At 65.6% G+C, this 114,645-nt stretch carries 101 protein-coding genes and 1 pseudogene (1 of these 102 only partly in view); 36 read left to right on the top strand and 66 right to left on the bottom strand.

Annotation, left to right across the window (positions count from 1 at the left end):
* The 7 genes from NDB2M1_RS05345 to NDB2M1_RS05315 form a co-directional block, all read right to left on the bottom strand.
* Positions 1 to 202: the 5' end (the start) of a P-loop NTPase family protein gene (locus tag NDB2M1_RS05345; protein WP_072380295.1), read on the bottom strand. The gene continues 551 nt to the left of window position 1, outside the view; the window shows 202 of its 753 coding nt (coding positions 1-202); its start codon is at positions 200 to 202; its stop codon lies beyond the left edge, outside the window.
* 3 nt (positions 203 to 205) lie between these two features.
* Positions 206 to 1,036, bottom strand: a complete 831-nt coding sequence (locus NDB2M1_RS05340) for an ABC transporter permease (protein ID WP_072380293.1) — start codon at positions 1,034 to 1,036, stop codon at positions 206 to 208.
* Positions 1,033 to 2,388, bottom strand: coding sequence for a KpsE/RkpR family capsule polysaccharide export protein (locus NDB2M1_RS05335; protein WP_143146641.1), 1,356 nt, complete (start codon positions 2,386 to 2,388; stop codon positions 1,033 to 1,035). The genes NDB2M1_RS05340 and NDB2M1_RS05335 overlap by 4 nt, the downstream gene beginning before the upstream one ends.
* Before the next feature lie 188 nt (positions 2,389 to 2,576).
* Positions 2,577 to 3,869 carry an NAD-dependent epimerase/dehydratase family protein gene (locus NDB2M1_RS05330; protein ID WP_054120850.1) on the bottom strand — a complete coding sequence of 431 codons (1,293 nt, stop codon included), beginning with the start codon at positions 3,867 to 3,869 and terminating at the stop codon, positions 2,577 to 2,579.
* Positions 3,870 to 3,941: 72 nt separating this feature from the next.
* Positions 3,942 to 4,295, bottom strand: coding sequence for a hypothetical protein (locus NDB2M1_RS05325; protein WP_054120851.1), 354 nt, complete (start codon positions 4,293 to 4,295; stop codon positions 3,942 to 3,944).
* A 151-nt stretch (positions 4,296 to 4,446) separates the two neighbouring features.
* Complete coding sequence (locus tag NDB2M1_RS05320) at positions 4,447 to 5,367, bottom strand: NAD-dependent epimerase/dehydratase family protein (protein WP_072380289.1); 921 nt, start codon at positions 5,365 to 5,367, stop codon at positions 4,447 to 4,449.
* Positions 5,364 to 8,618: a glycosyltransferase gene (locus tag NDB2M1_RS05315; protein ID WP_072380287.1), complete on the bottom strand. Its 3,255-nt coding sequence runs from the start codon at positions 8,616 to 8,618 to the stop codon at positions 5,364 to 5,366. The genes NDB2M1_RS05320 and NDB2M1_RS05315 overlap by 4 nt, the downstream gene beginning before the upstream one ends.
* Before the next feature lie 176 nt (positions 8,619 to 8,794).
* On the opposite strand from NDB2M1_RS05315, the gene NDB2M1_RS05310 reads away from it, so the two are divergent.
* The 8 genes from NDB2M1_RS05310 (at position 8,795) to phoB (ending at position 16,634) form a co-directional block, all read left to right on the top strand.
* Positions 8,795 to 9,019: a hypothetical protein gene (locus tag NDB2M1_RS05310; protein WP_072380285.1), complete on the top strand. Its 225-nt coding sequence runs from the start codon at positions 8,795 to 8,797 to the stop codon at positions 9,017 to 9,019.
* Positions 9,020 to 9,351: 332 nt separating this feature from the next.
* Positions 9,352 to 10,533: a sensor histidine kinase gene (locus NDB2M1_RS05305; protein WP_253185776.1), complete on the top strand. Its 1,182-nt coding sequence runs from the start codon at positions 9,352 to 9,354 to the stop codon at positions 10,531 to 10,533.
* Between the two features lie 58 nt (positions 10,534 to 10,591).
* Complete coding sequence (locus NDB2M1_RS05300) at positions 10,592 to 11,638, top strand: substrate-binding domain-containing protein (RefSeq protein WP_054120856.1); 1,047 nt, start codon at positions 10,592 to 10,594, stop codon at positions 11,636 to 11,638.
* 17 nt (positions 11,639 to 11,655) lie between these two features.
* Positions 11,656 to 13,038 (top strand): phosphate ABC transporter permease subunit PstC, encoded by a 1,383-nt coding sequence (gene pstC, locus NDB2M1_RS05295; RefSeq protein WP_054120857.1) that lies wholly within the window; start codon positions 11,656 to 11,658, stop codon positions 13,036 to 13,038.
* A 6-nt stretch (positions 13,039 to 13,044) separates the two neighbouring features.
* Entirely contained in the window at positions 13,045 to 14,319 is a 1,275-nt protein-coding gene (gene pstA, locus NDB2M1_RS05290) for a phosphate ABC transporter permease PstA (protein WP_072380281.1), read from the top strand.
* Position 14,320: 1 nt separating this feature from the next.
* On the top strand, positions 14,321 to 15,148 hold the full coding sequence (gene pstB / locus NDB2M1_RS05285; RefSeq protein ID WP_072380279.1) for a phosphate ABC transporter ATP-binding protein PstB: 828 nt from the start codon (positions 14,321 to 14,323) through the stop codon (positions 15,146 to 15,148).
* A 13-nt stretch (positions 15,149 to 15,161) separates the two neighbouring features.
* A complete protein-coding gene (phoU, locus tag NDB2M1_RS05280; RefSeq protein WP_072380277.1) occupies positions 15,162 to 15,848 on the top strand; it encodes a phosphate signaling complex protein PhoU in 687 nt (228 codons plus the stop codon).
* 96 nt (positions 15,849 to 15,944) lie between these two features.
* A complete protein-coding gene (gene phoB, locus NDB2M1_RS05275) occupies positions 15,945 to 16,634 on the top strand; it encodes a phosphate regulon transcriptional regulator PhoB (RefSeq protein ID WP_072380275.1) in 690 nt (229 codons plus the stop codon).
* Here the strand turns inward: phoB and NDB2M1_RS05270 are convergent.
* The 21 genes and pseudogenes from NDB2M1_RS05270 to NDB2M1_RS21945 form a co-directional block, all read right to left on the bottom strand.
* Positions 16,631 to 16,903: a DUF1467 family protein gene (locus NDB2M1_RS05270; protein WP_072380273.1), complete on the bottom strand. Its 273-nt coding sequence runs from the start codon at positions 16,901 to 16,903 to the stop codon at positions 16,631 to 16,633. The genes phoB and NDB2M1_RS05270 overlap by 4 nt on opposite strands.
* A gap of 5 nt (positions 16,904 to 16,908) precedes the next feature.
* Positions 16,909 to 18,561 (bottom strand): ribonuclease J, encoded by a 1,653-nt coding sequence (locus NDB2M1_RS05265; RefSeq protein WP_072380271.1) that lies wholly within the window; start codon positions 18,559 to 18,561, stop codon positions 16,909 to 16,911.
* 57 nt (positions 18,562 to 18,618) lie between these two features.
* Positions 18,619 to 19,404 carry a type III pantothenate kinase gene (locus NDB2M1_RS05260; RefSeq protein ID WP_072380269.1) on the bottom strand — a complete coding sequence of 262 codons (786 nt, stop codon included), beginning with the start codon at positions 19,402 to 19,404 and terminating at the stop codon, positions 18,619 to 18,621.
* Positions 19,388 to 20,119, bottom strand: coding sequence for a biotin--[acetyl-CoA-carboxylase] ligase (locus NDB2M1_RS05255; protein ID WP_371328186.1), 732 nt, complete (start codon positions 20,117 to 20,119; stop codon positions 19,388 to 19,390). The genes NDB2M1_RS05260 and NDB2M1_RS05255 overlap by 17 nt, the downstream gene beginning before the upstream one ends.
* A 39-nt stretch (positions 20,120 to 20,158) precedes the next feature.
* On the bottom strand, positions 20,159 to 21,622 hold the full coding sequence (gene nuoN / locus NDB2M1_RS05250; RefSeq protein ID WP_072380265.1) for an NADH-quinone oxidoreductase subunit NuoN: 1,464 nt from the start codon (positions 21,620 to 21,622) through the stop codon (positions 20,159 to 20,161).
* Positions 21,622 to 23,190, bottom strand: coding sequence for an NADH-quinone oxidoreductase subunit M (locus NDB2M1_RS05245; RefSeq protein ID WP_072380263.1), 1,569 nt, complete (start codon positions 23,188 to 23,190; stop codon positions 21,622 to 21,624). The genes nuoN and NDB2M1_RS05245 overlap by 1 nt, the downstream gene beginning before the upstream one ends.
* Complete coding sequence (gene nuoL, locus NDB2M1_RS05240; RefSeq protein WP_072380261.1) at positions 23,187 to 25,223, bottom strand: NADH-quinone oxidoreductase subunit L; 2,037 nt, start codon at positions 25,221 to 25,223, stop codon at positions 23,187 to 23,189. The genes NDB2M1_RS05245 and nuoL overlap by 4 nt, the downstream gene beginning before the upstream one ends.
* A gap of 7 nt (positions 25,224 to 25,230) precedes the next feature.
* Entirely contained in the window at positions 25,231 to 25,536 is a 306-nt protein-coding gene (nuoK, locus tag NDB2M1_RS05235) for an NADH-quinone oxidoreductase subunit NuoK (protein ID WP_054120869.1), read from the bottom strand.
* Between the two features lie 130 nt (positions 25,537 to 25,666).
* Positions 25,667 to 26,284: an NADH-quinone oxidoreductase subunit J gene (locus NDB2M1_RS05230; protein ID WP_072380259.1), complete on the bottom strand. Its 618-nt coding sequence runs from the start codon at positions 26,282 to 26,284 to the stop codon at positions 25,667 to 25,669.
* A 12-nt stretch (positions 26,285 to 26,296) separates the two neighbouring features.
* Complete coding sequence (gene nuoI / locus NDB2M1_RS05225) at positions 26,297 to 26,782, bottom strand: NADH-quinone oxidoreductase subunit NuoI (RefSeq protein WP_054120871.1); 486 nt, start codon at positions 26,780 to 26,782, stop codon at positions 26,297 to 26,299.
* Positions 26,779 to 27,822, bottom strand: coding sequence for an NADH-quinone oxidoreductase subunit NuoH (nuoH, locus tag NDB2M1_RS05220; RefSeq protein WP_072380257.1), 1,044 nt, complete (start codon positions 27,820 to 27,822; stop codon positions 26,779 to 26,781). The genes nuoI and nuoH overlap by 4 nt, the downstream gene beginning before the upstream one ends.
* On the bottom strand, positions 27,819 to 29,828 hold the full coding sequence (gene nuoG / locus NDB2M1_RS05215; RefSeq protein ID WP_072380255.1) for an NADH-quinone oxidoreductase subunit NuoG: 2,010 nt from the start codon (positions 29,826 to 29,828) through the stop codon (positions 27,819 to 27,821). The genes nuoH and nuoG overlap by 4 nt, the downstream gene beginning before the upstream one ends.
* Before the next feature lie 193 nt (positions 29,829 to 30,021).
* Positions 30,022 to 31,308, bottom strand: coding sequence for an NADH-quinone oxidoreductase subunit NuoF (nuoF, locus tag NDB2M1_RS05210; RefSeq protein ID WP_072380253.1), 1,287 nt, complete (start codon positions 31,306 to 31,308; stop codon positions 30,022 to 30,024).
* A 1-nt stretch (position 31,309) separates the two neighbouring features.
* The gene (gene nuoE, locus NDB2M1_RS05205; protein ID WP_054120876.1) at positions 31,310 to 31,978 is read right to left on the bottom strand and encodes an NADH-quinone oxidoreductase subunit NuoE; all 669 of its coding nucleotides are present in this window, start codon (positions 31,976 to 31,978) and stop codon (positions 31,310 to 31,312) included.
* Entirely contained in the window at positions 31,978 to 32,331 is a 354-nt protein-coding gene (locus NDB2M1_RS05200) for a nuclear transport factor 2 family protein (RefSeq protein ID WP_072380783.1), read from the bottom strand. The genes nuoE and NDB2M1_RS05200 overlap by 1 nt, the downstream gene beginning before the upstream one ends.
* Positions 32,324 to 32,593: a hypothetical protein gene (locus tag NDB2M1_RS05195; protein WP_143146640.1), complete on the bottom strand. Its 270-nt coding sequence runs from the start codon at positions 32,591 to 32,593 to the stop codon at positions 32,324 to 32,326. The genes NDB2M1_RS05200 and NDB2M1_RS05195 overlap by 8 nt, the downstream gene beginning before the upstream one ends.
* Complete coding sequence (locus NDB2M1_RS05190) at positions 32,590 to 33,801, bottom strand: NADH-quinone oxidoreductase subunit D (protein WP_072380251.1); 1,212 nt, start codon at positions 33,799 to 33,801, stop codon at positions 32,590 to 32,592. Before NDB2M1_RS05190 ends, NDB2M1_RS05195 begins: the two co-directional genes overlap by 4 nt.
* A gap of 14 nt (positions 33,802 to 33,815) precedes the next feature.
* Positions 33,816 to 34,427, bottom strand: a pseudogene (locus NDB2M1_RS05185) (NADH-quinone oxidoreductase subunit C); the annotation flags it as partial.
* A 121-nt stretch (positions 34,428 to 34,548) separates the two neighbouring features.
* The gene (locus NDB2M1_RS05180) at positions 34,549 to 35,106 is read right to left on the bottom strand and encodes a NuoB/complex I 20 kDa subunit family protein (RefSeq protein WP_054120880.1); all 558 of its coding nucleotides are present in this window, start codon (positions 35,104 to 35,106) and stop codon (positions 34,549 to 34,551) included.
* Positions 35,103 to 35,477: an NADH-quinone oxidoreductase subunit A gene (locus NDB2M1_RS05175; protein ID WP_143146657.1), complete on the bottom strand. Its 375-nt coding sequence runs from the start codon at positions 35,475 to 35,477 to the stop codon at positions 35,103 to 35,105. Before NDB2M1_RS05175 ends, NDB2M1_RS05180 begins: the two co-directional genes overlap by 4 nt.
* Before the next feature lie 198 nt (positions 35,478 to 35,675).
* Positions 35,676 to 36,425 carry a prepilin peptidase gene (locus NDB2M1_RS21945; RefSeq protein ID WP_072380245.1) on the bottom strand — a complete coding sequence of 250 codons (750 nt, stop codon included), beginning with the start codon at positions 36,423 to 36,425 and terminating at the stop codon, positions 35,676 to 35,678.
* A 121-nt stretch (positions 36,426 to 36,546) separates the two neighbouring features.
* On the opposite strand from NDB2M1_RS21945, the gene NDB2M1_RS05165 reads away from it, so the two are divergent.
* On the top strand, positions 36,547 to 37,743 hold the full coding sequence (locus NDB2M1_RS05165; protein WP_054120883.1) for an acetyl-CoA C-acyltransferase: 1,197 nt from the start codon (positions 36,547 to 36,549) through the stop codon (positions 37,741 to 37,743).
* An 88-nt stretch (positions 37,744 to 37,831) separates the two neighbouring features.
* On the opposite strand, the gene NDB2M1_RS05160 is transcribed toward NDB2M1_RS05165, so the two are convergent.
* Positions 37,832 to 38,302: an SH3 domain-containing protein gene (locus tag NDB2M1_RS05160; protein ID WP_371328185.1), complete on the bottom strand. Its 471-nt coding sequence runs from the start codon at positions 38,300 to 38,302 to the stop codon at positions 37,832 to 37,834.
* 105 nt (positions 38,303 to 38,407) lie between these two features.
* Here NDB2M1_RS05160 and NDB2M1_RS05155 point away from each other — a divergent pair, with 105 nt between their 5' ends.
* Together NDB2M1_RS05155 and NDB2M1_RS05150 are read left to right on the top strand one after the other, a co-directional pair.
* Complete coding sequence (locus NDB2M1_RS05155; RefSeq protein ID WP_054120885.1) at positions 38,408 to 39,436, top strand: 2-hydroxyacid dehydrogenase; 1,029 nt, start codon at positions 38,408 to 38,410, stop codon at positions 39,434 to 39,436.
* Positions 39,437 to 39,471: 35 nt separating this feature from the next.
* The gene (locus NDB2M1_RS05150) at positions 39,472 to 40,779 is read left to right on the top strand and encodes an ammonium transporter (protein ID WP_072380781.1); all 1,308 of its coding nucleotides are present in this window, start codon (positions 39,472 to 39,474) and stop codon (positions 40,777 to 40,779) included.
* An 8-nt stretch (positions 40,780 to 40,787) separates the two neighbouring features.
* Here the strand turns inward: NDB2M1_RS05150 and NDB2M1_RS05145 are convergent, their stop codons facing one another.
* The 7 genes from NDB2M1_RS05145 to NDB2M1_RS05115 form a co-directional block, all read right to left on the bottom strand.
* Complete coding sequence (locus tag NDB2M1_RS05145; protein ID WP_054120886.1) at positions 40,788 to 41,483, bottom strand: esterase/lipase family protein; 696 nt, start codon at positions 41,481 to 41,483, stop codon at positions 40,788 to 40,790.
* A 4-nt stretch (positions 41,484 to 41,487) separates the two neighbouring features.
* Positions 41,488 to 42,897, bottom strand: coding sequence for an NAD(P)H-dependent flavin oxidoreductase (locus NDB2M1_RS05140; RefSeq protein WP_072380241.1), 1,410 nt, complete (start codon positions 42,895 to 42,897; stop codon positions 41,488 to 41,490).
* A 9-nt stretch (positions 42,898 to 42,906) separates the two neighbouring features.
* A complete protein-coding gene (locus NDB2M1_RS05135) occupies positions 42,907 to 43,656 on the bottom strand; it encodes a class I SAM-dependent methyltransferase (protein WP_072380239.1) in 750 nt (249 codons plus the stop codon).
* The gene (gene prfB / locus NDB2M1_RS05130) at positions 43,653 to 44,780 is read right to left on the bottom strand and encodes a peptide chain release factor 2 (protein ID WP_054120889.1); all 1,128 of its coding nucleotides are present in this window, start codon (positions 44,778 to 44,780) and stop codon (positions 43,653 to 43,655) included. The genes NDB2M1_RS05135 and prfB overlap by 4 nt, the downstream gene beginning before the upstream one ends.
* A 124-nt stretch (positions 44,781 to 44,904) precedes the next feature.
* Complete coding sequence (locus tag NDB2M1_RS05125) at positions 44,905 to 45,447, bottom strand: peroxiredoxin (protein WP_054120890.1); 543 nt, start codon at positions 45,445 to 45,447, stop codon at positions 44,905 to 44,907.
* Between the two features lie 73 nt (positions 45,448 to 45,520).
* A complete protein-coding gene (locus tag NDB2M1_RS05120) occupies positions 45,521 to 48,049 on the bottom strand; it encodes a penicillin-binding protein 1A (protein WP_072380237.1) in 2,529 nt (842 codons plus the stop codon).
* Between the two features lie 168 nt (positions 48,050 to 48,217).
* Positions 48,218 to 49,090 (bottom strand): N-acetylmuramoyl-L-alanine amidase family protein, encoded by an 873-nt coding sequence (locus NDB2M1_RS05115; RefSeq protein WP_231624889.1) that lies wholly within the window; start codon positions 49,088 to 49,090, stop codon positions 48,218 to 48,220.
* Positions 49,091 to 49,748: 658 nt separating this feature from the next.
* Between NDB2M1_RS05115 and NDB2M1_RS05105 the strand changes: the two genes are divergently transcribed.
* Complete coding sequence (locus tag NDB2M1_RS05105) at positions 49,749 to 52,499, top strand: Rne/Rng family ribonuclease (protein WP_072380235.1); 2,751 nt, start codon at positions 49,749 to 49,751, stop codon at positions 52,497 to 52,499.
* Between the two features lie 86 nt (positions 52,500 to 52,585).
* On the opposite strand, the gene NDB2M1_RS05100 is transcribed toward NDB2M1_RS05105, so the two are convergent.
* A complete protein-coding gene (locus NDB2M1_RS05100) occupies positions 52,586 to 53,143 on the bottom strand; it encodes a class I SAM-dependent methyltransferase (protein ID WP_371328184.1) in 558 nt (185 codons plus the stop codon).
* A gap of 376 nt (positions 53,144 to 53,519) precedes the next feature.
* On the opposite strand from NDB2M1_RS05100, the gene NDB2M1_RS05095 reads away from it, so the two are divergent.
* From NDB2M1_RS05095 to zapE, 4 genes are all read left to right on the top strand, one after another.
* On the top strand, positions 53,520 to 53,702 hold the full coding sequence (locus NDB2M1_RS05095) for a Flp family type IVb pilin (protein WP_054120896.1): 183 nt from the start codon (positions 53,520 to 53,522) through the stop codon (positions 53,700 to 53,702).
* Positions 53,703 to 53,898: 196 nt separating this feature from the next.
* A complete protein-coding gene (locus NDB2M1_RS05090) occupies positions 53,899 to 54,681 on the top strand; it encodes a succinate dehydrogenase iron-sulfur subunit (protein ID WP_054120901.1) in 783 nt (260 codons plus the stop codon).
* Positions 54,682 to 54,705: 24 nt separating this feature from the next.
* Positions 54,706 to 55,176, top strand: a complete 471-nt coding sequence (locus NDB2M1_RS05085) for a PaaI family thioesterase (protein ID WP_072380231.1) — start codon at positions 54,706 to 54,708, stop codon at positions 55,174 to 55,176.
* The gene (gene zapE / locus NDB2M1_RS05080; RefSeq protein ID WP_072380229.1) at positions 55,173 to 56,291 is read left to right on the top strand and encodes a cell division protein ZapE; all 1,119 of its coding nucleotides are present in this window, start codon (positions 55,173 to 55,175) and stop codon (positions 56,289 to 56,291) included. The genes NDB2M1_RS05085 and zapE overlap by 4 nt, the downstream gene beginning before the upstream one ends.
* 303 nt (positions 56,292 to 56,594) lie before the next feature.
* Here the strand turns inward: zapE and NDB2M1_RS21940 are convergent, their stop codons facing one another.
* The 13 genes from NDB2M1_RS21940 to NDB2M1_RS05010 form a co-directional block, all read right to left on the bottom strand.
* Complete coding sequence (locus tag NDB2M1_RS21940; protein WP_143146638.1) at positions 56,595 to 58,853, bottom strand: EAL domain-containing protein; 2,259 nt, start codon at positions 58,851 to 58,853, stop codon at positions 56,595 to 56,597.
* A gap of 108 nt (positions 58,854 to 58,961) precedes the next feature.
* Entirely contained in the window at positions 58,962 to 60,851 is a 1,890-nt protein-coding gene (locus NDB2M1_RS05065) for an XrtA/PEP-CTERM system amidotransferase (RefSeq protein WP_072380227.1), read from the bottom strand.
* A gap of 13 nt (positions 60,852 to 60,864) precedes the next feature.
* Positions 60,865 to 62,424, bottom strand: a complete 1,560-nt coding sequence (gene xrtA, locus NDB2M1_RS05060) for an exosortase A (RefSeq protein ID WP_083554675.1) — start codon at positions 62,422 to 62,424, stop codon at positions 60,865 to 60,867.
* The gene (locus NDB2M1_RS05055; RefSeq protein WP_072380225.1) at positions 62,414 to 63,628 is read right to left on the bottom strand and encodes a TIGR03087 family PEP-CTERM/XrtA system glycosyltransferase; all 1,215 of its coding nucleotides are present in this window, start codon (positions 63,626 to 63,628) and stop codon (positions 62,414 to 62,416) included. The genes xrtA and NDB2M1_RS05055 overlap by 11 nt, the downstream gene beginning before the upstream one ends.
* Entirely contained in the window at positions 63,625 to 64,686 is a 1,062-nt protein-coding gene (locus NDB2M1_RS05050) for a FemAB family XrtA/PEP-CTERM system-associated protein (protein ID WP_072380223.1), read from the bottom strand. Before NDB2M1_RS05050 ends, NDB2M1_RS05055 begins: the two co-directional genes overlap by 4 nt.
* The gene (locus NDB2M1_RS05045) at positions 64,683 to 65,588 is read right to left on the bottom strand and encodes an XrtA system polysaccharide deacetylase (protein ID WP_171955326.1); all 906 of its coding nucleotides are present in this window, start codon (positions 65,586 to 65,588) and stop codon (positions 64,683 to 64,685) included. The genes NDB2M1_RS05050 and NDB2M1_RS05045 overlap by 4 nt, the downstream gene beginning before the upstream one ends.
* Positions 65,589 to 65,610: 22 nt before the next feature.
* Positions 65,611 to 66,801 (bottom strand): AAA family ATPase, encoded by a 1,191-nt coding sequence (locus NDB2M1_RS05040; RefSeq protein ID WP_072380221.1) that lies wholly within the window; start codon positions 66,799 to 66,801, stop codon positions 65,611 to 65,613.
* 20 nt (positions 66,802 to 66,821) lie between these two features.
* Positions 66,822 to 68,579 (bottom strand): preprotein translocase subunit YajC, encoded by a 1,758-nt coding sequence (locus NDB2M1_RS05035; RefSeq protein ID WP_072380219.1) that lies wholly within the window; start codon positions 68,577 to 68,579, stop codon positions 66,822 to 66,824.
* Positions 68,580 to 68,581: 2 nt separating this feature from the next.
* Positions 68,582 to 69,574 (bottom strand): P-loop NTPase family protein, encoded by a 993-nt coding sequence (locus tag NDB2M1_RS05030; RefSeq protein ID WP_072380217.1) that lies wholly within the window; start codon positions 69,572 to 69,574, stop codon positions 68,582 to 68,584.
* Positions 69,575 to 69,590: 16 nt separating this feature from the next.
* Positions 69,591 to 71,108, bottom strand: coding sequence for an XrtA system polysaccharide chain length determinant (locus tag NDB2M1_RS05025; RefSeq protein ID WP_072380215.1), 1,518 nt, complete (start codon positions 71,106 to 71,108; stop codon positions 69,591 to 69,593).
* Positions 71,109 to 71,121: 13 nt separating this feature from the next.
* A complete protein-coding gene (locus NDB2M1_RS05020) occupies positions 71,122 to 71,769 on the bottom strand; it encodes an XrtA/PEP-CTERM system exopolysaccharide export protein (RefSeq protein ID WP_072380772.1) in 648 nt (215 codons plus the stop codon).
* Positions 71,770 to 71,971: 202 nt separating this feature from the next.
* Positions 71,972 to 73,207, bottom strand: coding sequence for a pyridoxal-dependent decarboxylase, exosortase A system-associated (locus NDB2M1_RS05015; protein ID WP_072380213.1), 1,236 nt, complete (start codon positions 73,205 to 73,207; stop codon positions 71,972 to 71,974).
* Positions 73,208 to 73,209: 2 nt separating this feature from the next.
* The gene (locus NDB2M1_RS05010; protein WP_072380211.1) at positions 73,210 to 74,745 is read right to left on the bottom strand and encodes an acyl-CoA ligase (AMP-forming), exosortase A system-associated; all 1,536 of its coding nucleotides are present in this window, start codon (positions 74,743 to 74,745) and stop codon (positions 73,210 to 73,212) included.
* Positions 74,746 to 74,786: 41 nt separating this feature from the next.
* On the opposite strand from NDB2M1_RS05010, the gene NDB2M1_RS05005 reads away from it, so the two are divergent.
* Genes NDB2M1_RS05005 through NDB2M1_RS04990 form a run of 4 tightly spaced genes read left to right on the top strand, consistent with a single transcriptional unit; the run spans position 74,787 to position 77,593 of the window.
* A complete protein-coding gene (locus NDB2M1_RS05005; RefSeq protein WP_072380209.1) occupies positions 74,787 to 75,824 on the top strand; it encodes a GNAT family N-acetyltransferase in 1,038 nt (345 codons plus the stop codon).
* A 37-nt stretch (positions 75,825 to 75,861) separates the two neighbouring features.
* Positions 75,862 to 76,125 carry an acyl carrier protein gene (locus NDB2M1_RS05000; protein ID WP_072380207.1) on the top strand — a complete coding sequence of 88 codons (264 nt, stop codon included), beginning with the start codon at positions 75,862 to 75,864 and terminating at the stop codon, positions 76,123 to 76,125.
* Between the two features lie 8 nt (positions 76,126 to 76,133).
* Positions 76,134 to 76,805: an alpha/beta hydrolase family protein gene (locus tag NDB2M1_RS04995; protein ID WP_072380205.1), complete on the top strand. Its 672-nt coding sequence runs from the start codon at positions 76,134 to 76,136 to the stop codon at positions 76,803 to 76,805.
* The gene (locus NDB2M1_RS04990) at positions 76,805 to 77,593 is read left to right on the top strand and encodes a hydrolase 1, exosortase A system-associated (RefSeq protein ID WP_143146637.1); all 789 of its coding nucleotides are present in this window, start codon (positions 76,805 to 76,807) and stop codon (positions 77,591 to 77,593) included. Before NDB2M1_RS04995 ends, NDB2M1_RS04990 begins: the two co-directional genes overlap by 1 nt.
* Positions 77,594 to 77,596: 3 nt before the next feature.
* On the opposite strand, the gene trxB is transcribed toward NDB2M1_RS04990, so the two are convergent.
* The 3 genes from trxB to NDB2M1_RS04975 all read right to left on the bottom strand — a co-directional run bounded on the left by trxB (position 77,597) and on the right by NDB2M1_RS04975 (position 81,603).
* On the bottom strand, positions 77,597 to 78,565 hold the full coding sequence (gene trxB / locus NDB2M1_RS04985) for a thioredoxin-disulfide reductase (protein WP_072380201.1): 969 nt from the start codon (positions 78,563 to 78,565) through the stop codon (positions 77,597 to 77,599).
* A gap of 91 nt (positions 78,566 to 78,656) precedes the next feature.
* Positions 78,657 to 79,595, bottom strand: a complete 939-nt coding sequence (locus tag NDB2M1_RS04980; protein ID WP_072380199.1) for a glutaminase — start codon at positions 79,593 to 79,595, stop codon at positions 78,657 to 78,659.
* 13 nt (positions 79,596 to 79,608) lie between these two features.
* Complete coding sequence (locus NDB2M1_RS04975; RefSeq protein ID WP_072380770.1) at positions 79,609 to 81,603, bottom strand: S9 family peptidase; 1,995 nt, start codon at positions 81,601 to 81,603, stop codon at positions 79,609 to 79,611.
* A gap of 151 nt (positions 81,604 to 81,754) precedes the next feature.
* On the opposite strand from NDB2M1_RS04975, the gene NDB2M1_RS04970 reads away from it, so the two are divergent.
* Entirely contained in the window at positions 81,755 to 83,521 is a 1,767-nt protein-coding gene (locus NDB2M1_RS04970) for a cation:proton antiporter domain-containing protein (RefSeq protein ID WP_072380197.1), read from the top strand.
* Here NDB2M1_RS04970 and alaS read toward each other — a convergent pair.
* From alaS to NDB2M1_RS04945, 5 genes are all read right to left on the bottom strand, one after another.
* On the bottom strand, positions 83,518 to 86,169 hold the full coding sequence (gene alaS, locus NDB2M1_RS04965) for an alanine--tRNA ligase (protein WP_072380195.1): 2,652 nt from the start codon (positions 86,167 to 86,169) through the stop codon (positions 83,518 to 83,520). The two genes, NDB2M1_RS04970 and alaS, sit on opposite strands and share 4 nt — an antisense overlap.
* A gap of 82 nt (positions 86,170 to 86,251) precedes the next feature.
* The gene (locus NDB2M1_RS04960) at positions 86,252 to 87,076 is read right to left on the bottom strand and encodes a class I SAM-dependent methyltransferase (RefSeq protein WP_054123263.1); all 825 of its coding nucleotides are present in this window, start codon (positions 87,074 to 87,076) and stop codon (positions 86,252 to 86,254) included.
* Between the two features lie 57 nt (positions 87,077 to 87,133).
* Positions 87,134 to 87,760: a glutathione S-transferase family protein gene (locus NDB2M1_RS04955; RefSeq protein WP_072380193.1), complete on the bottom strand. Its 627-nt coding sequence runs from the start codon at positions 87,758 to 87,760 to the stop codon at positions 87,134 to 87,136.
* A gap of 214 nt (positions 87,761 to 87,974) precedes the next feature.
* Positions 87,975 to 89,045: a recombinase RecA gene (gene recA, locus NDB2M1_RS04950; RefSeq protein ID WP_054123265.1), complete on the bottom strand. Its 1,071-nt coding sequence runs from the start codon at positions 89,043 to 89,045 to the stop codon at positions 87,975 to 87,977.
* Positions 89,046 to 89,270: 225 nt separating this feature from the next.
* Complete coding sequence (locus NDB2M1_RS04945) at positions 89,271 to 91,829, bottom strand: hypothetical protein (RefSeq protein ID WP_072380191.1); 2,559 nt, start codon at positions 91,827 to 91,829, stop codon at positions 89,271 to 89,273.
* Between the two features lie 228 nt (positions 91,830 to 92,057).
* Here NDB2M1_RS04945 and NDB2M1_RS04940 point away from each other — a divergent pair, with 228 nt between their 5' ends.
* Positions 92,058 to 93,047 (top strand): MBL fold metallo-hydrolase, encoded by a 990-nt coding sequence (locus tag NDB2M1_RS04940; RefSeq protein ID WP_171955325.1) that lies wholly within the window; start codon positions 92,058 to 92,060, stop codon positions 93,045 to 93,047.
* Positions 93,048 to 93,053: 6 nt separating this feature from the next.
* Here the strand turns inward: NDB2M1_RS04940 and NDB2M1_RS04935 are convergent, their stop codons facing one another.
* Genes NDB2M1_RS04935 through smpB form a run of 3 tightly spaced genes read right to left on the bottom strand, consistent with a single transcriptional unit; the run spans position 93,054 to position 96,594 of the window.
* On the bottom strand, positions 93,054 to 95,537 hold the full coding sequence (locus tag NDB2M1_RS04935) for a hybrid sensor histidine kinase/response regulator (RefSeq protein WP_072380189.1): 2,484 nt from the start codon (positions 95,535 to 95,537) through the stop codon (positions 93,054 to 93,056).
* Positions 95,534 to 96,112, bottom strand: coding sequence for a DUF2062 domain-containing protein (locus tag NDB2M1_RS04930; RefSeq protein ID WP_253185775.1), 579 nt, complete (start codon positions 96,110 to 96,112; stop codon positions 95,534 to 95,536). The genes NDB2M1_RS04935 and NDB2M1_RS04930 overlap by 4 nt, the downstream gene beginning before the upstream one ends.
* Positions 96,112 to 96,594 (bottom strand): SsrA-binding protein SmpB, encoded by a 483-nt coding sequence (gene smpB, locus NDB2M1_RS04925; RefSeq protein ID WP_054123354.1) that lies wholly within the window; start codon positions 96,592 to 96,594, stop codon positions 96,112 to 96,114. Before smpB ends, NDB2M1_RS04930 begins: the two co-directional genes overlap by 1 nt.
* Positions 96,595 to 96,759: 165 nt before the next feature.
* On the opposite strand from smpB, the gene NDB2M1_RS04920 reads away from it, so the two are divergent.
* From NDB2M1_RS04920 to NDB2M1_RS04910, 3 genes are all read left to right on the top strand, one after another.
* Positions 96,760 to 97,887, top strand: coding sequence for a patatin-like phospholipase family protein (locus NDB2M1_RS04920; RefSeq protein WP_072380187.1), 1,128 nt, complete (start codon positions 96,760 to 96,762; stop codon positions 97,885 to 97,887).
* Between the two features lie 13 nt (positions 97,888 to 97,900).
* Positions 97,901 to 98,683, top strand: a complete 783-nt coding sequence (locus NDB2M1_RS04915; protein WP_072380186.1) for a 3-hydroxybutyrate dehydrogenase — start codon at positions 97,901 to 97,903, stop codon at positions 98,681 to 98,683.
* Positions 98,684 to 98,798: 115 nt separating this feature from the next.
* Positions 98,799 to 100,130: an aldehyde dehydrogenase family protein gene (locus NDB2M1_RS04910; RefSeq protein ID WP_072380184.1), complete on the top strand. Its 1,332-nt coding sequence runs from the start codon at positions 98,799 to 98,801 to the stop codon at positions 100,128 to 100,130.
* A 135-nt stretch (positions 100,131 to 100,265) separates the two neighbouring features.
* Here NDB2M1_RS04910 and dapA read toward each other — a convergent pair whose 3' ends face one another.
* A complete protein-coding gene (gene dapA, locus NDB2M1_RS04905) occupies positions 100,266 to 101,147 on the bottom strand; it encodes a 4-hydroxy-tetrahydrodipicolinate synthase (protein ID WP_054123271.1) in 882 nt (293 codons plus the stop codon).
* Between the two features lie 107 nt (positions 101,148 to 101,254).
* Between dapA and NDB2M1_RS04900 the strand changes: the two genes are divergently transcribed.
* On the top strand, positions 101,255 to 103,255 hold the full coding sequence (locus NDB2M1_RS04900; RefSeq protein WP_253185773.1) for a lytic transglycosylase domain-containing protein: 2,001 nt from the start codon (positions 101,255 to 101,257) through the stop codon (positions 103,253 to 103,255).
* Between the two features lie 57 nt (positions 103,256 to 103,312).
* On the opposite strand, the gene NDB2M1_RS04895 is transcribed toward NDB2M1_RS04900, so the two are convergent.
* The gene (locus NDB2M1_RS04895) at positions 103,313 to 103,516 is read right to left on the bottom strand and encodes a hypothetical protein (RefSeq protein WP_054123273.1); all 204 of its coding nucleotides are present in this window, start codon (positions 103,514 to 103,516) and stop codon (positions 103,313 to 103,315) included.
* Between the two features lie 96 nt (positions 103,517 to 103,612).
* On the opposite strand from NDB2M1_RS04895, the gene NDB2M1_RS04890 reads away from it, so the two are divergent.
* Complete coding sequence (locus NDB2M1_RS04890; RefSeq protein ID WP_072380180.1) at positions 103,613 to 104,101, top strand: GreA/GreB family elongation factor; 489 nt, start codon at positions 103,613 to 103,615, stop codon at positions 104,099 to 104,101.
* A gap of 33 nt (positions 104,102 to 104,134) precedes the next feature.
* Here the strand turns inward: NDB2M1_RS04890 and NDB2M1_RS04885 are convergent, their stop codons facing one another.
* On the bottom strand, positions 104,135 to 104,623 hold the full coding sequence (locus NDB2M1_RS04885) for an aspartyl protease family protein (protein ID WP_083554672.1): 489 nt from the start codon (positions 104,621 to 104,623) through the stop codon (positions 104,135 to 104,137).
* Positions 104,624 to 104,682: 59 nt separating this feature from the next.
* Between NDB2M1_RS04885 and NDB2M1_RS04880 the strand changes: the two genes are divergently transcribed.
* Complete coding sequence (locus tag NDB2M1_RS04880; protein ID WP_072380176.1) at positions 104,683 to 105,084, top strand: hypothetical protein; 402 nt, start codon at positions 104,683 to 104,685, stop codon at positions 105,082 to 105,084.
* Positions 105,085 to 105,134: 50 nt separating this feature from the next.
* Here the strand turns inward: NDB2M1_RS04880 and NDB2M1_RS04875 are convergent, their stop codons facing one another.
* A complete protein-coding gene (locus NDB2M1_RS04875) occupies positions 105,135 to 105,608 on the bottom strand; it encodes a TspO/MBR family protein (RefSeq protein ID WP_072380174.1) in 474 nt (157 codons plus the stop codon).
* Between the two features lie 332 nt (positions 105,609 to 105,940).
* Here NDB2M1_RS04875 and NDB2M1_RS04870 point away from each other — a divergent pair, with 332 nt between their 5' ends.
* From NDB2M1_RS04870 to rlmN, 5 genes are read left to right on the top strand one after another with little or no spacing between them, the layout of a single operon-like run.
* The gene (locus tag NDB2M1_RS04870; protein ID WP_072380172.1) at positions 105,941 to 106,570 is read left to right on the top strand and encodes a histidine phosphatase family protein; all 630 of its coding nucleotides are present in this window, start codon (positions 105,941 to 105,943) and stop codon (positions 106,568 to 106,570) included.
* On the top strand, positions 106,570 to 106,752 hold the full coding sequence (locus NDB2M1_RS04865; RefSeq protein ID WP_072380171.1) for a DUF4169 family protein: 183 nt from the start codon (positions 106,570 to 106,572) through the stop codon (positions 106,750 to 106,752). Before NDB2M1_RS04870 ends, NDB2M1_RS04865 begins: the two co-directional genes overlap by 1 nt.
* Positions 106,752 to 106,955, top strand: a complete 204-nt coding sequence (locus NDB2M1_RS04860; RefSeq protein WP_072380169.1) for a hypothetical protein — start codon at positions 106,752 to 106,754, stop codon at positions 106,953 to 106,955. The genes NDB2M1_RS04865 and NDB2M1_RS04860 overlap by 1 nt, the downstream gene beginning before the upstream one ends.
* The gene (locus NDB2M1_RS04855) at positions 106,952 to 107,434 is read left to right on the top strand and encodes a hypothetical protein (protein WP_072380167.1); all 483 of its coding nucleotides are present in this window, start codon (positions 106,952 to 106,954) and stop codon (positions 107,432 to 107,434) included. Before NDB2M1_RS04860 ends, NDB2M1_RS04855 begins: the two co-directional genes overlap by 4 nt.
* A 43-nt stretch (positions 107,435 to 107,477) precedes the next feature.
* Positions 107,478 to 108,746 (top strand): 23S rRNA (adenine(2503)-C(2))-methyltransferase RlmN, encoded by a 1,269-nt coding sequence (gene rlmN, locus NDB2M1_RS04850; protein ID WP_143146635.1) that lies wholly within the window; start codon positions 107,478 to 107,480, stop codon positions 108,744 to 108,746.
* Between the two features lie 6 nt (positions 108,747 to 108,752).
* Here the strand turns inward: rlmN and NDB2M1_RS04845 are convergent, their stop codons facing one another.
* Complete coding sequence (locus tag NDB2M1_RS04845) at positions 108,753 to 110,075, bottom strand: hypothetical protein (RefSeq protein ID WP_072380163.1); 1,323 nt, start codon at positions 110,073 to 110,075, stop codon at positions 108,753 to 108,755.
* A gap of 238 nt (positions 110,076 to 110,313) precedes the next feature.
* Between NDB2M1_RS04845 and NDB2M1_RS04840 the strand changes: the two genes are divergently transcribed.
* The 3 genes from NDB2M1_RS04840 (at position 110,314) to NDB2M1_RS04830 (ending at position 113,324) form a co-directional block, all read left to right on the top strand.
* Positions 110,314 to 110,685 carry a glycine zipper 2TM domain-containing protein gene (locus NDB2M1_RS04840; protein WP_054123282.1) on the top strand — a complete coding sequence of 124 codons (372 nt, stop codon included), beginning with the start codon at positions 110,314 to 110,316 and terminating at the stop codon, positions 110,683 to 110,685.
* 100 nt (positions 110,686 to 110,785) lie between these two features.
* A complete protein-coding gene (locus NDB2M1_RS04835; RefSeq protein ID WP_072380161.1) occupies positions 110,786 to 112,024 on the top strand; it encodes an SAM-dependent methyltransferase in 1,239 nt (412 codons plus the stop codon).
* Between the two features lie 85 nt (positions 112,025 to 112,109).
* Positions 112,110 to 113,324 carry an argininosuccinate synthase gene (locus NDB2M1_RS04830; protein WP_072380159.1) on the top strand — a complete coding sequence of 405 codons (1,215 nt, stop codon included), beginning with the start codon at positions 112,110 to 112,112 and terminating at the stop codon, positions 113,322 to 113,324.
* Positions 113,325 to 114,645: the final 1,321 nt, after the last annotated feature.

Raw genomic sequence — 114,645 nt, 5'->3', positions numbered from 1 at the left:
GAAACGACAGGTGCGCAAGCCGTTCGATGCGGCCACCGGTGGGATCGATGACCCCGGCCAGCAGCCCGACCAGGGTGGTCTTGCCACTTTCGGGGCCGCCCAGAATCGCCATCCGGCGATGCGAGGGCAAATCGATCGTCCAGCCGTCGATCTCGTTCCTGCCGCGCTGATAGGCATAGCTGACGTTGTCGAGCCTGATCATCGCTCAGTCCTTTTCTTCAAGATAGCGGCGCGTGCCAGCCTCGAGCAACAGGCCGAAGAACAGCAACACCAACGTCACTGCCATGATGTAGCTGTGATCAGTCAACTGATTGGGATAGAACGGATAGAAGGCGTGGCGGAACCAATTGACGCCGTGGATGACCGGATTCAGCGCAAAGTAGTCGCGGCTGGTCGGCGGCAGATAGGCGGCGACGAAGTACGGGCCCGAAAAGTGCAATGATGCGCGCGCAATCGCGGGCCACAGCAAGTCCCACGCCGGGAGGATCCGCGCGATGACCGAGTTGCAGACGCCGGTCGCGATCCCAAGCAGCAGGATCACCAGAAGCGAGACAACCGCAGTGATCGGATCGCCGGGAATGGCCGCGTTGACGCCCAGAAACAGGTACAGTCCGCCGAAGAACACGAATGCCACCAAGGCGCTGCTCACGAGGTGAAGCACCGCATGGACCAGGATGTGGTCGTAAGGCCGTTCGATCGGAAACCGCTGGCGCTGCGCCACCGCGTTGAGCGGCTGGCGCAGACGCAGCGAAGTGTGGATGAAGAGATAGATCGGAAACACACCCGTGCCGATAAACAGCAACAGGCTCGATCCATAAGGCGGTGTCCGCGACAGGGCGGAGAACAGCAAACCGATGGTGGCGACAATCACCAGCGGCTCGATCCCCGAAGCCAGATAGCCCAGCGTGAAATTCTGCCCATGCCGCATCCCCGCTTCGCGAAACAGCAGCGCGGAAAGCACGTTGAACTGATTGCGCAGCGCCAGCCGACGCGGCCCTGCCGCATAGATCCGGCCGCTCGGATAGGTCTGGGTCAAAGCCGATGCTCCAGGATCGAATTGCGCACCAGCAAACCGACCACCCAGACCATGCCCGCCCCGGCAATCAGCAGCAGGAACGCCATCCAGCGGTCGGGCCCGACCGGGCTCTCCGGCAACGTCGGACGCACGTAGGTGGTCAGATAGAGCCGCTGTGCAGCAGCGGCAGACTTGGCCTGGCCCAAGGCAGCCTGCGCTGCCGAGAGCTCGCTGTTGGCATTGGCAAGCTGCGCGGTCAGAACCTGGAAGTTGTTGGTCGAGACAGTGTTAGCCGTGCTCACAGCATCGGCCAGAGCGCGCTCGTTGGCTGCGAGCTGCTGGCGAAGAAGCACGATCTGAGGCGCCTTGGGATTGTGCAGCTGCCCTTCGAGCACTTCGATCTGCGACCGGATCAGCGCGATATTCGCCCGCGTCGTCGTGGCCACTTGCGTGTTGGCCTGGATGACGCCGACCGATGCACTGTCAGCACCACCACGTGCAAGACCCGCTATCTGCCGCTGAAGATCGGCCACCTGCGCCGTGGCACGATCGAACTGCTCCTTGGCAAAGCGCACGGTGTCCGTCTGCGACTGGTTACCAATGTCATTGACCAACTGGTTCGACTGCGTGAGCAGTGCATTGGCAATGTTGAGGCTGTCCTGCGCCGCGTAAGCCTTGACGCGAACCAGCGCGAGGCCGGTCGTGACATCGTAGTCCGACGAGACCATGCTCTTCCAGTAACGACCCAGATCTTCCTGGCTGGCAGTGTCGGCAAGCCGCGAAAACGGATCGGACGGTTTGCTGTACATCGCCTTGAGGTTGACCTTGGCGTGAACATCCTTGGCCGCCTGCGGGCTGCGGGCGTAATCGGCGACAGTGAAGTTATCGAGCAGATCGCTGCCGGGTGTCGGATTGCCACCGAACAGCGCCGAAAGGGCCGCACCGCCGTTCGATTTCGGCAGCGCGGCAGGGTTGCCCACCGGCACGCGGACCGAAAAACGGAACTCGGTGACATATTGGTCAGGCAACACGAAAAAGATGTACATCGCCCCCAGCACAATCGGCGCGATGAACGAGAGCAGCAGCCAAATCAGGCTGCCCTTCGACATCAGCCTGGTGCGACCGGGCAGCGACGGTCCGGAGGTATCACCTTCAGCCTTCGAGTCCGATGAAGAGCGCAGCATGAAGGGACCATCGGATTGCGGCGCGGTCGGCGTTTCGGTCTGGGTCCCGGCCGCCGTGGTGACCGCCGCTGCCGGTTCGACCATATCGAGCCCTTTATACTCGCGGTTGGTGCGCAGCGGCGCCTCGACCAGCTCCGCCTCGCGGCTGCCCGTCCGGCCCTCCGCGCGCGAGCTGGGCAGGCGGGACATCAGGTCGCGCAACGAGCGCGAAGCGGCCTGCGACGCACCGTCGCCAGCCTGCTCCTGCCCATCCATGGGCTTTTGCCCATCGCCTGTCTTGCCGCCAACCACCATGTCTTTACCCCCTGTTATGTCCCGACCCGGTTGCTAACCGATCCCGCATCCATTCCAATTGCGGCCAAAATGGCCGAACTCAGTCACATCGCCGTCGGCAGCCGCTCGTACAAGTCATTGCCGACCAGCTTGAGGGCGACTGCCGGCACTGGCGGATCGCAGCGGACAAGGCTCGAATTCTCCTGACGCGCTTCGGCAGGGCTTTCGGGATGGGGTCCGGTCCACTGCGACACGCAAGGAATCTTCTCGCGGTCGCAACGGTCGGCATAGCGCCGCGCGATGTCGGTCACTTCCTCCGCGAGCCCCTCATGAAGCCGTGTCGGCCGCAAGCCCAGCTTCAGAAACCGCTCGTTGCAAACCGCCAGCTCGTTCTCCGCAGCCTCGACGCGCGGATTGGGCACCAGCTGATAGGGCGCGCCGGTCATCTGCTCGATCATCCGGGCCAGATCGATCAGCCGGTGCGTTTCGGTCATCTGGTTCATGATCGCGACGCGCTCGCCGCGCTGCGGCGGATTGGCAATCGCCAGCTCGATGCACCGCACGGTGTCACGGATGTGGATGAACGCACGCGTCTGCCCGCCAGTGCCATGTACGGTCATGGGATGACCGATCGCAGCCTGCATCAGGAACCGGTTGAGCACCGTGCCGTAGTCGCCATCGTAATCGAACCGGTTGATCAGCCGCTCGTCGAGGCTGGTCTCGTCGGTCTGCGTACCCCACACGATGCCCTGGTGCAGATCGGTGATGCGCGTCTTGTAGTTGCGGTTGTAATACCAGAAGAACAGCGCGTCCTGCGACTTCGTCATGTGATAGATGCTGCCCGGGTGCGCCGGATACAGGATCTCGATTTCCTTGGCACCTTCCGGCGTGTTGACCGTGACCGGCAGGTACCCCTCGGGGATCTGCATGCCGGCCGTGCCGTAGCCATAGACCCCCATCGTGCCGAGATGCACGAGATGGATGTCGAGCCCGCTGTCGACGATCGCCGACAACACATCATGCGTCGCATTGAGGTTGTTGTTGACGGTGTAGCGCCGTTCGCGGGTCCCCTTCATCGAGTACGGCGCGGCGCGCTGTTCGGCGAAGTGGACGATCGCGCGAGGTCGCTCGCGCTGGATGAGATCAAGAAGCTGGTCGTAATCTTCGCCCACGGTGAGCTGGACAAAGCGGATGCTTCGCCCGGTGACTTCGCGCCACGCGGCAAGCCGGACGCCGATGGTGCTGATCGGGGTCAGCGAATCGGCAGCGAGATCGATGTCGATCTTCCGGCGCGAAAGGTTGTCGACGATCACGACGTCATAGCCAAGCTTCGACAGGTGCAACGCCGTCGGCCAGCCACAGAATCCGTCGCCGCCAAGCACGATGACTGTTTCCAAGTTCTTACCCCCCAAATCGTGTCTGGCGGCGAGCCAAATCCAAACGGATCGGCCCGCCCAGCAACAGCCGGATCAGATCCCGGTTTCGCGATCGTGACGCCTGATCAGGCGCAGGCCCTCGAGCAATGCCCCCAGAATCCAGCGCTGCTCCATCGGCGTGGCGCCATCCTTGTAGTAGCCGAGAACTTCGCGGATGGTTGCCGGGAAAGCCGCGATGGCAGCCTTGATCCGCGCCGATTCACCTTCGGCAAGGAGATTGAAAGCCGCTTCGATTTCAACGACTTCGTCTTCCTTAAGCAGAGCGACAACGTCATCCGAGATAGCAAGTTGCTGCTTCTTCACCTTGCACAGCGGTTCCCGGATCCCGCCTTCGGGAGGCTGGCGGACGATCTTGATATTGCGCGGCTCGTCGATGAAAAGAAGCATGTACTGCCCTCCAAAAGCGGTAGGTCTATACCGGGCCGCTAATTGCTCAATGTGACACGGTTGCGACACGGTTTGGCGCGGGCTGTTTTAAAATGGGGCGAGCGCGCAGCGGCTCACGAAGCCCCTTCAGGCAGGCTGTCGCACCTGTCCGTCACCCGTCGCGGCGCGCGCGAAACCACGCCCAGGTCCGGGCAAGGCCATCGGCCAGCGAGGTGTCCGGAGCATAGCCCAAGACGGCTCTCGCCCGCGAGACATCGCACCAGGTACGCTCGATCTCACCCGTCCGCGCCGGACGATATTCGACGTCGATCCGCTCCGGCGCAACCACCTGCCGCATCGCGTCGATCAGCGCATTGACCGAGACCGGCACCCCGGAACCCAGTTGCAGCACACCGGATTGTTCATGCGCGATGCCGCTCATGATGCCGTCGCACAAGTCGTCGACGAACACGAAATCGCGTACCTGTTCGCCGTCCCCGTGGACGATCAGCGGCTGCCCCTCGGCAATGCGCCGGAAGAACGCGGCGACAACGCTGCCCTTGTGGTAGGAACGCGGGCCATAGACATTGGCAAACCGCAGCGAGAGCGCGGAAAAACCGTAGCTGCCCGACCATGCGGAGCACAGCCCTTCGACGGCCAGTTTGGTCGCGCCATAGGGAGCGATCGGGTTGGGCACCATGCCCTCGTGGACAGGCGGCGTGGCATCGCCGATGATCGCGCCGCCGGTGGACGCATTGACCAGACGCCGGATACCGCGCGCCCGCATCGCCTCGATCAGGCGGAAACTGCCAACCACGTTGACGTCGAAATTGAAAGCCGGATCGGCAATCGATTCGATGACGCGGGTGTCCGCCGCCAGGTGGACCACCGCATCGACCCCGTCGAGCGCGAGGTCGAGCGCGGCCGGATCGCGGATGTCACCGTGGACGAATTCACCGGCAAAGCCGTCGAGATGGTCGCGGTGCCCAAGGATTTCATTGTCGAGCACCCGCACTTGCCAGCCCGCTGCGGCCAGCCGCGGAACCAGATTTGCGCCGATGAAGCCGCAACCGCCGGTAACGAGAACCCTCATCGGCCGAACATCGACATGATGGTGGAACGCTGGCGGACAATCTGCCCTTCCATCACCGTCAGCAGCCCGCCCGGCAGGATGACTCCGCTATCGGCCAGCACAACCGCGATTTCATGCGCTCCCCCGTTGCGGACGATATCCGGGACAGGCACCGTCAAGCGCCCGTCGCCCGAACCATCGATGGGGACCCGCGCGAAGAAGGTGCCGTCGGCGAACAAGGCAACATCGCAGCGACGGGCGCGGTCGTGCCGATGGCGAACGCTCCCGCTGATGGCTCCGGAGCTGTCCACTTCCACCATTCCGTCATATCCCATGCTGCCAAATGTTACACTGCGCGGCATGATCAACCCGTCGTTCAAGACGATCTCGCTGCCGGTGACCGCGATCCGAAAGGCGAGGCCCGCCTTGCGCCGGGTTTTCTGCGCTGGCAGGTCGATCACGAAGCCGGCCCGCCGTGCCTCATCCGGAACGTCCGCAAACGGGACGAAGGGGCTGTCAGCGACCGCCCGCAAGACAATGCCATCGATCACGACCTCCACGCCCAGCGGCGGAGCGTCCTTGCGCAGCTGTCCGACCCAGCCGTGGATGCGGTTGAGATGAACGCCGAGCAACTGACCGACGACTTCGCCCTCCCGGGCCACATCGCCGCGCGCCACCAGCGTCTTGAGCAGCGGTGACAGTGTCCGGGCGCGAGGGACGCGGGGCCTGGCGACCGGCATGGCGAGATCTTCACCAGCAACCATGTTGAGCAGCGCAATGTAATTGCCGAGCCCGCCGGTGCCGACGCCGTTCGCACGAGGCTTGCCTTGCCTCGTGCGGGCGGCCGGCTTGGCGCTGGCGACCGCAGGAACAGACAGGGCGGCAGGCGCCGGCTGGCTGCGATCGGGCTTCAGTCCGGCCATGATGCGCATCAGCACGCCTTCGGGATTGGCAACCGCAGCAAGCTTGCCCTTGCCGCCGCCACGCGCCGCCATCCCGCGCGCAAGAAGCAACGTATCGCGCATCGCCAGTGGTGCCGCCGCCAGCATCGGACGCAGCACCCGAAAGCCCGTGGCAGACAGATCATAGCCGCGTGCGCGCAGCCACTCCGCCGGCTGCGCAACAGTGCTGCCGAGCCGCATGGGCACGGTCTCGCAGGCGTATCCGGCCAGCTGCGCGCGCGCGACAAACTCGTGGTCATGGCCCAGCAGCCGGTAGTCGGTGGTGAACCCGTCCAGTTTCAGGAAGGTGTCGCGGCGCACGAAGAGCGGATTTTCGGTCTCGTCGTCGCGGAAGAACGCGTCGGACACGCCGACGATGAACGGCGCCTTGAGATCGGGCGGGCCGTCCGCGCCGAGTTCGCGCACTTCGACAAGGAAGTTCATCACCTGGGCATCGGTGCGCCGGGCGATACGTTCGAGTTCGCCCAGCGCACCTTGCACCAGCGTTGCCCCTTCCCACACGAACAGGGCAAAATCGCTGGTCGCGGCTTCCGCCAGGCGATTGAACGTGGCGCCGGCATCAAGATCGAAACATTCGACCGCGCGCGGTTCAAAGCCATGGCGTGCCAATGCCGCCGCAGCAACGCCGCAATCCTCATCACTGTCGCCATCGACGCCCACCAGCACTTCACGCGGAGGCACGGTCTGCGCGGCAAGACTGGCGAGTGTCGCCTCCAGCGCAGCGGCATGGCCGAGGAAGTAGATGCAAACCGCTGTTGCGGGTTGATCGGGAGCAGGCGCCTGTTGGCCCCGCGCCCGGTCCAGCAGCTGTTGGTGCAGCGGCCCCTTGAGCTGCCGGTGGAACGTGCTCCAGATCTCCAGATTGGCATCATTGCTGAAACTGGGGCGCGGCACCATTCCGCCGAGCGTCAGGACCTCTTCCAGCTTGTCCGCCAGCGACACCGGGTGCGGGAGGCACAGGACCGCTGCATGGTCACGCGGATCGATCAGCTCGGCATTGCCACCGACGTCGGTCGCAAGCGTCGGAATCGCGCAGATCGCCGCTTCGTAGACCGCCATCGAGCTATTTTCGATGACGGAAGGCATGATCGCCAGCCGCTTGCCGCCCAGCAGATATTCGATCGCTTCGTATTGCTGGAAGCCGGACAGGATCTGCACCTCGCACGGCCAACCTTCCGACACTTCCCGGATATAGTCGGGCGTATCGAGTTCGGGATGGCTGGGCAGGCGTCCACCCGGCTTGCCCATGAAGGTGATGCGGCGCGGCAGCGGCACGCCCTTGCGCACCAGGCGGCGGATCGCCTGGCAGAAAATGAACAGCCCCTTGCGCACCTCCAGCCGCCCGAAGAACACCAGCTCGTCGATCGGCGTGCGGGTGCCGGGGGTCAGCGTGCGCGCGCGCATCAAGGGTTCGAGCGACGTGAACGTCGCGACATTGGGCTGCACGAACGAGCGCCCCTCGGGCAGTGCGTACCCCTGGCTGGCCATCCAGCGCAGCAGGTGTAGGCTGCCGCCCACCACGATATCGCCCAGTTCGACACTGCGGCGCTCGGCGTACGTCTTGACGAGATCGTCGGCGCGATCGAGCATGTGGCCGCCGTAGAGGCGGTTCCACATCCACGGGCTCGACGTCTTCACCACGAACAACGTCTGTGCAAAGGCCCAGCCCTGCCGCTTGGCCAGCAGGCACAAGTACCCGGTGCCCCGCCATTCCGAAACGTGAACGACATCCATCGGATTGTCGATCAGCCAGCGCATCATGTTGTACGGCACCCGCAGCCAGCGGTCGGAATTGGAGACGAAGCGCTCGGTGCTTGCGTAGTCGGGCGCGGGCACCAGCCTCACCCCTTTCTTCGCGTAATGGTTCACCCAGTGCCCGATCGTTTCGGTTTCGACCTGCTCGCCGCGGAGATAGAGCACGGTGACGTCGAAACCCTGCTCGGCCAGCATCAAGGCAAGATTGGCATAAGTGCTGCCGATCCCGCCATTGCGGACCGGGCCGGTGATCTGCTCGGTCGCGATACAGATACGGAGCGGTTGACCGGCATCGGTTTGCCCGGGCTCTGACTGTGCGGCTTCGGGTTGTGCGGTGTCACCATCGAGCAGGCTGTCGAGCCCCGGCAGGCGCAAGTGCCACGCATCGGGATGACGCGTTTGCAGACCGTCGATCCGGCCTTGCGCCGCTGGTCCGCACAGATACCGCTCGATATCGGAAATGATGTGTTCGCCAAAACCCTCGGCGCTGTCACCTTGGCCGCGAGGGCCCTGCGCAATCGCGTCGTTGTCTTCGCCTGTCCCGCGCGATGCCATCTCAACCCCTCGTCGCACCGCCGGTATCGGGCAAGTTTGTCAATTTGATGTCACTTTGGACTGCACGTGGCGGCAGGGCGATCACGCTCGCGCAGCGGCTCGGTGACGGTGATATCCGGGCAAGAGCGGTGCGATCCGGTCTTGCCGAACCGGCTGCAGGATGGTTGGGACGGCCGATGGATCCTGACGCATTGACCACCTTCAGCGGGTTTGCAGCCGCCGGCAGCCTCGCGCTGGTTGCCGCAGTTCTGACCGGTTTTCGCGAACGTCGCCACCAGCGCCGAGCCGATCTCGATCAGGTCAGCCTCGTCCCCTGGCAGTTCCTTTCGGCGGTGTTTTCGATGCTGGCCGTCATTCTCCTGGCAACGGCCGCAAAGTTCTACTTCACACCGGTCAGCTGACCACGGCGCCCGCGAACCATTGACCTTGCGCTTGCACAAACCGATTATGTGACAGAAACGTTGCTGAATTTGGCAACAATCTGACAGCGCTTGCAGGGGTCTGTTCGCGAAAGACATAGTGCTTCATAGATCGGAGTATAAGCCGCGTTTCCTGCTGCAGGGCACTCGGCCAATCGTTCACCGGATCAACCCCGGCGAACAAAGCGGACCGAATGCGCCAGATCGGATATCGGGCCCAACCGCGCGCCGGACCGGATCGGTCTGGTTGAGATACGTCACGCACCGAGGTCCTCGCCGACGGCTTCTTCAGGAACGGAAACAAGAGTGACATGATGGGTTCGCCCTTCCCTTGGCCGAGTGTCATCGTTGCTGTCGGTACTTGCGTCGTGATGCTGGTGATCGGAGTCTATCCGGTCCTTGCCATCTCGGTGCTGATCGTGTGGCTGGGAACGCTGCTGCTGTCTCGCCCCGAACCCGTGATCGAAGTCCGCGTGCCCGATGAAGGCTCGGTCTCGCGGCAGGCCATGGTCGAGTTGGTCGAACCGTTCAGCGTCCCCGTTCTGATGCTCGACAACCAGCGCATCGCGGCCGCCAATGCCGCAGCGCGCGAAGCACTGGGGCCGCACATCGTCGGACAGGATGCCCGCGTCGCCCTGCGCCATCCCGAGGCGATCACCTTGCTCGACAAGCCGCAGGGCACTGTCATGGTCCGCGGACTGACCGGCGCGCGGAGCATCTGGCAGGTCCGCCGCGTCGCGATCGACCAGCGCTACTCGCTGATCGAGTTGGTCAACCGCACGGCCGAAGCCGATATAAGCCGCTCGCACACCGATTTTGTCGCCAATGCCAGTCACGAACTGCGCACGCCGCTGGCGTCGATCATCGGCTATATCGAAACGCTCGCCGATCCCGACGCCAAGGTCGATGCCGCCACGGCCGCGCGGTTTCACAACACCGTGCTGCGCGAATCGCGGCGGTTGCAGAGCCTGGTCGAGGATCTCATGTCGCTCTCGCGCATCGAGGCGGAGAAGCACGATCTGCCGCGCGAACAGATCGACCTTGGCCTGCTGGCCGCCAGCATCGGGTCGGAAGTGGCCTGCACCGCCGGCGAAGACCGCATCCTCGTCAAGGTGACCGATGCGGTGGTGACCGGAGACCGCCAGCAACTCGATCAGGTTATCCGCAACCTCATCGACAATGCGCTCAAGTACGGCGATCCCGGCGAGCCGATCAGCATTGCGGTAGAGCGCGACGGCAACGAAGCCGTGTTTTCGGTGACCGACCGCGGCGAAGGGATCCACCCCGATCACATCCCCTATCTCACCCGCCGTTTCTACCGCACCGATCCCGGCCGCAGCCGCGCGGCGGGCGGCACCGGACTCGGCCTTGCCATCGTCAAGCACATCGTCGAAAGACACCGCGGCAAACTGGATATCACGAGCCGGCTGGGCGAAGGGACGACCGTCACCGTCCGCCTTGCGCTGGTTGTGATCCCGCAGAAAGCATTGTCATAGACCTGTCATTCCGTGGCCGCATGACCCCACAGCGCTGGGACCCGAAGGGAAGCTTACGATGATTGCGAATCGTGTCGTTGCCGGATCGGTGCTGCTTGCCGTCACCCTCGGCCTCTCGGCCTGCGGCGGCCAGCAGAGTGCTACACGCGATCAGGTTCGCGCCGTCGGGTCCTCGACCGTTTACCCTTTCGCCAAGGCAGTCGCGGAATCGCTCGCCAAGTCCGATGCCACCATCAAGGCGCCGATCATCGAATCCACCGGCACGGGCGCGGGCATGAAGCTGTTCTGCGCCGGCATCGGCCCGCAGCACCCCGATATCGAAGACGCCTCGCGCCGGATGAAGAAGTCCGAGTTCGATGACTGCGTGAAAAACGGTGTAAAGGAGATTGTCGAAATCCAGGTCGGTCTCGACGGCGTCGCCTTTGCCGAGGGCAGCCAGGGTCCCGGCGTCGCGCTGACGCCCGAGGACGTCTACAAGGCACTCGCCAAGACCCCGTTTGGCAAACCCAACACGGCCAAGAGCTGGAAGGACGTCAACCCGGCCCTCCCCGACGAGCCGATCCTGGTCTACGGTCCGCCCTCCACTTCGGGCACGCGTGATGCGCTCAAGGAACTGATCCTGACGCGCGGCTGCGAAAGCGATCCCGCGATGAAGGCGCTCAAGGACAGCGACAAGGCCAAGCATGACGCCATCTGCGGCGAGGTCCGCGAGGACGGCGCCTATGTCGATGCGGGCGAAAACGACAACCTGATCGTCCAGAAGATCGAGGCGAACCCCAAGGCCATCGGCGTTTTCGGCTTCTCCTATCTCGAAGAGAACCGCGACCGCCTGAAGGGCCTGACCATGTCCGGCGTGATGCCGACTTACGAGACCATCAGCGATTTCTCCTATCCCGGCGCCCGCCCGCTCTACATCTATGTGAAGAAGGCGCACCTCAAGGCGATCCCGGGCTTGCAGGCCTATGTCAACGAATGGGCCAAACTGTGGAGCAAGGGCGGGGTGCTGGCCAAGGCCGGCATGGTGGTCGCGCCTGACGCGGTGCTTGCCGCCAGCGCCAAGGCCGCCAGCGAGCTGACTGTGCTCGATGGCGCGCAGCTGAAATAAGGACCGGGCAAGCGGTCATGACGCCAGGCATCCTGTTCCTGCTGGCCTTCGGGCTGGGTCTCGTCGGCTGGCTGGCCGGACGCTCGCGCGCATGGGTTTTCCGCCGGGCCGCGCCGGATGGCCGGATCAATTCGCTGCCCGATTTCCATGCCTGGTATGTCGGCCTCTGGGTTGCGGTACCTGCCGCGCTGTTCGGTCTCCTGTGGGATGCGATCAGCCCTGCCCTCGTCCTCCAGCATGTGCTGGCCGATCCTGCCGCCGCCGCGCTGCCCGCGTTCGGCTTCGAGCGCGAGGCGATCATGGGCGAAGCCCGCGCCGTTGCGACCGGTGCTGCACGCGCCGTGTTCAACCCCGAGGCAGAGGGCCTTGTCGAGCCCTACCGCGCCGCGCTCACGCACTACAATATGATCGGCCTCGCCGTCACGCTGGTGATCGCCTTTGCCGGCGGTGCATTCTCGTTCCTGCGCCTGCGCCCTGATTTCTCGGCCCGCACCCGGGTCGAGCGCGCCGTGATGAGCGTGCTGCTGCTTGCCTCGCTGGTTGCCATCCTCACCACGATCGGCATCGTCGCCAGCCTCGTGTTCGAGACCATCCGCTTCTTTGGCATGGTCTCGCCCATCGATTTCCTGCTGGGTACGCACTGGGCGCCCGATCCGATGAGCAGCGGCGCGCCAGATGGCAGCGCGTTCGGCGCGATCCCGCTGTTCTGGGGCACGATCTTCATCGGCGCGATCATCGCGATGGCCGTGGCGATCCCGCTCGGGCTGATGAGCGCGGTCTACCTCACCCAGTATGCCAGCAATTCTGTCCGCCAGATCGTCAAGCCGCTCCTCGAGATCCTCGCCGGTGTGCCGACCGTGGTCTACGGCTATTTCGCGGCGCTGACCGTCGCGCCTGCCGTGCGTGACGCGGCGCAGGCCATCGGCATTGCGAACGCCTCGACCGAAAGCGCGATGGCCGCCGGCCTCGTCATGGGCGTGATGATCATTCCCTTCGTCTCCTCGATGGCCGACGACAGCATCGCCGCTGTCCCCCAGGCCATGCGCGACGGCAGCCTTGCGATGGGCGCCACCCGCGCCGAGACGATCCGCAAGGTGCTGATCCCCGCAGCGCTCCCCGGTATCGTCGCGGGCATCATGCTCGCGATCAGCCGCGCCATCGGCGAGACCATGATCGTCGTCATGGCAGCCGGCGCATCGGCCAATCTCACCGCCAATCCGTTCGAATCGATGACGACGGTCACCTTCCAGATCGTCGCCATGCTGACCGGCGAAGGCAGCTTCGATCACCCCGCCACGCTGTCGGCCTTCGCGCTCGGCATGGTGCTGTTCCTTGTGACGCTGACGCTCAACTTCATCGCGCTGCGCGTGGTCAAGCGTTACCGCGAAGCGTATGAGTAAGGCGCCATGAACACGCCCAGAGAACCCGCCGCGATCGAAGCTGTGCGCGCCGCGCGCCAGGCCCGCATGCAGGCTGGCCTCGCGCGCCGCTACCGCGCGGACTCCCTGTTTCGCTGGGCTGGCTTCAGCGCGGTAACGTTCTCGGCGCTGATCCTCGTTCTGCTGCTCGTGTCGATGGCGTCGAGCGGCTGGGCCGGCTTTCACCGCAGCGAGCTGCGCATGACCGTACCGATGCGCGGGCACATCCAGATCGACCCGGCTCGCCTTGCCCAGCCCGATCCCCTCGGCGGTCTCGAGGTCGCCGGTCTCCCTGCCCTCGTCAACACTGCCGCTGTCACCGCCTTTGGCCCAGGTGGCGATGCGCTGATTGCCGATGGTGCCTGGCGCGAAGTCGGCAACACGCTCGTGGCAGATCCTTCGCAACTGATGAGCAATGAAATCTCAGTCTCGGTCCCGGCCAGTGACGATCTCGCCAATGCCCAGCGCGGCGGCGGCGATGCGGCGGAGCAGAAGGTCGCCCGCGATCTCGCCAGCCAGGGCAAGCTCGTCCGCGCCTTCGACACCGGCTTCCTCGTCCGCGCCGATGCGACCAATCCGCAGAGCGTCGGCATCTGGGGCGCGCTTAAGGGCTCGATGATGACAATGTTCATCACGCTGATCCTCGCCTTTCCGGTCGGCGTGCTCTCCGCGCTCTATCTTGAGGAATATGCAACGCGAAACCGCTGGACCGACCTGATCGAGATCTCGATCAACAATCTCGCGGCGGTGCCCTCGATCATCTTCGGCCTGCTTGGCCTTGCGGTCTTCCTCGCCGCCTTCCCCAACTACCGCTCGGCCCCGCTGATCGGGGGCATGACGCTGGCGCTGATGACGATGCCCGTCATCGTGATCTCGGGCCGGAACGCGATCAAGGCCGTGCCGCCCTCGATCCGCGATGCCGCGCTGGCGATGGGCGCGAGCCCGGTGCAGGTCGTGTTCCATCACGTCTTGCCGCTGGCACTGCCAGGCATCCTTACCGGCACGATCATCGGCATGGCCCGCGCGCTGGGCGAGACCGCGCCGCTGCTGATGATCGGCATGCGCGCCTTCGTCGCCAGCCCGCCGAGCGACTTCACCTCGCCCGCAACGGTGCTGCCGGTGCAGATATTCCTATGGTCGGACGAGATCGACCGCGGCTTCATCGAACGCACCAGCGCGGCGATTGTCGTGCTCCTGATCTTCCTCCTCGTGATGAACGGCATCGCGATATACTTGCGCAACCGCTTCGAGAAACGGTGGTAACATGAATTCGTCTGTCCCAACCTCCGAAGCGGCAACCCAGCCCGCATCACCCGTGTTCCCGGAACCGGTCGGCCCATCGAAGATCAGCGCCCGTGGCGTTTCGGTCTACTATGGCCAGAAGCGCGCGATCGACGATGTCTCGATCGAGATCCCCAAGAGCTATGTCACTGCGTTCATCGGCCCTTCGGGCTGCGGCAAGTCGACGTTCCTGCGCAGCCTCAACCGCATGAACGACACGATCACCAATGCCCGCGTCGAAGGCGAGATCCTGCTGGACGGCACCGACATCTACCGCTCAGGCATGGACGTGGTGCAGCTGCGCGCGCGGGTCGGGATGGTATTCCAGAAGCCGAACCCCTTCCCCAAGTCGATCTACGAGAACATCGCCTACGGGCCGCGCATCCACGGCATCACCGGCAGCAAGAGCGAGCTGGACGGCATCGTCGAGCAATCGCTCCAGCGCGCAGGCCTATGGGATGAAGTGAAGGACCGGCTCAGCGACAGCGGCACAGCGCTCTCGGGCGGCCAGCAGCAGCGCCTGTGCATCGCGCGCGCCATCGCGGTCGATCCCGAAGTGATCCTGATGGACGAGCCCTGTTCCGCGCTCGACCCGATCGCCACCGCGCGCATCGAGGAACTGATCGACGAACTGCGCGGCCGCTACGCCATTGTGATCGTTACCCACTCGATGCAGCAGGCCGCACGCGTCTCGCAGCGGACCGCATTTTTCCATCTCGGCAAGATCGTCGAATACGGTACAACTTCCGATATATTCACGAATCCCCGTGAGGAAAAGACCAAGGACTACATCACTGGTCGTTACGGCTAGGGGATGAGGAGCAATGATGGCCGAGCATACCGTCAAGGCGTTCGATGAGGACATCACCCGTCTGCGCGGCCTCGTCGCGGAAATGGGCGGTCTGGCCGAACTTTCCGTGGCCGAGGCCATGGATGCGCTGGTCAACGGAAACCAGGACCTCGCCCTGGGCGTGATCGCGCGTGACAAACGGATCGATCAGCTGGAAGGCGAAGTGGACCGCCTATCCGTCCGCGTGCTGGCCTTGCGCGCACCGATGGCGGACGACCTGCGCGAGGTGATCGCCGCCTTGAAGATCGCTGGCGTGATCGAGCGCATCGGCGACTATGCCAAGAACATCGCCAAGCGCGTCGGCCATATCGAGGGCCGCAAGCGCTTCGAGCCACTCACCTTGCTGCCGGTGATGAACGAGCTCGCCGGCGACATGGTGCACGATGTGCTCACTGCCTATGCCGCGCGCGATCCGGTCGCGGCGGCCGAGATTGTCAAGCGCGACGCCAAGGTCGATGCCTTCTATGAAAGCGTGTTCCGCAATTTCGTCTCGTATATGGTTGAAAATCCGGCCACGATCAGCTCGGTCGCGCAGTTGATGTTCGTCGCCCGAAACATCGAGCGGATCGGCGATCACGCTACCAATATCGCCGAGATGGTACACTACGCCGCCACTGGCACCTACCTTCCGGAACGGGACGAAGTCATCCCGCCGGTCTGAGCGGTCGTACGCACGTCACGACTGCGTAACAAATCGCGTGTTTGCGCAAGGGGACCGCCTTGAACGGCGTTCGTGGATTGCATCCGGGGGTTATCGATGTCCGCGCCGAAGCTGCTTCTGGTTGAGGATGACACAGCGCTTGCCGAACTGGTCGAATACCGGTTCCGCGGCGAAGGCTACGACGTGCGCACCACCGACGACGGCGACGAGGCCCTGCTCCTCGCTGCCGAGGATACTCCGGATCTCGTCCTGCTCGACTGGATGATCGGCGGCACCAGCGGCATCGAAGTCTGCCGCCGCCTGCGCCGCAACAAGTCGACCGCCCACGTGCCCATCATCATCCTCACCGCGCGCAGCGACGAGGACGACCGTGTGCGCGGCCTCGAAACCGGCGCGGACGACTATGTAACGAAGCCCTTCTCCCCGCGCGAGCTCATCGCCCGCGTTGGTGCCGTGCTGCGCCGCGTGCGCCCCGCGCTGGCGGGTGAGACGATCACCGTCGGCGATCTCGCACTCGATCCCACCGCACACCGCGTCACCCGCAGCGGTCAGGCCATCAAGATCGGGCCGACCGAGTTTCGCCTTCTGCGCCATTTCATGGAGCACCCGGGCCGCGTCTTCTCGCGCGGGCAATTGCTCGATGCGGTCTGGGGCAGCGGCAGCGACATCGAACTTCGCACGGTCGACGTCCACATCCGCCGCCTGCGCCAAGCCATCGCCATCCCCGGCGCGCCCGATCCCGTGCGCACGGTGCGCTCGGCGGGCTACGCGCTCGAAGGTGTCTAAATCCCCAGCAGGGGCGCGATGTCGAGGTCCTGGATCGTGATCCAGTGGTTCACGTAGTTCGCGTAGTAGAGCCAGAACAGCACGGTCGAGAGCACCGAGGCGCGCAGCAGGAGCTTGCGCGGGTTGAAGTTCGCCGGCGCACTCGGCGCCTGACCGGGCACTTTCTCGACACCCATCTCATCCGCCGTACGTACCCCGAACGGCATCACGAGGAAGGCCGAAAGCACCCAGAACAGCGTCCAGATCGCGAGGATGGATGTCCACTTCATCGGCTTCAGCCTTCCCGCAGCATGACCTGGACGACCGGCTTCTTGCCCGACCAGCGCTGCGCCGCGCGCCGCACGGTCAGCCGCACCGTTTCGGAAATCGCCGCCCTGTCGCGCGCCTTCTCGCCCTTGAGCGTGCCCAGCGCCTTGGCGACATCGCCTTGCGCTTCGGCGATGAACTCGCCCATGCCCTCTTCAAGCGGCAGCCCGACCGCCGCGATCTCGATGGCCGACTTCAGCTTGCCGACCGGCGAGACCGCGAGCGCGGCCACCACCACGCCACTCTCCGCCAGCTTGCGCCGCTGGCCCATCGCACTGCCGTCTGCGGGCGCGATGATGTCACCATCGAGCACGAGCCGCCCTGCGCGCACTTCGCTCAGCTTGGTCGGGCCATCGGGCGCGAGGCGCACCAGATCGCCGTTCTTCTGGACGATCGTGCGCTTGATCCCGCTCGCCTTCCCCAGCCGCGCCTGCTCGGCCATGTGGCGCATCTCGCCGTGCACGGGCACCAGGATTTCCGGTCGCAGCCAGCTGTAGAGCGCTTCCAGTTCAGGTCGCCCCGGATGACCCGAGACGTGGATCATGCCCTGCCGGTCGGTCAGGATCTCCACGCCCTTGGCCGCCAGCTGGTTTTGCACTCGCCCGATAGCCAGTTCGTTGCCCGGTATCTGGCGGCTCGAGAAGATCACCGCATCGCCCTTCTCGAGCCGGATGGGATGCGTATCCGAAGCAATCCGCGCGAGCGCCGCACGCGGTTCGCCCTGTCCGCCGGTCGCCAGCACGAGCACTTCGCCGCGCGGCAAGTCCATCGCGTCTTCCATCCGCACCACGTCGGGAAAGGCCTTGAGGTACCCGCTCGCCTGCGAGACTCCGATGATCCGGTCGAGCGAGCGCCCCGCCACGCAGAGCTGCCGCCCGGTCGCCTCGGCCACTTCGGCCAGCGTCTGCAGCCGCGCCACGTTCGAGGCGAACGTGGTGACAACGACGCGCTTGCCCTTGAGACCCTTCACCATCTCCATCAGCCCGTCGCGCACCGCGCCTTCGGAGCCGGAGGGCTTGGGATTGAACACGTTGGTCGAATCGCAGACCAGCGCCAGCACACCCTCGTCGCCCAGCGCGGTAAGGTCGCCCTCGGTCGCCGGCACGCCGATCAGCGGCTCGTCATCGAGCTTCCAGTCGCCGGTGTGGAACACGCGGCCATGAGGCGTCTCGATCACCAGCGCGTTGCCTTCGGCAATCGAGTGCGCGAGCGGCACGTAGCGGATGTCGAACGGCCCGAGGCTCAGTGAGGCCTCGTTCGGCACGACGTTCAGCTGCACATCCTTGGAAATTCCTGCCTCGGCCAGCTTCTCCGCGACAAGCCGCGCGGTGAAGGGTGTCGCATAGAGCGGCACGCCGAGATCGAGCGCGAAATAGGGCACCGCGCCGATATGGTCCTCGTGCGCATGAGTCAGCACCACCCCGACGAGATCGTCGAGGCGCTCCTCGATGAAGGTTAGGTCCGCGAACACGAGATCGACCCCCGGATAGTACGGGTCGGCAAAGGTCATGCCGAGGTCGACCATCAGCCACTTGCCGTCGCAGCCGTAGAGATTGACGTTCATGCCGATCTCGCCCGATCCGCCGAGCGCGAGGAACAGCAATTCCTTACCGGGTTTCACAACAATTCCAGTTCACTAGCGGCCAATCTGGCCAAAGGTTCGCAGCACGCCCGATGGTCAGCGCGCGGCCACGCGTTCCGCCAGGATGGCAATGCCATCCAGCGTCAGGTCCGTATCGACATGGTCGAAGATCGCGGTGTGCTGGTCAAACAGCACTGCCAGTCCGCCGGTGGCAACCACCTTGGCAGGGCGTCCGATTTCTTCGCGCAGACGCGATATCAGGCCTTCCATCATCGCCACATAGCCCCAGAACACGCCGATCTGCATCTGGTCTTCAGTGTTACGGCCGATCACGCTGCGATTGTTGCCTTGCGGCGGCGCGATGGCGATGCGCGGCAGTTTGGCCGCCGCCGTCACCAGCGCATCGAGCGAAAGGTTGATACCCGGCGCGATGATCCCGCCCTTGTAGGCGCCGCTTGCGTCGACCACGTCGAAGGTGGTCGCCGTGCCGAAGTCGACCACGATCAGGTCGCCTTCGTACTTCGCATGCGCCGCCACGGTGTTCACCGCACGGTCCGCCCCCAGCGAGCGCGGCTGCTCGACGTCCGCGACGAAGCCCCACTCCACCGGCGGCTGACCGGCGATCAGTGGATCGATCCCGAAATACTTCTGCCCAAGCACCTGCAGGTTGTGCAGCGCGCGCGGCACCACGGTCGAAATCAGGATCTGCCGCACCCGCTCCGGGTCAAACCCCTGCAGCTTCATCAGCTGCAGCAGCCACACCGCATATTCGTCCGCCGTGCGCCGCGGATCGGTCGCCACCCGCCAGCGCGAGCGGATTTCCCGCCCGTCGAACAGCGCGAACACGACGTTGGTGTTCCCAACGTCAACCGCCAGAAGCATCGCCTATTCCTCCTGCGCCGATAAGCTCGACGTCTCCGGCGTGGATGGCACGGACCGCGCCGTCCGCCAAGCGCAGAAGGACCGCCCCATCGGGCTCGAGCCCCGCAAATCCACCGATCAGATGGCCTTCCTCGCTGAGGTTCACCCCCAGCAGGGTGCCTTTGGGCAGCGAACGCACGAGCCAGGCTTCACGCAGCATCGGCCAGCCGCCAGCGTGCCATGCGGTGAGATCCTCGGCCCAGGTCTCGGCCAATGCGGAAGCGAAGGCATCGCGGCTCACGCTATAGCCCAGGCCCGCCAGCGACGCCGTCTTGCGCCCCGGCACATCCGGCGCCTCCGCCAGATTCACCCCGATGCCGACAACCACCGCATCGCGCTGCCGCTCAAGCAGGATGCCGCCCAGCTTGGCTTCGCCCACCAAGAGATCGTTCGGCCACTTCAGCGCGAGCCCGGAAAGTTCGGGCGCCACAGCCATCAGCGCCCGGTGCACACTCAACCCTGCCACCAGCGCCAGGGTCTGCGGCAAAGCCTCATGATCGCGCAACGCAACCGCCGTCGATCCCATGAAGTTGCCGAACCCACCGGTCCACACCCGCCCTGCACGCCCGCGTCCGGCGACCTGGCGGTCCGCGACCAGCCACTGCCCATCCACCGGCGCCTCGCCCTGCAACAGCCGCTCCAGCAGCGCCGAATTGGTCGAGGCGATCTCCGCCACGACCCTAATCATGGGGTCCGGCACCGGAGGCTCAGCCGATCACGCGATGTGGAACAGCGCGGCAGCCGCGTTGCCAGCGAGGACACCGAGCGGCTTCGTCACCAGCCAACCCAGCGGCGAGATCACCACCGTCGATACGAACAGCAGCACGCGCTGCGCCATGTCGCTCTGACCCGTCACCACGTCGGTCGCCTCGTCGAAGAACATCACCTTGACGACCTTGAGGTAATAGAAAGCGCCGATCACCGAAGCCGCGATACCGATGGCCGCCAGCGTCAGCAGCCCCGCCTGCACGGCGGCCTGGAACACCACGAACTTGCCCCAGAACCCGAACAGCGGCGGAATGCCGGCAAGGCTGAACATGACCGCGGCAGTCGCCCAGGCGAGCGCCGGACGGGTCTTCGAAAGGCCCGCCATCGCGGTGATCGATTCGACCGGCGCCCCGTCCGCATCGCGCAGCATCAGCACCGCGACGAAGCCCGCAACGGTCATCGCGACATAGATCGCAAGGTAGACCAGCATCGCCGCAGCGCCGGCCTGATTGGCGCAGGCGAGACCGATCAGCATGAAGCCGACGTTGTTGATCGAGGAATAGGCGAGCAGGCGCTTGATGTTGTCCTGCCCGATCGCGCCGAGCGCGCCGATCACGATCGACAGCAGCGCGACGAAGATCACGATCTGCTGCCACACGCCCGGCTGCGAGCCGAACGCGAAGAGGCTAACACGCATCAGGAGGGCTAGCGCCGCAACTTTGGGTGCCGTCGCGAAGAAAGTCGTCACCGGGGTCGGTGCGCCTTCGTAGACGTCCGGCGTCCACATGTGGAACGGCGCCGCGCTGACCTTGAAGGCAAGGCCCGCCAGCACGAAGACAACGCCGAACACCGCGCCCGTCGAGAGCGTGCCGGCCAGCGCGCCGTGGATCCCGGCGAAGCTGGTGCTGCCGGTAAAACCATACGTCAGGCTGATGCCATAAAGCAGAATGCCCGAAGCGAGCGAACCCAGCACGAAGTACTTGAGCCCCGCTTCCGCCGAACGCTCGTCGCTGCGCAGGAACGAGGCCATGACGTAGGCGGCGAGGCTGTTGAGCTCGAGCCCGATGTAGAGCGCCAGCATGTCGGTCGCCGAGACCATCATGCCCATGCCCATCGCCGCCAGCAGCACCAGCAGCGGAAATTCCGCGCGCATCGCCTTCTCGCGCTCGAAGAACGCCGGGGCGACGATCAGCGTGACGGCGGCGCCGATGTAGATCAGGAGCTTGCCGAACGCGGCAAAGGCGTCGCCCGAGAACTGGCCGTTCCACGCGCTTGCCGCCTCGCCCATCGCGGCCTGGCTGAGCGCCGGTGCGGTCAGGACAGCGCAAACCGTGAGCGCAGCGACGGCAGCAATCGAGATGACGCGCGAGGCCTTGTCACCACCCCAGGCGGCGGCGAGCAGCAGGATCAGGCCGGAAACGCTGAGGACTTCCTCAGTCCCGGTAATCGCCAAAGAGCGCAGCAGTTCCATCAGCGTGCCTCCACATGAGCCGCTTCGGCACCGTGTTCCATGCTTTCCCCATGTTCGTGTTCAGTTGCAGCCGGCCGGATCGCTGCCAGCTGCACATCGGCATCGCCCTTGGGCCGCGCCTGCGCCAGCCGCGCCTCGAGGCTCGCGATATCCTTGCGCATCGGCGCAAGGAAGGTTTCCGGATACACGCCCATCCACATCACCGCGGCCGCCAGCGGGATCATCATCGCCCATTCGCGCGCATCGAGATCGGGCATCGCCGCCGCGTCCTCGTTCTTCTGCACGCCGAACACCACGCGGCGATAGAGGTAAAGCATGTAGGCCGCGCCAAGGATGATGCCGGTTGTGCAGATCAGCGCAACCCAGCTCGACTGCGCGTAGATGCCCATGAGCGAGAGGAACTCGCCGACGAAGCCGCTCGTGCCGGGCAGGCCGACCGAGGCCATCGTGAACAGCATGAAGAACAGCGCATAGGCCGGCATGTTGATGGCAAGGCCGCCGTAGCGGTCGATCTCGCGCGTGTGCAGCCGGTCGTAGATCACGCCGACGGCCAGGAACAGCGCGCCCGAGACGATGCCGTGGCTCAGCATCACGATCATCGAGCCTTCAAGGCCCTGCCGGTTGAACGCGAACAGGCCCACCGTCACGATCGCCATGTGCGCGACCGAGGAATAGGCGATAAGCTTCTTCATGTCGTGCTGCACCAGCGCGATCAGCGAGGTGATCACCACCGCCGCCATCGACAGCGCGTAGATCAGCGGCGCGAACTGCGCGGATGCCTCGGGGAACATCGGCAGCGAGAAGCGGATGAAGCCGTAGCCGCCCATCTTGAGCAGCACGCCGGCAAGGATCACCGATCCCGCGGTCGGCGCCTGCACGTGCGCGTCGGGCAGCCAGGTGTGCGTCGGCCACATCGGCATCTTCACTGCAAAGCTCGCGAAGAACGCCAGCCACAGCCAGGTCTGCGCCTTGACCGGGAAGCTGTAGGCCATCAGCGTCGGGATGTCGCTGGAGCCTGCCTCGTTCACCATCCACATCATCGCGATCAGCATCAGCACCGATCCGAGCAGCGTGTAGAGGAAGAACTTGTAGCTGGCGTAGATGCGGTCCGCCCCGCCCCAGATGCCGATGATCAGGTACATCGGGATCAGGCCGGCCTCGAACATGATGTAGAACAGGAATAGGTCCTGCGCGGTGAAGACGCCGATCATCAGCGTCTCCATGATCAGGAAGTTGGCGTAGTACTCGCCCGCGCGCTTCTCGATCGCGTTCCAGCTCGCGCCGATGCAGATCGGCATGAGGAACACCGTCAGTGCAATCAGCAGCAGCGCGATCCCGTCGATGCCGAGCTTCCATTCGAAGCCCGCGAAGATCGAGGCATGCTCCTGGAACTGCCACTGCGGCCCGCCGATCTGGTAATGCGACCACAGCACCGCGCCCAGCACGAGATCGACCAGCGTCGCCACCAGCGCGATCATGCGCGCCTGCTCGCGCCCCGCCATGAGGCAGGCCACCGCGCCGACCAGCGGCACGAGGAGCATCAAGCTGAGAATAGGAAACCCGATCATCGTGCAATCACCCAGCTGACCGCGCCGACAAGGCCGACGAGCATGACCAGCGCATAGCTGTTGAGGTATCCGGACTGCAGCCGCACCGCGATCCGGCTCGAACGGGCGACCACCCAGGCCGCGCCGTTGGGGCCGAAGCGGTCGATGATCCCGATGTCACCCTGCTTCCAGAACAGGCGGCCGAGCGCCATCGCAGGCTTCACGAAGAGCACGTTGTAGAGCTCGTCGAAGTACCACTTGTTGTAGACGAAGCGGTACAGCGGCCCGATGGCGCTGTTGAACGCCGCCGGCAGGCCTGGGCTCGCGATATAGGCGACGTAGGCACCGGCAAGGCCGGTGACCATCACCGCGAACGGCGCCCACTTCACCCATTCCGGCACCTCGTGCATCGCATGGATGAAGTGTTCGCTGAAGGCGACACTGTTCTTCCAGAACTCGCCCTCGCCTTCGCTGATGAAGGCATGGTGGAAGACATAGCCCGCAATGACCGCGCCGATCGACAGCAGCACCAGTGGCAGCAGCATGACCCACGGGCTTTCATGCGGATGATAGCCGGCGGTGCCGTCGTGCGAGGCATGCGCGTGGTGATCATCATGCCCGTGTGCGTGATCACCATGGCCGTGTGCGTCATGAACCGCGTGCTGGATATGCTCGGAGAGCTCCCAGCGCGGCTTGCCCCAGAAGGTCAGGAACATCAGGCGCCACGAGTAGAAGCTCGTCAGCAGCGCGGCGGTGATCCCCATCCAGAAGCCGAAGTGGCCGGGGCCGGTCCCGCTGGCATAAGCCGCCTCGAGGATCGAGTCCTTCGAATAGAAGCCCGCGAAGCCAAACACGTCGACGATACCGACGCCGGTGATCGCAAGCGTGCCCGCCATCATCGCCCAGAACGTGACCGGGATGTGCTTCCTCAGGCCGCCGTAATAGCGCATGTCCTGCTCATGGTGCATCGCATGGATGACCGAGCCCGCGCCGAGGAACAGCAGCGCCTTGAAGAAGGCGTGGGTGAACAAGTGGAACATCGCCGCACCCGGCGCGCCGACGCCCGCCGCCACGAACATGTAGCCAAGCTGCGAGCAGGTCGAATAAGCGATCACCCGCTTGATGTCCCACTGCGTCGTGCCGATCGTCGCGGCGAAGAACAGTGTTGCCGCGCCCACGTAGGTCACCACGGTCATCGCGGTTTCGCTGGTCTGGAACATCGGCGAAAGGCGGCAGACCATGAACACGCCTGCGGTCACCATGGTCGCGGCGTGGATCAGCGCCGAAACCGGCGTCGGGCCTTCCATCGCGTCCGGCAGCCAGGTGTGCAGGCCAAGCTGCGCCGACTTGCCCATCGCGCCGATGAACAGGAGAATGCACAGCACCGTCATCGTATCGAAGCGGTGGCCAAGGAAGCCGATGGTCGAGCCCGCCATGCCCGGCGCCGCCGCCAGGATCGCCGGGATCGAGACGGTGCCGAACACCAGGAACGTCCCGAAAATGCCCAGCATGAAACCGAGGTCACCGACGCGGTTGACCACGAATGCCTTCATCGCGGCAGCGTTGGCCGAGGGCTTGCGGAACCAGAATCCGATCAGCAGATAAGAGGCAAGGCCCACCCCTTCCCAGCCGAAGAACATCTGGACGAGGTTGTCAGCCGTCACCAGCATCAGCATCGCGAAGGTGAACAGCGACAGATAGGCGAAGAACCGCGCCTGATCGGGCTCCTCGTCCATGTAGCCCCATGAGTACAGGTGGACGAGCGCCGAGACGCTGGTCACAACCACCAGCATAACCGCAGTCAGCGTGTCGACCCTGAGCGCCCACTGGAAGTCGAGATCGCCCGAGCGCACCCACTGCAGCACCGGTACCACCGTGGCTTCGGCGCTGCCTGACAGGAACGAAAGGAAGATCGGCCAGGACAGCGCGCACGATACGAAAAGCGCCCCCGTCGTCACGATCTTGGCCGGCACCTTGCCGATCAGCCGGGCGCCCAGTCCTGCGACCAGCGCTGCCAGCAGCGGCAGGAAAACGATAAGTTGGATCGGATGCACGGTCCGCTTACCCCTTCATCCGATTGACGTCGTCCACCGCGATCGTGCCGCGGCCGCGGAAGTAGATGACCAGAATGGCAAGACCGATCGCCGCCTCGCCCGCCGCCACGGTCAGCACGAACATCGCGAAGATCTGACCCGTGAGGTCATGCAGGAACGCGCTGAACGCCACGAGATTGAGGTTCACCGCGAGCAGGATCAGCTCGATCGCCATCAGGATCACGATCACGTTCTTGCGGTTGAGGAAGATGCCCAGCACGCCGAGCACGAACAGGATCGAGCTGACGGCAACATAATGTTCGATACCAATCACAGCCCGGCCCCCTGATCCTGAACCAAACCCAAAAACCGCTCAGGCTGAGCTTGTCGAAGCCCGCACCCAACCGCTGCGCAAGCACCCTTCGACAGGCTCAGGGTGAGCGGATGTAGGTGGTTAAACTGCATCACAGCGTCACCCCCTGGCCCACGGCGGGCTTGACGTTGATGGTCGCCTCTTCCGGACGGCGCGCGATCTGGCGGCCGACATTCTGCCCGCGCGTATCGCTGCGCTGGCGGTGCGTCAGCACGATAGCGCCGATCATGGCGACGAGCAGGATGATCCCCGCCGCCTCGAACAGGAACAGGTAGCGCGTGTAGAGCAGCGCGCCGATGGCCGCCGTGTTGGAGAGGCCCTCCGGCGTTGCTGCAGCCCCGCTCGCCACACCCAGTTGCAGCGCGCCCGAGTGCCACACGCCAAGGCCCAGCCCCAGCTCGGCGAGCAGCACCGCCGCGATCAGCAGACCTAGTGGCGCGTTCTTGATGAAGCCGGCGCGCATCTCCGAAAAGTCGATGTCGAGCATCATCACGACGAACAGGAACAGCACCGCGACCGCGCCGACGTAGACGATGACCAGCAGCATCGCGATGAATTCCGCGCCGATCAGCACCATCAGCCCCGCCGCGTTGAAGAACGCGAGGATCAGCCAGAGCACCGAATGAACCGGATTGCGGGCGAAGATCACGGAAACCGCGCTGAACAGCATGATCGCGGTGAACAGGTAAAAGGCAAAGGCCTGGATCATGACGCGTGGCCCCTAGCGGTACGGTGCATCGGCTTCAAGGTTCGCGGCCAGCGCCCGCTCCCACTTGTCCCCGTTGGCGAGCAGCTTGGCCTTGTCGTACAAGAGCTCCTCGCGCGTTTCGGTCGCGTATTCGAAGTTCGGACCTTCGACGATGGCATCGACCGGGCAGGCTTCCTGGCAGAAGCCGCAGAAGATGCACTTGGTCATGTCGATGTCATAGCGCGTGGTGCGGCGGCTGCCGTCCTCACGGGGCTCCGCCTCGATGGTGATCGCCTGCGCCGGGCACACCGCCTCGCACAGCTTGCACGCGATGCAGCGCTCCTCGCCATTGGGATAACGGCGCAGCGCATGTTCACCGCGGAAGCGCGGGGAAAGCGGGTTCTTCTCGAACGGGTAGTTGATCGTCGCCTTGGGCTTGAAGAGGTACTTCAAGGTCAGCCAATGCGCCTTCACGAACTCCCACAGCGTGAAGCTCTTGATGATCTGCGAGACGGTCATGCAAAATGTCCGGTGGCCATGAGGTATCCGCTGATCGCGAACACGAAGAACAGCGAGAGGGGCAGGAAGATCTTCCAGCCAAGGCGCATCAGCTGGTCATAGCGGTAGCGCGGCACGGTCGCCTTGACCCAGCTGAAGATGAAGAAGAAGAACAGGATCTTGAGCAGCAGCCACACCAGCCCCGGCACCAGATAGAGCACCGGAATGTCGAGCGGCGGCAGCCAGCCGCCCCAGAACAGCGTGGCGTTCAGCGCGCACATCAGGAGCACGTTGGCATATTCGCCCAGCCAGTAGAGCGCGAAGGCCATCGAGGAGTATTCGGTCTGATACCCTGCGACGAGCTCGCTTTCCGCCTCGGTCAGGTCGAACGGCGCGCGCGCGGTTTCGGCCATGCCGGAGATGAGGAACATCACCCAGACCGGGAACAGCAGCGGGTTCGCCACGAAACCGTTGATGATCCAGACGTGGTCCTTCTGCGCCTTGACGATCTCGTTGAGGTTGAACGAACCCGCCCAAAGCACCACGCAGATGAGGATGAAGCCGATCGAGACTTCATAGGAAATCATCTGCGCCGAAGCGCGCATCGCGCTGAAAAACGGGTACTTCGAGTTCGACGACCAGCCTGCGATCACCACCCCGTAAACCCCCAGCGACGAGATCGCGAGGACGTAGAGCAGACCGACATTGATATCCGCCAAGACCGCGCCCGAATTGAACGGGATCACCGCCCAGGCCATCAGCGCCACGGTGAAGGTGATGATCGGCGCGATCAGGAACAGGCCCTTGTTCGCCGCCGAAGGGATGATCGTTTCCTGCAGGAAGACCTTGAGGCCGTCCGCGAATGACTGGAGGATGCCGATCGGCCCCACCACGTTCGGCCCCTTGCGCAGCGCCATCGCCGCCCAGATCTTGCGGTCGGCATAGATCACCAGCGCGACGGCCAGCATGACCGGCAGCGCGATCAGCAGGATTTCCGCCACCGTCGCGACAATCCACGATGCCTCGAACGAGAGGCCCGTCCATTGGAAAAACGGGATCATTCCGCGGCCTCCGCAAATGTTTCACCGTGCACCAGTTCCGCCGAGCAGCGCTGCAGCGTCGGGCTAGACCGCGCGATGGCGTTGGTGAGGTAGTGGTCCTTGATCGGGTAGGCAGCGATCACGCCTTCCGCCTTCGCGCCCTTCGGAGCCGCCGGCAGAGCGCCGTAATCGGCCAGCCCTTCCACGCCCAGCGCCGGCACTTCGGCGATCATCGCCGCGCGCAGCTGCTCGAAGCTGTCGAAACCGACCGAAACGCCAAGCGCATCGGCCATGGCACGCAGGATCGTCCAGTCCTCGCGCGCATCGCCCGGCGCGTAGACCGCGCGTTCTGAATACTGCACGCGGCCTTCGGTATTGACGTAAGTGCCGTCCTTCTCGGTGAAGGCCGCGGCGGGCAGGATCACGTCCGCCGCATGCGCCGCCTTGTCACCATGGTGGCCGATATGCACGATCATCGAACCGGCAAACTTGGTGTAGTCCACCTCGTCCGCACCGAGCGAAATCACCATCTTGGGCTTGGCAGCCACCAGATCCGCGAGGCCGCCCGGCTGCGCATAGCCCAGCATCAGTCCGCCCATGCGGCTCGCGGCCATGTGCAGCACGTTGAAGCCGTTCCACTCGTCGGTGACCAGCTTGAAGCGCTCGGCAAAGGCCAGACCCGCTTCCAGCGCACCCTTGGCAAGGCCAGCCCCGCCGATGATGATCGCCGGCTTCTTGGAACCCTCGAATGCCGCCACAACTTCGGCCGGCACATCATTGAGAAGCCCCGCATCTTCGCCAAGGAACGTCGCCGGATAGGTCGGGTCCCAGGCCGCGCCGATCACGAAAACCTTCGCGCCCCGCTTCGCCGCCTTGCGCAGCCGCGTGTTCACCAGCGGCGCTTCATCGCGCACGTGGCTGCCCACGATGAGGATCGCGTCTGCCTCTTCGATACCTGCGAAAGTGGAATTGAACGCCACCGCCGCCAGGTTGCTCGCGGTATAGGCCAGACCCGTCTGGCGGCCTTCGAGCAAGCTAGAACCCAGCGCGCGCGCCAGAGCCTTGGCCGCAAACAGCGTCTCGCAATCGACCTGATCGCCCGAGATCACGGCCACCGAAGCGCCCGGATTGATCTTGGCGACCGCGTCAAACGCTTCGGCCCACGAAGCCGCCGTCAGCTTGCCATCCTTGCGCAGCCACGGCTTGTCGAGCCGGCGGCGCGTCAGGCCATCGACGACATAGCGCGCGCGGTCCGACAGCCATTCCTCGTTCACGTCATCGTTCACGCGCGGCAGGATGCGCAGCACCTCGCGGCCCCGGCTGTCGATGCGGATGTTCGAGCCGACCGCGTCCGAAACGTCGATGCCCAGCGTCTTCTTCAATTCCCACGGCCGCGCCTCGAACGCATAAGGCTTCGAAGTCAGCGCGCCGACCGGGCAGAGGTCGATCACATTGGCCGAAAGCTCATGCTTCGCCGCGCCTTCAAGGTACGTCGAAATCTGCATCCCCTCGCCGCGATAAAGCGCGCCGATCTCGTCCACGCCCGCGATCTCTTCCGAGAAACGCACGCAGCGCGTGCAGTGGATGCACCGCGTCATCGTCGTCTTGATCAGCGGGCCCATGTACTTGTCGGTCACCGCGCGCTTGTTCTCGTCGTAGCGCGACTTGCCGCGGCCATAGGCGACCGACTGGTCCTGCAGGTCGCATTCGCCGCCCTGATCGCAGATCGGGCAATCGAGCGGGTGGTTGATGAGGAGAAACTCCATCACCCCCTCGCGCGCCTTCTTGACCATCTCGCTGTCGGTGCGGATTTCTTGGCCCTCGCTGGCCGGCAGCGCACACGAAGCCTGCGGCTTGGGCGGCCCGGGCTTCACTTCGACCAGACACATGCGGCAGTTGCCCGCGATGCTGAGCCGCTCGTGATAGCAGAACCGGGGAATTTCCTTGCCGGCGAGCTCGCACGCCTGCAGCACCGTCGCGCCTGCGGGAACTTCGAGCTCTACGCCGTCGACTTTGAGCTTGGGCATTAGAAATGACCTCCATCGCCGCCGCTAGCGTCGGAAATGCCTTCATGGAAACCGGATTCGACGCCGCGCTGCGGCCTCCTCCAATTGTTATGGGGTCCGGGTTGGTCGGATTCGCGGCGGGGGCGGAAGACCCAATACGCAAGGGCGGCGAAGCCCAAGATCACTCGGACCACTGCGTGAGTAGGCGTAATGCTCACTCCGCCGCCTCCCGCTGATTTTCCGCAATCCGGCGCTCGATCTCGGGCCGGAAGTGGCGGATCAGGCCCTGGATCGGCCATGCCGCCGCATCGCCCAGCGCGCAGATCGTGTGGCCTTCGACCTGCTTGGTCACCTGCTGCAGCATGTCGATTTCCTCGACCGCCGCGTCGCCGGTGCGCAGGCGTTCCATCACGCGCCACATCCAGCCGGTGCCTTCGCGGCACGGGGTGCACTGGCCACAGCTCTCGTGCTTGTAGAAGTACGAAAGCCGGCTGATCGCGCGGACGATATCGGTGGACTTGTCCATCACGATCACCGCCGCCGTGCCGAGGCCCGAACCGACCGCGCGCAGGCCGTCGAAGTCCATCGGCGCGTCCCAGATCTCCGCCGCCGGCACCAGCGGCACCGAGGAACCGCCGGGGATCACCGCGAGCAGGTTGTCGCGCCCACCGCGAATGCCGCCGCAATGCTTCTCGATCAGCTCGCTGAACGGAATGCTCATCGCTTCCTCGACCACGCAGGGCTTTTCGACATGCCCGCTGATCTGGAACAGCTTGGTGCCCTTGTTGTTGTCGCGCCCGAAGCTCGAAAACCACGCCGCCCCGCGCCGCAGGATCGTCGGCGCAACCGCGATGCTCTCGACGTTGTTCACCGTCGTCGGGCAGCCATAGAGCCCCGCGCCTGCCGGGAACGGCGGCTTGAGGCGCGGCTGGCCTTTCTTGCCCTCGAGGCTCTCGATCATCGCGGTCTCTTCGCCGCAGATGTAGGCGCCCGCGCCGCGGTGGACGAAGACATCGAAATCATAGCCCGAACCGCAGGCGTTCTTGCCCAGCAGCCCCGCTTCATAGGCTTCGGCCACGGCGGCAAACAGCGTCTCGGCCTCGCGGATATATTCGCCGCGAATGTAGATATAGGCCGCCCGCGCCCGCATCGCATAGCCTGCGACCAGCGCGCCTTCGATCAGCTTGTGCGGATCGTGGCGGATGATCTCGCGGTCCTTGCACGAACCCGGCTCGCTCTCGTCGGCATTGATGACCAGGAAGCTCGGACGGCCGTCCTTGCTCTCCTTGGGCATGAACGACCACTTCATGCCGGTCGGGAAGCCCGCACCGCCGCGCCCGCGCAGGCCGCTCGCCTTGATTTCCTCGATGATCGCGTCCTGCCCGCGCTCCATCAGGGCCTTGGTGTTGTCCCAATCCCCGCGCGCCTGCGCGGCCTTCAGGTTCCACGGCTGGTAGCCGTAGAGGTTGGTGAAAATGCGGTCCTTGTCAGCGAGCGCCATGTTACCACTCACTCCGGTAATCGTGATTGGCTGAAACCATCGCGGTCAGCGTTGTCGGCCCGCCGAGCGGCTCGACAGTGTGGCGGCCCGGCGCCTGCGTGCCGGTCTTGGGCTGCTTGCCCGCCGCCAGCTCATCGAGGATGCGCGTCATGTCCGCCGCGGTCAGATCCTCGTAGTTGTCGTCGTTGATCTGGACCATCGGCGCGGACGCGCAGTTGCCCATGCATTCCACTTCAGTGAAGCTGAACAGGCCGTCCTCGGTGGTGTGGCCCTTCTTCAGCCCCTTGGCCTTGCATGCCGCGATGATGTCGTCCGAGCCGCGCAGCATGCACGGCGTCGTCCCGCAGACCTGCACGTGGAACCGACCGATCGGCGCGATGTTGTACATCGTGTAGAACGTCGCCACCTCGACCACGCGGATGATCGGCATGTCGAGCTGCTTCGCGACATATTCCATCACCGGAATCGGCAGCCAGCCTTGCGTGTTCTCTTCCGCGCCGACCTGGCGTTGCGCGAGATCGAGCAGCGGCATCACCGCCGAGCGCTGGCGGCCCGCCGGATAGCGCGCGATGATCGTCTTCGCCTTCTCGGCATTCTCCGCCGTCCACGCGAAAGAGCCCCAGCGGGCGCGCAAGGTCGGGGTATCAGGTTCGATATGACGGTCAGCCATCAGCGAATGAACTCCACGCGAGAGCACTTCTCGCCTTCGAAAGAATAGACCGCGACAACGTCGAACGGCTCGACCAGCGCCGACCCGTCGGTTGCGGGCCCGCGCGTCACGTGTTCGCGCATCAGCACGTAGGTGCCGATGGCCTGCGCGTGCGTGATCTCGGCATGGTTCTGCGGCCAGCGCGCGAACGCGGCGGCAAGGCCAGAGCGCGTGCCTTCGCGCCCCTCGCGCACGACATCGCCGCGATAGTTCGCCTCGCAGGCATCGTCGGTCATGTAGGAGACGTAGGTATCCACGTCCTGCGCGTTGTAGGCGGCAATCATGGCCTTGGCGGTGGCGAGGTTGTCAGCCATTTCGGCCATCCTCGTCGATCCGCGCGCAATAGGCGCGCCAGCGTGCCCGCGTCACCAGCACCGCACCGATCAGGATCGGCGAGGCTGCGAGGCCGACGACCAGCAACTCCGACAGGCTATCTTTTAAGGTTGGAACCCGCGGAAGCAGAGCGCCGACGGCAATCGCCAGCACAAACCAGGGAAGCAGTTGCGTCCCGATCTGTGTACCGCCCCGCCGGCACTGCTCATAAAGGTACGCCTCGTAGCGCGACAGCAAACTCACCGGTCGCACTCCCCGAACACCACGTCGATCGCGCCGATGATCGCGGTGACGTCAGGCAGCATGTGGCCCTTGGTCATGAAGTCCATCGCCTGCAGGTGGCTGAATGCAGTCGGGCGGATCTTGCAGCGGTAGGGCTTGTTGGTGCCGTCCGAGACCAGATAGACGCCGAACTCGCCCTTGGGGCTTTCCGTCGCGACATAGACTTCGCCCGCCGGCACGTGGAAGCCTTCGGTGTAGAGCTTGAAGTGATGGATCAGCGCTTCCATCGATTGCTTCATCTCGCCGCGCTTTGGCGGGACGACCTTGCGGTCGGTGCTCGAAATCGGGCCTTCCGGCATTTCGGCAAGGCACTGCTTCATGATCCGGGCGGACTGGCGCACTTCCTCGACGCGCACCATGAACCGGTCATAGCAATCGCCGCGCGTGCCCACCGGTACCTCGAAGTCCATGCGGTCATAGACGTCGTAGGGCTGGCTCTTGCGCAGATCCCACGGAATGCCCGAACCACGGATCATCGGGCCCGAGAAGCCCCAGGCAATCGCATCATCGCGGCTGACAATGGCGATATCGACATTGCGCTGCTTGAAGATGCGATTGTCGACGACGAGGCTCATCGCGTCGTCGAACAGCTGCGGCAGGCGCGTGTCGAGCCAGTCGGCTATGTCGGTCAGCAGCTTGAGCGGTACATCCTGGTGCACGCCGCCAGGGCGATACCACGCCGCATGCATGCGCGCGCCCGAAGCGCGTTCGAAGAAGTTGAGGCAGTCCTCGCGGATCTCGAACAGCCACAGGTTCGGCGTCATCGCGCCGACGTCCATCACGTGCGATCCGAGGTTCAGCATGTGGTTGCAGATGCGCGTCAGCTCGGCAAACAGCACGCGCAGATACTGCGCCCTGAGCGGCACCTCGAGGTTGAGCAGCTTCTCGACCGCGAGCACGTAGGAGTGCTCCATCGCGAGCGGCGAGCAATAGTCCAGCCGGTCGAAATAGGGCAGCGCCTGCAGGTAGGTCTTGTGTTCGATCAACTTCTCGGTGCCGCGATGCAGCAGGCCCACATGCGGATCGACGCGCTCGACGATCTCGCCGTCCAGTTCCATCACCATGCGCAGCACGCCGTGCGCCGCCGGGTGCTGGGGGCCGAAGTTGATCGTGTAGTTGGTGATGACCTCGTCGCCGGTGGTGGGCGACTGTTCAAGGCTCAGGCTCATGCCTTGTTCCCTTCAGCCTTCTCATCGCCCGGAAGCACATAGTGCGCGCCTTCCCACGGGCTCATGAAATCGAATTGCCGCAAGTCCTGCGCCAGCTCGACCTTCTCGTAGACGACGCGCTTGTCCTCTTCCGAATAGCGCAGCTCGACATAGCCGGTAAGCGGGAAGTCCTTGCGGAACGGGTGGCCCTGGAAGCCGTAGTCGGTGAGGATGCGGCGCAGGTCCGGGTGGCCAGCGAAAAGCACGCCGTAGAGGTCATAGACCTCGCGCTCGTACCAGCTCGCATTCGGCCACAGCCCGGTCACCGTCGGCACCGGAGTCGCCTCGTCGGTCGAGACCTTCACGATCAGGCGGTGGTTCTTCGTGAGTGAAAGCAGGCAATAGACCACCTCGAAGCGCTCGGGACGCGCGGGATAGTCGGCGCCCGCGATGTCCATCAGCTGCTGGTATTCGTGCGTGTCGCGCAGCGCCTGCAGCGCCTCGACCACACGCTCGCGCACGACATGGATCACGATCTCGCCATGCTGCTCGCGCGCGGAGACGATCATGTCGCCCAGCGCGGCGGACAGCGTTTCCAGCACGCCGTCAAAGGGCGAATAGCGGGGGGCGGAATGAAGCACGGTCATGCTCGAGTTCCTTCCGAAAGCGCAGCGCGAACGTGCTTCGACAAGCTCAGCACGAGCGGGGTCGGAGTCGGGATCATAACCAAGGTCCGCTCATCCTGAGCTTGTCGAAGGATCACAGCACTCACCGCTCGATCGTCCCGACGCGGCGGATCTTCCGCTGCAACTGCATCACGCCGTAGAGCAGCGCTTCGGCGGTCGGCGGGCAGCCGGGCACATAGATATCGACCGGCACGATGCGATCGCAGCCGCGTACCACCGAATAGCTGTAGTGATAATAGCCGCCGCCATTGGCGCAGCTGCCCATCGAGATCACATACTTGGGGTCCGACATCTGGTCGTAGACCTTGCGCAGCGCCGGGGCCATCTTGTTGCACAGCGTGCCGGCCACGATCATCACGTCCGACTGGCGCGGGGAAGCGCGGGGGGCGACACCGAAGCGCTCCATGTCATAGCGCGGCATGTTCACATGGATCATCTCGACCGCGCAGCACGCCAGACCGAAGGTCATCCACCACAGCGAGCCGGTGCGGGCCCACTGGAACAGCTCCTCGGTCGAGGTGACGAGGAAGCCCTTGTCCGAAACTTCGGCGTTCAGGCTGTCAAAGAAGGCGGCATCAGGCGCGGTCGGCATGTCCGCCGCGGTGGCCGGGATGATCGAGGAGGTAGGCACGGTGCTCATTCCCAGTCCAACGCCCCTTTCTTCCACGCGTAGATAAAGCCGATAACCAGTTCGAACAGGAAGACCATCATGGTTACCCAGCCGGCCCAGCCGCTTTGCTTGAGGCTCACGGCCCAGGGAAACAGGAACGCCGCTTCAAGGTCGAAGATGATGAACAGGATCGCGACGAGATAGAAACGCACGTCGAACTGGCTGCGCGGGTCCTCGAACGCGGGGAAGCCGCACTCATACTCGCTGAGCTTCTCGGCATTGGGGTTGTGCGCGCCCGTAAGCCGCGAAACACCCATCGGAAGGAACACGAACACGCACGAGAGCGCGAGCGCGATGCCGAGGAAGATGAGGATCGGCAGATATTGCGCGAGATAGGGCAGTTGATCGGCCAAAGGATTGACTCGCCTGTTTCTATGTCGAGCGCGCACTAGTCCCGGTAACCCCTCAGTGCAAGTGCGGCATGACCCGATGAGGCTCAAAATCCAAGCTTTTGTCTGTGGAAGACCGCTGTTTTGGCGGTTTTCTGCGCCCTTTGGCACTGCATACGAATGATTGCCAGGTGATAACGACTTGCAGTATCAAACCCCCTGCCACAGAAACACCGGCCACGCCGCCAGCGCCAGCAAGGTCCCCAGCGGCAGCATCGTGTCAGGCCTGATCTCCCGCCCCGCGCGCCACAGCACTGCGGCCACTGCCAGTCCGCCAAGGCTCGCCACCAGCAGCGTGTGGATCACCCCGAGCGGGCCCAGCCACAGCCCGATGGCGCCCATCAGCGGGGGATCTCCGCCGCCCAGCCCCTCCTGTCCGCGCCACATCAGATAGCCCTGCCCCAGCATCCACAGCGCCGTGAAGCCGAACACGCCGCCGACCATCGACTGGACCAGCACCATCGGGTCGTTCGCCCAGTATCCCATCACCAGCGCAAACAGCGCGCCGCTCGCCCCCAGCAGCGCCGAGAGCTGGCGCGGCAGCCACATGTGGCGCAAGTCCAGCATCGCCAGCAGCAGCAGTTGCCAGCCGAGCATCATCGCCCAGACCGGAAACCAGCTCAGCCAGACAGACACGCCACCGATCAGCGCTCCGCCGAGTTCCGCCCCCAATTGCCAGCGATCGATGGCAGAGCCGCATTCCCGGCACTTGCCGCCCTGGATCACCCATGAAAGAACGGGGACGAGCTCGATCGGCTGCAGTTCCTTGTCGCAGGTGTCGCAGGATGAACGGTCCATCACCATCGGCCGCCCGTCCGGCAGGCGGATCAGCACCAGCCCGATGAAGCTGCCGACAACCGCGCCCACAACCATCCCGAACAGGATGAACACGATCAGCATGCAGTCCCTTCTCGCATAGCTCTGCGTTCCTCGACGCGAATTGAAATCGTCACCCCCGGGGACTACATGAGCCGGACTAACCGGGGCCTGGCGCGGTCCCATAGCACAGGAAGTGTTTCCAATGGCCCAATTCTCCGCTGCCGATCCGGTTGTGATCCTTTCTTTCGCCCGCACCCCGATGGGCGCCATGCAGGGCGCGCTTTCGGATGTCCCCGCCACCCAGCTCGGCGCAACCGCCGTCAAGGCCGCGGTCGAGCGCGCCGGCATCGCGGGCGAGAAGGTCGACCGCGTCTACATGGGCTGCGTGCTCCCCGCCGGCCTCGGCCAGGCGCCTGCGCGCCAGGCCGCGATCCACGCGGGCCTGCCGACTTCGGTCCAGGCGACGACGGTCAACAAGGTCTGCGGCTCGGGCATGCAGGCCATGATCATGGGCGCCGAAGCGCTCGCTTCGGGCACGATCGACATGGTCGTCGCGGGCGGCATGGAAAGCATGACCAACGCGCCCTACCTCCTCAAGAAGCACCGCTCCGGCGCGCGCATCGGCCACGATACGGCCTATGACCACATGTTCCTCGATGGCCTCGAGGATGCCTACGAAGCGGGCCGCGCCATGGGCACCTTCGCGCAAGACACCGCCAACGAATACCAGCTGACCCGCGAGCAGCAGGACGCCTACGCCATCGAATCGCTCCGCCGCGCGCAGACCGCGATTGCCGAGGGTGCCTTCACTGCTGAAATCGCGCCGGTGAAGGTCGTCAGCCGCAGCGGCGAGACCGTGATCGATACCGACGAGGCCCCCGGCAAGGGCAAGCCGGACAAGATCCCTGCGCTCAAGCCCGCCTTCGCCAAGGACGGCACGATCACCGCCGCCACCTCCTCTTCGATCTCGGACGGTGCCGCCGCGCTGGTGCTGACGCGCGAAAGCGTTGCCGCTGCCGATGGCCTGACTCCCGTCGCCCGCGTCGTTGCGATGGCCGCCCATGCGCAGGCGCCCAAGGACTTCACCACCGCTCCGGTCGGCGCCATCACCAAGCTGCTCGACCGTGCCGGGTGGAGCGTTGCCGATGTCGATCTGTTCGAAGTCAACGAAGCCTTCGCCTGCGTCGCGATGTTCGCGATGCACGATCTCGGCATCCCGCACGAGAAGATCAATGTTCACGGCGGCGCGACCGCGCTTGGCCACCCCATCGGCGCTTCGGGGGCGCGCATCGTCACCACGCTGATCGGCGCGCTCCAGCGCCACGGCAAGAAGCGCGGCGTCGCCAGCCTCTGCATCGGCGGCGGCGAAGCGACCGCTGTCGCCATCGAACTGGTCTAAGTCTTTCGGGTCCTCCCCATTTTCCCCTCAGCTTGTCGAAGGGGCAAATGGGGAGGTGGCCCGCCGCAAGGCGGGTCGGAGGGAAAACTCAGTCCGCACCCCACACGGACGCCCTGGCGACAAAGCCCTTGCGTCCGTCGATATCGAACTTGCACCAAGCCGGGCCGCAATCGCCCAGCCTGCCGGTCACTCCGGGCTCGGCACGCCACAGCAGACGGCCCGAACCATCAGAATTCTCGCGAATCTCCGCAATCCCGCCCTTCACGGTCGCGGTGCGGGTGCGCGTCAGGAACTGGGCGAGCATCCACCCGCGCGCGCCGTCGATATCCTCGATCAGGCGCCAGCCGCCGATGGTGCGCAGCACTTTCATCGGCAGCCCGGCACGGACGTAGACCCAGCTGATGCGGTATTCGCGCCCCGGCCCCACGCGCAGGTTGGCAGGCTGACCGCGAAGCGAGGCCCAGTAGGGGCCATTCTCGTCATCCGCCGCGCGCGCGGGCGCTGCCGTCAGCAGCGACAGCAGGATCATGATCGCAAATCGCTTTCCGGACAGAGACACGCTCGACCTTCCTCCCTTGGCGCTGCAAGATCTGCGATACAGCATTCGTCGCACCGGGCAACCGGGTGCTTGACCGCGCGCGCGCATGCGGCATAGCGATAGGCCATGCCTGCCAACCCGCCCAGCACCGACTACCGGACCACCCGCCGGATCGAAGGCCGCCCCCGCGTCTTCGTCACGCGCCGCCTGCTGCCCGAGACCGAGGCGCGCATGGCCGAGCTGTTCGACGTCACGCTCAATCCGGACGACCGCCCCCTGTCGCAGGACGAAATCCGCGCCGCGATGCAGGAAGCGCATGTCCTCGTCCCGACGGTGACCGATCGTATCGACGCCGAACTCATCGCCGCCGCGGGCCCGCAGCTCGGCCTGATCGCCAGCTTCGGCGCTGGCACCGATCACATCGACCTCGCTGCAGCGCGTGCGCGGAAAATCCTCGTCACCAACACGCCCGGCGTGTTCACCGATGATACGGCGGACATGACGATGTCGCTCATCATCGCCGTCTCGCGCCGCCTTGCCGAAGGCGGGCGAGTGATCCGTTCGGGCGACTGGGCCGGCTGGGCGCCTTCCACTCTGCTCGGCCACCGCATCAGCGGCAAACGCCTTGGCATCATCGGCATGGGCCGCATCGGCCAGGCCGTTGCCCACCGCGCCCGCGCCTTCGGGCTGGAGATCGTCTACCACAACCGCCAGCGCCTCCCCGAAGCGTTCGAACGCATGGTCGGCGCGCGCTATGAGGCGGATATCGACACGCTGGTGCGCGAGTCCGATATCGTCACGCTGCATTGCCCCTCCACGCCCGAAACGCACTTCATCATGGACGCGCGCCGCATCGCGCTGATGAAGCCCGAGGCCTATCTGGTGAACACCGCCCGCGGCGACGTGGTCGACGAGAACGCGCTGATCGAGGCGCTGCAGGAAGGCCGCATCGGCGGCGCGGGACTCGATGTCTTCGCGCACGAGCCGAAGATCGACCCGCGCCTGCTCGCACTCGGCAATGTTTCGCTCCTGCCGCACATGGGCAGCGCAACGTTCGAAGGGCGTACAGCATCGGGCGACAAGGTTATTGCCAATATCCGTTTCTGGGCCGATGGGCATCGCCCGCCCGATCAGGTTCTGGAAGGGTGGGCCTAGAACAAGCAAGCGAGTCGCGCGGGGGGAATATGTCGATGAAAAAGGTTTTCGCGGTGGCCCTTGCCGCCGCCGCGCTCGCGCTGCCCGCGCTTGGCCATGCGCAAGGCGTGGAAGCCGTGGACGCGGCCGACAGCGGCGATACCGCATGGCTGCTCGCCTCCTCCGCACTCGTCCTGCTGATGACGCTGCCCGGCCTCACCCTGTTCTATGGCGGCCTCGTCCGCGCCAAGGGCTTCCTCGCGGTTGCCATCCAGATCGGCGCGATTGCCGCGATCACATCGCTGCTGTGGATCGTTGTCGGCTACACGCTCGCCTTCGGTCCTGTCTCGAGCGGCTGGCTCGGCGGCGGTTCGGCATGGATGCTCGGCCAGCTCGGCAATGTGCGCGAAGGCACGCTCGTGCCCGAAAGCGCCTATGCGCTGTTCCAGATGATGTTCGCCGCGATCACGCCCGCGCTTATGGTCGGCGCCTGGGTCGACCGCGCCCGGTTCGGCTGGGTTGTCGCCTTCGCGGCACTGTGGAGCCTCATCGTCTACGCCCCCGCCGCGCACTGGGTCTGGGGCGGCGGCTGGCTGGCGAGCCGGCTCGGCACGATGGACTTTGCGGGCGGCATTGTCGTCCACACCACCGCGGGCGTTTCCGCGCTGGTCGCGGCGCTGCTGCTGGGCAAGCGGACCGGCTTCCCGCGCACCCAGATGCTGCCGCATTCGCCATCGCTCACGATGATCGGCGCGGCCATGTTGTGGGTGGGCTGGTTCGGCTTCAACGGCGGCTCCTCGCTCGCCGCCACCGACGACGCGGCCTCCGCCATCATCAACACCCATGCCGCGGCCTGCACCGCCGCCCTCGCATGGCTCGCCATCGAGAAGATCAGCATCGGCAAGCCGACTTCTGTGGGCTTTGCCACCGGCGCCGTCGCAGGCCTCGCCACCGTTACGCCCGCCGCGGGCTTCATTGCTCCGGGCGCTGCCATCCTGTTCGGTCTTGCCGCAGCGGCTGTCTGCTACCCGATGATCCTGCTGGTGAAGCGCCGCCTCGAGATCGACGACTCGCTTGATGTCTTCGCGGTTCACGGCATCGGCGGCATTGTCGGCTCAATCCTCCTCGCGGTGTTCCTCGAACCCTCGCTCGGCGGCACCGGTTACGCTGAAGGCATGGGCCTCGTCCGCCAACTCTTCGCACAGGCCGCCGGTGTCGGCGCCGTCGCCGCCTGGAGCGCACTCGGCACGGTGATCTGCGCCCTCGCCGTCGCCATGGTCATCCCGATGCGCGTGACCGAGGACGAGGAACGCGAAGGCCTCGACCTTACCAGCCACGGCGAACGCGCGTGGGAGTTCGAGTAAGCGACAGCCTACCCAAGCTCCTCCTTCAGGAGCCCCAGTACCATCCGCACCGCGCCGCTCGCGCTCGCCATTTCGAAGTGCTTGAACGGCACCTCGACCTGCCGGTCCGATTGCCACGCCTCGCCTTCCGCCGAGCGCGGCGCCACGATCCCGTCGCGCCTCGACCACACCGCGATCGTGCGCAGCGGCGGCTTCAAGGACGGGTCCTCGTCAAAGGGCGCCGCATCCACCTTGTGGTCATTGAGCGCTTCATAGGCACGCCAGGCATTGTTCGCGCGGCGATTGCCCGAGAACGGCGATCCGAGCGTCACCACGAGACGGCACGCATCAGGATGGCGCAAGGCGAGGACGCGCGCATAAAGTCCGCCGAGGCTCCAGCCGATCAGCACGACCGGCTGCCCCGTCCGCGCTGCCATATCCTGCAGGCGCTGCTCGAGCCGCGCGATCTGCGCCGGGCGGGCACCGGTGTTCATGCCCTGCCCCCAGCCCTCGGTCACGAACCCGGCCTTTTCCAGCGACCGCCGCAATAGCGCTGTCGCCCGGTCTGACGACAGCAGGCCAGGGATCACAATGACCGGCTGCCCCCGGCCGAACGGCGGCACCACCACCGGCGGGCGCAGCGGCGCGGTGTGAATCTTGGGCAGCGCCAGAAACTCGAGCGCCCAGCGCCAGCGTGGTGGAGCTTTTGCCGGATCCGCCGCCATGCGCTCAGTCGCCCGTCAGAATGCGGTCCACCAATTGCTTCACAGTGGGCGTGAAGTTGTTGGAATAGAACGGGTCCTGCTTGAACCGGTAGGCCGAGTGCCCGGCAAACATCAGGTTCTGGTCGACAGGGCCGCCATGCGCGATGTCCTGCAGCGTCTTCTGGATGCAAAAGCTGCGCGGATCGGCGAGCCGTCCGGTCGTATAGTCATCGTGGTCCTTCCACGAGGAGAACCCGCAGTGCGAAAGGCAGCCCATGCAGTCCTTCTGGTCCTGCTGGATTTCCTCGCGCTCCGCCGTCGTCACGAACACGATCGTATCATCGGGCGTCCGCAACGCATGGGTGAAGCCTGCGCCGAACCATGTGCGGGCACGGTCGCGGTCAGCTGGCGTCACCCAGAAGTTCTTGCCCTTCACGCCGACATCGAGCTGCACCGTGTGCTCACCAGCAGAAACCTTGGAATAGGGAATCTGGCGCTCGGAACGGGCAACCAGCGCCTTGAGGAACGGGTTGATCACGGCGGAGGAATAGAACCCCGTCGGCGAGAACCGGTGCAGCAGCACGTCGCCCTGATCGAGGGTGCGCAGGTGGTCTTTCCACCCCTGCGGAATCGGGCTCTCCTGCGTCAGCAGCGGACGCGTGCCGAACTGGAAGGCAATGCTGCCCAGCTCCTCATTGTCGATCCAGTTGTCCCACTCGCGCAGGAACCACACGCCGCCTGCCATCACGATCGGCACGCTGTCGGGCACGCCCTCCGCGCGCATCACATCGCGCAGCACTTTCACGCGCGGATAGGGATCTTCAGGCTTCTTCGGGTCCTCGGCGTTGGACAGGCCATTGTGCCCGCCCGCCAGCCACGGATCTTCATAGACCACCGCGCCCAGCAATTCGGGAACCTTGTGATAAGCCCGCTTCCAGAGAGCGCGGAAGGCGCGGCCCGAGGAAACGATCGGCAGGTAGTTCACCGCATGGCGCGCCGCGATCTCGGCCAGCTTGTAGGGCATGCCCGCGCCGCAGGTCACGCCTGCAACGAGGCCGCGCGTCTTTGCCAGCACGCCTTCGAGGATCGGCTGCGCGCCGCCCATTTCCCACAGGACGTTGATGTTGATCGCGCCCTTGCCGCTGGCGAGCTCATAGGCGCGCTTTACCTGCTCGACCGCGCCGTCGATGCCATAGCGGATCAGCTGTTCATGCCGCTCGCGCCGCGTCAGCTGGGTATAGACCTGCGGGATGATCTTGCCGGTCGGATCATAACTATCCGCGTTAACCGCACTCACTGTGCCGATGCCACCCGCCGCAGCCCATGCGCCCGAGCTCATGTGATTGGTCGCGGCAACACCCTTCCCACCCTCGACAAGCGGCCACACTTCGCGGCCGCCATACCGGATCGGATTCAAACCTTTGAACGCAGACATCGTCTTCCCTCAGAGACCCCCAACCTTGCCGCCGCTGGCCGTCGCGCCAACATGGCATGATCGCATCCGGCTCGGCTCAGGTGGCCCGCTGCCCACGGGTACGAACTGAGCAAGATAGCCCGATACATTCGGCTTACGGCGAAACGCAGACAAGCGAAAGCCCGCTGTCTCGAATTCGCAAAAAAGGAGCGCGGGCGGCGTGCCGTGATCAGCAGTCGGCCGGTCCGCATCGACCACGATGATCGACCCGCCCGGCTTCAAGGCAGGCCACATCCGCCACAGGAACGGATAGGGCTCGGCGATCTCGTGGTACATGTGGATCATGAACACCCGGTCGAAGCTTTTGGGCGGCAGGCGCGGATCATCGGGCGCGCCCTGCTTTATCGATACCGAAGTCAATTGTTCCCGCTCGATGCGCGAGCCCAGACGCCCGAGGGCGCCTTCGTCGATATCCTGTGCCAGCACGCGGCCCTTATCGCCCACCCGCGCGGCAAGGCGCACGGTGTAGTAGCCCTCGCCCGCACCGATATCGGCGACCGTCATGCCTGGCGCGACTTCGGCTTCGTCCATCACGCTCTGCGCTTCGCCCTGCCGGTCGCGCAGTTCCTCGTTCGACCACTGCGTCGAGACAACCCTCGCGACCGGCCGGTCCGCGCGCGGAAACGCGCGGTTCTGCGGCGCGCGGTCGGTATCTACGGCATCGGCGCGGCAGGCCGCCAATGCCAGCAGCCCCGCCACGACGACGAAGCGCGTGCTCAATCGTCGTCTTCCACGGTCACCTTCTCGCCCGTCACCCGCTGCGCCAGTGCGGCGGCCATGAACGGATCGAGCGCGCCGTCGAGCACGTCGGTCGGGTTGGTGCTGACCACGCCCGTCCGCAGGTCCTTCACCTGCTGATAGGGCTGCAGCACGTAGGAGCGGATCTGGTGGCCCCAGCCGATCTCGGTCTTGGCGGCATATTCGCCGCTCGCCGCCGCTTCGCGCTTGGCGAGTTCCGCCTCATAGAGCCGCGCCTTGAGCATCCCCATCGCGGTCGCGCGGTTCTTGTGCTGGCTGCGGTCGATCTGGCTCGCCACAATGATGCCCGAGGGCACGTGCGTGATGCGCACCGCCGAGTCGGTCGTGTTCACGTGCTGACCGCCGGCGCCGGAGGCACGGTAGGTATCGATCCTGAGGTCGGCCGGATTGATCTCGATCTCGATGTTGTCGTCGATCTCGGGATAGACCCAGACCGAGCTGAACGAGGTGTGCCGCCGCGCCGAGCTGTCATAGGGACTGATGCGCACCAGCCGGTGCACGCCGCTCTCGGTCTTGGCATAGCCGTAGGCGTTCTCGCCCTTGATCAGCAGCGTGGCAGACTTGATCCCGGCCGCTTCCCCCGCGTGATAATCGAGCAGGTCGACCTTGAACCCGTGCCGCTCCGCCCAGCGCGTATACATGCGCTGGAGCATTTCGGCCCAGTCCTGGCTCTCGGTACCGCCGGCGCCCGCGTGAACTTCGAGGAACGCGTTGTACCCGTCCGCCTCGCCCGCAAGCAGCGCCTGGACCTTGTCCGCATCCGCCCGCTCGGCCAGCGCGGCCAGTGTGGCGAGCCCTTCCGCTACCGTCGCGTCATCGCCTTCCATCTCGCCAAGTTCGACGAATTCGATGGCATCGGCCATTTCCGCGCTGATCTCGTTGACCGCACCGATCGACGCCTCAAGCCGCCGCCGCTCGCGCATCACCGCTTCGGCCTGCTTGGGATCGTCCCACAGCTTCGGATCCTCGACCCGCGCGTTCAGTTCATCAAGACGGCGGACAGCGCGGTCCCAGTCAAGGAACTTGCGCACCAGCCGCAGCGCAGCCTCGATGCGGTCGATATGGGCCTGCCCTTCGGCACGCATGACGCTTCTCACTCCAGATAGCGGGAGCCTTGCCGCTGCATGCAGCGGGGCGGCTTTTGAACCGAAGCCGCTTAGCGAAGCCGCGCGCCTTGTAAAGAGCGTAGGGGCTCCGCCTCTCCCGCGTTCAGCCCTTCTTGAGCTTCTGCACGGCTTCCAGCGTCAGCTTCACGTGGTCCTTGTAGTCCATGTCCGAGTGGACCATCACGATCTTGCCGTTCTTGGCGATCACATAGCTGGTGCGCTTGGTGAGGCCGCTCGCAATGCCCGCCACCTTCAGCGAGACGTCATAGGCCTTGATCACGTCCTTGGTCGCGGCGGCGACAGCGAACTTGTCGCGGCATTCGGCGGTTGAAAACTTCTGCAGCGTGGGCAGATCATCGTTCGACATGCCGAGCACGGTCGCCCCGGCCTTGGCGAAATCCGCCGTCGCCTCGGCAAAGGCATGCGCTTCCATCGTGCAGCCCGAGGTAAAGGCCTTCGGATAGAAATAGAGCACGACCGGGCCCTTCGCGAGCATGGCCTTGAGGTTCACCTTCATCGGCTTGCCAGCCAGCGCGCCCATCGTGGTGAAGTCCGGCGCGACGGCGCCTTGCGCGAGTTCCGCATTGGCAGCGGCGGGGACAAGAAGGGCGAGCGCCGCAGCAGCGGCCAGAACATGCTTGATCATGCCGCGCAGCCTATCAGCAACAATGCCGAGCCGGAACCGGCAAATGGTGCAGTGAGCTCAGTAGATCCCGCCCCTAGTAAATCCCGCCTTTGTCCTCGACGAAATCGCCCTCCTCGACCGGAACGTCATCGCCGCCCGCATCACCCTTCGCCGCGCGCGCCTTGCGGATCGCCTCGAGCACCGCGTCCTTCAGCGTCTGGTCCTCGGGCCGGAACGTGCGCGTCGGCTCGCTGTTGGGCTTGAACGCTTCCCAGATCACCGAGGCCTGCCGCACGTAGTCCTCCGGTGTCCCGCCGAACACCTGCCGCCCGCTCACCCGGTCGATCTTCACCATCCGGATGCCTTCGGGCACGGTGAAGGGCGTATCGCTCCAGCGCTTGCGGGTCGCGATCACGAAGTCCTTGAAAATCGGCGCCGCGATCCGCCCACCCTGTGCATAGCCGCCCAGGCTCCTCGGCTGATCATAGCCGAGATACAGCGCGCTCACGATATCGGGCGAGCCTCCGGCGAACCACACGTTGGTCGGGCCTGATGTCGTGCCCGTCTTGCCGAACAGGGGCAAATGCAGGTCGGCCAGCGTCAGCGCGGTGCCGCGCACGACCACGCCTTCGAGCATATGCACTACCTGATAGGCGGTGCGCGGATCGAGCACCTGCTTGCCGGTCGGCTTCATCCGAGGCATCGCCTTGCCGTCCCATTGCGCCATGTTGCAAGCGCCGCAATCGCGGTTGTCCGCCTTCCAGATCACCTTGCCATTGCGGTCCTGGACGTAGTCGATCAGCGTCTGCTCATGCTGGCGGCCATGGTTGGCGAGCGCGGCATAGGCATTGGCCATCCGCGCCGCCGTCGTGTCGCCCGCGCCCAGCGCCATCGAGAGGTAGGGCTGATAATCGCCGATCCCCATCCCCTTGATCGTGCGGACCACCTTGTCCATGCCGACATCATTGGCGATGCGCACGGTCATCAGGTTGCGCGATTGCTCGAGGCCCCAGCGCATCGTGTGGCTGCCCGATCCGCCTTCGTTGCCGAAGTTCCTGAAGCACTTCTGCCCCAGCGCCGCGCCCTGATAGACGCAGAACGTGCCATCGAGCACCATCGAGGCCGGGGTCATCCCGTTATCCAGCGCGGTGGCATAGACGAACGGCTTGATCGTCGATCCCGGCTGGCGCACCGCCTGCGTCGCCCGGTTGAACGAGCCCAGCCGCGCGTCGAACCCGCCCTGCATCGCGAGCACGCGGCCGTTCTGCGGGTCTTCGACCACCATGCCGCCCGAAACTTCCGGGATCACCCGCACCGACCAGCCCCCGCCCGAAGGCGCCGCCGCGATCACGTCACCTGCCTTCATCGCCTGCGGCATCGCCCAGAGCGGCCCGGTGCTGCCATCGGCAAACCCGATGCGCCCGTCATTCCCGCGCCGCGAGAGCACCACGCCGATGCGCCAGTCCTGATAGCGGATCGAAAGATTGCTGGTGATCAGTTCAGACTGCCAATTGCCGGAAACGTCCAGCCTGGCGATCGGCCCGCTCCACGCGCGTCCGCCGCTGAACCGCACGAGGCCCGTCCGCAGCGCGTTTTGTGCCGCCGTCTGCAGCTCGGTATCGAGCGAAGTGCGCACCCACAGCCCGCCCGCATACACGCTGTTCGGCCCGTTCTCGGCATTCTCGCCGAACTTGTCGATCAACTGGCGGCGCACTTCCTCGAGGAAATAGCCCGCATCCGCCGTGAAGTTCTCCGCCCGCCGCGGTACGAGGCCCAGCGGCTGCGCTTTGGCCTCGGCTGCTTCGGCGGCGGTCGCCCAGCCGTTCTTGACCATCTGATCGAGCACATAGGCCCGCCGCTCCAGCGCCTTCTCGGCAAACTTGGCGCGGCCATACGTCTCCGGCGCCTTGGGCAGGATAGCGAGGAACGCCACCTCATGCAGCTTGAGATCGCCCACGTCCTTGTCGAAATAGGCCCGCGCCGCCGCCTGCACGCCAAAGCTCTGCCGCCCCAGCGGAATCTCGTTGAGATAGAGCTCAAGGATCTGCTGCTTTGTCAGCACGCTCTCGATGCGCCGCGCGAGGATCATTTCCTTGAGCTTGCGCGTGACCGAGTATTCGTTGCCGATAAGGATGTTCTTGGCGACTTGCTGCGTGATCGTCGAACCGCCGCGCGCACGCTCGCCCGATCCGAACTTCATCGTGTAATCGACCATCGCGCCGATCAGGCCGGTGATATCGACCCCGCCATGGCTGAAAAACGACTTGTCCTCGGCGGCCAGAAACGCATGGATCAGCGGCTCGGGAAAATCGACATAGCGCAGCTGCACCCGCCGTTCGCGCGCATAGCTGGAGACGATCTCGCCATCATTGCCGCGCACCATCGTCGGCAGCGGCGGCTGATAGGTCAGCAGCTTGTCGGCCGAGGGCAGCGTGCGGATCACCGTGACCCACAGGATCAGGTAGAGCACCGCCAGCACGCCCAGCGCATAGCCCGCGCGCCGCACCCACACCTGCCCGCGCCACAGCTCGCGCGCCCGGCCCAGCAGCCCCGCCGCATCGCGCTGGATACGCCAGCGCACCGAAGTACCGTCGGAACCAGGAAGGTCAGGATCATTCGCCATCTGCCGCGCGCCTTAGCATGGCCCTTTGCGGGAATGCCAGTGGCTGCGAAAGTTGGCCCCTCATTCGACACCCGTACTTGACACAGAGCCCAGCTTCCCCCCTTACCCGTCACCCCGGACTTGATCCGGGGTCCCGCTTTGCAGCAAGTGCCGCGCCCCTCCCCGAAATCAGGGAGCCGCCGCCACCAAATTCGTCCGCGCAAGATAAATCTCGATCGCCGATGCCACGGCCTTGGCAAACCCCCGCCGCCATTCGGGGCTGCTCAGCGCCCGCGCGTCGTCCGGGCTGCTGATATAGCCCGCCTCGATCAGCGCCGAGGGCAGGTCGAGCGACTTGAGCACCACGAAGGCCGCCTCGCGCTCGGGGTCCTTGTGGAAGCGCACCGCGGCCTGCCCCTCGCGCAGCACCAGCGCGCCGAAGGCCTTGGAGCGCTCGCGCATCTCGCGCTGCGAGAGGCTGACGAGAATGGCGGTCACCGCATCGGATTTGCCGCCGAGCTCCACGCCGTTCACCGTATCGGCCTTGTTCTCGCGCTTCGCCACCGCATCGGCCACCGCATCCGAGCCGCGGTCGGACAGGGTGTAGACCGTCGCCCCGGTCGCGTCGGGCGATTCCGAGGCGTCGGCGTGGATCGAGACGAACAGGTCCGCCTTCAGCCGCCGCGCGATGCCCGAGCGTTCTTCCAGCGCGAGGAAGCGGTCTTCGTCGCGCGTCAGCGCCACGCGCACGCGTCCGTCGGCCAGCAGCGCCTCGCGCAGCGAGAGCGCGAGCGCCAGCGTGAGCGCCTTTTCCTTCTCGCCGCGCTGCCCGCTGGCGCCGGGATCGTGGCCGCCGTGCCCGGCATCGATCACCACCAGCGGACGGCTGGCATCGGCGGGCCCTTGGATCTTGGGCAGCCCGACCTCGCCGCGCGTGGAGGGCAGCGCAACACGGATCACCGAGGACGGCGCGTGCGCTGGCGCCGCATAGGCCATGGCGAACAGGATCGCGGCTGCCGTCACCACGGCCAGCGGCACGCCCAGCACTACTGCAATCAGCACACGCCCTCTCATGGCGCGCGGCTATGCCTTGCTTGACGCCAAACGGTCCAGCAGGAATTGTGGCGAGTCAATCCGACCGCAGCGAGGCCGCGTCCTCCCCAAGTGTGACTCGCTGTCATGGTTTTAATTGCTGGTTGGGAAATCCGGTGCTAGCAGTGCCAATCTGGAACGAGCCCGGATCGGCCTCGGCTCCGCCCCCGAACTTACGCTGCAAGGCCTTCGTGCATATCGCAGAGCATCGGGACAAGGCGCTGCTGCGGAACGATTTTCAGCCCGAACCTGAAGTACTTGCGAAGCGGGAACCCGGCTGTGTCCGCCCCTTTCGCACCTGAGGTTGATGTCTTGATGGAAAGCCGTGCAACGTTCGAGCCGAGGAGCCCTTCAGGGGCCCGCACCGGCTTGGCGTGCACCGGTCCGTGCCTGTCGCCACGGACCATCCACGGGGCAGACACGCAAGAACCGCCGCCGGGCGGCGAGCGCCATGGACACGCAAAAGCGGCCATCCCCGCGCTCCGAACCGGCACATCCGCATTCGCGAAACGCCTCCAAGCCGTCCCGGTCGCAACCGGGCCCGGCGCTGACGGCTATCGCGCTTTCACATTGAACCGCGCCCAGAACCCGGGTTCACGCCCGAGGCCGCGCGGCTGGAGACTTTATAATGACCACGCGCATGCTGATCGATGCGCGCCACCAGGAAGAAACCCGGGTGGCGGTGCTCAATGGCAACAGGATTGAAGAGTTCGATTTTGAATCTGCCGATCACAAGCAGATCAAGGGCAACATCTATCTCGCCAAAGTAACCCGCGTCGAACCGTCGCTGCAGGCGGCGTTCGTCGATTTCGGCGGCAATCGCCACGGCTTCCTCGCCTTCAGCGAAATCCACCCGGATTACTACCAGATTCCCAAGGAGGACCGCGAGGCCCTGCTGGCGGAAGAAGCCGCCCACGCCGAGGAGGAAGCCGCGCTGCGCGCTGCCGATGAGGCAGAGGAAGGCGACCTCGACGACGAGGACGGCGGCTACGATTACGAGGGCGACGAAGGCGTCACCGAGGTCGACACCTCGGAGAAAGACGAAGTCGCCACGATCGAAGGCGGTGTGGTCGAGAACGGCTTCTCGGACGATGCAGGCGACGAGCAGGGCGAAGAAGCTTCGGACGACGACGGTGAAAGCCGCTCGCGCCGTCCCCGCCGCCAGCGCGCACCGCGTGCCCAGGCGCGCGAGGCCGATGATCTGCGCGCCCGCCGCATGGCGCTGCGCCGCCGCTACAAGATCCAGGACGTGATCCAGCGCCGCCAGGTGCTGCTCGTCCAGGTCGTCAAGGAAGAGCGCGGCAACAAGGGCGCCGCCCTCACCACCTACCTCAGCCTCGCTGGCCGCTACTGCGTGCTGATGCCGAACTCGAGCCATGGCGGCGGCATCAGCCGCAAGATCAACTCGGCGGCAGACCGCAAGCGCCTCAAGTCGATCATGGCGGAGCTTGAGCTGCCCCGCACGATGAGCTGCATCGTCCGCACCGCCGGCCTCCAGCGCACCAAGCCCGAGATCAAGCGCGACTTCGACTATCTCGCCCGCCTGTGGGACGAGATCCGCGAACGCACCCTGAAGTCCTCCGCGCCCGCGCTGATCCATTCGGACAGCGACCTCATCAAGCGCGCGATCCGCGACATCTACAATCGCGACATCGAGGAAGTGGTGGTCGAAGGCGAGCAGGGCTACCGCGCCGCCAAGGACTTCATGAAGCTGCTCATGCCCAGCCACGCCAAGCGGGTGAAGCAGTACGCCGATCCGGTGCCGCTGTTCCAGCGCTACGGCGCCGAGGACCAGCTCACCGCGATGTACGATCCGGTCGTTCAGCTGAAGAGCGGCGGCTACCTCGTGATCAACCCGACCGAGGCGCTCGTCTCGATCGACATCAACTCGGGCCGCTCGACCAAGGAGCATGGCATCGAGGCGACGGCCGTCAGCACCAACCTTGAAGCCGCGCGTGAAATCGCCCGCCAGCTGCGCCTGCGCGACATGGCCGGCCTTGTCGTGATCGACTTCATCGACATGGAATATGGCTCCAACGTCCGCAAGGTCGAGAAGGCGATGAAGGACGCGCTGCGCAATGATCGCGCGCGCATCCAGGTCGGCCGTATCTCGGGCTTCGGCCTCATGGAAATGAGCCGCCAGCGCCTGCGCACCGGCGTTCTCGAAGCGACGACCCGTGCCTGCCCGCACTGCGATGGCTCGGGCCTCGTGCGGACCGCCTCGTCGGCAGGTCTTTCGGCGCTGCGCATGATCGAGGACGAAGCGGCCAAGGGCAAAGGCACGATCATCTCGCTCTATGCCAGCCAGGAAGCAGCGATCTACGTGCTCAACGCCAAGCGCGCCGATCTTGCAGAGATCGAACACCGCTATGGCGTCTCGGTCGAGGTGATCCCCGAAGGCGAGAACGAAGGCGCCAAGATGCGCGTCGCCTCGCGCGGGCCCAAGCCCTCGTTCGTGCCGCGCTTCGAACCGATCATCGAGCCCGAAGAGGACGTGATCGAAGAGGAAGATTACGCCGACGAGGAAGAAGCCGAGGGCGACGACGAGCCGCGCGGCGAGCGCCGTGAACGCGGCGAGCGCGATGATGGTGATGGTCGCCGCAAGCGCCGCAAGCGCCGGCGGGGCCGTGGCCGCGATCGTGAAGGCGGCGAGAACACCCAACCCGCGTCCGTTGAAGGCGAATCCGAAAGCGAAGACGAGGAAGGCGAAGACAGCGAGCACAGCGAAGGCGGTGAACGTGGCGACGAGCGCGGACCGCGCAAGCGCCGCCGCCGCGGTCGTCGTCGGCGCGGTGGTCGCGGCGATGGCGAGACGCAGAGCAGCGACGCCGATGCGACCGAGTCGGAAGCCGAGGCTGGCGAATCGGCCGAAACCGTCGAGGCTGCGGAAGCTGCTGTCGAGGCCCCTGCCCCTGAAGCTGTTGTCGAGGAAGCGCCTGCCAAGCCGCGCCGCAGCCGCCGCAAGAAGGCCGATGCCGAAGTTGTCGAGGCCGAAGCGGCAGCGCCTGATGCTGCAGCGGAGCCCTTAGCGGCGGCAATCGAGGTGGAAGCGCCCGCCAAGCCCAAGCGAACGCGGCGCAAGAAGGCCGACACGGCCGAGGCCGAGGCGCCTGTCGCGGAGGACGCCGTCGAAGCGCCCGCGGTGGAGCCGGAAGCGGAAGCGGGAGCGGAAGCACCGGCCAAGCCGAAGCGCACACGCCGCAAGAAGAGCGAATCGGCTGAAGTCGAAGCGCCTCAGCCGGATGCGCCAGTTGCCGAAGCTCCGGCGCAAGATGCTGCGTCGGAAACTGCGGCCGAGGCTCCGGCCGCACCGGCTCCGGCAGACGAGAAGCCGGGCGAACCGCGCCGCGGCTGGTGGCAGCGCACCTTCGGCGCCTGATCAGGCCCGAAGAACGCCCCACGAAGAAAGGGCCTCCCCGGCACGCCAGCCGGGGAGGCCCTTTCCGCTTCAACCGGCAATTGGGCTCAGGCCACCCGCGTCGCGGCCCCCCACTCCATCCACGCCGCCCAGCGCGGAGTGCCATCGAGATAGCCCTGCCCGATCGGCGAGACATCAAACCCGGCATGGCGCACGGCCCCGGTAATCGGCCGGGTCAGATGGCAACCACCGGCAATCGGCTTCCAGAACGGTTCGATCCGCTGCTGCCAGCGCTGCACGTCCGCATCGGGCGCGCTGCCGTGCTCGAGAAACAGGAACTGTCCGCCGGGCTTCAGGATGCGCTTCATTTCCGAAAGCACGCGCTGCGGATCGCTGACCGAACACAAGGTGTAGGTGCACACCACTGTATCGAAACTCTCGCTGGCGAAGGGAATCGCCTCGCCTACGCCATGGCGAATGTCCGCAGTCCAGCCCTTCCTTGCAGCCTCTGCCCGCGCGAAATCGAGCAGCTTTTCAGAGGGATCGATCCCGGCAAAAGAGGTGACTGCAGCAGTATCATAGAACTGCTGGTTGTAACCGCCGCCGCAGCCGATCTCGAACACTGCTCCGCGCGCCTTGGGCACCACTTCCGCGCGCAGGTCCATGATACCGGGCGCACCGCAGCATGTGCGTATCAACCGTGGCACCATGTGCCGATCCCAGAATGCCCTCAAACCCATCGCTTGCGCCCTCTCCTCTCCAGCCATCGCTGTTGTTGCACGGCCAAGCGTTGCGTCACAAGCGCCCGGCGTTCACGACTTCATGAGTCGAAACTTTGCCGCAATGTTTCTCCAAGCATCTAAAAAGATCGGACTGCGAGAGACATGCCTTTGTTTAGGCTGCAGAATTTTCTCCATTTCCGGCGGTGCCGCGCTTGTCACGTTAGGGGATTGTTAGAAAATTGTGCGTAGATAGGTCCCTGCTCACCACGAAGACACGAGGGGTGGGTGGCGCGTGGGGCGCCAACTCAGGAGATCGAACATGACGCTTTTCAAGAACCTGCTCGCTAACGAAGAAGGCGCGACCGCTATCGAATACGGTCTGATCGCCGCTCTGATCGCTGTTGCCGCCATCACCGCCATGGGCGCGCTGGGCAACTCGCTGTCGAACACGTTCAACCTGGTTTCGACCCAGATGAACAACGCTTCGGACGGCAAGCTCTAAGAGCTTCGCGCTGGGCGCAACGTTCGGGGGGCGGGGAACTTCGGTTCCCCGCCCCTTTCGTTTGTGCTGACGAAGCACGAGCACGACCTGTCACCTTGGGTAGGCCGGTTTGGTGCCCTCCCCCCTTGCTAGGCGCCGCGGTTTCGCTAAGGACTGTGCATCCATTTTCTTGAACGAGATCAGCAAGGACGGCTCGATGGCGACCTTCACGCTTCCGAAGAATTCCAAGGTCAACGGCAAGGCGCGGCATTTCCCGGCGGCCACCCAGGGACGCATTCAGAAGTTCAAGGTCTATCGCTACGATCCCGACTCCGGCGAGAATCCCCGCTACGACACGTTCGAGATCGATCTCGACCAGTGCGGCCCGATGGTGCTTGATGCGCTGATCAAGATGAAGGGCGAGCAGGACCCGACGCTTACCTTCCGCCGCTCCTGCCGCGAAGGCATCTGCGGTTCCTGCGCGATGAACCTCAACGGCCGCAATGGCCTCGCCTGCACGACGGCGATTGCGGACCTCAAGGGCGAGATTCGCATCACGCCGCTGCCGCATATGGAAGTGATCAAGGACCTCGTTCCCGACTTCACCCACTTCTATGCGCAGTACGCCTCGATTCGGCCCTGGCTGCAGACTGTCTCGCCCACGCCTTCGGGCAAGGAGCGCCTGCAGAGCCCCGAACAGCGTGAAAAGCTCGACGGCCTCTACGAATGCATCCTGTGCGCCTGCTGCAGCACTTCGTGCCCCAGCTACTGGTGGAATTCCGACAAGTTCCTCGGCCCCGCCATCCTGCTCCAGGCCTACCGCTGGCTGGCCGACAGCCGCGACGAGATGACCGGCGAGCGGCTTGACGAGCTCGAAGATCCCTTCCGTCTCTATCGCTGCCACACGATCATGAATTGCGCGAACGTCTGCCCCAAGGGCCTCTCGCCGGCGCGTGCGATCGCGGAAATCAAGAAGCTGCAGGTCGAACGCTCGCTGTAAGGCGCGCGCTCCCGACATCTTCTCATGACGGCCGACAATTCCGCCTTCATCTACGGCCCATCGGCCGAGCATCCCGGCTGGCATACCTGGGACATGGCCGATCCCGAGCGTTTCAACTCGGTCACGATGGGCCGCCTGCTCGTGCGCCGCGAGGAACTGCCGGGAGGAGGGCCAGCTGTCCGCCTGCGCATGTTTCCGGAGCGGCGCCACAGCAACCTGCTCGATGCGGTGCACGGCGCGATTACATTGGCGTTGATCGACATCTCGCTGTTCGCGTGCATGCGCCATGTGCTGGATGGTGATGCGGCGGGTTCGGTGACGCTTGACCTCTCGACCCAGTTCATCGGCGCCGGCCGCGTCGGTCAGCCGCTTGATGCGGTGGTCGAAGCCTTGCGCGAAACCCGGCGGCTGCTGTTCCTGCGCGGCACGGTGGTGCAGGGAGACCACCTCGTCGCGGCTTTCAACGGAACCGTGCGCAAGCCCTCGTCGCGATGAGCGGTCTCGCGCAGCGCTACGCGGCACTTGTGACGGCAGGCGAGCTGAAGCCTGATCCTGAACAGGCTGCTGCCGCCGCCCGCCTCGACGCCCTCCAGCGCGATCTGGAGCGCCCCGTCCCGAAACCCGGCCTCGTCGGCCGCCTGCTCGGCAGCAAGCCCCCTGCCCCTGCGCGCGGGCTCTACATGTGGGGCGGTGTCGGGCGCGGCAAGTCGATGCTGATGGACTTGTTCCACGATACGCTGGAAGCCGGCCCCAAGCGCCGCGCGCACTTCCACGAGTTCATGCTCGACGTTCATGCACGGTTGCGGGTGGAACGGCAGAAGGAGCGCGGCGACCCCATCCCCCCCGTCGCCGCCGCGATTGCCGCCGAGGCGCGCGTGCTGGCGTTCGATGAAATGGTGGTGAACAACAGCGCCGACGCGATGATCATGGGGCGCCTGTTCACCGCGCTTATCGCCGATCTCGGCGTCACCGTGGTGACCACCTCGAACCGGGCACCGGGCGAACTCTACAAGGACGGGCTGAACCGGGAGCACTTCCTCCCCTTCATCGCGCTGATCGAGAACCGGCTGGATGTGGTCGCACTCAACGGCCCTACCGACTACCGGATGGTGCGCATGCAGGGTGTCGGCACCTGGCACGTGCCCAATGGTCCGGAGGCGACGGCAGACGTGCGCGAGGCGTTCTTCCGCATGACCGACTATCCGCCGGAAGACAGCGTGCATGTCCCGGCGGGGTCACTTGATCTGGGCGGCGGACGCGTATTGCATGTGCCCAAGAGCCTGAAGGGCGTTGCCGTGTTCAGCTTCAAGCGCCTGTGCGGCGAGGCACGCGGTGCTGCGGACTACCTCGCGATTGCGCGCAACTACCACACGGTGATCCTCGTCGGCATCCCGAAACTGGGGCCGGACCAGCGCAACGAGGCCGCAAGGTTCGTAACGCTGATCGACGCGCTCTACGAGCACAAGGTCAATCTGATCGCGACCGCCGATGCCGAGCCTGCGGAGCTCTATCCGGCCGGCGATGGCCGCTTCGAGTTCGAACGCACGGTCAGCCGCCTTATCGAGATGCAAAGCCGCGAGTATCTCGCGCTGGGCCACGGCGAGGCCTGAAAGTCGGTTAACGCCGATCCAGATGGGGACCTGATCGCGCCATTTTCGAAGCGATTGTCTTAACCACGCTGGCCGTCGCGGGCCGCCAAATCACCCCGGATCAGAAAAAAAAACGAGCACCCAAGGTGCCCTTACCTTGGGTGCTCATGGTTTGCGATTCGCGCCATCGAGCCAACAAGACCGCCGGAAACCCGGGAGTCTTGGGCCAATCACTTAAACAGGTAGTCCCAGATCTTAAACATGCGAGCCTCCCAAGAATTGGAATGGCATCGCGTTATCACTAACGTCCTTGGTTAACAAGGTCTAAACGGTCCAGCGTCGCTCCTGCAGGCTGACGTCATAGTCCCGTTCAAACTCAGCAAAGGCAATCGGCTTGCCCAAATGGTAGCCCTGCGCGCAATCACACCCCATCTCGCGCAGCATCTGCAAAGTGGACGCATCTTCAATGCCTTCCGCCACGACACTCTGACCAAGCGCATGGGCCAGGCTGATGGTATTGGCGACGATGATCCGATCACGCGGGCTCGTACTCATCCTGGCAACAAAACGCCGGTCGATCTTGAGTTCGTCGCTCGGCAGGTCGGCAAGATAGGCCAAGCTAGCCTCGCCGGTTCCGAAATCGTCGATGGAAAGGCGGAAGCCCAACTCGCGCAGCCGCGTCAGATTCCGGCAGGCTGCCGGGCGGTTGCGCACGCTGGAGGTTTCGGTGATCTCCACCGTCAGCAACGAGGGATCGATACCGCGTCGGCGGGTAATCTCGGCGAAGTTCCGCACCAGATCGGCCTTGTCGACCATCTGCGCCGAGAGGTTTATGCTCATCTGGAACCGCGGTCCGCGCGCATTCAGTGCAAGGGTCGCAGAGATGGCAAGATCGAGCACCCAATAGGTCAGGGCGTCGATGCGTCCGGCCCGCTCGGCCTGGAGGATGAAAGCATCGGGCGCGATGGCCCCGCGCGTAGGGTGGTTCCAGCGAATGAGCGCCTCGCCGCCGCAGATGCGGTTCTCTGTCAGATCCCACTGCGGCTGGAACGCAAGCCAGATCTCGCCATTGCGCAAGCCTTCCTCGATCCGGGCATGCAGCGAAAGCTCCCATGGTGCTTCTGCAAGGCGGCTGGCCTCGAAAAGCTCGATCGACCGGCCACTCGCCATGGCCTCGTTCGCACTAGCCAGCGCTGAATTGAGCCGGGTGGGGACATCGAGGCCCTCATTGCGATCAAGGCCGAAATGGATATTGGTATCGAACGTGTACGCGCCGATCTGAAGAGGCGAGGCGAACAGAGCCCGCATCCCTTCAAGGTGATCGAGCTGGGTCTCCAGCGGACGGGCTTCTTCAGCCCATGCAAACTGGCCACTCTCACCGTGATAGATAGTTTCGGTCCCGGAACCGGCTGTGATCCGCCGCGCGATAGCGCGGGCAAAATCACCGTGCAGATCGCGAGGCAGGGTGGCCAGCATCTCTTCGTAGCGAGCGACGACCGCAACGACCATGTCCGATCCTACCGGCATCGTTCCATTGGTCAGCGCAAGCAGATTTGGGAGGCCGGCTGCACTGGTCAGCTGGATTCGGCGCGCGCGCTTTTGCCACAAACGGACCGAGCCATAGATAACCAAGAATATGAGCGCGCCGTCAGGCGAAAACACGATGCCCTGCTTGCGCAGGGCGATCGGCAGAACGATGACCGTAGCGACAGTGCCCGCGTACCACGCGAGCTTGAGTGTACCTTGCTTGCGTGCACCGCTGGCAATCATCAACGCGGCGAGGAGCAGGATCGGGATCGCACCGAATGCGCCAAATGACACGGAGAAAGGAAGACCAAGACCTTCAGCACCCGCAATGTCGAGCGCAACCGCGGGCACGAGGCGGTGACCGAAGTAAAGGATTGGCGGCACACGCTCCAGCGACGTCAAGATAACGGTACGTCCGGCAAGACCAGTCGGAACGGCTGCACCGTTCAGGATATCCGCAGATCGGACTTTGGGTATAGACTGAGGGTCGACAGAAAAGTCGGGATAGTATTCCGACTCAACGCCGTTCCTATAGCCAGCGAGGACCGCGCTAAGCGTAGGATAGTCGCGCGACTTTATCTTGACTACGTAGGGCGCTGAGATCGCAAAATAGACGAAGTTGGAATGCCAAGCCGCGACCACGACATTGGTTCGTCCGATGGCGTCGGGCGAAGGCATGGCAAACGAGCGCTGGTCAAAATCATCGACCTTCCCGGCGCGCGCGACCACGGCGAGATCGTCCCCGAAACTCTGCAACGCCTGCCTGAGGGCAGCGTCGCCCGCGCGGTCCTTGCCCGCCGGAATGTCGAGATCAAAGAATACCCGCCGCGGCATCTGGCGGCGCAACTTTTCAAGCAACTCAGCCTGATCGGCAGTAGTCCATTCCTTGCGATCATCGACCGTCACAAGAATGGTCGATGGCGACGCATCGCGCCGCATATTCTTGAAAACCACATTCCAGTAAACATGCGCGAGCGGATCCCCGGCCGAGAGCATTGCCAGAAGCAATGTCGCCAGGAGGGACAAGCCCAATGTTGATCGCAAAAACTGACGCATGGACTGCCCAAAACGGGGTGGTGACACCCGGGCTTAATCCACAATGGTTGATTTTGGTTTAAGGTTCACCAGCCAGATTCAGCTATGAATGTTTTCAAGATATTGAATTTAAATAATTATCCTCAAACTTCGGTCCAGCATCAGCAATTGCCAGATCAAACGGCTGTGGTCGCTTGTTCCAGCGATATGCGCCTCGGCCAGCGCGGCAAGGCGGGCCGTGTCGAACCAGCCGGTGCGTGCAAGAGTGCCGCCATGAGCCACCTGCCGGGCCTCCCCTGCCAGCGGTCCGCGCAGCCAGGCTGCGATCGGCGTCACGAAGCCCATTTTCGGGCGGAACAGGATGTCCTCAGGCAGATAGCGGCGCATTGTCTGCTTGATCAGCCACTTGCCGGTCGTCCCGCGCACGCGCAGCCGCTCCGGCAGGCGCGCGCCGAATTCGATCAGGCGGTGATCGAGCAGCGGCTCGCGTGCCTCCAGGCTGACGGCCATGCTGGTGCGGTCGACCTTGGTCAGGATATCACCCGGCAAGTAGAACTTGAGGTCGGCGTACTGCGCGCGGTCGAGCCCGCTGCGGGCCGGAGCACCGCGCATCAGCTCAACGAACGGCTGTTCGGCGCGATACTCCCCGCGCAACCGCCGGAATTCGTCGGAATAAAGCGCGCTGCGCAGTTCAGGACCAATTACCGCCAAGGCGCGCGCATAGCCCTCCTCGCCGCTTCCGGCGAGGCTGAGCAGCGTCGTCTTGGCCCGCAACGGGCGCGGTGCCCAATCGAGCTTGGGATAGACAGCCCCCAGCCCGCCGAGCAGCGGCTTTCTGAGCACGCCGGGCAGGAAAGCGCGCACTTGTTCCTCGCGGTGCTGGAAGGTCTGGCGGCGATATCCTGCAAAGGCCTCGTCCGCACCGTCACCCGAAAGCGCAACGGTCACATGTTCGCGCGCCAATTGCGAGACTCGCCAGGTCGGCAAGGCTGATGCATCCGCGAACGGCTCGTCGAACATGGCAGCGAGCGTATCGACCTGCGCGAAGTCATCGGCGCCGACGCTGCGCTGATGATGCTCGGTGCCGTATTGCGCGGCGATCCGCCCGGCATATTCCGTCTCATCCAGCGCCTTCACATCGAACCCGATCGTGCAGGTCTTGACCGGCTCGCGGCTCGCCTCGGCCATCAGCGCGACGACGCTGGAGCTGTCCACCCCGCCCGACAGGAACGCCCCCAGCGGCACATCGGCGACCATGCGCGAGGTCACCGCCTCGCGCATGTGATGCAGCAGGCGCGCGCCGAGATCGGCCTCGCTGCCGCGCTCTCGCCGTTCGAACGAGACGTCCCACCACTGCACCGGCGGCGGCGGCGGCGCATCATGACGCAACAGACGGTAGTGGCCTGCCGGCAGCTTTTCCACGCCCTTCAGGATCGCGCGCGCATCGGGTACGAAGCCCCAGGTGAGGTAGTCCTCCACCGCCAGCGGATCGATCTCGCGCCGCAGCGAGGGATGCGCCAGCAGTTGCTTGAGCTCTGAGCCGAAGATCACACTGCCATCGGCGAGCGTCGCCATATGCAGCGGTTTCACCCCCAGCCGGTCGCGCGCCAGCAGCAGGGTGCGCTGCCTCAGATCATAGAGCGCGAAAGCGAACATGCCGTGGAGGCGCGGCAGGCAGTTCACGCCCCACTTCTGCCACGCGGCGAGGATGACTTCGCTGTCGCCGTCCGTGCGGAACGTCGCGCCCTCCGCCTGCAGCTCCCGGCGCAGTTCGCGGAAGTTGTAGATTTCGCCGTTGAACACCAGCATTGCCGCGCCATCGGATGAGGCCATCGGTTGCGGCGATCCGGCAAGGTCGATGATGGCGAGGCGCAAGTGGCCGAGGCCGACACCCGGGGCGGTCCAGACGCCCTGCCCGTCCGGCCCGCGATGCGACGCGACCGCGCACATCCGCGCGATGCGGTCCGGGTCGACGGGCTTCAGGCCCTCGGTGTGAAAGATTCCGGCGATGCCGCACATGGTGGAGCCGCGCTTACCGGACGCGCGCCATGCGGTCCATCCACGGTGCGATGGGACCGGTGGCGGCTAGGAACGAACGGATCGCATCCTCGGGCGGCGTAGCCTCATCCGCTTCGGCGGAGAGGATCAATGTCATCGTCGGACGCGGGCGCAGCAGCAGCCGGTCTGCCATGTTGGCGAGTTTGAGGCGAGTATTGCTGCCGGTCAGCAGGTCACCGGTACGCAGCCATGTCACGGCGAGGCGGTGGATCGGCCCCGGCGCCTGGATCACGTCGCTCTTGGCCTCCGGAAAGCCGATTCCCGGCGCTTCCCAAGCCCAGCGGCTGCCCATCGGCAAGGCGCCTTGACCGAAGCCGCCCGCCTCCTTCCCGTCACCTTGCGCGGCATAGAGCGCAAACGAGAGGTCGACGACATGGCCTTTGCCATCGCTATATCGCGCCACCAGCCGGTGATCGGCGCCGGTGTGCAGCGGATGCCATTCGAAGCGCGGGCTGCGATCGTCGAAATGCCAGCCCGGCACCTCGGGCAGGGCGATATAGTCCGGCATGGGCGCCACGATCCGGCTTGCTGCCAAGCTCCATGCAAGGCCTGCGAGCGCGAGAGCTGCGATCCCTCCGAGTGCCGCAGGAAGCGGCAATGTCATTCGCTCCAGCCGCCCGAGCAGTGGCGATGCGGCGATGACCTCCGCGTCGACCAGCGGCGCATCGACCTTGCGATCAAAAAGGCGCCAGCCGACCGCCATGACAAGGCCCATCACCAGCGCGAAGAACACCCAGCCGTAGAAAATGTGGTCGAAGCTCGCGGCAAACTCGATCCCGCGCCAGCTGGCGATGTAGATCGTGCCCCAGGCGCGCACACCGTTCGCCAGCACCGGCACGACAAGCGACAGCGCCATGAACCCAGCGCGGCGTCCCCAGCTGGCAAAGCATACGTTCGAGACAAGCGCGCCATAGGCGATCATCGCGACCAGGAATTTCACCCCCGAGCATGCCTCCGCCACTTCGAAATAGCCGGAGCGCGTGGTGATGAAGACGCCGTCGATAGAGGCCGGGATCTGCGTGAGCGCCAGCAGCACCATGGTCAGCTTGGCCGTGATCGTCTGGAGAAACGGGATGAGCTCGTCCCCGAACGGCACCAGCGCCAGCATGTAGCCCAGCGGAAACAGCTGTGCGGCCGCCACGCGCGGGCCAAGCAGCGCCAGTGCCGCAGCTTGCAGCATCACGACCACCGCCAGCTGCCGCGCAAGGCTGAGGCCAGAGAAATCGCCTAGGACCCAGAGGAACACGGCGCCGCCCATCACCACCAGCCCCGGCCACCATGGGCGTGGGCCAAGCTGCGCGGTCTCGCTGGCGCGCTGCATCGCCAGCCAGCCGAGGATCGGCGGAATGAGCAGGATATGGTTGTAAGTCGAGCTGTCCCACCACTGCTGCGCCATCTCGCGCCAGTCGCCGAAGAACAATGCGATCAGGACGAGCCACGTGGCTGCCAGCTGGATCAGCGGCGAGCGCCAGTGATCCGGCACACGCGCCATCAGGCCGAGCGGCCTGGCCGGAAGCGCACCTTCAGGCGACATCGGTCTGCGCACCGATCAGCGCCTGCAGCGGTGCCAGCATGCGGTCCCAGCCGCATTCCGCAATCACGAAGCGCCGCGCCGATGCGCCCAGGGCTTCAGCCGCCGCGCGATCCGACAGCAATGCGAGCGCGCGTCCGGCGAGTGCCAGCGGGGCTTCGGCAAGGGCAAAGTGCTCGCCGTCCACGCCGCCGATGCCTGTTGCAGCCGCTGGTGTCAGCAGCACCGGCCGCGCCATGGCCATCGCTTCGAGCACCTTGTTCTGGATACCGCGCGCGATGAGGAGCGGTGCTGTGACAATATCCGCGCCGGCCAGCCAGGGCCGCACATCGGGCACCGCGCCGGTCACCATCGTGCCGCCCACGCCCTCCAGCGCGCGGACCGCCGGTGTCGGGGCCCGGCCGACAATGGCGAAACGGGCTTGCGGGTGCGCCTGCCGGATCAGCGGCATTACCTGATGCGCGAAGAGTTCGACTGCGGTGATATTGGGCGGATAGTCCATCTGCCCGGTGAACACGATCGCTGGCCCCTCGCCCGCCAGTTCCGGTGCGGGCTGAACCACACCCGGATCGAACAGCTCGGTATCGATGCCGTTGCCCAGAGCGCGCACGTCTGGCCGCGCGGCGCCAGAAAGGCGGCTTTCGAACAGCGCGCGCTCCTCGCGGCTGACAAAGAGGCTGGTCGTCGCCCGGCGCGCGGTCGCTTCCTCGAACCGGCGCAGGAGCCGCGCCTCTCGGGCATAGAGCAGCCGGCGCGCAAGGGCGCCGGTCTGGGCGTAGGCCTCGAATTTTGCCGAATCGACGTCGACAAAGTCCATCACCACGCGGCCCCGGAATTCCGGCGGCACATATTGCGCCATCTGGCCCGAAAAGACGAAGATCGCCGAAATCGGTCGTGCTTCCAGCACCGCATGAACCCAGCGCTGCAGTTTCGCAGACGAGAAGGCAGCGAGGCTGACCGGCAGCCCCTGCCCCAGCGCCGACAAGGCCGCAAGCGGCAGCGGTGCGTTCCGGCGTACAATGCAGTGGCTCTGCGAAATCGCTGCGACCGCGCTTTCCTGCGCAAGATCTGCCGCATCGTCCGCCAGCGCGCCGACATGCACCGGCGCCAGTTCCGCAATCCGGCGCAGCAAGTGGTTCGAGCGGATCTTGTCCCCCCGGTCCGGCGGGAATGGCACGCGGTGCGCGAGGAACAGGACTTCGCTCACGCCAGCCCTCGCGCGATGAACGGCCCGACGCGGTTGGCGACGCTCAAGGGCAGCTTCTGCCACAGCGCGATCTTGGCCTTGTAGCGCGGACTCAGCGGATTGACGTCGCGCGGAGGCCCGCCATCCGCGCTCCACACGGCATAGCTCAGCGGCTGCGGCTCAAAGCCCCAGTTGCGCTTGAAGTGATAGGCCCCGGTATTGGTCTTGGAACGGCCGAAATCGAAGCGGTCGCAGCCCCGAGCGCGGGCGTGGCACATCAGCGCGTAATACATCACGTCGTTGGCACGCAGGCTCCGCGCCGCATGCACGCCGCCGCCCCAGTAGGGCATGACGGCACCGCGATGATAGAGGCTGAACACCGAGGCCACGGCGCGGCCTTCATGGAGCACGGTGAGGATGTCCGCGTCCTCGCCGAACGCATCAATCACCGCCTCGAACAGCGCGCGCGGGAACACCGGCGTGCCGAGATTGCGCACGGATTCGGCATAGACAGCATAGTGCCAATCGCGGTCCTGCCGCTCGCGGCCGGCGCGGACTTCCATCGCGTTCGCCAGCCCCTTGCGGACCTCAGCGCGCTGCTTGCGGGGGATCCAGGTGAGCTGCGCGTCATCATCCGCGGCCAGCGGCGCCACGAAGCCGGCGTGGCTGTCCTGCTTGATGTGCCAGGTGGGGTCCTCCGGCATCACACCGCCGCGTACCTCGACAGTCGGGCAGGTCAGCCGCCGCGCCAATTCCGTCGCAGCGGCAAAGAGGTCCGGTGCGGTATCTGCATCGCCCAGCACGCCGCCACCGACGGCAAAGCCGGTGGATACCAGTGCCCGGCCAAACAGCGGCGAATGCGCGGCGTGGCAGGGCAGCAGCGCGGCAATCGCGCCTTCGCGCTCGGCGAGCAGCATGTGGGCCGGATGACCGGTAGACCGCGTTATCGCTTCGAGCCATTCGGGGCGATGGAACGGGGTTGCGCCATCAGCCTCCGCGACAAAGCGCGCGATGGCCCCGCGATCACCCGGATCGGCAAGGCGAACCTTGGTGAGCGACGGGCGGAACGGCGCATTCATGCCGCAACCTGTTCGGCATCGAGCCGCGCCGCTTCGGCCGCGACCACCGCATCCATCCGCCCCCAGGCGAAGGCGCCGAGCAACCGCTGCAGCTTGCCCGCCATGGCCGAAAGGTTGGTATAGTGCCGGAACCGCGAACGCAGCGGCGCGTCGGTGCGGCGGGGCTGGCCGGGATCGACTTCCCACGGATGGAAATAGAACGCCGCCGGCCGGCCATCGTGCCGGTTCACGCGGGTTACCGCCCAATGCGAGACAGCGTAGGGCAACAAGCGAAAGAATCCGCCGCCCCCCGCCGCCATGCGCCTTCCGGCCAGTTCGACCGTCGTAACCGGCACCTCGACCAGCGGCGAGCCTGCTATCGGGCGGAACGCAAATCGGGGCGCCTCGCGCCAGCCATAGTGATCGTGGACGATAGGCGCGACGCTGGAGGAATAGGCATAGCCATGCTGGGCCAGCACTTCATGCGCCCAGCGTGTGCGCGCATCGATCGAGAAGCTCGGTGCGCGGTAACCGGTCACCGCGCTCCCGCTGGTATCCTCCAGCACCGCCCGCGCCCGCGCGATATCCTCCGCAAAGGCGGCCTCGCCCATTGTGAACACGCGTTTGTGGTCCCAGCCGTGGCTGGCGATCTCGTGACCCTGAGCGGCGATCCTGCGCATCATCCGGGGGTGCCGCTCGGCCACCCAGCCCAGCGTGAAGAACGTCGCCTTGATCCCGGCCTCGTCAAACAGCGCCAGCACGCGGTCGCAGTTCGCCTCGACCCGGCGCTCCAGCCCGTCCCACTCGCCGCGCGCGATCACCTTCTCGAATGCGCCGACCTGGAACCAGTCCTCGACATCGACCGACATGCCGTTGAGCACGGCACCAGAGGGCAGCAGGTGACCAAGATCGGGGCCGGACATGGCGGCGTCGGTCCTTTCAGGTTCAAGCCGCCCGGCGGGGCGTTTCGCTCTCGAGCCATTCGATAAGCATCGTCAGCACATGGCGGATCGCCTGCTCCTGCTCGGCCCCGCGCGCCTCAAGCGCCACGATGCGCTGCTGCAGCGCGCCCAGCGTTGCTTCAAGCGCCTCGATCCGTGCCTCGGTCGCCGGGACCGTAGCCGGGGGAGCGGGCATGTCGGCAAGCTCAAGCACGGCCTTCTGCAGCTCGATGATCTGCTCATTGTGCGCCGAAATCGCCTTCTGCAGCCCGGCCAGACCGCTGACTGCAGCAGCGGGAAGCTCCTTATCCGCAGGCGCGGACGCTTCGGGCGCAATCAACGGCGCAGGAGCCGGCACGGGCGCAGCGGGATCGGCCAGCGTACCATCGCGCTCCAGATCGGCGATCACTTCGGCGAGCATCGCGCTGTCGATCCGTGATTTCTGCTCGACTGCACCCATCAACAGCAAGCGGCCGAAGACCTGATTGATCCGGCGCGGCAGGCACCCGGTTACGACCGCGAGGTCGGCAAACAGCCGCTCGTCGAACGCCGGATTGCCGCTCCAGCCCACGCAGGCAAGGCGGTGCATGACATAGGGGCCGACTTCGGACGGCTCCATCGCCTCGAGATGATGCGTCGCGATCACGCGCTGGCGCAGCTGTTCGAGGCGCGGCGAGCCTTGCAGCAGGTCGCGGAACTCGGGCTGGCCCAGCAGCAGGATCTGCAGCAGCGGATGCGAGCCGAGCTGGAAGTTGGAAAGCATCCGCAGCTCTTCGAGCGCCTCGATGGAGAGGTTCTGCGTCTCGTCCACCACCAGCAAGCAGCGGCGCCCGGCGCGGGCTTCCTCATGGAGAAACGCTTCGATCACCGCGAGCGCGCTGGCCTTGTCATGGCCGGCGACGGAGAGCCCGAAGGCGCGCGCCGCCATATGCACCATCTCGCCGCCGTCGAGCCGGCTCGTCACGATCTGCGCCGCCGTCAGCCGCTGGCGGTCGATGGTTGCGAGAAGGTGCGCTGCCAGCGTCGACTTGCCCGCGCCGACCTTGCCGGTGATGACGATGAAGCCTTCACCCTGCGCGAGGCCATAGCCGAGGTAGGACAGCGCTTTGCGGTGCGTTCCGCTCTCGAAATAGAACTCCGGATCCGGCGTGAGCTGGAAGGGCCGCCCGGTCAGCTGGTAGAATGTGTCGTACATCGGTGGGGGACGCCCTTCCTTCAGAAATTGTAGCGCAGGCCGATCTGACCGGTCGCGATCAAGTCATCGGCAAAGGCCTTGCGGTCGAGATAGTCGATCCCGGCCGCCACGTTGCCGACCAGATGGCGCGTGAACTGGTGCGTGATGCCGGCATTGGCGCCGATCGCGTTGACGTCGGCGAGGCTCGAGACGCCGGACTTGTACCAGCTGTCGTAGACGGCGACAGTGAAAGCGGTTGTGCGGTCGATCGGCCCGGAAATCTGGCCGTTGACATAGAATGTCTGGTCGGTGCGGCCATTGGCGGCTTCGAGCACGGTGCCCTGCGCGCCGATGAACTTGCGGCGCAGATAGCCAGCGCCCAGACCCATTTGCAGCCTGCCCGCCTTGTGGCTGTACGACGCCGAGACGCCGCGCGTGCGGAAGGCCGCCGAAGCGATAGACCCGAGCGCGCCGTTGACGCAGCCCCCGCTTTGCGCGCCCGTTGCGCAGCCCGAGATATCGCCGCTGAACGGATTGCGATTGGCGGTGAAATCTGTCGGAAGCCCGCGCACCGCATTCCCGACTGTGGAGCCGAACCCGCTGACCGCATCGAATACCTCGACCTGCACTGCATTGCGCGCATTGGGCGTATACGAGAACGAGCCGTAGTAGGTCATGCTGTCATAGCGGCGACCGACGAAAGCGCTGAGCGACGTACGACGGCTCGGGCGCCACATCACGCCCACATCCCAGGTGATCCCGGTCACGTCATAAGCGATTTGGCGCGGCTTTGACTTGTCGGTCACATAGCGGCCATCGCTGCCGACCACCGGAATGCCGCCCGGCCCGCGCACCGCATCGCGCGAGGAAACCTTGACATCCTGCCAGCCCACATCACCGATCAGCGCCAGTTCCTGGTTGATCGGCAGCGTCGCCTGCACGCCGGCCCGCAGTTCGCGGACACGCTGGTCGAGGTTAGCGATGTCTTCCTGATTGTACCCTGCGCTCGCGGTCAATCCGATCGGCAGCACCGTGTGCGGCGCGACCCCGACCGAGGCTTGCGCGGACTGCGCGACCGAGTGATTGAAGATATCGCCTTGCGGCTGCGGCTGGCCTGGCGCGAGACCGGTTACCGGCAGGCGCGGCGTGTTCACCTTGGTATAGCCGACGAGGTAGGATCCCTTGACGGCGACTTCGCCGACATGGGTCGAGACTGCAGGCCCGGCATAAAGCGAATAGACCTGCGCCACCCGGTCGCCGGTCTGCACCGACCCGAGCCGCGAGGCCCCGCTTTCATCGAACCGCGTGCGCGTCGCAAGGCCGCCGGCTTCCAGCGTCAACTGGCGCGGGATCAGATCGTGGCGCACGCGGGCGAGGCCCGAAATCGTGTCGTTGCTGACGATATTGCCGCTCTCGGCAAAGCGCCGTTCATAGCGCACCGAGACTGCGCCTTCGGTCCGGCGCCCCTGCAGCGAGGCATCGACGCCGACCGCGACGCTGGTGTAAGTGAGGGTCTCGCTAACCGGCTTGAGCCGGGCCAGTACGCTCTGACTGAGTTCAATATAGGGCTGAATCTTCACGCGACCGGCGCCGCCCGCGCTACCCATGCTGCGCCCACCGCGCTGCTTGCCGCCGCTGCGCCCCGTATCACCGCCGCCCGAAGGCGCGCCGTCCCCACCCGAGATCGCCTCGCTGTCGCCGGGATCGCCATAAGGCAGCGACTGCGCCTGCGCCGCGCCGGAAAGCAGCGTGATCGCGAGCGCACTGGCCACGAATGCATGGGTCGTTGTGCTCGCCATGGTCATTCCTTGTACCCGTAATAGGTGCCGAAACGGCGGCCGGTGGGCGAGAAGCGGGTGCAGTTGAGCAGTAGCTTGATGTCCTCGCAGCCCGAGAGGATGCTGACTGCGTCGCGCAGCGCGGCCTCGCCGGTCTGGTCCGCCCGCACGACCATCAGCGCCTGGCCGACATGGTGCGCGAGCTCCGACGCCGGGGAAGCGGCAAGCACCGGCGGGCTGTCGAAGATGACAATGCGATTGGGCGCCTGCGCCGTAAGCCGCGCCAGCACTTCTGCGGTGTACGACGAAGCCAGATGCTCGGTATCATGCCCGGTCGAATTGCCTGCGGGCAGCACGAAGAGCCCGGCAATGTCGGTGCCGATGATGCAGTCCTCGACGGCGATGTCCGGATCGGCCAGCGCGTCCATCAGCCCGCGTCCGCCCGGCAGTCCGAGCGCCGAAAGCACGCTGGGCTTGGCGAAATCGGCATCGACGAGGAGAACTTCGGTGTCCTTCTCCGCCGCCATCGACAGCGCGAGATTGACCGCACAGAACGTCTTGCCCTCGCCCGGATGCGACGAGCACACGAGGATGCGCTCGCCATGCGGCGCGCCCCGCCCAGCGCGCGATTCTGCCGCTGTCATCAGCAGCTGGCGCTTCACGATACGGAATTCCTCGAGCAGCCCGGTCACCGGCCCCTCGGGCTCGATCAGGCACTGCTCGCGCAGGTGTTTGCGGTCGATCGGATGGAAGGCGCCGCGGAAAGTCTGCCGCGCCGGAATGCCATCAAAAGCGGGCGGTGGCGGTGCCTGACGCGCAGGCGGCGCGACACGCTGGACAGGCTGTGCCGGTTCGCCCGCATCCGCGCTTGCCGGAGCCGGCTCGCGCGGGTCGGGCAGCCTGGGGGCAATCGGCGCCTGGAAAGCACGCAGGTCGAACGTCCCCGCCGCCCGCTCGATCAGCGAGCGCGCTTCGGTCGTGTCCTTGGGAACCGGGATCTTGCTCTGTTCGGTCATGATCTCATCCGTTCCTTCAGGCGACCATGCCGCGTTTCATGAACTCGACCGCCAGCAGCACGACGAGCACGAAGGCGAGGCTGGCGACCCCGCCGGCAAACCATTTGAGCTGCCGCCAGTATTGCGCCCGCGCGCGGCGGCTGAGCGTCAGCGTCACCGAGCCGACCACCTGCATCCCCGTCGCGCGTTCGAGCTGCCCTGTCGTCGAATACGTCGAGCGCAGCTGGCCGATGCCGAAGGCGCTGCCGCAGCCGGCCGCGATGCCGACGATGAGGACGATGAACAGCAGCATCGGCCGGTCCGGCGCGGAAGGCTTGCGCGGGGTCGTCGGCGGATCGATCACCTCGAACTTGACCGCGTTGCGCTCGGTCTCGACTTGACCGCGCAGGCGCAGCTGCTCGCGGTCGCGCAGCAACTTGTCATACTGCTCCTTGAGCACGTCGTAGTCGCGGTTGATGCGTGCTGCTTCGGCGGCAAGGCCGGGTTCGCTGAACTGGCGGCCGGTCAGCTGAGCCAATTCCTGCGAAAGCGAGGCCCGGCGCGATTGCAGCGCCACGATGCTCGCTTCGCGGTCAGCCTTGATCGATTGCAGCGAGGAATAGGCCGGGTTGGGCATGCCGCCTGGGCCGGCCTCGCCCGCCGAAGCGCGCTGGAGCGCCGCGACTTGCGCCTTGAGCGCGATCACATCGGGATGGCTATCGGTCAGGCCGCGCGCGCGCATCGCACTGAGATCGGCCTGTGCCTGCGCGAGTGATCCCTTGGCGCCGCCGCTCACGCCCGGCATCATGATCGTCGGCGGTGTGCCCGAAAGCTGCCCGCGCACCGATGCAAGCGCGCTCTGGGCGGCCAGCAGATCCGACTCGACGCCGCGCAGCTCGGCGCGCGCACCTTCGATCTTGCTCGAAAGCGAGCCGTTGCCCGGCATCATCTCGGCGTTCTTGGCCTCGAAGGCCTGACGCTTCTGCTCGGCGGCTTCGAGGTCCTTCTGCCGGTCAGCCAGTTGCTGGTCCATGAAGGCCAGCGTGTCGCTCATCTCGCCGCGACCGCCGGCAAGGTTCTCCTCGCGGAAGATGTCGATCATCTTCTGCACGATGTCCTGCGCCAGCTTGGCGTTCTGGACATCCGAATAGGCCTTGCTGCCGGAATAGGCGGTGATCTCGAACAGGTTGTCCTGCTGGCTCACCACCTTGATGTTCTTGCCCAGCGCCGCGACAGCTGTTTCCATCTCCTTGTCGGAGGTCACCTTGTCGCCCAGCCGCGTCGCACGGACGACCTTGGAGAGGTTGACCGAGCTCGTCAGCGTCTGGCGTACGCGCTCGATATCGCGCTTGCGATCGCCGCCGATGCCGATCTGGTCCGAAAGCACGTCGTCGATCTGGACGAAGATGCGTGCCTTCGACTCGTAGGTATTGGGCACGGTGGCCACGATCAGCCAGCCGAGCAGGCACACCAGCCAGGCCGCGCCCAGCGCAAGCCAACGCCGGTGCCAGATGCCGTAGAGCGCGATGCGCACTTCTTCGTAGATGCTCGTCATGCGGTCAGCATCCTCAGAACGTGCTTTCGGGAATGATGATCACATCCCCCGGCATCAGCATGACATTCGCGCGCGTATCGCCCTTGCGCAGCAGATCGCCGATCCGCACGCCGTATTCCCTCTGCTGGCCGGTCTGTTTGTCGAAGCGCACCAGCCGCGCCTTGTTGCCCGCCGCGTACTCGGACAGGCCACCCACCGCGATCATCGCATCGAGCAGGGTCATGTTGGCGCGGTAGGGGATCGAGGCCGGCTTGCCGGTGGCGCCGACGATGCGCACCTGCTGGCTGAACGTGCCCGAAAACTTGTTGACGATGACCGAGACAATCGGCTCCTGAATGTACTGCGAAAGCTGGAGCTTGATGTCTTCCGCCAGCATCGAGGGCGTCTTGCCCACCGCCGGCATGTCGGTGATCAACGGCGTGGTGATGCGCCCGTCCGGCCGCACCTGCACCGAGGCGCCGAGTTCGGGATTGCGCCAGACGAATATAGTGAGGTCGTCCAGCGGCCCGATCACGTATTCCTCGCCCGGCCCTTCCTGCAGCGCCACGAACGAGGCCGGCGGCAATTGCGCGCTGCCACCGCCGCCCGCGCAGCCGCCGAGCAGCAGGCTCAGCGTAACCGCTGATGCCAGCAAGCGGGTGAAACGCGTAGTTTTGGGCATCGAACGTCCTTTGCGCGCACCGGGCAGGCTGTCCCATTCGTCCCGTGGCGGGACCATGGGGACCTCCCATGACTTCCCGGCTATCGCCAAAAAGGGTGAAGATACCGTTAGTCCTGATGCGCAAGGCGGGGTCCGCACAAGCGCATTTCCGCCAAAGTCCCGTAACGGGACGGCGCTCCGGCTAATCGTTAATACCTAAAAATCAGGACCTTGCGTTAACCAGCCGTTCAGCCGCCGGACCATGCCCGAGAAAGTGCACCGGACTTGCGCTGGCCCCATAGGCACCGGCGCAGAACACCGCGACCAGATCGCCTTCCTCGGCACGCGGAAAGCCCCCCTTGTCGGCCAGCCGGTCAAGCGGGGTGCACAAGCAGCCGACGACGCTGGCTTCTTCTTCCACCGACGCGCCGAATCTGGTCGCGATGGCACTGGGATAGTTGCGCCGCACCACGGTCCCGAAGTTGCCGCTCGCCGCGAGCTGGTGGTGCAGCCCGCCGTCGGTGACGAGGAACACCTCGCCGTGGCTCTCCTTCCGGTCGATGATCCGGGTGAGATATACACCAGCTTCGCCAACGAGATAGCGGCCGAGTTCAATGCAGAACGCCGTCTCCTGCAACACTTCGGGGAGTGCCGCGAACCGCTTTGCGAGCGCAGCTCCCACTGCCGCGAGATCGAGCGGCAGATCGCCGGGAAAGTAGGGAATACCAAAGCCGCCGCCGAGATTGCAGACCGGAAGCACCGCCCCGCTCTCCTCCGCAAGGCGCGCCGCCAGCGTCAAGGTAGCCGCCTGCATCTCGACAATCGCGGCGGCGTCCAGCGTCTGGCTGCCGGCATAGATGTGGAAGCCGCGCCACTCGGCACCGGACGCGATGATTGTGCGGGCCAGCGCCGGTACACCGTCTGTATCGACACCAAAGGGCTTGGCACCGCCGCCCATCTTCATGCCCGATCCCTTGAGATCGAAATCGGGATTGACCCGGATCGCCAGCTTCGGCGCTCGTCCCACGCGCTCCGCGATCACCAATGCCCGCTCGGCCTCGCGCGCGGATTCGAGGTTGAGCGTCACGCCCCGGCTGATCGCCGCTTCAAGATCGGCGTCCCGCTTGCCCGGCCCGGCAAAGCTGATCCGCTCCGCCTGAACCCCCGCCGCCTCCGCCATCAGCAGTTCGCCGCCCGAGGCAATGTCAAACCCGTCGACGAGCCCCGCGATATGGCGCAGCAGCGGGGCAAACGGGTTGGCCTTCATCGCATAGTGCAGGCCCAGCCGCTGCGGCAGCGCCGACCGCAGCGCCGCCACGCGCGCTTCGATCAGCGCGCCGTCATAGACGAACAGCGGTGTACCCGCCTCGGCCACCAATTCGGACGCCTTGCGCCCGCCGATGGCCAGTTCGCCATCGATCGCAGCATATCCGGGGGGAATCGGGCCAAGCGGCTTCATCGTCAGCCCTTTGCCACGGCGGCCGATAATTCCTGGTAAAGACCGGTTCGGTCGAGCTTGCCATTCGGGCTCAGCGGCATGTCCTCCCGCCAGTGGATGACCCGCGGCACCATGAAACCGGGCAGATCACGCGCCAGAGCGGCAGGCAGCGCCGCCTCTGCCTCCGCCGCATCACCCTTCGCGCGCACCACCAGATGGATCGCCTGACCCAGCGCCGGATCGGGCAGGCCCAGTGCCACCGCCTCCGCCACCAGCCCGGTGGCAATCGCCGCGTCTTCCACTTCCTGCGGGCTGACGCGGTTGCCGCTGGTCTTGATCATGGCATCGCGCCGTCCGGCGAAATGCAGCAGCCCTTCCGCATCGCGCCTCACCCGGTCACCCGACCAGACCGCCATGCCGCCCATCCGCGAGAACACCGGCGCCGGCTTGAACCGCTCTGCCGTCCGCGCTGCATCCTGCCAGTAGCCTTGCGCCACCAGCGGCCCGGCATGGACCAGCTCGCCCTCCTCGTCCGCCGCCGCCTCGCGCCCGTCGTCCGCCACGACCATCACCTCGGCAAACGGGATCGCCTTGCCCATCGAGGTCGGGTGCGCGTCGACCAGCGCCGGGTCGAGATAGGTCGAACGAAACGCCTCGGTGAGCCCGTACATCGGAAACAGTCGCGCCTCCGGGAACCGTGCACGCAGCGCCCGCACCAACGGCTCGGTGAGCGCACCGCCGCTGTTGGTCAGCCGCCTGAGCTTTCGCGCCGCAGCCTCGGGCCAGTCGAGTTCCACCAGTTGCACCCACAGCGGCGGAACGGCGGCCAAAGTGGTGACGTCATGCCGCTCCACCGCCTTCGCCACATCGCGCGCCATCAGATAATCGAGCGGCACCACGCAGCCACCGGCAAACCATGTCGAGAGCAGCTGGTTCTGACCATAATCGAACGCCAGCGGCAGCACAGCCAGCGTCCGGTCCTCCGCCGTCAGCCCCAGATAATGCGCCACGCTCACGGCGCCGAGCCACAAGTTGGCATGGCTGAGCATCACGCCCTTGGGCCGCCCGGTCGAACCGCTGGTATAAAGAATCGCCGCCAGATCATCGGATGCAGCGTTGGAAGGACCCAACGGCTCGAGGCGCTCCGCCTCGGCCCAAACCGCCCCTTCCTCACGCGAAACCGCTTGAGCGAGATCGCCCTCTTCCAGTGTCGACAGCCGCCCGGCATTCGAGATCAGCAGTCGTGCCCCGCTATCGCTCAGGATATGCGCGACTTGCGCGCGCTTCAGCAGCGGGTTCACCGGCACATGCACCAGCCCCGCCCGCACCGCCGCCAGCGGCATCAGGCAGGCCAGCTCGCTTTTCGGCAGCCATGTCGCCACCCGCGCGCCCGGCTCCGGCACCTTCACCGCAAGCCATGCCGCCAATTGTCCTAAACGCCGATTTAACGCCTCGTAGCTAAGCAGATGCGTCTTGAAGACCAGCGCAGGGGCATCCGGCTGCCCCTTCAGCGCGAGGTGATCAAGCGGAAAGACGGTCGGATCGGGCGCTGCGGGCACGCGGCTCTCTCGGGTGCAAGGGCAAGGACAAAGACTTGGGTGTGACGGTCTATCACGCTGATTTGCGGGAAGCGCAAGCCGACCCGGCGCTCGCCGCGCTGCTCGGCCGCTCGCCCACGAGCGCGCCGTTCGATCGGCTGGACTGGCTTTCCCTGCTGGCAGAGCATTGCCTTCTCGCAGATACCTGCAAAATCGCCGTCGCCCGCGATGGTGATGCGCTTGCGGTCCTTCCCTTTCAGAAGAACCCCGACGGCACTGGCCCCCTCGGCACGTGGTACAGCTTCTTCGTCCGCCCGCTCACAAACGCTCCGCAGCGCGCACCGGAACTCTTCGCCGCCCTGGCCCGCAGCCTTGCACCGGCAGGCGCCGCCCGCCTCGCACCGATGCCCGAAGCCGAAGCGCTGACCCTCGCCGCCGCCTTCCGCACCGCCTGCTGGATCGGCGTCGCCGAACCCTGCGACACCAACCACATCCTCGAACTCAAAGGCCGCAACTTCGCCCAATACTGGTCCGCCCGCCCCGGCGCGCTGCGCGAAACCGTCCGCCGCAAGACCGCACGCGGCAAAGTCACCCTGCGCATCGAAACCACGTTCATCGACGCCGACTGGGCCGCCTATGAAGCGATCTACGCCAGGAGCTGGAAGCCAGAGGAAGGAAACCCCGCCTTCCTGTGCGCCTTCGCTCAGGCCGAAGCGGCGGCAGGCGCGCTGCGCATGGGGATCGCCGAAATCGAAGGTCAGCCCGTTGCCGCCCAGTTCTGGACGGTCGAGGGCGGCACCGCGTGGATCCACAAGCTCGCCCACGACGAGGCCCACCGCGCCCATTCGCCCGGCACCCTGCTCACCGCCGCACTGTTTCGCCACGTGATCGACGAGGACCACGTGCACACCGTCGATTTCGGCACAGGCAACGATCCCTACAAGCGCGACTGGATGGAGGTGCAGCGCCCCCGCTACGCCCTGCAGTTCTACCGCCCCGCCGCCGTAGGTCACTGGCCAGCGCTCGCCCGCCTTGCTGCCCGCCGCATGCTGCGCCCGAGTTCCCAGCCCGCGCTTGTTTCACCGGAGGCCGCTGGCTAAAGCGCCCACCTCTCCTTTCATCACAAGGCCTTACCCCGTGACCGACCAGACCGACACCGACCTGCGCAGCCTGCTGAACGATGTGCTCGGCCTCGGCCCCACACGTGCCGCCGCGCTCATGCCAGACAGCGGCCTGTTCGGCGCACTGCCCGAGCTCGACTCCATGGCCGTCGCCGGCCTCCTGACCGAGATCGAGGACCGCTTCGACGTCGTGATCGAAGATGACGAAGTCGATGGCGACATGCTCGGCACCTTCGGCGACCTCCTCGCCTTCATCCGCGCCAAGCGCGGCGAGGCCTGATTCTCGCCATGCCGGCAAGCTGGCCCTGCCCTGGACCCGCCGGCATTGCCGATGAGCACGCGGTGGTTTTCGACCGCGCACGCGCCGTCCGCCTGCTGATCGTCCCCCCGCTGTTCGAGGAAATGAACCGCTCGCGGCGGATGCTGATCGAAACGCAGCGCTGCCTTGATGCACTGGAGCTCGACTCGATGCTGCCCGATCTCCCCGGCTGCAACGAAAGCCTGCAGTCCTTCTCCGCACAAAGCCTCGGCAGCTGGCGCGCGGCCATGGAAACTGCAGCGCGACACTTCGCCGCCACCCACGTGCTGGCCGTGCGCGGCGGCGCGCTTGTGTTCCCGACGCGGCTTCCCGGCTGGGTGCTCGAGCCGGTCAAGGGCGCCTCGATCCTGCGCCAGTTGCTCCGCGCGCGGGTGCTCTCGGCCAAGGAATCCGGGCGCGAAGAAAATAGCGCCGATCTGCTGGAGGAAGGCCGCAACATCGGCCTTGAACTCGCCGGTTATCGCCTCTCGGCCGCGCTCGTCGCCGGGCTGGATTCAGCCGTGCCTGAAGACGAAGGCCAGCGCGTGATCCGCCAGGCCGAACTCGGCGTCAGCGCGCTCTGGTTGCGCAGCGAGCCGGGGGAAGACCCGGCGCAGTCCGCCGCACTCGCGCAGATCATCGCCAGCGAGGCGGCCGCCTGATGCGCCGCCACCTCACCTTCCCCTGCGGACCAGACACACTCATCGGCACCCTCGACATGGAGGCCGCAACCGGCTCCACCGGCATCCTGCTCGTCTCGGGCGGACGCGAAATCCGTGCCGGAAGCTGGGGCGGACAGGCGCAATTGGCTGCGCGCCTCGCTGCCGCTGGTATCCCCGTTTTCCGTTATGATCGCCGCGGCGTCGGTGAAAGCGAAGGCACCGATCCCGGATTCTTGCACACCCGCCATGACATCGCCGCCGCACTCGCCGCCTTCCGCGCAGCCGTACCCTCACTGCGCCGAGTGATCGGCTTCGGCAATTGCGATGCCGCCGCCGCGCTGATGCTCCACGGCGCAGACATTGGCCTCGATGGTCTCGTCCTCGCCAATCCGTGGACGCTGGAAACGGACGAGGCCGATGGCGAGCAAGGAACAGGAGCGCCCGCTGCAATCCGCCAGCGCTACCTAGCCAAGCTCGCCAACCCGCGCGAGGTGCTCCGCCTCCTTACCGGCGGCGTGAACCTCGCCAAGCTGGCCCGAGGCCTGCGCGCCGCTACCAAGCCCGCGCCTAGATCAGCGCTCGTTGATCGCATGGCGGCCAGCCTCGCGCGGTTCTCTGGCCCGGTCACGATCCTGCTCGCCACCGGAGACCGCACCGCGCAAATGTTCGAAGCCGTATGGCCCTCCGGCGATCCGCGTGTCCAGCGCCACGCCAGCAGCGGCCACAGCTTCGCTGGCGAAGATGCGCAAAGCTGGCTGCTGGAGCGCCTGCTCGAAGCCGCGCGCTAGCGCCTACTCCGCCGCCACTGCCCGTGCCGCAGCGAAGGCATGCTCGGCAAGGAACCGCTCGGCATCGAGCGCGGCCATGCAGCCCGTGCCCGCCGCCGTCACCGCCTGCCGATAGGTGTGGTCCATCACATCACCGCAGGCGAACACGCCCGGGATCGCCGTCTTCGGCGTGCCCGGCTGCACCACGATATAGCCGCTCGCATCGAGCTCCAGCTTGCCCTTGAATAGCTCGGTCGCCGGGGCATGGCCGATCGCCACGAACGCGCCGTCGGTCGCCAGCGAAGAGGTCTCGCCCGTCACCGTATCGACCAGTTCCACCGCTTCGAGCACGCCGCCTGCCGCGCCGGTAAAGCGCGTCACGGCCTTGTTCCACAGCACCTTGATGCGCGGATTGCTCATCAGGCGGTCCTGCAGGATCTTTTCAGCCCGCAGGCTGTCACGCCGGTGGATCAGCGTCACATCGGGCGAATGGTTGGTAAGGTATAGCGCTTCCTCGACTGCCGTGTTGCCGCCGCCGATCACCACGACCTTCTTGCCGCGATAGAAGAACCCGTCGCAGGTCGCGCAGGCGGAGACGCCCTTGCCGCCGAATTCCTGCTCGCCTTCCACGCCCAGCCAGCGCGCCTGCGCGCCGGTCGCGATCACCAGCACATCGCCTTCATAGATATCACCGCTGTCGCCGTGGGCGCGGAACGGGGGGCCATCCATGCTCACTTCGGTGATCGTATCCCACATCATCCGCGTGCCGACATGCTCTGCCTGCGCCTGCATTTCCTGCATCAGCCACGGGCCCTGGATCACATCGCGAAAGCCGGGGTAGTTCTCGACATCGGTGGTGATCGTCAGCTGCCCGCCGGGCTGCAGGCCCTGTACCACGATCGGCTCCATCCCCGCACGCGCACCGTAGATGGCGGCGGAAAGCCCGGCCGGGCCGGAACCAATGATCAGCATGCGGGTCTTGTGGGTCGTCATATCCGTGAATCTCCGTTGCGGCGGGGAGATAGGATGCCCCGCCCCTGAAAACGAGAGGCCTGCCGGGCTATTCCCCGGTTTGGTCGCGGGATCAGCCGCCGCATGCTTCGAACACCGACCAGCCTGTGCGCGCCGCGAGCCGCTCCAGCGCCAGCGCGCCGAGCTGCGAATTACCCTTGGCATTGAGGCCGGGCGACCACACCGCGATGCTCGCCGTCCCCGGCACCACCGCGAGAATGCCGCCGCCCACGCCCGATTTGCCCGGCAGGCCCACCCGGAAGGCGAACTCGCCAGAATTGTCGTAATGCCCGCACAGCATCATCAGCGCGTTGATCCGCCGCGCACGTTGCGGCGTCACGATGCAGCGCCCTGTCGCCGGATCGCGCCCGTCGTGCGCTAGGAACCGCCCCGCCATGGCCAGCTGACGGCAGCTCATCGCCAGCGCGCACTGGTGAAAATAGACGCCGAGCGCCTGTTCGACCGGATGCTGGAGATTGGCGAACGAGCGCATATAATTCGCGAGCGCCATGTTGCGATAGCCAGTCGCGAGTTCCGCCGCCGCCACGCTCGCGTCGATAGTGATCGTCTCATCCCGCGCCAGCCCGCGCACGAAGCGCAGCACGCCCGCGATCGCTTCCGCAGGTGTCCCGCTGGCCAGCAGCACATCGGCAACCACGATCGCGCCCGCATTGATGAAGGGATTGCGCGGAATGCCGTGCTCGGTTTCCAGCTGGATGATCGAATTGAACGCACTGCCCGAAGGCTCGCGCCCAACGCGGCTCCACAGCGCATCCCCCACCATGCCCAGCGCCAGGGTCAGCGAGAACACCTTGGAGACCGACTGGATCGAGAACGGCTCTTCCGCGTCACCACCCAGATGCGCCGATCCATCAGCCATGACCACCGCGATGCCGAACCGGTCGGGCGAGACGCAGGCGAGCGGCGGAATATAGTCCGCCACGCGCCCGCGATCGGTTGCACCGCGCATCTCCCCGGCGATTTCAGCAACGATGGCAGCTATGTCGGTCAATGCCTTGTGGTCCTCAGTTCAGATGGTTCTTGAACCAGTCGACAATCCGCTCGAGCCGGTCGCGCTGAAAGCTCGGCCGCGCGATGCCATGGTTCTCATCGGGATAGCCGACCAGCCGCGTCGGCACGCCGGTGATCTTGAGCGCCTGATAGAGCTGCTGTCCGCCGATAAGCGGCACATTGTCATCGGCGATCCCGCCCATGAACAAGGTCGGCGTCTTGATCCGGTCCGCATGCAGCAACGGTTCGGACAGGCGCATCCAAAGCTCCGGCTCCTTCCAGGGTGCGCCAAGCTCCTGCGTGTATTGCTGGACATATTGGTCCACCCCGAACAGCGCGAAGATGTTGCCCTCGCCCGCGCCGCTGAACGCCGCCTTCAGCCGGTTGTCGCGCACGATCAGGAAATCGGTGAGGATGCCGCCATAGCTCCACCCGCCCGCGCCCAGCCGCGCCGGATCGGCGAAACCCTGCGCCACCGCCCAATCGAGCGAGGCATGGAGATCGGCCACTTCTTTCTGGCCCCAATCCGCCGCAATCGCCGCGGCATAGGCATCACCCCGTCCCGAGGAGCCGCGATAATTCGGCATCAGCACCGCATAGCCCTGCGCGGCGAGCAGGTCGGCAATCATGCTGTACCCGTCGACCGCATGGATATCCTGCGCATTGGGCCCGCCATGAATCCAAAGCAGGGTCGGCACCTTGGTGCCCGCCGCCACACCCGTCGGACGCAGCAGCAGGCCATGGACTTCGTTGCCGTCCTTGGCGATGGCCGCATAGTCCTCGACTTTGCCCCAAGCGACCCGGTCCGCCACTGCCTTGTTGTGGGATGTCAGCAACTTGAGGCCGCCTTTTGCATCCAGCGCATAGATTTCAGACGGCTTGCCATCGCCGCTTGCGATCACCGCGCGCGGTGCACCAGGCGCAGGCGAACCACACTGCGCCAGCACCGAGACCGTGCCGTCATTCAGCCTTCGCAGCGTCCCCTTGGCATCCACCACGGCAGGCACTTCATGCCGGTCCTCCGCCAGCACCACGCCGACTTGCCCGGCACCCAGATCGACCGGCGAACTTACGAAAGCGCCTGAGGTTGCGGGCAGAATCCGCGTCGCCCCGGTATCCACCGCTGTCTCGGCGAGATGCGGCTGGCCATATTGGTCTGCCTTGCCGCCCGGCCCCACCAGATGCGTGATCTTCTTGCCATCGGCGGACCAGATCAGCGTCTGCCCCGGCGCGCCGTGGAGTTTGGCAACCAGCTTGGGCGCAGCGCCGGCCTTCGCTTCGACCACTGTCAGCCAATGGCCACCCAGATCCGTAAAATCCACCGAGTGGTCAGCGACATAGGCGATGGACTTGCCATCCGGTGCCCACTCGGCGGTTATCACATCGAACGCATCCGAAGCTGTCAGCCGAGTCTCGGTCTTCGCCGCCACATCGAACAGCGCGAGGTGCGTGTGCGTCTCCGCCGTGATGAAGCCCACGCCGTCCTGCTTGAACTTCACATCGTCCACCACCACTGGCAGCGGGCGGTCTTCATCATCCTTGGGCGGCTCGGGCGCCGGATCACTGATCATCAGCAGCAGCGTCTTCGAATCCGGGGACCAGCGGAACCCGGCGATATGGCCCTTCCCATCGGTCAGGTTCTTCGCCTCGCCCCCGCGCCGGTCGAGCAGCCAGATCTGCGCCCGCTTGTCCTTCCCGCGCTTGGAGAGAAACGCGATGGACTTGCCATCCGGGCTGAAGGAAGGCGCACTCGCGCTGTCCTCCCCGGTGGTCAGTTGCAGCGGCGCGCCACCCGCGAGATCCGCCAGCCACAGCGCATTGCGCCGCTTGTCCGTCTTGAGATCGGCCTCGCCGACCACATAAACCGCCTGCTTGCCATCATGCGCGCAATCGAGACCCGAGAGTGAACGCAGCGCCATGATGTCGTCGATGGTCACCGGGTGGCGGGCTGGGGCTGCTTCGCCCTCCGCCATCGCCGGCAGCGCCGCCACAAGCGTGCACGCTGCCATTCCCCAGCCAAGACCCTTGCGCCACGCCTTTACCGCCATTGCTGTTCCCCCAAGAAACCGGACAAGCGTCAAGACTAAACACACCGCCGCAGCGCAGGCAATCGGCAGCTTATTCCCATGACTTTACGGGCCATCCGGCTAGGATGTTACAATGGCTGGCCATCTCGAATTCAATACGTCGATGAGCGACGCCCTCGTCGTTCTGGGGGCGGCGGGTATCGTCATTCCCGCCTTTGCCCGCGCACGGATCACGCCGGTGATCGGCTTCATCCTGGTCGGCGTGCTCGTCGGCCCGTTCGGCCTTGGTCGGCTCGTCGGGCAGTTTCCGCAGCTCTACTACGTCACGATCAGCCGTCCCGAAGCCATTGCGCCCTTTGCCGAACTTGGCGTGATCCTGCTGCTGTTCGAGATCGGTCTCGAACTCTCGTTCGGCCGTTTGTGGGACATGCGCGCGCAAGTCTTCGGCCTCGGCGCGGCCAAGCTGCTGCTCTGCGCCGCGCTGCTGACCATCGTGCTGATCGCGATGCGCCATAACGTTCCGGCCTCCGCCGGGCTGGGTATCGCCCTGGCGCTGTCCTCCACCGCGCTGGTCCTCCCGATTGCCGGCACGCAAAGCCCGGTCGGCCGCAAGGCGCTTGCGATGCTGCTGCTCGAAGACATCGCCCTCGTGCCGATCATCTTCGTCCTCGGCGCCTTCGGTCCCGGCGGCGAGAGCGGCGCAGCCCTGTTCGACACGCTCCTGCGCGGCGCGGTAATCATCCTTGTCATGCTTACCTTGGGCCGCTTCCTGCTGCCGCGCCTGTTCGCCTCGGCTGCCCGCACCAAGAGCCCCGAACTGTTCCTCGCCTTCAGCCTGCTCGTGGTCATTGCCGCCGCGCTTGCCACGGCGGGAGCAGGCCTCTCCCCGATCATGGGCGCCCTCCTCGCCGGCCTGCTGATTGCCGAGACGGACTACTCGCGCGAAGTCGAAGCGCTGACCGCCCCCTTCAAGGGCCTCGCGCTCGGCGTGTTCCTGATCACGGTCGGCATGGGAATCGACGTAACCGAAGTCTGGCGGCAGTTCGGCGCCATCGCGCTTGGCGTCGCTTCGGTGCTGGCCGCCAAGGCCGTCGTCACCGCATTGCTGCTCCGCGTCGGCGGCGCGAGCCGGGGCATTGCCGTCGAGACCGGCCTGCTGCTCGCCGCGCCCTCGGAAACCACCCTTATCGTCCTGTCCGCCGCCGCCGCAGCCGGGCTCGTCAGCCACGCCAATGCCCAGTTCTGGCAGATCGTCACCGCGCTCGGCCTCACGCTCACGCCGGTCCTCGCCATGATCGGCCGCCGCCTCGCGACTGCCGTGGACCGCCCGCAGGATGTCCCGGTGAATGCCGCCCCCAGCGACGCCACGGGCCAGGCCCTCATCCTCGGCTACGGCCGCGTCGGCCGCCTCGTCGGCGCCATGCTGTCACGCCACGATGTGCCCTGGCTCGCGCTCGATGCCGACCCGGCGCTTGTCACGCAGGTGCGCGGCAGCGGCGATCCGGTGATCTACGGCAACGTCGCCAATGCCGAACTGCTCGCCAAGCTGCATCTGGATGAGGCCCGCGCCGTCATCGTCACCATGGACGAGCCCGTCCTCGTCAGCCGCACCGTGCGCCGCATCCGCGCCGCGCACCCGGACCTCCCGATCATCGTCCGCGCCCGCGACGCCGCCCACGCCGCCGAGCTCTACCGGGTCGGTGCAAGCGATGCCGTCCCCGAAGCGCTCGAGAGCTCGCTCCAGCTCTCGGAAGCCGTGCTCGTCGACATGGGAGTCGCGATGGGCCCGGTGATCGCCTCGATCCACGAAATGCGCGATGAACTGCGCGAGACGATCATGCGCGACGGTGGACTGGGCCAGAAGCCGCGCCTGAAAGCCGCCGGACTGCGCGATCGCTAGGCCGCCAGCACGCCTTTCGCCGCCGCAATCGCCTCGGCGGCCTTGCTGCCGTCCGGGCCGCCGCCCTGTGCCATGTCAGGCCGGCCACCGCCGCCCTTGCCGCCCAGCGCCTCGACGCCCGCGCGCACCAGATCAACCGCGCTGACTTTGCCGACGAGGTCTTCAGTCACAGCCGCCGCGATGCTCGCCTTGCCTTCGTTGACCGCAACGATCACCGCCACGCCCGAGCCCATGCGCTGCTTGGCCTGATCGAGCAGCCCGCGCAGTTCCTTCGGATCCATGCCCTCCAGCACCTGACCCGAGAACGTTATCCCGCCGACCTGTTCGTCCGCGGGTGCCGCCGCTGCGCCACCACCAGAAGCACCCGCCAGCGCCAGCGCCTTCTTCGCCTCGGCCAGTTCGCGCTCCAGCTTGCGCCGCTCGTCGACCAGCGCCGCCACGCGGGCCTCCACTTCATCGGGCGAGGATCGCAGCAGGCCCGCCGTGCGTCGAAGCGCTTCCTCGCGGCCGACCAGATAGGCCCGCGCGCCCGCCCCGGTCAGCGCCTCGATACGCCGCACGCCCGAAGACACCGCGCTTTCGCTCACCACGCGCAGCAGGCCGATATCACCCAGCGCACGCACATGCGTGCCGCCGCACAGCTCGACCGAATAGGGCTTGGCCCCTGCCCCCATGCTGAGCACGCGGACTTCATCGCCGTACTTCTCGCCGAACAGCGCCATCGCACCCGCGGCAATCGCGTCTTCCGGGCTCATCAGGCGCGTCGTCACCGGCGCGTTGCCGAGGATTTCGGCGTTCACTTCGTCCTCGATCGCCGCAATGTCGTCCGCCGTCAGCGCCGCCGGGTGCGAGAAGTCGAAGCGCAGCCGCTCGGCGGAGACCATCGAGCCTTTCTGCGTGACGTGCGCCCCCAGCCGGCGGCGCAGCGCCTCGTGCAGCAAGTGCGTGGCCGAATGGTTCGCCCGCGTCGCATCGCGCCGCGCGACGTCGATCGCCAGTTGCACCGCGTCGCCGACCCTGACCGAACCCGCCTCGACCGTGCCCAGGTGCGCGTGCAGGCGGCCCAGCGGCTTAGCGGTGTCGTTCACCGCAATGCGCAGGCCCTCGTTGGTCGATATCGTACCCGCATCGCCCATCTGGCCGCCGCTTTCGGCGTAGAACGGGGTCTGGTTGGTGATGATCGTGATGGTCTCGCCCGCCCCGGCCTCGGCCACTTCCTTGCCGTCCTTGACCAGCGCGACGACGACGCCTTCGCCAATGTTGGCGGTGTAGCCGGTGAACTCGGTCGCGCCTTCGCGTTCGGCGATGTCGAACCACACTTCGCTGTCGGCAGTCTGGCCGGAACCCTTCCACGCCGCACGCGCCGCTGCCTTCTGCTGCGCCATCGCCGCCTCAAACCCGGCACGGTCGACGCTCACCCCGCGCGCCCGCAGCGCGTCCTCGGTGAGATCGTAGGGGAAGCCGTAGGTATCATAAAGCTTGAACGCGGTCGCGCCCGGCAGGCTGTCGCCCTCGCCCAGATCACCCGCTTCCTCGTCCAGCAGCTTGAGGCCGTTTGCCAGCGTACGGCGGAACTGCACTTCCTCGCGCAGCAGCGTTTCCTCGACCAGCGGCTGCGCGCGGCCAAGCTCGGGGAACGCCTGACCCATTTCGGTGACCAGTGAACCCACCAACCGGTGCATCAAGGGCTCCTTCGCGCCCAGCAGGTGCGCATGGCGCATCGCGCGGCGCATGATGCGGCGCAGCACATAGCCGCGGCCTTCATTGCTTGGCAGCACGCCGTCCGCCAGCAGGAAGCTTGACGAGCGCAGGTGGTCCGCGATCACGCGGTGGCTGGCCCGGCTGTCGCCCTCGGCCTTGGTGCCGGTCAGGCTCTCCGAAGCTGCAATCAGCGCCCGGAACGTGTCCGTATCGTAGTTGTCGTGCTTGCCTTGCAGCACTGCCGCGATGCGCTCCAGCCCCATGCCGGTGTCGATGCTCGGGCTCGGCAGGCTGGTGCGCGTGCCGTCAGCCGACTGCTCGAACTGCATGAACACGAGGTTCCAGATCTCGATGAAGCGATCCCCGTCCTCGTCGGGCGATCCCGGAGGCCCGCCGAAAATGTGCTCGCCGTGATCATAGAAGATTTCCGAACACGGTCCGCACGGCCCCGTATCGCCCATCGACCAGAAGTTGTCCGAAGTCGGGATGCGGATGATGCGGTCGTCCGAAAGCCCGGCGATCCTCCGCCACAGGGCGAACGCCTCATCGTCGGTGTGGTAGACGGTGACGAGCAGCTTGTCCTTGGGCAGTCCCCACTCGCGCGTCAGCAAGGTCCAGGCATGGGTGATCGCCTGTTCCTTGAAATAATCGCCGAACGAGAAATTGCCGAGCATCTCGAAGAACGTGTGGTGCCGCGCCGTGTAGCCCACGTTGTCGAGATCGTTGTGCTTGCCGCCCGCGCGCACACACTTCTGCGACGACGTCGCCCGCTTCGTCGCGCGCGTCTCGAGCCCGGTGAACACGTTCTTGAACGGGACCATGCCCGCGTTGGTGAACATCAGCGTCGGGTCGTTGAACGGCACGAGCGGCGCCGAAGGCACGATCTCGTGCCCGGCGGAGCCGAAGTAGTCGAGGAAGGACCGGCGGATTTCGTTCGTCGAAGTCATGCCATGCCGATTAGGCGAGCGTTCGGCGCGGAACAAGCACGTTTCGGCCCTTCCGGTACGCTTGTCCCCATCACGGATAGGTTCAGGCGTTGTCCGCGGTCGCCGTCACCAGCCACGCCGCCGCCGGAAAACACACCCGCCCTCCCACGCAGCGCGACTGGACGAGTTCCAGCAGGCCACGCTCGAACGCTGCGCGGGGCTGATCGGGCAATGTGCGGATCGCCGCAGCCGCCGGACCGATGCGGCTGAAGAACGAGAGCGCATCGGCTACCGGGTTGCTGCCCGATCCGGCCACATAGGCAAAGTCGAGCGGCTGAAACTGGATATCGCGCCAGCCTTTCAGGCAGCGCCGGACGTGATCGGGATCAGCGAATGCGAACGGACCGGGCGGGAAATCGACCGCAGGCACTGGCTTGGCCGGCGGAAGCAGACGGGCGATATCCATGGCCCAGGGATTTTCCGAGGCAGGCCGGAAGCACGAGAACACGAAGCGCGCTCCGGGCGCGGCCTTGGCCGACAGATGCGCAAACGCTGCGGGCGGATCGCTGAAGAACATCACCCCGTGGCGCGAAATGTAGAGATCAGGCGCCGCGCCGTCCCCCTGCCAAGCGGAAGCATCGGCCACGGTGAACGAAAGATTGGCATGTCCAGCCGCACGGCTCTTCGCTGCCTCGACCAGTTCGCCGGAGATATCGATTCCGGTCACCGTTGCTTCGGGCCTTGCCGAGGCAACTGCGAGGGACAGTTCGCCCGCACCGCAGCCCACGTCGATCACCCGGCGCCCGGGCTCCTTTGCGATGGCGGCGAGAAGGTGGGGCGTGAGCGCGGCGAAGCTGCGGTCGGTCCGCTCCCACTCCGCCGCCCAGTTCTGGCCGACCCGGCCCTGCCATTCTTGCGCGCCTGTCATGCAGAGCAGGCTATGCGCCGCTGCCCCACCCGGCAAGCGTTAATGCGGCAAGATCGATCACGTCGCGAAATAGGGCCCGCCCTTGGCGCGTGCCGCCTGCCACGCCGGCCGCGCATGAATCGCGGCGACAAATGCGGCGAGCTTCGGGTAGGCCTCGCTCAGGCCTTGCATCACGACAACTTCGGCGAGGAAACTCAGCATCACATCTGCGCCGGTCCAGTCGTCGCCGATGAAGTGGCCCGAAGGCCGCAGGATCGCCTCTAGATAGCCGAAATGCGCCGCAAGCTGCTCGTCGATGCGCGGCCGCAGCGGCGCGCCGGCCTCGCCGAGCCGCGAGATATAGAGATTGAGCAGGATCGGCGTCATCGCCGAGCCCTCGGCGAAGTGCATCAGTTCGTTGTGGCGCAGCGCATCATCCGTGCCGGGAGCGGGCTGCCATTTTCCGCTGCCAAAGTGGTCGCAAAGATACTGCACGATCGCGCCGGATTCCTCGATCACCCGGCCATCGACCTCGAGCAGCGGTGACTTGCCGAGCGGATGGACGGCCTTGAGTTCCTGCGGCGCGAGATTGGTCTCGGCATCGCGCTGGTAGATCTTCAGTTCATAGGGAACGCCGAGCTCCTCCAGCAACCAGAGGATGCGCTGCGAGCGGCTGTTGTTGAGGTGGTGGAGAACGATCGACATCCGGCTTCCTTCCCGTGCTTGGTCTCGGCGCGAGGCTATGTGTTTTCGGTTAGACAGGGAAGACGAAGAAAGGGCGACGTGAGAATGTCAGATGCCCTCTCATCCCCCCGCCCCTTCAAACCAGAACCGCCGCGCTCGTTCCGGGGAGCGCGGCGGCCTTTGGACCGGCGGCGGGTTGCGGGGGGATAGGGGGGTGCCCCCGCCGCCTGAAGGATCAGATGTCGTCGTCCGCGTCCGGACCCACCATCAGCCCTTCGGCGACCTTGTCGGTCTGGCCGCGGATCGCGGCTTCCAACCGGTCGCAAACTTCACGATTCTCGCGCAGATAATTCTTGGCGTTCTCGCGGCCCTGCCCGATCCGGATGGAGTCGTAGCTGAACCAGGCACCCGACTTCTCGACGATCCCGGCCTTGACGCCGAGGTCGAGGATCTCGCCGATCTTCGAGATACCCTCGCCGTACATGATGTCGAACTCGACCTGCTTGAACGGCGGCGCGACCTTGTTCTTGACGACCTTCACGCGGGTGGCGTTGCCGACGATATCGTCGCGGTCCTTGATCTGGCCGGTGCGGCGGATGTCGAGGCGGACCGAGGCATAGAACTTGAGCGCGTTGCCGCCCGTCGTCGTCTCAGGGTTGCCGTACATCACGCCGATCTTCATGCGCAGCTGGTTGATGAAGATCACCATGCAGCGCGAACGGCTGATCGAACCGGTCAGCTTGCGCAGCGACTGCGACATCAGGCGCGCCTGGAGGCCGACGTGGCTGTCGCCCATCTCGCCCTCGATCTCAGCGCGGGGAACAAGCGCCGCGACCGAGTCGACCACAAGCACGTCGATCGCATTCGAACGCACCAGCGTGTCGACGATCTCGAGCGCCTGCTCGCCGGTATCAGGCTGCGAAACAATCAGCTCATCGATGTTGACGCCGAGCTTCTTGGCATAGACCGGATCGAGCGCGTGTTCCGCATCGACGAACGCGGCGGTCCCACCGGTCTTCTGCGCCTCGGCAATCACGTGGAGCGCGAGCGTGGTCTTGCCCGAGCTTTCCGGCCCGTAGACCTCGATAACGCGGCCGCGCGGCAAGCCGCCGACGCCGAGCGCGATGTCGAGCCCGAGCGAACCGGTCGAGATCGCCTCGACCTGCATGGTCTCCTTCGAGCCCAGCCGCATGGCCGAACCCTTGCCGAACGCCTTGTCGATCTGTGCGAGCGCTGCATCGAGCGCTTTCTGACGATCCATGTCCTTGTCTTTGCCTTCCTGGATAAGCTTCAACTGCGCCGCCATGGCTTGCTTCCCCTTGCTAGAGATGGCTGACATGAACCGTCAACACCAGCCTTGTACCCACTTTGTTCTATTGGAACAAGGGGGGAACAAAAAGACGGTCCCGATTGTCTGAACGCTGCCGCATACTACGGATATTCCACAGGAATTTCCACATGCACCAAGGGTTCCACCCGGCCCATGCAGAAGTTCCTTCAGGAATGGTGCAAAAAGTTACCCAGAGAATTGTCAGGGAATCTTGATTCGGAACGTCCCGATCTGGTTGCCGCGCAGCGCGGTCGGATCGGGCACCGCCACCGGATCGTCGGCCGCAACATCGGTCTCGATGCTGGTCGTGCGCTGGATCGTGGCGGCGGTATAGCGCTGCTGCAGACGCAGCCCGGCCGTCACCGGCAGCCGGTTCTGGTTCCACATCCGCACGATCACCCCCGCAGCGATCCCTTCCTCGGCGGGCTTCACCGCCCAGACCAGCGCCTGCGAGGAGCTTGGCGAAAACAGGCTCCACGCCTTCGATGCGAGCAGCGCGCCCTTGACCGGACCGGTCGCCGGCCCCGTCACCAGCGGATTCTGCGCCTCCAGCGCAAAACGCATCGCGGTATTCTGGTTGTAGGCCGCGTGCGGCAGCAGCGAAAAGCGGTGGAGGAACTGCGTATCGCCGCCCTGCCCCGGCAGGCCGAGCCCATTGATCCGCCCGCCGGCCAGTACATCGATGCGCGGCGTGGTGATATCGAGCCGGTGCGGATCGGACCTACCGAGTCGCATGAAATAGGCGTCGCTGTTGGAAAGAGTCACGCCGTCCCGCCCGTTGCCCGATGTCATGTCGGCAAAGTGGCCCAGCGTGAGCCACTCGTAGAGCGAATTCTGCGTGCGCGTGCTGATCCCGCCCGAGGCAGCCTGCCGCGCAGGAATCACCGCGCCCACTTCCTCGTGCCGCACCAGCGGCTTGTCGATTGCGAAAGGGAAACTGTAGGTCTTGAGATCGTCGAATCCGGCGGAAATCCGGTTCTCGAGATCGATCTGGCCCGAGCCGGCATAGACTGTCAGGCGCACGGTACGCGGCTGTGGGCCATCGATATCGGCGCGCAGCGTGGCAGAGACCGGACCGTTCGATTCGAGCACGACCGTCCCCGTCCCCTCGCCCAGATCGTTGAGCGCCCGGCCGCCATCGGCACGCACCCATTCGCGCCCGCTGCGGCCCGGTTCGATCAGCGACTGGATCGCGCCGCGCCCGTCCATGACGATCCGGTAGCGCGAGGTGATCAGCACGCCGCCTTCGAAGCGCGCGGTATCCGCGAGCGCCGACGCGGGCGCCACATCGCGGATGTCGTAGAGCCGATAACCGATCGACGGCACCGAGGTGGCGAGGAAACGGATGCGCCGCTCCGAGCCCGAGCCGATCGCTTCTGCCGGCAAGGGCGTGGTCGTCCCCGCCACCACGACACTGAATGGCCCGGTGCCGGGATAGGGCACTTCGGCCGGCGCGGTGCGCGAATAGCCCAGCGCATTGAACACGAAGAAGCGCTTGCCCACGGTGACTGTCGGCACAAGCTGGCTCATCCGCGCGCGTGCATCGGCAAGCAACCTATCGACATAGCGTTCGATCGTGGCGACTTGCGCTTCCTGGAAGACTATCCGCGCGCCATCGCCGATCACGCCGCCGCCGACGATATCGTGCTCGAAAAACAGCCCCACCGCACGCCACGCGGCGTCGCGGTCCGACTCTCGCCCATTGAGGAAAGCGGGATCCTGCAACGCGACGATGGTGGCCAGAGCCTCGGCGCTGCGCAGTTTTTCGACCGCTCGCCGCACGCGCGCCGATTTCTCGGCGATCGAGGCGAGTGCCAGTTCCCATTCATTGCCATAGCTGACCTGCTCGGAGGGCAGCGAGGTGCCGTAGGTTCTCTCGAAATCGCGGAAAAAGTCCTCGGTGTTCGAGACGATCACGCGGCGGCCGGCGTCCGAAAGATCCTGCGCAACGGCCGGGAAGCTGTTGACCCGGTCGCTCAGCGGTATGATCAGTTCGGCATCGTCCCAGCCCTGCCCGATCAACCCGATGACGTCATAGGGCCAATGGCTGCGGAACGTGGCATCGCTGGTTACAAACGGCACCACTTCGCGCGGATAGCGAGCCTCGGCATAACCGCCCGGGCCCTGGTTGCCGTTTCCGTCGACGGCGGATGGCAGCCGGTGTTCCAGCGACATCCACTTCGTCAGCAGGCGTGAACCATCGGGGCCGGTCCACCAATAGGCGGGGTTGAGCCGCTCGCCCGAGGCGGTCACTTGCGTCGCGCAGGCGCAGACCCCCTTCCAGCTGTAGCGCGCACCGGCACCTGCAAAGACAGAGCCCAGACCCAGCGGCTGGGTCTGGTTCTCCATCGCAATGCCGAGGGTGAAGCGCACCCCGAACCGGCGCTCCAGGCGGCCGGCGTAGTACATGTCGCGCAGCTGCGCCTCAAGCGGCATCGATCCACGCACTTCGACCAGCGTGTTGAGCGGCATCGAGATATGCCCGTCGCGCACCCGGTTCATCAGGCGCTGCATTTGCGCCGGGGTACGCTGGCGTTCGTATTCCCACATCCACAGCGAGCCGTCGGTGTTCCAGCGGGCCTGCTGGTCCGCCGGAAGCGTCTCGGTCGCGTCGATCTGGTCAAGATAGGCATCGAGCGCGCGGGGGAAGTAGTCCGCATAAGCTTCGGCGCTCGCCGACCACATGTAGTCGGTATGATCGTCGGGCGCGATGTAGATGCGCTTGGGCACTTCGGCGGCTGCAACCGGAGCAACAGACACGGCGGCACACCCTGCAAAAAGCAGGGCAAAAACGGATGATAAACGCATGTTTTACCAATCTTTTTCGAATCGCGCCGACTTGGAATTACCATGATCACATGACAACAAGCGAACACATTGGTGGTAAACCGCCCGGCAAGATTGACAGGGCTTTGCCCACCACTAGGTTTCGCTGCATCGCACAATGACTATAGCACCAGCGCAGGCGGAAAACTTTTGATGAAACCCATGGCATCTTTCGCATTCGCCGCATCGAGCCTTGCGCTTGCTGCCCCCGCTGCCGCGCAGGATGCAGCACACGCCGTCCGCGCCATCGCGATCAACGATCACCTCACTGCCTTTTACCAAGGCCGCCCGCACCAGGCCTCGGTTCCGCCGGGACCCTATCGCTGGCCGGACTATGGAGCGATCAACGTCGGCGTCGCGACTTATGCGATCCATGACGGCGATACCGCGCTGGTCTACGATACATTCACCGATACCGCCTCCGCGCAGTGGGTGCGCGACTGGCTGACCAAGGCGGGCGTCAAGCGCTTCATCCTTGCCACCAGCCACTGGCACCTCGATCACATCGGCGGCAACACCGTCTATGCCGACAGCATGCGCATCGCGACCGAAGCGACCCGGGTGAAGCTCACCGCCAAGCGCACCGCCATCGAGGCCGGGACCGAAGAAGGCCCTCCCGCGATCCGCCCGTTGATCCTGCCCGATGTCGGGATTGCGCCGGACAGCGAGGTGACGCTGATGATCGGCGCGGTGAAGGCCGTGTTGCATCCCGTTGCGATCCATTCAGCCGATGGCCTCGTCATCGAACTGCCGGACGACAAGCTGCTGCTCGCGGGCGATACGCTGGAGGATACGGCGACATTCGTGGCAGAGCCGGAATCTCTACCGCAGCAATACAAGGCGCTGGGCACGATGCGTGGCTGGGGTTTCACGAAAATCCTGCCCAACCACGGCAATCCGGCGGTCATCACGGCGGGCGGTTATGGCCTCGGCTTCCTCGACGCGACGCGCGACTACATTCGGGCGCTGGTTGAACATTCGCACGACGCGGATTTCCAGAAGCAGCCGCTCGAAAACTTCGTCAGCGCAGCCGTAAAGCGCGGGGATGTCAGCCTCTGGTGGTCCTACCGCGATGCCCATGCCAACAATCTGGCTGCGGTGGCGAAAGCGTGGAAGGACAAGCCGATTCCGCGCTTCGACGCCGCACCCTGACCCGGCTCAACGCGCCTTCAGGACGTCTTCCACCGCCGTGCAGATCTGCGCCACGCTGAAGGGCTTGGCGAGGAAGTACATGTTCGGAATGTCGATCTCCCGGCGCAGCTGTTCCTCGGCATAGCCCGACATGAACAGCACCGGCAGTTCCGGCCGCAGGTTGCGAATCTCGCGCGCCATGGCCGGGCCGTCCATGCTGGGCATGACGACATCCGAGACGACAAGGTCGAACTCCTCGCCGGCCGAGATGGCCTTTCCAAGCGCTTCCAACCCATCCTCGCCGTCGCTGGCGGTGGTGACTTCATAGCCCTGCCGCACCAGCGCGCGCTCGGCGACTGCGCGAACAGTGTCCTCGTCCTCGACCAGCAGCACGCGCCCGCCGCCCGACCACTGCTTGCGCTTGGGGGGCAGCCTGGCCGCGCTCGCCGCCTGCGCCGCTTCTTCGGCATCTGCAGCATCGGGAACGTGGACGGGAAAGTAGATCGAGAACCGCGTGCCCTTGCCCACTTCGCTTTCGGCAAAGATGAACCCGCCCGATTGCTTGACGATGCCGTAGACGGTCGAGAGGCCAAGTCCGGTGCCCTTGCCCTTCTCCTTGGTGGTGAAGAACGGCTCGAAGATCTTGCCGATCTGCGCCGGAGGAATGCCGTGCCCGGTATCCTCCACGATCAGCGCCGTGTAGTCGCCGATGGGGAGGATCTCGCTCTTCATCGCGCGCACGTCGGCGGCGGTGATCCGCCTGGTCTTGAGCCGCAGCACGCCGCCGCCCTTGGTCGCCGGAATGCCGCCCGAACCGCCATTGCCGGTCATGGCATCGCGTGCATTGACGGCGAGATTGAGCAGCACCTGCTCGAGCTGCACCGGGTCCGCGCGGACGAGGCCGAGGCCGCGGTCGTGCGTCACCTCGAGCAAGATCTTTTCGCCCAGCAGGCGCTTCAGCAGGGTGGAGATTTCGGCCACGACATCGGGCAGCTGCAGCACTTCGGGACGCAGGGTCTGCTGGCGCGAGAAGGCGAGCAATTGTCGCGTCAGGCTGGCCGCGCGGTTGGAATTGGCGCGGATCTGCTGGATGTCGTCGTAGTCACTGTCACCCGGCGTATGGCGCATCAGCATGAGGTCGCAGTAGCCGATGATCGCGGTCAGCACGTTGTTGAAATCGTGCGCGACGCCGCCCGCCAGCTGGCCCACCGCCTGCATCTTGGTCGCCTGCGCGATCTCGCGCTTGAGGCGGGTTTCTTCGGACGAATCCTTGAGGCTGAGGATCACCGCCCCCTCGCCCAGCCCGCGCACCCCGGCAAGGCTGAGCGAGACGGGGTCCTCGGGCGCCGAACGCAGCCGCACCGCGACGTCGCCTGCCCCGCCGCTGCCTTGGGCAAAGCGCCGAACGGCATCGGCAAGCGCGCCCTTATCCTCGCGGATCACGAGGTCGGAGGGGTACGGCGGCGGGCTGCTGTCGTCATGTCCGGCAGCGCGCAGGAAGGCCTTGTTCGCGAAGAGAAACCGCCCGTCGCGGTCGGTCATGGCAAGGCCAAGCGGCAGGCGCGCCAGCAGCGCCTCGATCTGCGGGATACCGGTGCGGGTGTCGCCCACGCCGCCCTGGTTGTCGATGAGCAGGAACAGCGAGGCGGTCTGCGCCGGGTCTGCTGCGGCCGAGCCGAGCGCCACAGCATCGGGATCGGCAATCGGCACATGAAGCATGCGCACCGACGCACCGCGATTGCCTTCGCGCGCGTAGAAAATGCGCTCCTGCTCGTCGGCGCTGAAATAGCCGACGAAATCAGTGTCAGCGACGTCGGCGTCCGCTTCGCCCACGGCGCGCGCGGCAAAGAGGGCGTTGGCTGCATGGATCAGTCCGTCCGGCGCGACGGCGGCAATCTGGATGCCCTCCCGCCCAAGCGCCTGCCCGACTTTGCCGCGCACATGGCCGATGACCTCCTGCAGCGGATCGCGGCGCACCACCGGCGCAAAGCGCCAGATCAGGAAGTCCTGCCCGCGCCCTGCCCGCTCGATCTCCAGCCGCCATTCGCGTCCACCGGCGGCAATCGGTTCATACTCGGCCCGGCCATCGCGCCAGGCAGCACGCGCGGCCCCCTCCAGCGCCTCGTTGTCAACGCCATCCAGCCCCAGCCGCGGCGGCGCCGAGCCGATCCCGAAGCATGCGGCAAACCGGGCGTTGGCACAGGTCAGCCGCCCGGCGCGGTCGATGATGGCGGTCGCTTCCTCGCCCCGCTCGATGGCGGCATGGGTGACGGACCAGTCCGGCGGCGCAAAGTCGGTCACCTCCGCCGCCTCGCGCGGGCGCGTCGTAAAGGCCAGCGCAACAGCGAGGCAGCTCACCCCGAGCGCATAGGCCAGCGCACTCACGATCTGGCCCGAAGCCAGCCACAACAGCAGCGCGCTCGCCACCACGGCAAAGGCCACCGTCAGCCGCTCGCGCCAGCGGGATGGGTTGGCGGTCGCGGCGTCCGAGGTCAGCGTGCTCACACTCATGCTCGCTGAGCTCCGGCGAGACTCCGGCTCAATCGCTGACGCCGCCGCCGCCCGGTCCACCAGCGCCAGATCACGATCGAGGCGAAATAGCCGATGACGGCCGAGACCACGGAAATGACCAGAAGCCCCAGCACCATCGCGGGTGCGGCGGAAGAGACCAGCCAGTTGGCCCACTCACCCAGCCCCGCGCCGCGGTCGATCAGCAACTGGAACGTCGCGAGATCCGCATTGAGGCCAAGAAAACTGCCCACCCACAACGCGGCGAGCAGGATCATCGGGGTCGTCGCCGGGTTCGAGAGCAAGGTTGCCGCAGCGGCCAGCGGCACATTGCCACGAAACGGGACGCACATCAGCGCCGCACCGACAATCTGCACCCCCGGAATCATCGCAAAGATGCCGACGAACAGCCCAACCGCGATCCCGCGCGGCACCGAGCGCCGGTTGTAGCGCCACAGTTCGGGCCGGGCCGCCAGCGGACGGACGAAGCGGCTCTTCACCAGCGTCTCGCGCGTTGGGATCAGCCGCTGCACTTTGCTGGAAATGCCCTGCTTCATGCCCGAACCGCTATCCTCCATCAGCCATGCTCGCGCATGATGCGCGCTTTGTCACGCTGCCAGTCGCGGTCCTTGATCGCCATGCGCTTGTCGGCGTTGTTCTTGCCCTTGGCGAGCGCGAGTTCGACTTTCGCCCGGCCGCGCCCGTTGAAATAGACCGAGAGCGGCACCAGCGTCATGCCCTTGCGCTCGACCGCCCCGTGGAAGCGGGCAATCTCGCGTTCCTTCAGCAGCAGCTTGCGCGGGCGCTTGGGCTCGTGGTTGTAACGGTTGCCGTGGCTGAATTCGGGCACGTTGGAATTGACCAGCCAGACCTCGCCGTCCTTCACTTCGGCGTAGCTCTCGGCAATCGAGCCCTCGCCGAAGCGCAGCGACTTCACCTCGGTGCCGGTCAGCGCGATGCCCGCCTCGTAGACGTCCTCGATGAAATACTCGAAGCGCGCGCGGCGGTTTTCGGCGACGATCTTCTTCTTGTCGAAGGCAGGCGGAGTGGGACGGGCCATGGTCATGGCCATGTAGGCCGCTGCACACGGAAAGAAAAGGGAGCGCCCGGCATAACCTTTTGCCGATCCGGTACGAACAGCACTTGCCAAGCCCGCGCTGCAGCGCACAAAAGGCGCGTGGAGGGCCGCGCGCCGGGCAGGCGCAACGCAAGGATTCGGCGCAAGATGGCCAGCAAGACAAAGCCCGCACCCGCTCCCGCCCCCGCCGAAGCAGCCGTTCTCGTGTTACAAGGCGGCGGCGCGCTGGGCGCCTATCAGGCCGGCGTGTTCGAAGCGCTTGCGGCCGCGGGGCATGAGCCGTCATGGGTCGCAGGTATCTCGATCGGCGCGATCAATGCCGCGCTGATCGCCGGCAACCCGCCGGTGCATCGCCTCCGGGCTCTGCGCGCTTTCTGGGAACGCGCCTCGTCGAGCGTTCCGTTCACCTCCCCCTTCGACAATGGCTGGGGCCGCCGCCTCTTCAACGAAGCCGCCGCCGGAATGGTCGCGATGTCCGGCATTCCGGGTTTCTTCACCCCGCGCCTGATGCCGACCTGGTTCGCCCTGCCCGGCTCGGCCGAGTCCACAAGCCTCTACGACACGACCCCCTTGCGCGAGACGCTGCTCGAGCTCGTCGATTTCGACCTGCTCAACAACGGCCCGATGCGCTTCAGCGTCGGCGCAGTGAACGTGCTGACCGGCAACTTCACCTATTTCGACAACCGCGAGCGCCTGATCGGCCCCGAACACATCATGGCCAGCGGAGCGCTGCCGCCGGGGTTCCCCGCCGTGATGATCGACGGCGAGCCTTACTGGGACGGCGGAATCGTATCCAACACCCCGCTGCAATATGTGCTCGATACCCGCGCGGGCACTTCGCCGCTGCTCGTCTTCCAGGTCGATCTGTTCAGCGCACGCGGGATGATGCCGCGTTCGCTGTCAGAGGCGATGCAGCGCGAGAAGGACATCCGCTTCTCGAGCCGCACCCGTCTCAACACCGATCTGCAGATGCGGCTCGAGGCCATGACCTCGGCCGCGGCCCGCCTCGCCGCGCGCCTGCCGGAGGAGCTGCGCTGCGATCCTGATCTGATGGAGCTGACCAGCCACGCCTGCGATTGGCCGGTGACGATCCTCCACCTGATCAATCGCAGCGAGAGCTACGAATCGCACAGCAAGGACTACGAATTCTCGCGCGGCACGGTTGAAGGCCACTGGGCCTCGGGCCGCGCTGATGTCGAACGCTCGCTCGCCAGCCCGCGCTGGAAAGAGCGCCAGATCCACGATTGCGGCATCGTCACCCTCGATCTCGCCTAACAGGAGCCTTCCCATGGACCTCAGCAACAAGATCGCCATTGTCACCGGCGCCGCCAGCGGCATCGGCCTCGCCATCGCCAGGCGCTATGCCGAGGCCGGGGCAAAGGTCGCCATTGCGGACCTGAAGCTCGAAGCCGCCGAAGCTGCCGCTGCCGGTATCAATGCCGACCATCCCGGCGCGGCGATGGCCGTCGCCATGAACGTGACGGACGAGGATCAGGTGAACGCGGGCGTCGCCGCCGTGGTCGCCGCGTGGGGCACGGTCGATATCCTCGTCTCCAATGCCGGCATCCAGATCGTCAACCCGATCCAGGACTTCGCCTTTGCCGACTGGAAGACAATGCTCGCCATCCACCTCGATGGCGCCTTCCTCACCACCAAGGCGGTGATCCCGCACATGTACGCGCAGAAGTCGGGCGCGATCCTTTATATGGGCTCGGTCCATTCCAAGGAAGCGAGCCCGCTCAAGAGCGCCTATGTCACCGCCAAGCACGGCCTCCTCGGCCTCTGCCGCACGGTCGCCAAGGAAGGCGGCCCCCACGGCGTGCGCACCAACGTGATCTGCCCCGGCTTTGTCCGCACGCCGCTGGTGGACAAGCAGATCCCTGAACAGGCTAGGGAATTGGGCATCAGCGAAGACGAGGTCGTCAAGAAGGTCATGCTCGGCCAGACCGTCGATGGCGAGTTCACGACGGTGGACGACATCGCCGAACTGGCGCTGTTCTTTGCCGCGTTCCCCAGCAACGCGCTGACGGGCCAATCGCTGGTGGCAAGCCACGGCTGGTCGATGGGGTAAGCTCGCCTCGCGTTGCACCCAATGATCCGTTAGGTCACCTTACATTGACGGCCGGGCTTGGCTACACCACTGCGCAGGCCAGACCCGGCCCCGTCAATTGAGGCAAGACCACCCCATGACCAACCCCACCGCTTCCGACCTCCTCCGCATCTTCGAACTCCAGCAGGCGAACCAGTGGAACGTGAAGGCCTCCAGCGCCGAAGTGCGCAAGGCCAAGCTCGCCGGGCTCAAGGCCGCGGTCGAGGCCCATGCCGATGCCATCGTCGCCGCCGTGCTCGAAGATACGCGCAAGCCCGAGGGCGAGATCCGCGTTACCGAGGTGATGAACGTCACCGCCAACATACAGCGCAATATCGACAATCTCGATGCGTGGATGGCCCCCACCGAAGTCGCGCCTTCGCTCAATCCCGCAGACCGCGCGCAGATCCGCTATGAAGCGCGCGGCGTCTGCCTGATCCTTGGCCCATGGAACTTCCCGCTCGGCCTCGCGCTCGGGCCGCTCGCCGCCGCCGTCGCGGCGGGCAACACCGCGATCGTGAAGCTGACGGACCTCTGCCCCGCCACCGCGCGCGTGGCCGCCAGCATCATCGCCGAGGCCTTCGATGAAAACGAAGTCGCGCTCGTCGAAGGCGATGTCAGCGTCGCCACCGCGCTGCTCGAACTGCCGTTCAACCACATCTTCTTCACCGGCAGCACCCGCGTCGGCAAGATCGTCATGGCCGCTGCAGCGAAGCACCTTGCCAGCGTCACGCTCGAACTCGGCGGCAAGTCGCCCGTCATCCTCGATTCTGGCGCAGACATCGACAAGGTCGCCGCCCAGCTTGCCTCGGCCAAGCAGTTCAACGGCGGGCAGGCCTGCATCAGCCCGGACTACGTCTTCGTGCGCGAGGAACATCAGGCCCGGCTGGTGGAGGGCTTCAAGGCCAACGTGCAGCGCAACCTCTATGACGAGAACGGCGCGATCCGGAAGGAAAGCATCGCCCAGATCGTCAACCGGGCGAATTTCAACCGCGTGAAGGCGCTGTTCGACGATGCCGTGGCGCAAGGCGCGACCGTCGCCGTCGGCGGCACGATGGACGAGAGCGACCTCACCATCCACCCCACGCTGCTGACCGGCGTGACCCCGCAGATGAAGATCCTGCAGGAGGAAATCTTCGCGCCCGTGCTGCCGGTGATGAACTACGAGAGCCTGGACCAGGCGATCGACTACATTGCCGAACGCGACAAGCCGCTGGCGCTCTACATCTACTCGGACGACGAGGCGAACATCGAGAAGGTGATCAGCCGCACCTCATCGGGCGGTATGACGGTGGGCGGCGTCTTCTCGCACTACCTCGAAAACCACCTGCCCTTCGGCGGCGTGAACGCCAGCGGCACCGGCAGCTATCACGGCTACTTCGGCTTCAAGGCCTTCAGCCACGAACGCGCGATCTACCGGCACATGTGAGGGTGGGGGTCAACCCAACAGACCCATACTCAATTCCCCACCTCCGCTCACCCTGAGCCTGTCGAAGGGCGCTGGCACAGCGGTTGTGCCTGTTGCTTCGACAAGCTCAGCATGAGCGGAGTGTTTTTGACTGCCCTAGATCAGCCCCGCATGCTTCAAGGCCGCGTCCACTTCGGCACGGGCCTTGTCGCTGCAAGGCACCAGCGGCAGGCGCAGCTCGTCGGTGATGTAGTCATGCACCCGGCTCAGCGCGTACTTGACCGGGCCCGGTGAGGCATCGTCGAACATCGCGTAGTGCAGCGGATAGAGCAGGTCGTTGATCTCGCGCGCCTTTTCGTAGTCACCCGCCGCGCAGGCCGCCTGGAAATCGGCGCAGAGGCGCGGGGCGACGTTCGCCGTCACCGAGATACAGCCCACCGCGCCCGCCGCATTGGCGGGGAGCGCGAGTTCGTCGTCACCGGACAGCTGGCAGAAATGCTTGCCGATGCCCATGCGGTGATCGGTGACGCGGCTGAGGTCACCGCTCGCGTCCTTGATGCCGACGATCTTGTCCGGATATCGGCGCGCGAGTTCGCACACCGTCTCAGGCAGGATGTCGGTGACGGTGCGGCCCGGCACGTTGTAAAGAATGATCGGCAGATCGTTGTTTTCGGCAAGGTAGCCGAAATGTGCGAGGAGGCCCGCCTGGCTCGGCCGGTTATAGTAGGGCGCAACGCAGAGCGCAGCCTTGGCGCCGCTCTTGCGGCTGAAGGTCATGTGCAAGTGCGCGTTCATCGTGTCATTGCTACCGCAGCCGGCAATGACCGGAACCCGCCCCGCTGCCTGCTCCACGCAGACCTCGATCACACGGTGGTGCTCGGCGTTCGACAGGGTCGAGGCCTCACCCGTCGTCCCGCAGGGCACCAGCGCCGAAGAGCCATTTTCGATCTGCCAGTCGACCAGCTTGCGGAACGCTTTCTCGTCGAACACCCCGCCGCGAAAAGGCGTCACCAAAGCCGGAATGGAGCCGGAAAACATGGACTTTACCCTTCGATCTGCGCCACAAGGCGTCTGAGCGGCGCTTCGCTTCGACGCCGTAACACGCGCCTGATAGGAAGACGAAAGCCGGAATGTCCAGCATGGAGATGAGTGTGAAGCTGCGAAAGCTGCTGCTGGGCAGTTCGTTGATCCCCATGCTAGCCGCTTCGGCTGCCTGCCACGCCAACGATGTGGATACCGGCGCCACCGCGTGGGATGCCGCGCGCGCCCGCCTGATCGCGCAAGGACAAGGCCCGCTGGCGCAAGCCGTCAGCCGCTGGCAGATGCTCGCCGACTCCAACGTCTACAACTTCACCGACTATTCCAGCTTCATCCTCAGCTACCGCGGTTTTCCCGAAGAGGAGAAGCTGCGCCGCGCCGCCGAGGCCGCACTCGATCGGCAGAGCGCCGATGCCGGCAGCGTGGTCGCCTTCTTCGACCGCGTACCGCCGCTGACCAACCCGGCCCGCGCGCAATATGCCCTCGCCCTCAAGGCACTCGGCCGCCCCGAAGCCGATACGATGGCGCGCGCGGCATGGCGCGGCGGCGCAATGAGCGAAGCGGCGGAAGCGGCCATTCTCGCCGGTTGGGGCGCCACCTTCACGCCCGATGACGACGACGCGCGGATGGACGCGCTGCTCTGGGCCGGCAATCCCTCCCCCGCCGCCCGCCAGACCGCACGGGTCAGCGCTGCCCGGCGCGGCCTCTTCGCCGCGCGGCAGGCAACCTTGATCGGCCTCGATCCCTACTCCGCCGCCGAGGGCACGAGTATCGACGTGCTGAATGCGGACCCAGGCTTCATCTGGTCCCGCGCGCGCCAGCTGCGCCGCCAGGGTAATGGCGCCGCCGCGCAGGCGCTGATCGCCAATCGCCCACTGCTCGCCCGCCCGCCGCTCAACCGCGAGAAGTGGGTCGACGAGCTTCTCGCGAATGCACGGCGCGCCGCGGCGGCAGGTGATGCCCGCACCGCCTATCGCATCGCCGCCGGCATCGACGATGCTTTCGCGCGCGGCGAGGATGTCAGCCAGGCCGCCTACGACCTGCGCGACGACTACACCTCGCTGATGTGGCTCGGCGGCCAGCAGGCGCTGCGCCTATTGAACAACGGCGCCGATGCCGCACCCCTGTTCTGGCGCTACGGCTCGGCCGCGCGCACGCCTGGCACGCGCTCCAAGGGCTTCTACTGGGCTGGTCTCGCCGCCGCGCAAGGCGGTCGGGCCAACGATGCACAGCGCTATTTCGAGATGGCCGCGGCTTATGGCGACCAGTTCTACGGCCTGCTTGCGCTCGAACGGCTCGGCCGCGCGGTCCCGCGCTTCGCCGCCGACGCAGATGTCCAGCCCACCCCGCAGGAACGCGCGGCCTTCGACGCCTCGTTCCTCACGCAGGCCGTGCGCGAAGCCGCGCGCGATGCGGACTGGCGCACGACGGTCCGCTTCTTCCGCGAGATCAGCGATCAGCAGCAGACCAAGAGCCAGCACGTCCTCGTCGCGCAGCTCGCGCGCGAACTGGGCCGCCGCGATCTCGGCGTCATCGTCGGACAAGCGGCGGCGGCGCGCGGCTACCTCGATTTCCAGCACATCGCCTTTCCGGTGATCCCGGTCCCGCCCGGCTACGAACATGCCTGGACGATGATCCATGCGATTGCCCGGCAGGAAAGCCAGTTCTCGCAGAATGCGGTAAGCCATGCCGGCGCGCGCGGCCTGATGCAGCTGATGCCCGCCACCGCCAACGAGCAGGCAGGCAAGCTCGGCCTGTCCTATTCGACGTCCGCCCTCATCGACGATGCCGGATACAACCTGCAAGTCGGCGGCGCCTATTTCCAGCGCCTGCTGACCTACTACAACGGCAGCTATCCGCTCGCCGTCGCCGCCTACAACGCCGGGGCCGGCAATGTGAACAAGTGGCTGCGCGCCAATGGCGATCCCCGAGCAGGAGGGCCCGGATGGATCGACTGGATCGAGCGCATTCCGCTGTCGGAGACACGCAACTATGTCCAGCGCGTGATGGAAAACGCGGTAGTCTACGAAGCGATGTATCCGGACAAGGCCAGCTACACCGGCCCCAATCCGCTCAGCCACTTCCTCGGCAAGCCCACGCCGGGCTGACTCCCCTCCCGCGTGCGGGAGGGGTCGGGGGTGGGCCTGTTACGGCCGGGCCGCCAATCAATCCGGCAGCATGTCCTGCAACCGCGCCAGCAGCTTCTGGATATTCAGCGCCGCCAGCTTGAACGTCTCGACGTCTTCCTTGTTGTTGTCGGCCTTGGCTTCCTCGATGGCCTCGGCATAGCCTTCAAGGTCCGCTTCCAGCGCGTCCACCAGGATCTCGAGTTCGTCTTCGGTCAGCGTGAGCGCGATGGTCTTGGCCATAAATTCCTCGTCGGCAGTATGATGTCCCCGCCCTAGGCGCCCCCCCGCAGCAGGGCAACCTTCCAAGCGTCGGCATCCCCCGCTAAACCCCTAACAATGCAACCTGATGGCAATCCGATCACCCCCGCCGGCATGGCCGCCCTGCGCGCCCGCTACGACCACTTGCTCGGCACCGAACGCCCCGCCATCGTCGAGATCGTCAGCTGGGCCGCCGGCAATGGCGACCGCAGCGAGAACGGCGACTACCTCTATGGCCGCAAGCGCATGCGCGAGATCGACCGCGAGCTGAACTTCCTCGCCAAACGCATGAAAGCCGCGCGCGTCATCGATCCCGCCCGCCAGCCGGACAAGACCCGCGTCCTCTTCGGCGCCACTGTCGAAATCGCCGACGAGGACGACGCGCGGCTGGTCCTCACCCTCGTCGGCGACGACGAGCAGGACGCCACCGCCCGCCGCATCGGCTGGAGCGCCCCCCTCGCCCGCGCCCTGCGTGGCGCAAAAGTGGGAGACTTGCGCAAGGTCAGGCTTCCCGGCGGCGAGAAGGAATGGGAAGTCATGGCGATCAGCTATCCGGCCGGCGATTAGCAACAGCGTCTGGCGCACGCGGCTCGAAGCAGGTCAGGCGGGAGCAAGCCACATGATCGCGGTCGCATAGTCGATGACCGCGCGCCATCTCTTCAGCACGTCGACACCGATCACCACCTGTGGTGGCACCACACCTCGCGCGCGCAGTTGCCCCGCAACTGCAGTAAGATCAATGGCGATCACCTGGGTACCGGGCAGCGGTACGCCAGCAAGCTCAAGCTGAGCACCATCGACACGGGCTAGCGCCATCGCCGCCCCACCCACGCCGCCGCCAGTCTCACCCATAAGCACAAGCGACAGCTTCTGTGCTTCGGCCCATTGCCGGTCGACAACGGTGCCGGAAGCTCCCGTGTCGATGATGATCTCGACCGGCTGGCCATTGAGCCGTCCCTGCACGTGGAAATGGCCGACTGCTGAAGCCTTCAATGCAACCGGGCGAAAGCCCGTGACGGACGGCGCAGCTGCAGCGGGCTGCGGCACTTGAACCGAAACTTGAACGGCAGGTGGCGGTAATGCATCCATAAGCTTACACTCCCTCACGAGTCGTGTAATCTGTAATTTTGATACGGAGAGATTTCAAGATGGACGAGAAGCCCTCCCCATTGCCGGATGCTGTCAGCGAAGCGCTGGAGATGCTCGGGGTCGATCCAGCCTCGCTACAGTGCGATGGTGAGCGCCCGCGCGTGGTGGTTGTCCACGCGGGCCTTGACGAGGCGCGTCGCGCGCTCCGGGAGCACAACCGCGATCATGTCGTGATGGCCCGGGTCGATCAGGCGACCGCCGCCCAGCTTGACCGGTGGGTTGCAGCGGGGGTCGCCAAGAGCCGATCCGAGGCTGCAGCGCTGTTCATCGGCGAAGGCCTGAAACTGCGGGCTAATGATCTTGAACGGCTTTCGCAGGCAATCGACGCCCTCGAAGTGGCCAAGGCCCGGCTGCGCGAGGAGGCCAGCGCCATATTCGGCGATCCAAGCGCTTTGGACTAACCAGTCGGCATCAGGGTAGCACAGCCGTTACGCCTCTGACGGGGCAAAACTCAGGCAAACGGCGCGTTCAGCCGCACGATCGCCCAGTTGAGCCATGCCGCAAAGCTCACCCAGGCCAGATAAGGCAGGATCAGCCCCGCCGCGAACGGCGAGATCGGCCACAGGCCCACGACCAGCGCCACCAGCGAGGCCCACAGGAACACCACCTCGATCAGCGCCCAGTCCGGCCGCCGCAGCTTGAAGAACAGCGGGCTCCACAGGAGGTGGAACAGCGCGTTGGTGGCAAACAGGATCACCACCTGCATGCGCTGCGCATCACTCGCCGCCGCGTCCCACGCGCCCGCCGCAGACCACGCGGCAAGGCCGAGGATCACCGTCCACGCCGGGCCGAACAGCCAGTTGGGCGGCTGCAGGCGGGGCTTCCTGAGGTTCGCGTACCAAGGCCCGATGGGCGTCATCAGCCCGCCCACGACGCCAAGCGCGATCGCTCCGCCGGCGGCGACGAGAAGAGGAGTGGAGATCATGGGGAGTTCGCCGATCGGAAAGGAGTGCGTAGGCAAAGCGTGGCAGATATCGCCGGCGAAGGACAGAGCTTTGCGTGTCAGCCGCTCAGGCCGCGAGCGCCTCTGGTTCTTCTTCCCCCGGACGCACCGCCGCCTTGCGGATCACCAGCGCCAGCCCTGGATTACGGTGACACTTTACTAAATCCCCAAAAACCCCAACCGCCACAAATTGCGACAAGCCGCTGCGCTCCGCAAGAAGGCATAAGCATCATTGCTTATGCCTCTCACTCCGCCCCAGACCCGCCGCCCCTCCCCCCTCGCCTTCCGCCCGCCTTCCCGCTATCACGCGCGCTATGGCCAGCCCCCGTTTCTTCATCATGCGCCATGGCGAGACGGTCTATAACGCCGCCCGCCGCCTTCAGGCGAACCACATCCACACGCCCCTCACCCGCCTCGGCACGGAGCAGGCGCTGGCGATGGGGGCGGCGCTGCGCGCTACGCTTGGCCCCTCGCCCGCCGCCACGCTGCACGTCTCCGAAACCGGCCGCGCCTTGCAGACCGCCGCGCTCATCGCGCAGGAACTCGGGCTTGACTGGTTCGCCGCCAGGCGCACCCATCATCTCAAGGAGATCGACATGGGCGCATGGTGCGGGCGGCTCTACGATGATGTCGAGGCCGAAGTCGGCCCCATCGTCATCGCCGACCATCTCCTGCGCCCCGCCCCGCAAGGCGAGGATTACCCGATGATCGCTGCCCGCCTCACCAAGTGGCTGGCAGAAGTGGGCGATGCGCCGGGCGATCACATCGTCGTGATGCACGGCATTTCCAGCCGCGTGCTGCGCGGGATGATGGCAGGCTATCCGGTCCACCCCGAACTGGGCGCGCCCATCGCGCCGTCGCTGGTGCAAGGCTCGATCGCGCTGGTGGAACATGGCCGCGAAACAGTGCTGTTCGGCTCAGAGCGGGGCAGCGAGCACGCCTGATGGGCGAAGTCGTCAACCTCCGCCTCGCCCGCAAGGCCGCCGCGCGCAAGGACAAGGAAGCCCAAGCCGCCGCCAACAGGGCCGCCCACGGCCGCACCCGCGCCGAACGCGCCGCAAGCAAGGCGGAGGTAGAGCGCACCGCCCGCCTGCTGGATGGCGCGAAACGGGAAGGCCGGGATTGATGCGCACCACGCACGACAGCGCCAGCGTCCGCCTCTATCACCTCGGCGACGGCCCCGAAGGCGGCGCGGCGCAGACGCTGCTCTACGGCACGCTCGCTGAAGCGCTCGCCCTCGCCGCGCAGCAGCCCGAAGACATCCAGGCCGACCTGTTCATCGCGACCGACAATGATGTCGTCGCCTATCTCGATCTGGTCGATCCATGAGACGGGCACTGCTCGCCGCCGCCCTGCTCTGCGCCACGCCCGCGGTGGCGCGCGACAGCCTCGGCATCTGGAACAACTGGGGCGCCTTTGCCGATGCCGGCGTGCCGCGCTGCTATGCCATCGCCATGGCCGACAAGGTGGAGGGCCGCGTCAACGAGTTCCAGCCCTACTTCACCGTCGGCAACTGGCCCCGCCGGGCCGCGCGCGGGGAAATCCACGTTCGCCTCTCGCGCAGGATCGGGCCGGGCAGCACAGTCACGCTCTCGGTTGGCGGCCAGCGCTTCCAGCTTGTCGCCGGCGCTGCCGACGCATGGGCCGCAGATCGCCGCATGGATGCCGCCGTTGTTGCCGCGATGCGTTCCGCTTCAAGCATGAGCGTCACCGCGCGCGGCTCGGGGCGCAGTTTCACCGATACCTACACGCTTGCCGGCGCCGCTTCCGCGATGGACGCCGCTTTGCTCGGCTGCGCCCAGAACTAAGGGCTGGTTTGCGCGAACGCGCCCTTGGCCCTATATGCACACGATGCAGATAGAACCGATGCCGATCCCGGGACTGATCGATCCCGTCCCCGTCCCGCGCGAGGTAACCCCGCGCGCCGATGGACGCGTTGACCTCATCGGCCTCAACCGCAAGCAGATCACTGCCGTGTTCGAGGCTGCAGGGCTCGATGTGAAGGCCGCCAAGCTGCGCGCCAAGCAGGTGTTCCACTGGCTCTACCATCGCGGCGTCACCGATTTCGAGGCGATGACCGATATCGCCAAGACCATGCGCCCGTGGCTGGCCGAGCGCTTCGTCATCGGTCGTCCAGAAGTGGTCGAGGCGCAAGTCTCCAATGATGGCACCCGCAAGTGGCTGCTGCGCACGGCGGACAACCACGATTTCGAGATGGTGTTCATCCCCGATGCCACGCGCGGCACGCTCTGCGTCTCAAGCCAGGTCGGCTGCACGCTCAACTGCCGCTTCTGCCACACCGGCACGATGCGCCTCGTCCGCAATCTCACGCCGGGCGAGATCGTCGGCCAGGTCATGCTGGCGCGCGACGTTCTGGGCGAATGGCCGCGCGGATCGATGGCCGGGCCAGAAACCGATGATGATTTCGACGATGCGGATGACGACGAAGCCTCGGACTACACCCCCGACGGCCGCCTGCTGACCAACATCGTGATGATGGGCATGGGCGAGCCGCTCTACAATTTCGACCACGTCCGCGATGCGCTCAAGGTCGTCATGGATGGCGATGGCCTCGCCCTCTCCAAGCGCCGCATCACGCTCTCGACCAGTGGTGTTGTGCCGATGATGGCCCGCGCCGGCGAGGAAATCGGCGTCAACCTCGCCGTCTCGCTCCATGCCGTCACCAAGGACGTGCGCGACGAGATCGTGCCGATCAACCGCAAGTACGGGATCGAGGAACTGCTGCAGGCCTGCGCCGATTACCCAGGCGCTTCCAACGCCCGCCGCATCACGTTCGAATATGTGATGCTCAAGGACAAGAACGACCGCGACAGCGACGCACACGAGCTCGTCCGCCTGATCAAGCAGTATGGCCTGCCCGCCAAGGTGAACCTCATCCCGTTCAATCCCTGGCCCGGCGCGCCTTACGAATGCTCGACGCCTGAACGCATCAGGAGCTTCGCCAAGATCGTGTTCGATGCCGGCATTTCGGCCCCTGTGCGCACCCCGCGCGGCCGCGATATCGATGCTGCCTGCGGGCAGCTCAAGACCGCGGCCGAACGCAAGAGCCGCGCCGAGCTCGACCGGCTCCTCGAAGAGAAGCAGGCCGCGCTCGGCTGAGGCGCATCAATTCGCCGAGAAGCTGCCGGAAAGGCGGAAGGTCGACTGTGCCGTGGCGCCGTTGACGTAACGCGGCCGGTACAGTGTCGCCGTACCCACCGCACCGCACAGCCGCACCGAAAGATTGGCTGCGCTGCCCGCCGCAACCGTCTGGCTGGCGACCGGCTGATATGTCACGCCGCTGTCGAGCGACTGGTCGATGAACAGCGTGCCAACCTGATCGGCAAACGCCGTAATGTTGTAGTAGGCGTACTGGTTCGAACTGTTCGTGCGCCCAATCCCGGTGAACGTTGCCGAGGCTGCGAGTGCCGCGAGGCTTTCGGTAAACCCGATGCCGACATTGACATTGCCTGTGATCGTCGCCGTGCCGCTCACGCTGACGCTGCCGATACCCGAACCGCCCGCCGCCAGCGAGACGCCGCTTGACGGCGCGACCTGCTGCTTCTGGCTCAGCACAACCGCCACCGTCCCGCTGGTGTACGTGCTCACGCGAGCGCGCACGAAGGCCGCCGACGAGACATAGGAGTAAATGCCCGCCGCCGTGGACGTGGTGGTCGGTGCGGCTGTAGGCAAAGCCGCAGAAATGACCGGCAGCGTCACCCAGGTGGTGCCATCATTCGATTGCTCATAGGTGATCGTGCATGTCGTGCCTGCGTTGGTCACCTGGAACGCGCCGCCCATATAGGCGTTGTTGCTGGCGGAAACGACGGTCGCCGCCGATGTGACGCTGCCCGCAATCGTCGCCCCCTCGCTGGTGGAGCGATAGATCGCCGAAAGCCAGCCGGTAATGCCCGAACCGCCGCTGGGCATGGCGGTTCCGGAGATCGGGGTTGCCGCCGGTTCGATGTTGGCAAGATCGCTCGCCGGTCCGACAGAGAGGCTTGCGCCGGACGGCTTGAGGCCGAGACTGGCGGGGAGCTGGCCTGAAATGGCCGTCAGTACCGTGTTGGTTGATGCCTGATTGGCAGCGGTCGCAGCGCCGGCCGGCAGGGGCAGGCTCGCCGCTGTCACTGCTTGCGTCGTCGGAAAGTTGCTTACCGTCACGCCGAGCACGGCACTGTCGCTCGCGAGCGCCACCGGCAGGCTCTGCGCCATCGGCTTCTGGCCCAGCGTCGCCGGAAGCTGCGCCGAGAGGGTGCCCAGCGCGGCGTTCGTCGCCGCCTGACTTGCCGCTGTTGCCGCGCCGGTCGGCAGCGGCAGGCTGACTGCGCTGATCGCCTGCGTACCCGCACTTCCGGAGAAAGCGACCGGCAGCGGCGCATCGGCGCTTACCGTCTGCGCGGTACCATCGGCATTGGTGAAGGCAACGGCGTTGGCAGGTGTAAACATCGCTGGGAAAGTGACCGGCGGATTGGGCATGAATGTTCTCCAGGCAGGCAGGGAAGGTTCAAAAATAACCTATTTGGTACTTGTAGGAAAGTGATTTGAACCATCATAACGCTTGGCCGCGCCAAGCCCTCGCTTTGTCGCCTTTGCAGCCCCGTTCATCTTTGGTTGGGCATCATGTCCGCAGGTTCGAGCGAACAGATCCCGTCACGTCCACGAACACCCGAAAAGGATGTCACCCATGAACAGGTTCCTCACCGCTGCAGTTCTTGCCGCCACCACGCTTGGCGCCGCTCCCGCGCTGGCCGATCCGCCGCCGTGGGCTCCGGCTCATGGCCGCCGTGCGCAAAGCGGCGAGTATGATCAGTACGGTCGCTATGTCGAACCGCGCCCCCTCTCCAGCCGGGATCAGATCTGGCGCGGGCGCGATGGCCGCTATTACTGCAAGCGCAGCAACGGCACGACCGGCCTGGTCATCGGCGCTGTCGGGGGCGCGCTTGTCGGGCGCGCGATCGATACCCGCGGCGACCGCACGCTGGGCACCCTGCTGGGGGCCGCTGGCGGTGCCCTCCTTGGCCGCGAGATCGAACGCAGCGGCTCGCGTTGCCGTTGATGCATCGCTTTTATGCGCTGCGCGGCTTGCCCGCGCAGCGCTCGCGCGTCATAGGCCGCAAGCAGACTTGAAACCGGTCCAAGAGGTCGCGCCGATGTCCATGATCCTGCTCGATGTTGCGCTGCGCCGTCTGGTGAAGTACGGCACCCTGACGCTGACCGAAGCATCGGGCCGCCAGCGCCGCTATGGCACCGCCGCGCCCGATTGGCCCGATCTCGGTCTCAAGCTCCATGATGCCCGCGTCCCCGGCGCCATCGCCCGCAACCCCAGCCTCGGCATGGCGGAATGCTTCATGGATGGCCGCGTCACCATCGAAGGCGGCGATATCATGGATTTCGTCGGCTTCATCCGCCGCAACAATCCGTGGGACAAGGGCGGCGATCTCGACAACCTCAATCTGTTCGACAAGGCCCGCGTCCGCGTGATGAGCCGGCTCGACCAGATCAACCAGCGCCGCTCGTCGAAGCGCAACGTCGCCCACCACTACGATCTCGACGACCGGCTCTACGATCTCTTCCTCGATCCCGCGCGCCAGTATTCCTGCGCCTACTGGGACGAAGGCGTCACGACGCTCGAGGAAGCGCAGCTTGCCAAGATGGACCACATCGCGGCCAAGTTGAACCTCAAGCCGGGCATGCGGGTGCTAGATATCGGCTGTGGCTGGGGCGGTCTTGCACTCCATCTCCACAAGACCACCGGCGCCACCGTCCACGGCATCTCGCTCAGCGTCGAGCAGATCGGCTATGCCAAGGCATGGGCGGAGCGCGAGGGCGTGGCCGACAAGGTCACCTTCAGCCTCACCGACTACCGCGACCAGCCAGGCCCGTTCGACCGCATCGTCTCGGTCGGCATGTTCGAGCACGTCGGCGTGCCCAACTACGAAACCTTTTTCCGCAAGTGCCACGACCTCATGGCGGTGGACGGCGTCACCTTGCTCCACACCATCGGCCGCGCCGGGCCACCCAACATCACCGACGATTTCACGCGCAAGTACATCTTCCCCGGCGGCTACATCCCTTCGCTGAGCGAGACGGTCAGGGCAATCGAGCCGTGCAAGCTCATGCTCACCGATTGCGAGATCCTGCGCCGCCACTACGCGCTCACCTTGCGCGAATGGTACAAGCGCTGTGCCGAGCAGGAAGAGACGATCACCCGCATCTACGACGGCCGCTTCTTCCGCATGTGGCAGTTCTACCTCGCCGGCGCCGCGACCGGGTTCGAGCATGCCGATCTGGTCAATTTCCAGCTCCAGATCGTCCGCAACCGCGATGCCCTGCCGCTGACCCGGAACTATATCAACGAGACCGAACTGGCCTATCGCGCCGCGCGGAAAGGCTGAAGGTTTCCCCCAACCGGTTGCACCACGCGCGCGGCCCTGCTAGCCGCCCCGCCATTCGTTACCTGTCCACAGGAAGCTGGCTGCCATGTCCGATATCAAGCGCGTCGTCCTCGCCTACTCCGGCGGCCTCGATACCAGCGTCATCCTCAAGTGGCTGCAGGTGACCTACGGCTGCGAAGTGGTGACTTTCACCGCCGATCTCGGCCAGGGTGAGGAACTCGCGCCGGCCCGTGCAAAGGCCGAGCTCATGGGCGTGAAGCCCGAGCACATCTACATCGACGACCTGCGCGAGGAATTCGTGCGCGATTTCGTCTTCCCGATGATGCGCGCCAATGCCCGTTACGAAGGGGATTATCTTCTCGGCACCTCGATTGCCCGCCCGCTCATTTCCAAGCGCCTGATCGAGATCGCCCGCGAGACCGGCGCCGATGCGGTCGCCCACGGCGCCACCGGCAAGGGCAACGACCAGGTCCGCTTCGAACTCTCCGCCTATGCGCTGGAACCCGGCATCAAGGTCATCGCCCCGTGGCGCGAATGGGACTTGACCTCCCGCACCGCGCTCATCGCCTGGGCCGAGGCGCACCAGATCCCGGTGCCCAAGGACAAGCGCGGCGAAAGCCCGTTCTCGACCGACGCGAACCTCCTCCACACGTCGTCCGAGGGCAAGGTGCTCGAGGATCCGTGGCAGGAGACGCCGGACTACGTCTACAGCCGCACCGTCAATCCCGAGGACGCGCCGGACACGCCGGAATACATCACCATCGACTTCGCGAAGGGCGATGGCGTCGCGCTCAACGGCGAGGCCATGTCGCCCGCCACCCTGCTTGCCGCGCTCAATGACCTTGGCCGCAAGCATGGCATCGGCCGGCTCGATCTCGTCGAGAACCGCTTCGTCGGCATGAAGAGCCGCGGGATGTACGAGACCCCGGGCGGCGAAATCTATGCCCGCGCCCACCGCGGCATCGAAAGCATCACGCTCGACCGCGGCGCGGCGCACCTCAAGGACGAGCTCATGCCCAAATATGCCGAGCTCATCTACAACGGCTTCTGGTTCAGCCCGGAGCGCGAGATGCTGCAGGCCGCCATCGACCACAGCCAGGCGCGGGTGAACGGTACCGTCCGCCTCAAGCTCTACAAAGGCAACGCCAGCGTCGTCGGTCGCAAGTCGCCGGACAGCCTCTACTCCGAACGCCACGTGACGTTCGAGGACGATGCCGGCGCCTACGACCAGAAAGATGCGGCGGGCTTCATCAAGCTCAATGCCCTGCGCCTCCGGCTGCTGGCACAGCGCGGGCACTGACCCGCCACGAATCGTCACAAAACTAAAACAAAGCAGATTCCGCAGCTTGCGGAGTTGTCCACCAGCCATTGGGTTGCCTGTGGATAACTTTGCATTTTGCTGCTTGTGCGACTCAGCTCCGAAGCGCAGCATCTGTCTTGTCGAGAGGGAAACGAAGCCTGAGAAAAGCGCCGCAAGGCACTGATTAACAAGCTGAAGCTGACCAATCGGGCCGGACTGGAACGTATGCATTGAAACCAGTTCCAGCGTGCTGAGGCGCGCTCTGGAAAGGGCGGATTGCAGGCCGGAAAGACCGGTTCCGGATGCCGGAATGGCGTCCCGACGTGAAGCGGAAGCGGCAAGGCCGATGGTCGGAAGACCGGGGGCACCGACCGGCGGAAGCAGAGCGAGGGGCAGCACGCCAGACCAGTGCGGAAGGGCCCTTGCCTCCCCTGAGGGAGTACGTCCGAAGGCGAGGTCGCAAGGCCGGACCGGAGGGAGCGTCGCCGGAAGGACGGGACAAGGAAACACGCTCGCAGCGACAGGAGGCGCGGCAACGTGCGGACTGTGGTACGGGCACCAGCGACTGCCAGGCCCATGTGGTCAGGAACTGCGGACGCCGCAGGACTGAAGGCTGAGCAAGAAGGAAGCGCCTGCCTTGCAGGAAGGACCGGAAGGCTGAGCGGACTGGAGGAGTACCGCCCGAAGGGTGGGAACCGAAGGGCAGGGAACGGCGGAAGGACGCGGTGAGCTCAGGCGCTGGAATGCCAGAGTGCCAGCAGCGGCGACAGTGGGGGCCGGCAGCAATGCCGGCCCTCATTTGCGTTCGGGGCACCCGATTCGCCCCGCCCCGCCCCTGCCTGCTGACCGCCTGCCAAGGCGCAAGGTTGACAGGGTTGACATAGTCTAGAGCAAAAACTGTCAGCCCCGCCGCACCCCCTCCAACCCCACCGGCGCGGGACGCAAAGCAGCGGAATTGTTGGGATTCGCAGGGCATGAGGCGGTTATGCCGCAGTCGGATGGCTGTAGGACAGCGCAATATAAATAACAGACGCGTCTGTTATTTATGGAAGCGTAAGATTGGCCGGATGAGTTGCAGGGACCGATCGACGTTGGCACTTCCCGGTCATTCGCTTGTGCCGTTTTAAACGGCAGGTTTTGCCGCGAACGGATGCTCATCATGCAGTCTGGCAGCGACGAACTCTCATCGTCCAGGGTCGTGTCCCACGGGGTGGTGTAGGAACCGTCGATCCGCAGTAGGATCAGGTTCGGGTCAGGCAGCCAGAGCTGGCAGGCTGACAATGGGGTTATGGCTCACCGAGCCGAGGGTTTCCAGCGTCAT

Origin of the sequence: Novosphingobium sp. NDB2Meth1, from assembly GCF_900117425.1 — a bacterium.
Taxonomy (GTDB): Bacteria; Pseudomonadota; Alphaproteobacteria; order Sphingomonadales; family Sphingomonadaceae; genus Novosphingobium.
This window is presented reverse-complemented; position numbering and strand designations above follow the sequence as displayed.

Coding starts and splice junctions, on each gene's coding strand:
- NDB2M1_RS04940 (WP_171955325.1), top strand. CDS start 92,058: ATGGCATCTTTCGCATTCGCCGCATCGAGCCTTGCGCTTGCTGCCCCC.
- NDB2M1_RS04890 (WP_072380180.1), top strand. CDS start 103,613: ATGCAACCTGATGGCAATCCGATCACCCCCGCCGGCATGGCCGCCCTG.
- NDB2M1_RS05270 (WP_072380273.1), bottom strand. CDS start 16,903: ATGAAGTGGACATCCATCCTCGCGATCTGGACGCTGTTCTGGGTGCTT.
- NDB2M1_RS04935 (WP_072380189.1), bottom strand. CDS start 95,537: ATGAGTGTGAGCACGCTGACCTCGGACGCCGCGACCGCCAACCCATCC.
- NDB2M1_RS05140 (WP_072380241.1), bottom strand. CDS start 42,897: ATGTCTGCGTTCAAAGGTTTGAATCCGATCCGGTATGGCGGCCGCGAA.
- NDB2M1_RS04830 (WP_072380159.1), top strand. CDS start 112,110: ATGTCCGATATCAAGCGCGTCGTCCTCGCCTACTCCGGCGGCCTCGAT.
- NDB2M1_RS05020 (WP_072380772.1), bottom strand. CDS start 71,769: ATGCCCAAAACTACGCGTTTCACCCGCTTGCTGGCATCAGCGGTTACG.
- nuoE (WP_054120876.1), bottom strand. CDS start 31,978: ATGGCTGACCGTCATATCGAACCTGATACCCCGACCTTGCGCGCCCGC.
- NDB2M1_RS05085 (WP_072380231.1), top strand. CDS start 54,706: ATGACGGCCGACAATTCCGCCTTCATCTACGGCCCATCGGCCGAGCAT.
- NDB2M1_RS21945 (WP_072380245.1), bottom strand. CDS start 36,425: ATGCTGATCGTGTTCATCCTGTTCGGGATGGTTGTGGGCGCGGTTGTC.
- NDB2M1_RS05230 (WP_072380259.1), bottom strand. CDS start 26,284: ATGATCCAGGCCTTTGCCTTTTACCTGTTCACCGCGATCATGCTGTTC.
- nuoI (WP_054120871.1), bottom strand. CDS start 26,782: ATGACCGTCTCGCAGATCATCAAGAGCTTCACGCTGTGGGAGTTCGTG.
- NDB2M1_RS05260 (WP_072380269.1), bottom strand. CDS start 19,404: ATGCTTCTGGCGGTTGACGTTGGGAACACCAACGTCGTGTTCGCGCTG.
- dapA (WP_054123271.1), bottom strand. CDS start 101,147: ATGTTTTCCGGCTCCATTCCGGCTTTGGTGACGCCTTTTCGCGGCGGG.
- NDB2M1_RS04895 (WP_054123273.1), bottom strand. CDS start 103,516: ATGGCCAAGACCATCGCGCTCACGCTGACCGAAGACGAACTCGAGATC.
- NDB2M1_RS05040 (WP_072380221.1), bottom strand. CDS start 66,801: ATGTACGACACATTCTACCAGCTGACCGGGCGGCCCTTCCAGCTCACG.
- NDB2M1_RS05155 (WP_054120885.1), top strand. CDS start 38,408: ATGCCTGCCAACCCGCCCAGCACCGACTACCGGACCACCCGCCGGATC.
- phoU (WP_072380277.1), top strand. CDS start 15,162: ATGATGGCCGAGCATACCGTCAAGGCGTTCGATGAGGACATCACCCGT.
- NDB2M1_RS05145 (WP_054120886.1), bottom strand. CDS start 41,483: ATGGCGGCGGATCCGGCAAAAGCTCCACCACGCTGGCGCTGGGCGCTC.
- NDB2M1_RS05050 (WP_072380223.1), bottom strand. CDS start 64,686: ATGAATGCGCCGTTCCGCCCGTCGCTCACCAAGGTTCGCCTTGCCGAT.
- NDB2M1_RS05150 (WP_072380781.1), top strand. CDS start 39,472: ATGAAAAAGGTTTTCGCGGTGGCCCTTGCCGCCGCCGCGCTCGCGCTG.
- NDB2M1_RS05245 (WP_072380263.1), bottom strand. CDS start 23,190: ATGATCGGGTTTCCTATTCTCAGCTTGATGCTCCTCGTGCCGCTGGTC.
- nuoG (WP_072380255.1), bottom strand. CDS start 29,828: ATGCCCAAGCTCAAAGTCGACGGCGTAGAGCTCGAAGTTCCCGCAGGC.
- NDB2M1_RS04865 (WP_072380171.1), top strand. CDS start 106,570: ATGGGCGAAGTCGTCAACCTCCGCCTCGCCCGCAAGGCCGCCGCGCGC.
- NDB2M1_RS04870 (WP_072380172.1), top strand. CDS start 105,941: ATGGCCAGCCCCCGTTTCTTCATCATGCGCCATGGCGAGACGGTCTAT.
- xrtA (WP_083554675.1), bottom strand. CDS start 62,424: ATGTCGCCTGAAGGTGCGCTTCCGGCCAGGCCGCTCGGCCTGATGGCG.
- NDB2M1_RS05310 (WP_072380285.1), top strand. CDS start 8,795: ATGGATCCTGACGCATTGACCACCTTCAGCGGGTTTGCAGCCGCCGGC.
- NDB2M1_RS04880 (WP_072380176.1), top strand. CDS start 104,683: ATGGACGAGAAGCCCTCCCCATTGCCGGATGCTGTCAGCGAAGCGCTG.
- NDB2M1_RS05120 (WP_072380237.1), bottom strand. CDS start 48,049: ATGGCGAATGATCCTGACCTTCCTGGTTCCGACGGTACTTCGGTGCGC.
- smpB (WP_054123354.1), bottom strand. CDS start 96,594: ATGGCCCGTCCCACTCCGCCTGCCTTCGACAAGAAGAAGATCGTCGCC.
- NDB2M1_RS05100 (WP_371328184.1), bottom strand. CDS start 53,143: ATGGACCTGCGCGCGGAAGTGGTGCCCAAGGCGCGCGGAGCAGTGTTC.
- NDB2M1_RS05335 (WP_143146641.1), bottom strand. CDS start 2,388: ATGTCCCGCCTGCCCAGCTCGCGCGCGGAGGGCCGGACGGGCAGCCGC.
- NDB2M1_RS04955 (WP_072380193.1), bottom strand. CDS start 87,760: ATGTCGATCGTTCTCCACCACCTCAACAACAGCCGCTCGCAGCGCATC.
- NDB2M1_RS05035 (WP_072380219.1), bottom strand. CDS start 68,579: ATGGCGAGCACAACGACCCATGCATTCGTGGCCAGTGCGCTCGCGATC.
- pstC (WP_054120857.1), top strand. CDS start 11,656: ATGACGCCAGGCATCCTGTTCCTGCTGGCCTTCGGGCTGGGTCTCGTC.
- pstB (WP_072380279.1), top strand. CDS start 14,321: ATGAATTCGTCTGTCCCAACCTCCGAAGCGGCAACCCAGCCCGCATCA.
- NDB2M1_RS04900 (WP_253185773.1), top strand. CDS start 101,255: ATGAGTGTGAAGCTGCGAAAGCTGCTGCTGGGCAGTTCGTTGATCCCC.
- NDB2M1_RS04885 (WP_083554672.1), bottom strand. CDS start 104,623: ATGGATGCATTACCGCCACCTGCCGTTCAAGTTTCGGTTCAAGTGCCG.
- alaS (WP_072380195.1), bottom strand. CDS start 86,169: ATGACTTCGACGAACGAAATCCGCCGGTCCTTCCTCGACTACTTCGGC.
- NDB2M1_RS04910 (WP_072380184.1), top strand. CDS start 98,799: ATGACCAACCCCACCGCTTCCGACCTCCTCCGCATCTTCGAACTCCAG.
- NDB2M1_RS04875 (WP_072380174.1), bottom strand. CDS start 105,608: ATGATCTCCACTCCTCTTCTCGTCGCCGCCGGCGGAGCGATCGCGCTT.
- NDB2M1_RS04845 (WP_072380163.1), bottom strand. CDS start 110,075: ATGTTTACACCTGCCAACGCCGTTGCCTTCACCAATGCCGATGGTACC.
- NDB2M1_RS04975 (WP_072380770.1), bottom strand. CDS start 81,603: ATGGCAGCGTGCACGCTTGTGGCGGCGCTGCCGGCGATGGCGGAGGGC.
- NDB2M1_RS04855 (WP_072380167.1), top strand. CDS start 106,952: ATGAGACGGGCACTGCTCGCCGCCGCCCTGCTCTGCGCCACGCCCGCG.
- NDB2M1_RS04970 (WP_072380197.1), top strand. CDS start 81,755: ATGGCTGGCCATCTCGAATTCAATACGTCGATGAGCGACGCCCTCGTC.
- trxB (WP_072380201.1), bottom strand. CDS start 78,565: ATGACGACCCACAAGACCCGCATGCTGATCATTGGTTCCGGCCCGGCC.
- NDB2M1_RS05045 (WP_171955326.1), bottom strand. CDS start 65,588: ATGTCCGGCCCCGATCTTGGTCACCTGCTGCCCTCTGGTGCCGTGCTC.
- NDB2M1_RS05200 (WP_072380783.1), bottom strand. CDS start 32,331: ATGGCTGACAACCTCGCCACCGCCAAGGCCATGATTGCCGCCTACAAC.
- NDB2M1_RS04990 (WP_143146637.1), top strand. CDS start 76,805: ATGCGCCGCCACCTCACCTTCCCCTGCGGACCAGACACACTCATCGGC.
- pstA (WP_072380281.1), top strand. CDS start 13,045: ATGAACACGCCCAGAGAACCCGCCGCGATCGAAGCTGTGCGCGCCGCG.
- nuoF (WP_072380253.1), bottom strand. CDS start 31,308: ATGGCGCTCGCTGACAAGGACCGCATTTTCACCAACCTCTACGGCTAC.
- NDB2M1_RS05305 (WP_253185776.1), top strand. CDS start 9,352: ATGGGTTCGCCCTTCCCTTGGCCGAGTGTCATCGTTGCTGTCGGTACT.
- rlmN (WP_143146635.1), top strand. CDS start 107,478: ATGCAGATAGAACCGATGCCGATCCCGGGACTGATCGATCCCGTCCCC.
- NDB2M1_RS04920 (WP_072380187.1), top strand. CDS start 96,760: ATGGCCAGCAAGACAAAGCCCGCACCCGCTCCCGCCCCCGCCGAAGCA.
- nuoH (WP_072380257.1), bottom strand. CDS start 27,822: ATGATCCCGTTTTTCCAATGGACGGGCCTCTCGTTCGAGGCATCGTGG.
- NDB2M1_RS05165 (WP_054120883.1), top strand. CDS start 36,547: ATGGCCCAATTCTCCGCTGCCGATCCGGTTGTGATCCTTTCTTTCGCC.
- NDB2M1_RS04835 (WP_072380161.1), top strand. CDS start 110,786: ATGATCCTGCTCGATGTTGCGCTGCGCCGTCTGGTGAAGTACGGCACC.
- phoB (WP_072380275.1), top strand. CDS start 15,945: ATGTCCGCGCCGAAGCTGCTTCTGGTTGAGGATGACACAGCGCTTGCC.
- NDB2M1_RS05025 (WP_072380215.1), bottom strand. CDS start 71,108: ATGACGAGCATCTACGAAGAAGTGCGCATCGCGCTCTACGGCATCTGG.
- NDB2M1_RS04840 (WP_054123282.1), top strand. CDS start 110,314: ATGAACAGGTTCCTCACCGCTGCAGTTCTTGCCGCCACCACGCTTGGC.
- NDB2M1_RS05090 (WP_054120901.1), top strand. CDS start 53,899: ATGGCGACCTTCACGCTTCCGAAGAATTCCAAGGTCAACGGCAAGGCG.
- NDB2M1_RS05320 (WP_072380289.1), bottom strand. CDS start 5,367: ATGAGGGTTCTCGTTACCGGCGGTTGCGGCTTCATCGGCGCAAATCTG.
- NDB2M1_RS05190 (WP_072380251.1), bottom strand. CDS start 33,801: ATGAGCCTGAGCCTTGAACAGTCGCCCACCACCGGCGACGAGGTCATC.
- NDB2M1_RS05065 (WP_072380227.1), bottom strand. CDS start 60,851: ATGTGCGGCATCGCCGGAATCTTTCACACCGAGGGCCTGAAGCCCGTC.
- recA (WP_054123265.1), bottom strand. CDS start 89,045: ATGGCGGCGCAGTTGAAGCTTATCCAGGAAGGCAAAGACAAGGACATG.
- NDB2M1_RS04915 (WP_072380186.1), top strand. CDS start 97,901: ATGGACCTCAGCAACAAGATCGCCATTGTCACCGGCGCCGCCAGCGGC.
- NDB2M1_RS05105 (WP_072380235.1), top strand. CDS start 49,749: ATGACCACGCGCATGCTGATCGATGCGCGCCACCAGGAAGAAACCCGG.
- prfB (WP_054120889.1), bottom strand. CDS start 44,780: ATGCGTGCCGAAGGGCAGGCCCATATCGACCGCATCGAGGCTGCGCTG.
- NDB2M1_RS05325 (WP_054120851.1), bottom strand. CDS start 4,295: ATGCTTCTTTTCATCGACGAGCCGCGCAATATCAAGATCGTCCGCCAG.
- zapE (WP_072380229.1), top strand. CDS start 55,173: ATGAGCGGTCTCGCGCAGCGCTACGCGGCACTTGTGACGGCAGGCGAG.
- NDB2M1_RS05030 (WP_072380217.1), bottom strand. CDS start 69,574: ATGACCGAACAGAGCAAGATCCCGGTTCCCAAGGACACGACCGAAGCG.
- NDB2M1_RS21940 (WP_143146638.1), bottom strand. CDS start 58,853: ATGCGTCAGTTTTTGCGATCAACATTGGGCTTGTCCCTCCTGGCGACA.
- NDB2M1_RS04995 (WP_072380205.1), top strand. CDS start 76,134: ATGCCGGCAAGCTGGCCCTGCCCTGGACCCGCCGGCATTGCCGATGAG.
- NDB2M1_RS05015 (WP_072380213.1), bottom strand. CDS start 73,207: ATGAAGCCGCTTGGCCCGATTCCCCCCGGATATGCTGCGATCGATGGC.
- NDB2M1_RS05125 (WP_054120890.1), bottom strand. CDS start 45,447: ATGATCAAGCATGTTCTGGCCGCTGCTGCGGCGCTCGCCCTTCTTGTC.
- NDB2M1_RS05095 (WP_054120896.1), top strand. CDS start 53,520: ATGACGCTTTTCAAGAACCTGCTCGCTAACGAAGAAGGCGCGACCGCT.
- nuoN (WP_072380265.1), bottom strand. CDS start 21,622: ATGGAACTGCTGCGCTCTTTGGCGATTACCGGGACTGAGGAAGTCCTC.
- NDB2M1_RS05300 (WP_054120856.1), top strand. CDS start 10,592: ATGATTGCGAATCGTGTCGTTGCCGGATCGGTGCTGCTTGCCGTCACC.
- NDB2M1_RS04860 (WP_072380169.1), top strand. CDS start 106,752: ATGCGCACCACGCACGACAGCGCCAGCGTCCGCCTCTATCACCTCGGC.
- NDB2M1_RS04960 (WP_054123263.1), bottom strand. CDS start 87,076: ATGACAGGCGCGCAAGAATGGCAGGGCCGGGTCGGCCAGAACTGGGCG.
- NDB2M1_RS05180 (WP_054120880.1), bottom strand. CDS start 35,106: ATGAGCACCGTGCCTACCTCCTCGATCATCCCGGCCACCGCGGCGGAC.
- NDB2M1_RS04930 (WP_253185775.1), bottom strand. CDS start 96,112: ATGGAGGATAGCGGTTCGGGCATGAAGCAGGGCATTTCCAGCAAAGTG.
- NDB2M1_RS05315 (WP_072380287.1), bottom strand. CDS start 8,618: ATGGCATCGCGCGGGACAGGCGAAGACAACGACGCGATTGCGCAGGGC.